Origin of the sequence: Cupriavidus sp. KK10 (genome assembly GCF_018223725.1) — a bacterium.
Lineage (GTDB): Bacteria > Pseudomonadota > Gammaproteobacteria > Burkholderiales > Burkholderiaceae > Cupriavidus > Cupriavidus necator.
Window position 1 is genome coordinate 5,032,303 of sequence record NZ_CP073677.1, and the last position, 114,632, is coordinate 5,146,934.

The window sequence follows — 114,632 nt, forward strand, 5'->3', positions numbered from 1 at the left end:
CAGGCGCTGACGGTCGGCCTCGGCCAGCTCGCCCAGCGTGCGCACCGCGTACTCGCGCTCCACGCCGTAGCGCGGGTGCATGAAGCGGTTGGCAATGTCACCCGACGTGGTGAAGATCAGCAGACCTTCGGTATTGAAGTCCAGGCGGCCCACCGCGACCCACTTGCCGCTCTTGATGCGCGGCAGGCTGTCGAACACGGTCGGACGGCCTTCCGGATCGGACTGGCTGACGATCTCGCCGGCGGGCTTGTGGTACAGCAGCACGCGCGGCGGCTTGGTCGACACCTTGCGGTGGATCAGCTTGCCGTTCACGCGGACCTGGTCCGCCGGCAGGATGCGCTGGCCGATATGGGCCGGCAGGCCGTTGACCGAAACGCGGCCCTGCAGGATCAGTTCTTCCATCTCGCGGCGCGAGCCCAGCCCGCCCTCGGCCAGCACCTTGTGCAGCTTGGGCGCGTCGTCGTCAGCCGACAGCTCGCGCACCGGCTTGGCCTTGGTGCGCGGGATGACGGTGTCTTCAGTGTCGTACTGCTCGGAGATCACGAAGCGGAACAGGTCTTCGCTGCTCGCCGCGGTCTTGTCCCCGCCGCCCTGGCCCTTGCGGGGCGCCTGCGGCTTGCCGCCATCCTTGCGGCGGCCCTGCTGCCGCGCGCCGGCGCCCTGCGCCTCGCCCGGCGCCGCCGCCTTGCCTGAGCGCTGGACCGGCTTGCGCTTGCGGCCGGGCTGCTCGGGCTTGTCGGTGCCTTCGGCCCTGGCCGCGCGGTCCACCTTGTCTGCCTTGCTGGTGCCCTGGCCGCCCTGGCTGCCCTGGCCGCCCTCGCCCTGCCCCGTCTTGCGCTTGCCGCGGCCGCGCTGGCCACCGCGCGCGCCGCCCGCCGCCTGGGCGGCGCCCGCTTCACCGGCATCGGCCTGGCCGCCGGCGCTGGCGCCTTCGGCGCCCTCGCCGCGGTCCTGCGTTGCCTGGCGGCGCGATGCGACCAGGTTCCTCAGCCCGCGGCGCAGCCCCTTGCGGCGGGGCGCGGCTTCGCTGCCCGATCCGGGTTCTGCGGCGCCGGTGTCGGCGGGTGCGCCCGCATTGCGGGTGTCTTGCTCAACGGAATCAGACAAGATATTCACTATCGGATGTTGCATGTTGTTCAGTTCGGCACGCGCTCGTCGTGCTCGCTCGGGTGCGGCGGGGTGCCGTTGTCCGGCAAATCGCCCCGCGCCCCGTCCGGATTGGGTGCGGCTGGTTCGGTGGAAGCGGCCTCGGCGGCATCGTCGGCTGCAGCTTGCAGCGGTTGCACGTCAAAGCCATTGGCGCCTTGGTCGACCGGGTCGGTCGTCTCGGCTTCGTTCGCGACGGATGCTTCGGCCACATCCGCTGCCTGCGCGGCGGGGTCGGCAAATGCTTCCTCGTCGGCACTGGCTGCCTTGTTTGCAGCCAGATCTTCAAAATTGATGGCCTGTTGTTCCAGCAGGGTTGCCTGCGCCTGCGCCTGGGCGTCTTCCAGCGGCGGCAGCTCATCCAGCGTACGCAGCCCAAGATCGTCCAGGAATGCCTTGGTCGTCGCATACAGCGCCGGCCTGCCCGGCACGTCGCGGTGTCCGATCACCTCGATCCAGCTGCGGTCCTCAAGCTTCTTGACCACTTCCGTGCTGACCGTTACGCCGCGGATTTCCTCGATATCGCCGCGGGTCACCGGCTGCCGGTAGGCAATGATCGCCAGTGTTTCCATCACGGCGCGCGAATATTTTGGCGGCTTTTCGGGATTCAGCCGATCGAGGTATTCACGCATTTCCGGCCGGCTCTGGAAGCGCCAGCCGCTGGCCAGGGCCACCAGTTCCACGCCGCGCGGCCGCCAGTCCTGGCGCAGTTCCTCAAGCAGCACGCGGATGGTGTCTGCGCCGACGTCGTCGTCAAACAGCCGCCGCAGGTCATTGACGCGCAACGGTTCCTGCGCGCAGATCAGCGCCGTCTCGAGGACGATCTTCGCCTCTTGGGTATTCATGTTGATGGTGTGCAGCCTGTCTTTGCACCTGCTCCCGGACGGATCCGGGGCATCGGAGATTTTGGATACAGCGGTACGAAAGCCACCGCCATCTCATTGCGCAGCTAGCCGGATACCTGCTGCATCCAAGCCGTGCACTTCCCTATCTTTGCATCGAGTTGCCGGGTCGTTCCGGCAGGAGATCGTTCGCGTGCCGTTATGGATCGGCCAGCAAACCTCTTGCGTAGCGCGCCCGCACATATCGGACGTCGCTGTCAGCGAACTGAAGGCCTCGGACGCAAGAAAAACGGGTATCGGGAGCAAGGCCGGCATCGCCAACACCGCAGTGCCAGCCGGACTTTTGAACCAGATCTTTTGAACCGGATGGACTGCGGGGACGGGACGGGCATCGAAAACCTTCCGCTTCCCCTGCCCTGAACGCGCCTTCTGGTAGGAAGGCCGCCTGGCGCTGCTCGCCCGCTGCTTACCGCGGCTCATTCTATGCCGCGCGATACCGCAATGTTGGCGATTGTATGGCATTCCCGCCCCCGCCTGCAACCATCATCCGTTGCCCGGGCGGCGCCGGCGCCTCAGAACACCAGGCAGAATCCATGCTCGGCCAGCGAATGTGGCAGCAGCACCGCTCGCGCAATGCCAAGGGCGCCGAACGCCATCACCGCCAGGCCGGCCCCCAAGCGCACGCCGGGACGTCGCGACAGCGTACGCAAGTAGCCCGCGAGGCCGGACAGCACCAGCAGATTAGGCAATGTGCCGAGCCCGAACACGCCCATCACGAGTGCGCCGGACGCCGCGTTGCCCGCCAGCAGCGCCAGCGTAAGCGCCCCATAGACCATGCCGCACGGCACCAGCCCCCACGCCAGGCCCACGCCATAACGCCGCGCCAGTCCGCTTCGCGCCCGCACAAACGCCGGCATGGCGCCTGCCAGGCCACCCAGCCGCCGCGCCACCGTTGCGCCGGCGCGCGCCGCCAGCCGCTCCAGCCAGTCGACGGTAAAAGTGTTGCCGCGCAGCAACCGCCAGCCCGACCACAGCAGCATGACGCTGCCCGCGCCGAACAGCCAGCGCTGCACCGGCAGGTAATCCTGCTTCCATGCCGAGGCACCGAGCGCGCCTAGCGCGGCACCAAGAAGCATATAGGTCGAGATCCGGCCCAAGTGCATAGTCAGCAACTCGGCCAGCCAGGCGGCGCGGCTGGGCACCAGACTGATCGTCACCGTCGCGCCGCGGCGTTGTTCCACGGCCAGCGCCACGCCGCCGCACATGGCAGCGCAGTGGACTCCGCCCAGCAAAGCCAGCAGAAAAACGCTGATCAGCACGCCAAATGTCAATTCTTACTCCCTACCGCATCACATCGCACGGTAAAATGTCCTAATCGCGCCCTCGCTGCCATTTCTAGCAGGTTCCAATTGCTCACCTCCATTCCCATTACCGAGATGTCGCCCCGCTGCTCCACCTGTGCAATGGGGCAGCTGTGCCTTCCGGTCGGCATGTCGCAGCAAGACCTCGCCAAGATGGACACGCTGGTACAGGAACGCATCCGCGTGCACAAGGGTGAAACCTTGTATCGCATGGGCGATCCGCTCACCGCGGTCTACGCCGTGCGCTTTGGCACGCTCAAGACCCACGTCACCACTGAAGACGGCCGCTCGCAGATTACCGGCTTCCACCTGCCCGGCGAAATCGTCGGTCTCGACGGGCTGGGCGAGATGCAGCATGCCTCCGATGCCGCCGCCCTGGAAGATACCGAAGTCTGCGTGGTCCGCATGAGCGAACTGCAGTCCCTCTCGGTCGACCTGCCATCGCTGCAGCAGCAGTTCCTGCGCCTGATGGGCAAGGAAATCACGCACGACCAGCTGATGCTGGTCACGCTGGGCTCGATGCGCGCCGAGGAACGCCTTGCCGCCTTCCTGATCAACCTCTCTGAGCGCCTGTCGGCGCGCGGCTATTCGGCGTCCGAGTTCGTGATGCGCATGAGCCGCGAAGAAATCGGCAGCTACCTGGGCCTGAAGCTCGAAACCGTCAGCCGCCTGTTCTCTCGCTTTGCCGAAGCCGGCCTGATCCAGATTCGCCAGCGCCACGTCAAGCTGGTGGACATCGACGGCATCAAGCAACTCTACAGCCGCTCCTGCTAAGCGGCCAAGCGCTGCCAGTGCCGCATCCGGCCATGGCAGCGCAGACCTCACGCCAGTCCGCTCATTCCAGTTCGTCGGTATCGCTGAGCCGCGTCGGCATGGTGTAGAGCGTCAGTCCGCTGGACAACGCGCAGAACACCCAGGCCATCAGGAAGCCGATGGTGTAGACCGATTCGCGGGACGCTTCGATCGGCTGGCCGAAGAAGTTCAGGTCACCGGGATCCACCACCGAAAACACCGTCGCGGTCGCAAAGCCAGCCATCAGGAACGCCGGCCAGAGTACCCACATCAGCCAGCGCAACCTCATGGCTGCCTCGCTGCGGCAGCCTTGGGCGGCGCGGCATCGGCCTTCTCCACCACCAGGCCATGGCGCGTTGCACCCTGCACCGGCATGTCCGGATGCGTGGACGCCAGCCAGATCGTCACGCCGCACGCCACCATCGCCACCAGCGGGCCGCTCATCAATAGCCACGGCCACGGCTCCTTCCACCACGGATTGCCTTGCTGACTCATCTTGCCCCCTTCATCTTGACGACTAAGTCCGCGTCTGCCTAGCTTCACAAATCGCGCGGCACGATGAAACTGGTGGATTGCCGGATTTCGGCCTGCCCCCGCTCCGTGCCTTCGCTCGTCACTGTCACGTTGATCTTGTGCGTGCCCCGCGCCGCGGCCTCGATCGGCACGCGGATCCGGATCGGCAGCAACCGGTTGGACGTCGGCGCCAACGATTCGGCCTGCTTGTCGTACTCCACCTTCAGGTTCTTCAGCTCGTCGCTGTCGGCGCGCACGCTGATCTTCATCGGCGCTTCGGTGGTGTTGATCAGCTGCAGGCGATAGACGTTCTCGATCCAGCGGCCTTCCACTTCACGGCCGAGCGCACCACGGTCGCGGATGATGTCGACCTTCAGCGGCGTGCGCAGCGCGATCGACGCCATGAAGCCGCCCAGCAGCACCACCCAGATCACGGAATAGATGATGACGCGCGGACGCAGCAGGCGCTTGCGCGATGCCGCTGCGGACAAGGCCTTGCGCATCGCGTTTTCCGAGGTATACCGGATCAGGCCGCGCGGATAGTCCATCTTGTCCATGACCTGGTTGCAGGCGTCGATGCAGGCGCCGCAGCCGATGCACTCGTACTGCAGGCCGTCGCGGATATCGATGCCTGTCGGGCACACCTGTACGCAGATGCTGCAGTTGACGCAGTCGCCAAGCCCCGCCTTGTAGTGATCGGTCTTGCGCGACCGGCTGCCGCGCGGCTCGCCGCGGCCGACGTCGTAGGTCACGACATAGGTATCGCGATCCACCATCACGCTCTGGAAGCGCGCATACGGGCACATGTACTTGCACACCTGCTCGCGCATGAAGCCCGCATTGCCCCAGGTGGCGAACGCGTAAAACAGCATCCAGAACGACTGCCACGGCCCCAGCGACAGGCTGAGCACCTCGCCGCCCAGACGGCGGATCGGCGCGAAATAGCCGATGAAGGTAAAGCCGGTCCAGAGCGCAATCAGCACCCACAGGAAGTGCTTGGTCGCCTTGAGACGGAACTTGCGCAGGCTCCACGGATCGCCATCGAGCCGGATGCGGGCGATGCGGTCGCCTTCGACCCGCCGCTCGATCCACATGAAGATCTCGGTATAGACCGTCTGCGGACAGGCATAGCCGCAGAACAGCCGCCCCGCGATCGCCGTGAACAGGAACAGCGCCAGCGCCGAGATCACCAGCAGCACCGCCAGGTAGATCACATCCTGTGGCCACAGCACCAGCCCGAAGATGTAGAACTTGCGCGCGCCAAGGTCGAACAGCACGGCCTGGCGGCCGTTCCATTGGAGCCAGGGCGTGCCGTAGTAGATCAGCTGGGTCAGGATCACCAGCCAGACCCGCCAGCTGGAGAAGGCGCCCGTCACCGAGCGCGGGTAGATTTTGCGGCGGACCTCGTAGAGCGTTTCGTCAGAGGTCTCGCCCGGCGCAGCGGCCGACCGTTGCAGGTCGGCCGCCCGGGCCATTTCTTCGGTCCCGGGTGCATTCATGGGCATGCTCTCCCGCGAGCCACCAGCGCCCGCTCACATGAGTCGTCGGTCATTGCCCGGCTCCACTCCCGATGTTGGACAAACCCCAGATATAGGCCGTCAGCATCCGGATGCGTTCAGGCGTCAGGATCTCCTCATGCGCGGGCATTTTGTTGTTGTGGCCCTTCAGGATGGCGTCGACGATGCTGCCTTCCGAGCTGCCATACAGCCAGACGTTGTCCGACAGGTTGGGCGCACCGAGCGCCTGGTTGCCCTTGCCGCCGGCGCCGTGGCATGCCACGCAGGTCGTCTTGAAGGTGCCCTCGCCACGCGACGCACGGATCGGGTCCGACGACAGCCCCGACAGCGAGCGCACGTATTGCGCCACGTCGCCCGCCTGCTTGGCGTCGATGGTCGCGGCAAACGGCGGCATCACGCCATTGCGGCCCTTGGTGATGGTCTGCTGGATGGTGTCGGGTTCGCCGCCATAGAGCCAGTCGTTGTCCGTCAGGTTCGGGAAGCCGCGGCTGCCGCGCGCGTCCGAACCATGGCACTGTGCGCAGTAGTTCAGGAACAGGCGCTGGCCGATCTCGCGCGCCTGCGGATCCGCCGCCACCTGCTTGACGTCCATCTTCAGGTACTTGGCGTAGATCTCGTTCTGCATCTTCTCCTGCGCCGCGCGGTGCGCGGCAAGTTCGCCCTGCGTGGAGAACTTCAGCACGCCGGCATACGAACCCAGCCCCGGGTACAGCACCAGGTAGGCCAGGCTGAAGATGCAGGCCAGCAGGAACATCCACATCCACCAGCGCGGCAGCGGGTTGTTCAGCTCGCGCAGGTCACCGTCCCAGACATGGCCGGTGTCTTCAGTGCCGCCGGCGGTCTTGGTGACCTTGCGTTGCGAGAACAGCAGCCACACGCACCAGACGATGCCGACGAGCGCGATGGCGGCAATGTAATAACTCCAGAATTCGGAAATGAAATCGCTCATGGCTAGGTGTTCCGGCTCGATGTTGTCGTAGTTTCGTCAGGCAGCGCGAACGGCAGCATGGCGGATTCCCGGTTGGCGGCCTGCCGGCCGGCGGACCAGGCCCACCAGCAGATCCCCAGGAAGACGACCATCGACACGACGGTCGCAAAGGCAGTGATCATGGCCATGGCTTACTCCTTGGGTGCCGCGGCCGCGGCGGAATCCACGCGGACGTTGCGGCGGTTGGTGCCCAGGCCTTGCAGGTAGGCAACCAGCGCATCTTCTTCGGTCTTGCCCTTGAGCTCGTCCGGTGCCTTGGCGATCTCGGCATCCGTGTACGGCACGCCCAGGCGCACCAGCGCGTGCATGCGGGCCTGGATATCGTTGGTGGGCAGCTCGGCCTTTTCCAGCCACGGGTACGATGGCATCACCGATTCCGGCACCACATCGCGCGGATTGCGCAGGTGGATACGCTGCCAGTCATCCGAGTAGCGCCCGCCCACGCGCGCCAGGTCAGGACCGGTGCGTTTGGAGCCCCACAGGAACGGGTGGTCGTAGACCGACTCGCCCGCCGTGGAGAAGTGGCCGTAGCGCTCGGTCTCGGCCTGCAGCGTGCGGACCTGCTGCGAGTGGCAGCCGACGCAGCCTTCACGGATATAGATATCGCGGCCCATCAGCCGCAGCGGCGAATACGGGGTGATGCCCGGATCCGGCTCGGTGGTGGAGTGCTGGAAGAACAGCGGCACGATCTGGACCAGACCCGCAATGCTGACCACGAGGATCGTGCAGATGATCAGCCAGCCGATGTTCTTCTCCAGCGTTTCGTGGGAAAAGAAGCGTTGTTTGTCGGACATCTTTCTATCCTGGATTGATCAGTGGGCAGAGGCAGGGATGCTGGCCGGGATCGGCGCATCCACGGCGGGCTTGCCGACGATGGTCTTGAGCACGTTGTAGGCCATCAGCAGCATGCCGGACAGGAAGCACAGGCCACCCAGCAAGCGAATCAGGTAGAACGGGTACTTGGCCTTGACCGCTTCGACGAAGGCATAGGTCAGCGTGCCGTCAGGCTGCGTGGCACGCCACATCAGGCCTTCCATCACCCCGGCGATCCACATCGAGGCGATATACAGCACCACGCCGATGGTCGCGATCCAGAAGTGCCACTCGATCAGCCGGACGCTGTACATCTGCTTCTCGCCGAACAGGCGCGGGATCAGGTAGTAGAGCGAGCCGATCGAGATCATCGCGACCCAGCCCAGCGCGCCCGAGTGCACGTGCCCGATGGTCCAGTCCGTGTAGTGCGAGAGCGCGTTGACGGTCTTGATCGACATCATCGAGCCTTCGAACGTGGCCATGCCGTAGAACGACAGCGCCACCACCAGGAACTTCAGGATGGGGTCGGTGCGCAGCTTGTGCCAGGCCCCCGACAGGGTCATGATGCCGTTGATCATGCCGCCCCACGACGGCGCCAGCAGGATCAGCGAGAACACCATGCCCAGCGACTGCGCCCAGTCCGGCAGCGCGGTGTACTGAAGGTGGTGCGGGCCGGCCCACATGTAGGTGAAGTTCAGCGCCCAGAAGTGAACGATGGACAGGCGGTAGGAGTAGATCGGGCGCTCGGCCTGCTTGGGAATGAAGTAGTACATCATCCCCAGGAAGCTGGTGGTCAGGAAGAAGCCCACGGCGTTATGGCCGTACCACCACTGGATCATCGCGTCCTGCACGCCGGCATAGGCCGAGTAGGACTTCCACAGCGACACCGGCATCTCGATGTTGTTGACGATATGCAGCAGCGCGATGGTCAGGATGTAGGCGCCGAAGAACCAGTTGGCGACGTAGATATGCCGGGTCTTGCGCTTGACGATGGTGCCGAAGAACACGATCGCGTAGGCCACCCAGACCGCGGTGATCAGCAGGTCGATCGGCCATTCCAGTTCGGCGTATTCCTTGGAGCTGGTGATCCCCAGCGGCAGCGTGATGGCGGCGGCGACGATGACCAGTTGCCAGCCCCAGAACGTGAACGCGGCCAGCGGGCCGCAGAACAGGCGCGCCTGGCAGGTGCGCTGGACCACGTAGTACGAGGTCGCGAACAGCGCGCTGCCGCCGAAGGCGAAGATCACCGCATTGGTATGCAGCGGCCGCAGCCGGCCAAACGACAGCCAGGGTGTGTTGAAGTTGAGTTCGGGCCAGATCAGCTGTGCTGCCAGCAGCACGCCGACGGCCATGCCGACGATCCCCCAGACTACCGTCATGACAGCGAACTGTCTTACGACGCCGTAATTGAAGGTGTCGACGCGTGAAGACGCGGCAGTGACATCCATTCAGACCCCCAAAGCTTAGAGAAGAGAAAAAACCTACTGACAGTGTGACTTTAGAAAAACCATGCTGCGTGTGCGTTGATCTTTATCAAGTCGCTCAGGGCATGCATGGAACCTGCGTGCGGGGCCCCGGTCGGAGGGCGCGTCGCCCGGCGGGTTCAGGGCTTGTCGTTGTCCAGCAGGATCGATTCGGCGGGCCGGTCCAGGTCGTCGTACTGCCCGGCATGTAGGGCCCACCACAGCGCGCCCGCGATGACCACGACAAGCACCAGGCTCATCGGCACCAGCAGGTAAAGCGTTTCCATCAGTCAGACTCCCTTGTGCCGCGGCTTGCCGGCGCTCAGCAGGCGCCAGGCATTGGCCACCACCAGCAACGACGACAACGACATGCCGATGCCGGCCATCCAGGCCGTGACCAGCCCCGTCGCTGCGAGCGGGATGGCCACCACGTTGTAGAAGAAGGCCCAGCCCAGGTTCTGGCGCACCACCCGGCGCGTCTGGCGCGACACCGCCAACGCGGTGGCAATCTCGGCCACGCCGCCGTGCGTCAGCACCGCGTCCGCGCCGGCCTGGGCCAGGGGCGCGCCGCTGCCGATGGCGATCGACACCTGGGCCTGCGCCAGCACCGGCGCATCGTTGATGCCATCGCCCACGGCCAGCACCACCGCCCCGCCCTGCTGCAGCCGCGCTACATAGTCGCGCTTGCCTTCCGGGGTGACCGCGCCGGCCACGCAAGCTATGCCGAAGTGCGATGCCCACCAGTGGACCGCATCGGCGTGATCGCCCGATACCAGGTGGCAGCGCACGCCCAGTTCGTGCAGCCGCGCGAGCAGCTGCGGCGTCTGCGCCCGCTCGACATCGGCCAGGACGAAGCGCGCCAGCGGGCCCGCTGGCGCGCCCAGCCACACCACGGTGGCGCCAGGATGATCTGCGTCGCTGCGCCCGGTGTCCGGCGCCTGGCCGCTGTCGGGCCCCAGCGCCGCGACAAAGTCGGCGCGGCCAAGCCGCAGGCGTCGGCCATCGACGATCGCCTCGAGGCCCTGGCCCGGGATGTTGCGCATGTCGGACACCTGGAGCGGCATGCCGGCGCTGCCCTGTGCCGCGGCCACCAGTGCGCGCGCGATCGGATGTTCACCACCGCGCTCCATCGCGGCGGCCAGTGCCAGGCATCGGACCCGGTCGGCGTCAGCCAGCGGCTCGACCGCGGCCACGGCAAAGCGGCCTTCGGTCAGCGTGCCGGTCTTGTCGAGTACCACGTCGGTGACACGCGCCAGCGTCTCCAGCGCGTGGCCGCGTGTCAGCAGCACGCCGCGGCGCGACAGCGCCGCACCGGCCGCGGCCAGTGCGGCCGGCGTGGCCAGCGACAAGGCGCACGGGCAACTGACCACCAACACTGCAATCGTCACCAGCAAGGCGCGCGACGGATCAATCCAGACGCCCCACACCAGCCCGGTCAGCGCCGCCAGCACCAGCAGCGTCGCCACGAACCAGCCTGCGACGCGGTCGGCCAGCGTGGCCAGGCGCGGCTTTTCAGCCAGCGCGCGGTCCAGCACGGCGACGATCTCGGCCAGGCGGGTGCCGGCGCCGACGCGCGTGATCCGCAGTTCGAGCGGGCTTGCCGTATTGAAGCTGCCGGCCAGCACGGTCTCGCCTGCGGCGCGGCGCACCGGGCGGCTCTCGCCGGTCAGCATGGATTCATCGAGTTCGCTCGCGCCCGCCTCCACCGCGCCATCGGCAGGAACGATCTCGCCGGCCTTGACGCGGATGAGATCGCCCGCGCGCAGGCGCGCGACCGGGACACGCTCGCCGGCGGCACCGGTGGCGGCCAGCCGCTCGCAGGTGGCCGGCAACTGGCGCGCCAGCATCTCGGCGCCGCTGCGCGAGGCCTGGCGCACGCGCAGTTCCAGGTAGCGGGCCAGCAGCAGGAAGGCGACGAACATCGTCACCGAATCGAAATACACCTCGCCCACGCCGCGCACCGTGGCCAGCGCGCTGGCGGCGAAGCCGGCGCCGATGCCAATCGCCACCGGCACGTCCATGCCCATATGGCGCTGGCGCAGGCTGCGCCAGGCACCGGCAAAGATCGGCGAGGCGGCATAGAGCACAACCGGCAGCGTCAGGGCGAAGCTGGCCCAGCGCATCAGTTGAAGCTGGCCAGGGTCGATGGTGGCCTCATGGGTGTAGATCGGCCACGCATACATCATGACCTGCATCATGCCCAGCATGGCCACGGCCATGCGCATCAGCAGCCCGCGGCGCGCGCGGCGGTCCTGCTGGTCGGTGCGCGAGACCTCAAACGGCCAGGCCATGTAGCCGATGCCGGCCAGCGCGGCCAGCAACCCCGCCACCGTCTGGGCGCCATCGCGCCAGCGCACTACCACGCGCCGCGTGGCGACATTGGCGACCGCGGACTCCACGCCCGGCTGGCGACTCAGGTGCTGTTCGATCAGCCACGCGCAGGCGGCGCAGCGGATGTTCTCGGGCGCCAGCGTGATCTCGGCGCGGCCGCCGTCAAGCGGGCGGACAAACTGGGAGCGCAGCTCAGGAGTGTCGTAGGCGGCCCAGATCGGCTCGGCCTCGCGCCGGGCGTCGTCGTCGATGGGGCGGGCGAAGCGGGCTTCATCCCCATACAGGTGGGCAAAGCCGGCCGCATGGAGGGTCTGCGCCAGTGCCTGGCAACCGCCGCAGCAGAACACCCGGCGGCTGCCGTCCAGCTCGGCGGCAAGCGGCTCGGTATCCGTGACAGGCAGGCCGCAATGGAAGCAGGCCAGCCGCGCACCGGCGCCGGACGCACCCGGGCCCGCGGCGTCACGGAGCGCGGCCGGCGGGTACGGTGCCAGCAAGCTGGCAGAAGGACTGGTGACTGGGGGCGACGACATGGGGACCTTTTTCTACCCAATGGAGGGTATATGCGGGTCCTCGAATCGACCTTGATATAGGTCAATGCGGCCCGGCTATTGTCGCGCCGGGCCGGAAAACAACGCTCAGGTGAGCGTGGTATCCATGGTGCGGCGCTCGGATTCCAGGTATTCGCGCGATTGCATCTCGATGATGCGCGATACGGTCCGATGGAACTCATTGGCCATCTGGCCTTCGGTGTAGAGTTCGTCCGCGGGCACTTCCGCCGACATCAGCAGCTTGACCTTGTGGTCGTAGAAGACATCGATCAGCCAGGTGAAGCGGCGTGCCTCGGACGACATGCGCGGCGTCATGCGCGGCACGTCGGACAGGATCACGGTATGGAACTGGGACGCCAGTTCCAGGTAGTCGTTCTGCGAGCGCGGGCCGCCGCACAGCGTGGCAAAGTCGAACCACACCACGCCGTTGGCCTTGCGCAGCGCACGCAGCTCGCGGTGCTCGATATGCAGCAGCGGCGACTCGTCGGCCACGCCAGCGATCGAGGTGAAGGCGTCGCGCAGCGCGGAACTCGCCTTGGCGCCGAGCGGCGTGTGGTACGCCTGCACCTGCTCCAGCGCGCGCTTGCGATAGTCGATGCCAGCGTCGACGTTGAGCACGTCGAGCTTCTGCTGCAGCAGCGCGATGGCCGGCAGCACGCGGTCTCGGTGCAGGCCATCCGGATACAGCAGGTCCGGGCGGTAGTTGGAAGTCATCACGAACTGCACGCCGTTCTCGAACATCTGCTGCAGCAGGCGATGCAGGATCATCGCGTCGGCGACGTCGCTGACGTGGAACTCATCGAAGCAGATCAGCCGGAAGCGGCGCGCGATGCGTTTGGCCAGCTCATCCAGCGGATCGGGACGGCCGCGCAGCTCTTCGAGCTGGCGATGAACCTCGCGCATGAACTCGTGGAAATGCAGCCGAGTCTTGCGCACCACCGGCACGCAGGTATAGAAGCTGTCCATCAGGAAGGACTTGCCGCGCCCCACCCCACCCCACAAGTAGACGCCCTTGGGCACGTCGGGACGGACCAGCAGCTTCTTCAGGGCATTGTTGCGGCGGCTCTTGTAGGCCACCCATTCGTCGTAGCACTGCTGCAGCCGGGCCACGGCGCGCAATTGCGCTTCGTCGGACTGGTAGCCGCGCTCCTTCAGTTCCTTCTCGTAGTACTCGGTGACGTTCATGCTGACGGGTTCCTGCGGCACGGGCCGCAAGTGAAAACGGCGCGCCGCGGATGCGGCGCGCCGGTACTCAGGCAATGCGAAGCATGCGCCTTACATATTAAGCTGACGCTTGTCGACGGCCAGCGCGGCTTCGCGCATGACTTCCGACATCGACGGGTGCGGATGGCAGACGCGGCCGATATCCTCGCTGGCGGCCTTGAACTCCATCGCCACCACGGCTTCGGCGATCAGGTCCGAGGCGTTGGCGGCGACGATGTGCACGCCCAGGATCTCATCGGTCTTGGCGTCGGCCAGCATCTTGACGAAGCCGTCGGCGTGGCCCATGCCCAGCGCACGGCCGTTGGCCATGAACGGGAACTGGCCGGCCTTGTACTCGCGGCCTTCGGCCTTGAGCTGGGCTTCGGTCTTGCCTACCCATGCGATTTCCGGGAAGGTGTAGATCACCCACGGAACGCAGTTGTAGTCGATGTGCGGCTTCTGGCCGGCGATGCGCTCGGCCACGGCCACGCCTTCGTCCTCGGCCTTGTGCGCCAGCATCGGGCCGCGCACCACGTCGCCGATGGCCCACAGGCCCGGCACCTTGGTGGCGCAGTGGTCGTCCACCTCGATGAAGCCGCGCTGGTCCGCGGCCAGGCCGACGGCGTCCAGGCCCAGGTTGTCGGTATTGGGCACGCGGCCGACCGACACGATCAGGCGATCGACTTCCAGGGTCTGGGCCTTGCCGTCTTTGTCGGTGTACTTGACGGTCACGCCGTTCTTGCTGGTCGTCACTTCGTTGACGTTCACGCCGAGGCTGAACTTCAGGCCCTGCTTGGTCAGCTGCTTCTGCGCCTCCTTGGCCACGCCTTCGTCGGCGGCGCCCAGGAATGCGGGCAGCGCTTCCAGCACGGTCACATCGGAACCCAGGCGGCGCCACACCGAGCCCAGCTCCAGGCCGATCACGCCGGCGCCGATCACGCCCAGCTTCTTCGGCACTGCGGGGAACTTGAGCGCGCCCTCGTTATCGCTGACCAGGTCGTTGTCGACCTTGATGCCCGGCAGGTGGCGAGCCTTCGAGCCAGTGGCGATGATGACCTGCTTGGCGGTCACGACTTCACCGGCAACGTCGACCTGGAAGCCTTCGGCGGTCTTGCCGACGAACTTGCCGTAGCCCTTGAGCAGCGTCACCTTGTTCTTGCGGAACAGGAACTCGATGCCCTTGGTCATCTTGCCGACGATGTCGTCCTTGCGCTTGAGCATCTTGGCCACGTCGACCTTGACGTCGCCCACGGTGATGCCGTGGTCGCCCAGGTGGTGCTGGACGTTCTCGAACTCTTCCGAGGAAGCCAGCAGCGCCTTGGAGGGGATGCAGCCCACGTTCAGGCAGGTGCCGCCCAGGCGGGCTTCGCCCTTGGGATCGTCATACGGATTGCCTTCGCAGCAGGCCACGTTCAGGCCCAGCTGGCCGGCACGGATGGCGGCAATGTAGCCGCCGGGGCCGGCGCCGATCACCAGCACGTCGAATTGTTTGCTCATGGGAATTCCTTTGTGGGCGCCGGCGACAGCTTGTGCCGGCGCGCCTTCATCACGGGGGAAGCGCGCCCCGCGCACGGCAGACGTGCGCGGGGGGACCGTTTTTTACAGGTCCAGCAGCAGGCGGGCCGGATCTTCCAGCGCGTCCTTCATGGCGACCAGGCCCAGGACAGCTTCACGGCCGTCGATGATGCGGTGGTCATACGACATCGCCAGGTAGTTCATCGGGCGGATCACGATCTGGCCGTCTTCCACCACCGGGCGGTCCTTGGTGGCGTGCACGCCCAGGATGGCCGATTGCGGCGGGTTGATGATCGGGGTCGACAGCATCGAGCCGAACACGCCGCCGTTGGAGATCGAGAACGTACCGCCGGTCAGTTCTTCCAGCGACAGCTTGCCGTCACGGGCCTTGACGCCGAACTCGGCAATCTTCTTCTCGATGTCGGCCAGGCTCATCTGGTCGGCATTGCGCAGGATGGGCACCACCAGGCCGCGCGGCGAGCCCACCGCGATGCCGATGTCGAAGTAGCCGTGGTAGACGATGTCGTTGCCGTCGATCGAAGCGTTGATCAGCGGGAACTTTTTCAGCGCGTGCACCGCGGCCTTGACGAAGAACGACATGAAGCCCAGCTTGACGCCGTGTTCCTTCTCGAAGCGGTCCTTGTACTTGTTGCGCAGGTCCATCACCGGCTTCATGTTCACTTCATTGAAGGTGGTGAGGATGGCGTTGGTCGATTGCGATTGCAGCAGGCGCTCGGCGATACGGGCGCGCAGGCGGCTCATCGGCACACGCTCTTCCGGGCGGTCGCCCAGCGCGGCGAAGTCAACCGGGGCCGAAACCTGCTGCAGCGCCGGCTTGGCGGCGGCCGGAGCCGGAGCAGCCTTGGCGGCCGGGGCGGCCGGAGCAGCAGCAGCGGCCAGCGCGTCACCCTTGGTGATGCGGCCGTCCTTGCCGGTGCCGGCAACCTGGCCAGCCGACAGGCCGGCTTCTGCCATCAGCTTGGCAGCCGACGGCATCGCCACACCACCTGCGGCTGCCGGAGCGGCGGCAGCAGCGGCCGGTGCCGGGGCAGCGGCGGCAGGTGCCGGAGCGGCAGCAGCCGGTGCGGCGGCGCCAGCGGTGGCTTCGGTGTCGATCTTCGCGATGATCTCATCGGCCACGACGGTGTCGCCGTCGTTCTTGACGATAATCGACAGGACGCCTGCCGACGGGGCCGGCACTTCCAGCACGACCTTGTCGGTTTCAATCTCGATCAGGATTTCGTCCTGTGCAACAGCCTCGCCCGGCTTCTTCTTCCAGTTGAGCATGGTCGCTTCGGCGACCGATTCGGAGAGCTGCGGAACCTTGACGTCAACGATAGCCATGGTTGTGAATTCCTCGTGTTATGCGTGTTGTCTTTATGCTGGCTATGCCACGGCGGCCGTCTGCGCGCGCCGCCGTGGCTGCCGCTTGATTACTTGGTCAGAACAAAGCCCTTGAGCTTGGCGAAGGCAGCATCCAGCAGCGCCTTCTGTTGCTCGTTGTGCTTTGCGTAGTAGCCCACTGCCGGCGAAGCCGAAGCGGGACGACCGGCATAACCGAGCTTCTGGCCATCCGTCATGTTTTCCATGATGTAGTGCTGCACGAAGAACCAGGCACCCTGGTTCTGCGGCTCGTCCTGGCACCACACGATTTCGGTGGCGTTCGGATACTTCTTGAGCTCTGCTGCCACGGCCTTGTGCGGGAACGGATACAGCTGTTCCAGGCGGATGACCGCCGTATCGTTGGCCTCGCGTTCCTTGCGCGTGTTGACCAGGTCGTAGTAGACCTTGCCCGAGCACATGATGATGCGCTTGACCTTACTGGCGTTGAGCTCTTCGTGGTCAGGGATGACCGTCTCGAAGTGGCCCTTGGCCAGGTCCGACAGCGGCGACACGGCGTCCTTGTTACGCAGCAGCGACTTCGGCGTCATGATCACCAGCGGCTTGCGGAACAGACGGATCATCTGGCGGCGCAGCAGGTGGAAGATCTGGGCCGGCGTGGTCGGCTGGCAGACCTGCATGTTGTGGTCCGCGCAAAGCTGCAGGAAGCGCTCGATACGGGCCGAGCTGTGTTCCGGGCCCTGGCCTTCGTAGCCGTGCGGCAGCATCAGGGTCAGGCCCGAGGCACGGCCCCACTTCACTTCACCCGACGAGATGAACTGGTCGATCACCACCTGGGCGCCGTTGACGAAGTCGCCGAACTGGGCTTCCCAGATCACCAGCGCGTTCGGTTCGGCGGCCGAGTAGCCGTATTCGAAGCCGAGCACGGCTTCTTCGGACAGCACCGAGTCGATCACCGTGAACGGTGCCTGGTTTTCCGACACGTTCTGCAGCGGCACATAGCTGCCGGCATCCCAGCGCTCGCGGGCCTGGTCGTGCAGCACGGCGTGGCGGTGGGTGAAGGTGCCGCGGCCGGCGTCCTGACCGGTGATGCGCACGGGATAGCCCGACGACACCAGCGAGGCGAAGGCCAGGTGCTCACCCATGCCCCAGTCCAGCGGCTGGTCGCCGCGGCCCATGTTGGCGCGGTCCTTGACGACCTTTTCCACCAGCGGGTGCAGCTTCAGCGTCTCAGGCGTGGTGGTGATGCGTTCGGCCAGGCGCTTCAGTTCGGTCACCGGCACGGCAGTGTCGGCGGCGTCGGTCCACTTGCGGTTCAGGAACGGCATCCAGTCCACGGCGAACTTGTTCTTGAAGTTCGACAGGACAGGGTCGGCGGTGTGCTTGCCGGCGTCCATCGCGGCGCGGTATTCCTTGACCTTCTCGTCGCCGAACTCGGCCGGGACCAGGTTCTGCGCGGCCAGCTTGTCGGCGTACAGCCTGCGCGTGCCGGGGTGCTGGGCGATCTTCTTGTACATCAGCGGCTGCGTGACCGCCGGGGTGTCCTGCTCGTTGTGGCCCAGCTTGCGGAAGCAGATGATGTCGACCACGACATCCTTCTTGAACTCCATGCGGAAGTCCACGGCCAGCTGCATGGCGTACACCACGGCTTCGGGATCGTCGCCGTTCACGTGCAGCACCGGGGCCTCGATCATCTTGACCACGTCCGTGCAGTACAGCGTCGAACGCGCGTCGCGCGGGTCGGAGGTGGTGAAGCCGATCTGGTTGTTGATGACGATGTGCATCGAGCCGCCCGTGCCGTAGCCGCGGGTCTGCGCGAGGTTCAGCGTCTCCATCACCACGCCCTGGCCGGCAAAGGCCGCGTCGCCGTGCACCTGCACCGGCAGCACTTCCTTGTGGCCGACTTCGCCGCGGCGTTCCTGGCGGGCCTTGGCCGAGCCTTCGACCACCGGGTTGACGATTTCGAGGTGCGACGGGTTGAACGCCAGCGACAGGTGGACCGGGCCGCCTTCGGTCGAGACATCGCTCGAGAAGCCCTTGTGGTACTTGACGTCACCGGCCGGCAGGTCGTCGACGTGCTTGCCTTCGAATTCGGCGAACAGGTCGGCGGGCATCTTGCCCAGGGTGTTGACCAGCACGTTTAGGCGGCCGCGGTGGGCCATACCGATCACGATTTCCTGCACGCCCTTGCTGCCGGCGTGCTGGATCAGCTCGTCCATGGCGGCGATGAAGCTTTCGCCGCCTTCGAGCGAGAAGCGCTTCTGGCCGACGTACTTGGTGTGCAGGAAGCGCTCCAGGCCTTCAGCCGCGGTCAGGCGGTCCAGGATGTGCTTCTTCTTTTCCAGCGTGAACACCGGCTTGGAACGCGTGGTTTCCAGGCGCTCCTGCCACCAGCGCTTCTGCGCCTGGTCGCTCACGTACATGAATTCGAAACCGATGGTGCCGCAGTAGGTTTCGCGCAGGTTGTTGAGCAGCTCGCGCAGGCTCATCGACTCCTTGCCAAAGTAGGTGTTGCTGGCATTGAAGACGATGTCGAGGTCGGCTTCGGAGAAACCGTAGAACGCCGGGTCCAGATCCGGCAGGGGCGGACGCTCCTGGCGCTTGAGCGGATCCAGGTCGGCCCAGTGCGAACCGATGTTGCGGTAGGCGGCGATCAGCTGGGTGGCAGCGACGCGCTTGCGGCCCATGTCGGAATCGGCCGAGGCAACGATGGTCTTGATGGGGCCTTGCTTGGCGCGCTCGGCGAACGAGGCAACGATGGGGGCGTGGGGGATATCCCGGGCGCTAGTGCCGTCGACCGCAGGAACATTCTGCATGGCGTCGAAATACGCGCGCCAATTGTCGGGAACCGAGGCGGGGTTCTGGAGGTAGGCTTCGTACAGTTCTTCGACATACGGGGCGTTACCGCCGAAGAGGTACGAGTTGCTCTGGTACTGCTGCATCATGGGACGCTCACTATTCTCCGGGAATGCCGGAGTTCAGCGGGTTATTCAACCTTCCGCGACACGGCTTGACCGGTTAGCGGATCGCAAACAACTCTTGGGAGCCCAACTGAGGCGCCTACGCAAACGGCACCGCACGGGTGCCGCATGTGATGGCTTTCTCACAAGGCCCGAAAGGGCAAGTTGTGCGGGGAAGGACCTAAAGTCTTCACGGCGGTAAGAATAGCATGAATTGCCCTGGATCAATGTGGACTTTTCGCGATACGAAACAGCCACCCGCGACAATTCGATGCGCAATCAGCAAATTAACAACATCCGCACAACAATTTGCATCAAGGCGCGATCTGGTCGACGGCGTCGGTGATCAGCCCGTCCAGGCCCCAGGCCAGCAACTGCTCGGCACGCTCCGGGTCATTGACCGTGTAGCTGAGGACCTTGAAGCCGGCAGCATGCGCGTCGGCAATCACCTTGGCATTGAGCACACGGTGGTTGGCATCCAGCGCCACGCAATCGAGCTCGCGCAGCCGGTCCAGCCAGTCCACCGGCAGCTTGTCGAGCAGCAGCGCCCTCGGCAGGTCCGGCGCTACCCGGCGCGCCGCCGCCAGCGAGTCTTCGGAGAAGGACGACAGCAACGGGGGCACTGGCGCGCCGCGCCACAGGCTCTGTGCGTCCAGCGCCACGGCTGCGCCGGTCAACGTCTCCCGGCCCGGAACGGGCTTGATCTCGATATTGATGCAATACCCGTTGGCACAGGTGTAGCGTGCGATCGCCCTGAGTGTCGGCACGGGTTCGCCCGCAAAGGTGGCGCTGTGCCAGCTGCCGGCGTCCAGCTGCGCCACTTCGCCCAGGGTCAGGCTGTCCACCCGACCGCTGCCGGAGGTGGTGCGGTCCAGCGTGGCGTCATGCATCAGCACCGGCTTGCCGTCAGCCGTCAGCTTCACGTCGAATTCGAACATCCGGTAACCGAAGGACGCGCCGTGGCGAAAGGCCGCCAGCGTATTCTCCGGCGCCAGCTTGCCCGCGCCACGGTGCGCGATATGGCGCGGATACGGCCAGTTGTCGGTGGTCACCGCGCCTGGCCAGGTTGTCTGTTCGTCTGCCATGATCAGGCCTCGATGCGCTTGCCCGTGTCGGGCGCAAAGAAATGCAGGTGCTCTGCCGACGACGTCACCGGCAGGCGGTCGCCGGCGCGCACGTGCGCATGGCTGTCCAGCCGCACCACCACCGCCTGTCCGCCGAGCGAACCATAGGCGAAGGAATCCGCGCCGAGCGCCTCGACCACGCGCACATCGACTTCGGCGATGGCCTCATGCGCGGCGCACGGCTCGATATGCTCCGGGCGCAGTCCCAGCAGTGCCTGCTCCGGCAGGTGCAGCCCCATCGGCAGGTGCCCCAGCGTGGCCTTGGCGGCCTCGCCCTCCTTCGCCACCACGCGCATCTGCGCGCTGGTGTCGCCGCCGGCGTTGCGTGCCACCGGGATCAGGTTCATCGGCGGCGAGCCGATAAAGCCCGCCACGAAGGTGCTGGCCGGACGCGAATAGACGTCCAGCGGCGTGCCGATCTGCTCGACGCGTCCGGCGTTGAGCACCATCATGCGGTCGGCCAGCGTCATCGCCTCGACCTGGTCGTGCGTGACGTACAGGCTGGTGGTGCCCAGGCGCCGGTGCAGCTCCTTCAGTTCCAGCCGCATCTGCACGCGCAGCTTGGCGTCCAGGTTGGACAACGGCTCATCGAACAGGAACACCGCCGGCTCGCGCACGATGGCGCGGCCCATGGCCACGCGCTGGCGCTGCCCGCCCGACAGCTGGCGCGGTTTGCGGTCCAGCAGCGGCGCCAGCTCCAGGATGCCGGCGGCATGGTTCACCCGCTGCGCGATCTCGGCCTTGGCCATGCCGCGGATCTTCAGGCCGTAGGCCATGTTGTCGTACACGCTCATATGCGGATAGAGCGCGTAGTTCTGGAACACCATGGCGATGTCCCGCTCGGCCGGCTCCAGACTATTGACGACCTTGTCGCCGATATGGATCTCGCCGCCGGTGATGGTTTCCAGCCCCGCCACCATGCGCAGCAGCGTGGACTTGCCGCAGCCCGAGGGGCCGACGATAACGATGAACTCGCCGTCGGCGATCTCCATGTCGATGCCGTGCACCACCTTGACGTTGCCGGCGTAGGTTTTCTGTACGTTGCGTAGCGACAGTTTTGCCATTGCTGTTGTCCTGCGTGCGCGCGTGGCGCGCCACGCCTTATTTTTCCGTTTCGACCAGGCCCTTGACGAACCACTTCTGCATCAGCACCACCACCACTGCGGGCGGGATCATCGCCAGCATCACCGTGGCCATCACCAGGTTCCAGTCAGTGGCGGCATCGCCCGAGCGCGAGATCATCTGCGTCACGCCCACCACCACCGGCGTCATCGACTTCTGCGTGGTGATCAGCAGCGGCCACAGGTACTGGTTCCAGCCGTAGATGAACTGGATCACGAAGAGCGCGGCGATGCTGGTGCGCGACAGCGGCAGCACCACGTCCCAGAAGAAGCGCAGTGGCCCGGCGCCGTCGATGCGCGCGGCCTCGGCCAGTTCGTCCGGAATGGTCAGGAAGAACTGGCGGAACAGGAAGGTGGCGGTGGCCGACGCGATGATCGGGATGGTCAGGCCGAAGTAGCTGTCGAGCATGCCGAGGTCCGACACCACCTTGTAGGTCGGCAGGATCCGCACCTCCACCGGCAGCATCAGCGTGATGAAGATCAGCCAGAAGAAGGTCTTGCGCAGCGGGAACTTGAAATAGACGATGGCAAAGGCCGAGATGATCGAGATGGCGATCTTCCCGAGCGCAATGCCCAGCGCCATGATCAGGCTGTTCTTCATCATGGTCGAGACCGGCGATGCGGCCTCGCCCACGCCCTGGAACAGCACGGTGCGATAGTTCTCGATCAGGTGGCTGCCGGGGATCAGCGTCATCGGTGCGTCCAGCACCTCTTCCGCGGTCAGCGTGGACGCGACGAAGGTCAGGTACACCGGGAACACCACGATCACGATGCCCAGGATCAGCACGGCGTGGCTCAGGAAATCAAGGAAGGGGCGACGTTCTACCATGTGCTGTCTCCGTCAGTACTGGACCTTGCGTTCCACGTAGCGGAACTGCACCACGGTCAGCGCAATCACGATCACCATCAGCACCACCGACTGCGCGGCCGAGCCCCCGATGTCCATGCCGCGGAAGCCGTCATGGAAGACCTTGTAGACCAGCGTGTTGGTCGAATTGAACGGGCCGCCGTGGGTGACCGCGTCGATGATCGCGAAGGTATCGAAGAACGCGTAGACCACGTTGATCACCATCAGGAAGAAGGTGGTCGGCGACAGCAGCGGGAACACGATCGACCAGAATCGGCGCCACGGGCCGGCGCCGTCGATGGCGGCGGCCTCGATCAGCGAGCGCGGGATGCTCTGCAGCCCGGCCAGGAAGAACAGGAAATTGTAGCTGATCTGCTTCCAGGCGGCGGCCAGCACCACCAGCAGCAATGCCTGGTCGCCGTTGAGCAGGAAGTTCCATTCCACGCCGAGCTTGCGCAGCGCAAAGGAGACCACGCCCAGCGTCGGGTTGAACATGAACATCCACAACACGCCGGCCACGGCCGGCGCCACCGCATACGGCCAGATCAGCAGCGTCTTGTAGCCGACGGCGCCGCGGATGATGCGGTCGGCAAAATAGGCCAGCAGGAGCGCGGTAGTCAGGCCCACCACGGTCACGCCCACGGCAAAGATGGCGGTGGTCTGGAACGACTCCACGTACAGCGGGTCGTTCCACAGCATGCGGAAGTTGTCCAGGCCGACGAACTCCAGGTTGATGCCGAAGGCATCCTGCTGCAGCATCGACTGGTACAACGCCTGCCCGGCGGGCAGGAAGAAGAAGATCAGCGTGATTGCGATCTGCGGCAAGACCAGCAGATATGGCAGCCACGGCGAACGGAAAACGACGCGTTTTTCCATAAACGGATTCCGGCGAATGCTGCGGGTCGCGGCATCGGACTAGGTACGGAGTTGCGGGCGGTCCCGATCGGTGCGACGGGGCCGTCCACAATGCAAGCGGGCGGAGGTTTCGCCACCGCCCGCTTGTCACATCAGCTTGCTGGCAATACCGGCTTACTCGCGGGCTGTCTTCTGGAAGCGCTCCAGCAGATCATTGCCGCGGGCCACGGCCGAGTCCAGCGCCGCCTTGGGCTCCTTCTTGCCGGCCCAGACGGCTTCCAGCTCTTCGTCCACCACGGTGCGGATCTGCACCATATTGCCCAGGCGCACGCCGCGCGACTTGTCTGTGGTCTTGACCACCATCTGCTGCACCGACACATCGGCACCCGGGTTCTTGTCGTAGTAGCCCGACTTCTTCGTCATCTCGTAGGCGGCCATCGTCACCGGCAGGTAGCCGGTGGCCTGGTGCCAGTCAGACTGGATCTCGGGGCGCGACAGGAAATTGAAGAACTTGGCCACGCCCTTGTACTCGTCGGGCTTCTTGCCGCCCATCACCCACAGCGAAGCGCCGCCGATGATGGTGTTCTGCGGGGCACCCTGCACCTCCGGGTAATACGGCAGTTGCGCCACCGCGAACGCGAACTTGGCGTTCTTGCGGATATTGGCCAGCGATGCCGACGAGCCGGTGAACATCGCGCACTCGCCGTTGTAGAACTTGGCCTGCGACTCGGCCTTGCGCCCGCCGTAGCTGAAGTAGCCCTTCTTCACCATGTCCTGCAGGTTGGTGATGTGCTTGACGTGCAGCGGGCTGTTGAAGAGCAGGCGCGTATCGGTGCCGCCGAAGCCGTTGTTCTTGGTCGCGTACAGGGTGTTGTGCCAGGCCGAGAAGCTCTCCAGGTGGACCCAGCCCTGCCAGTCGGTGGTATAGGCGCAGTTGCTGCCCGAGGCCTTGAGCTTGGCCGAGTACTGCATCACCTCGGGCCAGGTCTTGGGCGGCTTTTCCGGATCCAGGCCGGCCTTCTTGAAGGCGTCCTTGTTGTAGTAGAACACCGTGGTCGAGCTGTTGAACGGGAACGACAGCATCTCGCCCTTGGACGAGGTGTAGTAGCCCGCCACCGCCGGGATATAGGCCTTCTGGTCGAACTTCTCGCCGGCGTCCTTCATCACCGCCGAGACCGGCTTGATCGCACCCTTCGCGCTCATCATGGTAGCGGTGCCGACCTCGAACACTTGCAGGATCGCCGGCGCGCCACCGGCGCGGAACGCGGCGATGCCCGCGGCCATGGTCTCGTCGTAGTTGCCCTTGTTGACCGGCACGATCTTGTAGTCGGACTGGCTGGCGTTGAACTTGTTGGCGATCTCGTTCACCTTGTCGTTCAGCGCGCCCTGCATGGCGTGCCACCACTGGATTTCTACGGCGGCGTGGGCGCTGCCGGCCCCGGTCAGGGCTGCCAGCGCTGCGAGTTTGAGCACGGTACGGGAAAAGGACATCGGTGGCTCTCCTTTGGTCTGTCTGTTCCGGTCGGTCGAAAATCCGACAGCATGTGATTCTTTTATGACAGCGGCATGTTACGCCTGTCGCACCTGCGCAAGCAAATCAGCAGATTCACCAGTATGGCCAGTACTGTGAGTTTTGCAGTGCAATAAGAGCAATTAGCGCCAGATCCACGGTTACAATGGCCCGCCATGCAATCCCTGAACAAGCTCTCTAAAACGGCGTTGCGCAACGTGCGCGGCGTGCTGACCGACATCGACGGCACCCTGACCACCGACGGCCGCCTGCCGGCCTCGACCTACTTGGCGCTCGACGGCCTGCACCGCGCGGGCCTGCACGTGATCCCGGTCACCGGGCGCTGCATCGCCTGGGCCGAGATCCTGACCCGGCTTTGGCCGGTCGACGCCATCATCGGCGAGAACGGTGCGTTCTACGCGCACCTGCACAAGGGCCGCCTGCAGACCCGTTTCCTGGACGATGCCCCCACGCGCGCACGCAACCTGGAGCGCATCCACGCGCTGGGCCAGCGCATCGTGCGCGAAGTGCCGGGCTGCGCGCTGGCCTCGGACCAGGCCTGGCATGCCGCCGACCTGGCCATCGACCATGCCGAGGATGTCGCGCCGTTGCCTGAAGACGCCGTGGCCCGCATCGCCGCCATCATGCGCGAGGCCGGCATGACCGCCACCGTCAGCTCGATCCATGTCAACGGCTGGTTCGGCCTGCACGACAAGCTGTCGATGAGCAAGCTGTGCGTGGCCGAACTGCTGGGCGAAGACGTGGACGCGCGCCGCGACGAATGGCTTTTTATCGGCGACTCGGCCAACGATGCCAGCATGTTCGCCCACTTTCCGCTGTCGGTTGGCGTGGCCAATGTGCGCGACATCCTGCCGCAGCTGCCGGTGCCGCCGGCCTATATCACCGCAGCGGCCGGTGGCGAGGGCTTTGCCGAGATGGCGCAGCGGCTGGTCGAAGCGCGCGGCTAAATACGTCACGCAAAACAAAAAACCGGCCGGGAAAGTCCCGGCCGGTTTTTTTGTCGCCTGCCCTGCCCTGGCTCAGTCGAACCCCAGCTCCTGCAGCTTGCGCGTGATGGTATTGCGCCCGATCCCGAGCCGGGTCGCCGCCTCGACGCGGCGCCCGCGCGTGACACCCAGCGCGGCCTCCAGCACCGCCTTCTCGAAGCGGCGCGTCAGCACATCCATGACCTCCGGCTGGCCGGCTTCGAGCATCGCCCGTGCCTCGCCAGCAAGCAGGCCTTCCCAGCCGGCCGAGGCCGGGGCCGGGACCACCGTCGCCACGGACGCGGGCCGGACCGCGGTGGCCGTGTCGGCCTCTGCCACCGTCGCCGCGTACCCGCCGTAGTCGGCCAGGTCAGGCGCGCTTTCATACTCGGGCGCGCGCACTTCGGCAACGCGCTCAGGCCGCGCCGCATTGACCGGCTCGCTGGCGCCGGCCTCCAGCATCTCGCGCGGCAGGTCCTTGACCTCGATGGTCTGCGCCGGCGCCATCACGGTCAGCCAGTTGCACAGGTTTTCCAGCTGGCGCACGTTGCCGGGGAACGGCAGCGTGCTGACATAGACCAGCGCTTCGTCAGACATGCGCTTGGGCTCGACGCCCAGTTCCTTGGCGCTCTTCTGCAGGAAATGACGCGCCAGCAGCGTGATGTCCTCCGGGCGTTCGCGCAGCGGCGGCAGGCGCAGCCGGATCACGTTCAGGCGGTGGAACAAGTCCTCGCGGAACAGCCCTTCCTTGACGCGCAGCTCCAGATTCTGGTGCGTGGCGGCAATCACGCGCACATTGGCGCGCAAGGGGTTGTGGCCGCCGACGCGATAGAAATTGCCATCGGACAGCACGCGCAGCAGGCGCGTCTGCAGGTCGAACGGCATGTCGCCGATTTCATCCAGGAACAGCGTGCCGCCCTCGGCCTGCTCGAAGCGGCCGCGCCGCATGGTCTGCGCGCCGGTGAACGCGCCGCGCTCATGGCCGAACAGCTCGGATTCGAGCAGGTCCTTGGGGATGGCTGCGGTATTGAGCGCGATAAAGGGCCCGTTGGCGCGCGGGCTGTGCTTGTGCAGCGCGCGTGCGACCAGTTCCTTGCCGGTGCCGGACTCGCCGGTGATCATCACCGTCACGTTGGACTGCGAGAGCCGGCCGATGGCGCGGAACACGTCCTGCATCGCCGGCGCCTGGCCGAGGATCTCGGGCGCATCGACCAGGCGGTCGTCCAATTCTTCCTCGCGCAGACTTTCTTCCAGCGCGCGGCGGATCAGCTCGACCGCCTTGTCGACATCGAAAGGCTTGGCCAGGTATTCGAAGGCGCCGCCCTGGAACGCAGCCACGGCGCTGTCCAGGTCCGAGTAGGCCGTCATCACGATGACCGGCAGGCCCGGATGCCGCGCCTTGATGGCCTGCAGCAGGTCCAGGCCCGATCCTCCGGGCATGCGGATATCCGATATCAGCACCTGCGGCTGGTCGTCTTCCAGCGCGGCCAGCGCATCCCGCACATTGGTGAAGCTGCGCGAGAGCAGGCTTTCACGGGCAAGGGCCTTTTCCAGGACCCAGCGGATTGATTGATCGTCGTCGACTATCCAGATCGGCTTCATGTGCGTCGCTTGTCTGCTCGGTGTCATTTGGTCTTCCGCATGCCCGGCCACGGCGGGTGCACCATCGCTCGCGGACGCCAGCAAAAGCTAGTGCAGTGGCAGCAGGATGCGGAAGTCGGTACAGCCCGGCCTGCTCTCGCATTCGATCAAGCCCTCGTGCTGCTGCACGAAGGTTTGAGCGAGTGTGAGACCGAGTCCGCTGCCGCCATCCCTGCCCGATACCAGCGGATAGAAGATGCGTTCGCGGATGTCTTCGGGGATTCCCGGGCCGTTGTCGATGACATGCAAGTCCAATGCCAGCTTGAACAGACGCTTGGCAATCGTGACCTGGCGCGCCACGCGCGTGCGCAGCACGATCTGCGCATCGCCGCGCGCCATGCGGTCGGCCAGCGCCTGCGCGGCGTTGTGCACGATGTTGAGCACGGCCTGGATCAGTTGCTCCATGTCACCCTGCAGCTCGGGCAGGCTGGCGTCGTAGTCGCGCACGATCTCCAGCCCGTTGGGAAACTCCGCCAGCACCACCGAGCGCACGCGCTCCAGCACTTCGTGGATATTCAGGCTCGATACGATATGCGGATGCCGGTGCGGCTCCAGCAGCCGGTCCACCAGCGTCTGCAGCCGGTCCGATTCCTTGATGATGACCTGCGTGTATTCGCGCAGCGAGCGCTCCGGCAGCTCGAACTCCAGCAGCTGCGCCGCGCCGCGGATGCCGCCCAGCGGGTTCTTGATCTCGTGGGCTAGGTTGCGGATCAGTTCCTTGTTGGCCGAGGTCAGGTCCAGGATGCGCTCTTCGCGTTCGCTGCGCACCTTCTGTTCATTGGGCAGGATCTCCACCACCACGGTGTCGCCCACCGCTTCCAGCACGGCGATCACCACGTGCACATGGGCCGGCTCCTGCAGCGGCGGGTGCAGGATCAGGTCCTGCCGGCGTACGTCGAACTGCCGCGTGACCACCGTGTCGATCATGCTGTGCAGCTCATCGGAACGCCCGAACAGGTCAGGCAGCGTCAGCTCCACCATGCCCTTGCGCGACACGCCGAAGGTGGCTTCAGCCGCCGGGTTCGCAAAGACCACGCGCAGCCCCGGCTGCCGCACCAGCAGCACCGGGTTGGCCACCACGTCCAGGCCGGCATGGAGCGCCACGGCGCCCATGGTCAGCACCTGGGCGCTGCCTTCGGCCGGTGCCGCGTCGGCCGCTGGCGATTCGCCACGGGCGCCGTCGGCACCGCTGACCTTGCGTGACACTCCGCGAATCAGGCGACGCATAAGACTAGTCCTTCAAATTGCCAAGCTCGCGTCGCAGCGACGCCGCATTGGCCTCGCTGCGGGCGATGTCGTCGCGCAGCGCCGCCGTGCGATCGAGGTATTTCTGATAGTTGCGCTCATTGCCCTGGCGCTCCGGCTGACCGTTGTTGTACTCGGCGCGCAGCCCCTGCAGCTTGGCCTCTTCGGCCTGCAGCTCCTGCGCGAGCACCGCGCGGCGCTCGCCGTCGCGGCTCTTCTGCGTGGCGCTGTCCACGCGCGGGAAGCTGGTGCCACCAGCCGCCGCGCCGGCCGCGCTGCCAGCGCCCTTGGCCGGCGCAGCGATGCGCCCGCCCGGGACCGTCACCACCTCCGGCAGGTTCAGCTTCTTGCAGCCCTTGCCGGCGTTGCCATTGCGATACTCGGGCACGCCATTGGGCCCGGTGCAGACATAGACGTCCGAGGACTGCGCGGAAGACTGCCCGGCCCATGTGCCCAGCGTCAGCGCCACGGCACTCACCAGAACAGGGAATCCGATACGAAATTGGTGCAGAGATCGGGGCAAGGTCAGGGTCCGGCGAGCCGTGCGTGAAGAGGCGTCCATGAACATGGCGTTAGGTTTGAACGGGGGTGGAACACGATTCCCCATTCTAGCGAGCAAAGCAGAAAGGGGCAGCCGAAGCCGCCCCTTTCTAGTGCAACTGTTGCCCGGTCACAACCTGCGTCATTCCCGGGCAAGGGCCGCTTACAGCGAGTAGTACATCTCGAACTCGACCGGGTGCGTCGTCATGCGGAAACGCGTGACTTCTTCCATCTTCAGTTCGATGTAGGCATCGATCATCGAGTTCGAGAACACGCCGCCGCGGGTCAGGAACTCGCGGTCGTTGTCCAGGTACTCAAGCGCCTGGTCCAGGCTCGAGCACACGGTCGGGATCTTTGCATCCTCTTCCGGCGGCAGGTCGTACAGGTTCTTGTCGGCAGCTTCGCCCGGGTGGATCTTGTTCATCACGCCGTCCAGGCCGGCCATCAGCAGCGCCGAGAAGCCCAGGTACGGGTTCATCAGCGGATCCGGGAAGCGGGTCTCGATGCGGCGGCCCTTCGGGTTGGCGACATACGGGATGCGGATCGAAGCCGAGCGATTGCGGGCCGAGTAGGCCAGCTTCACCGGAGCCTCGAAGCCCGGCACCAGGCGCTTGTACGAGTTCGTGCCCGGGTTGGTGATGGCGTTCAGGGCGCGGGCGTGCTTGATGATGCCGCCGATGTAGTACAGCGCGAATTCCGACAGGCCGGCGTAGCCGTTGCCCGCGAACAGGTTCTGGCCGTCCTTCCACACGGACTGGTGCACGTGCATGCCCGAACCGTTGTCGCCAACGATCGGCTTCGGCATGAAGGTGGCGGTCTTGCCGTAGGTGTGGGCGACGTTCTGGATCACGTACTTCTGCATCTGGGTCCAGTCGGCGCGCTGCACCAGCGTGCTGAAACGGGTGCCGATTTCGTTCTGGCCCTGGCCAGCCACTTCGTGGTGGTGGACCTCAACGGGGATGCCCAGCGATTCCAGGATCAGGCACATTTCCGAACGCATGTCCTGGAAGGTGTCGATCGGGGCGACCGGGAAGTAGCCGCCCTTCTTGCCCGGACGGTGGCCGCTGTTGCCGTGCTCGAATTCCTTGGCCGACGACCACGGGGCTTCTTCGGAGTGGATCTTCACGAAGCAGCCTTGCATGTCGACGTTCCAGGTCACGCCGTCGAAGATGAAGAACTCGGGTTCCGGGCCAAAGAAGGCGGTGTCGCCCAGGCCGGTGCTCTTCAGGTAGGCTTCGGCGCGCTTGGCGATGGAACGCGGGTCGCGGTCATAGCCCTTGCCGTCCGACGGCTCGACCACGTCGCAGGACAGCACCAGCGTCGGCTCTTCGTAGAACGGGTCGATGTGGGCCGTGTTCGAATCGGGCATCAGCAGCATGTCCGAAGCTTCGATACCCTTCCAGCCGGCAATCGACGAACCATCGAAGGCGTGGCCGCTTTCGAACTTGTCTTCATCGAAGTGCGACACGGGCACGGACACGTGTTGCTCCTTGCCTTTGGTATCGGTGAAACGGAAATCGACGAACTTGACGTCGTTTTCCTTCACAAGCTTCATCACGTCTGCAACGCTGTGGGCCATGCCAATCTCCTGGATATTCGGCGGAAGTCTGAGAAAGCCAATTCTTGGGCCTGTCGTCACCGGCGCCGATGCATACTCTGCCGCGCCGTCCCGACCAGCCACGAAAGGACGAGGAATGTTAGCAGAAAGCGTGCCATGCAAACGCCCCACTGCCACCGGCAGCCCGAAAAATGTGCAACGTCGGCGAACCGCGCACCGCGGCGGCGTCAGTGTCCGGTCGTGCAAGCAGCTGCTCCGCTGCCGAGTGGCGCACCGGTTACACGCACTTTTGTGTAGCGCCTCCTAATGAAACACCATAATGGTGCATTCAGCAAGACGCCGCACTGTAACAGTGCGTGCGCACCAAAAAGAGTCATCGGGCGCCCCGACAGCCGGCAATCAGGTTTCGAACCGGCCCGGCGCTATAGAATAGTGTGTTGCGGTCTTGCCGCCTCCATTTCATTCCTCAAATTTGTCACGCAGATGACCACCCGAGACGATCTCCTCCAGGCCGCCCGCCAGCGCCAGCAACAGAACCAGCTCCCGTATTTCGGCGCGCTGTCGCCGCAGGAAGCCTTTGCGCTGCTGCAGAACGATCCTTCCGCCGTGCTGGTCGACGTGCGCACCCAGGCCGAGCTGGATTGGGTCGGTGGCGTAGACGTGCCCGACGCGCAGTTCGCCCACGTCGAATGGATGTCCTATCCGGGCGGCGCGCAGAATGCCCGCTTTGTCGAAGAGCTGAGGGCACGCGTGCCGGCCGACGTGCCGGTGCTGTTCCTGTGCCGCAGCGCGGCGCGCTCCAAGCACGCCGCGCGCGTGGCCACTGAAGCCGGCTACCACTTCGCCATGGATGTGCTGGAAGGCTTCGAGGGCAACCGCGATGACCACCACCACCGCAAGACTGTTGAAGGCTGGTGCGTGCGCGGACTGCCGTGGCACGGCGCCTGATCGCGGTCGGGCCAGAATGAGAGAAGGGGCAGCCAAGGCTGCCCCTTCTTCTTTTTGCGACCCGTGGCGCCTTAAGCCTGCGCCGCTTCGCGCGGCGGCTGCTCCACGGTCTCGAACCCCATCGCCTGCACGCCTTCGAGCAGCATCGCATAGGCCGGCGCCAGCAGATCGGCCGGGCCCTTGACCCCCAGGTCGATATGGCGGCGCGCGAAGCGGTCGCCGCGCTGCACGTCGCCGACCGACGGCAGGCTGAACACGCGGATGCCCGGATGCGCCGCTTCGACCTTCTCCATCAGCGGCGTCAGCGTGGACTCCGGCGCTTCGAACACGTAGAAGGCCCGCTCCTGCTGCTGCACCTGGTGGAACAGGTGCGCATAGTCGTGGTCCAGCACCCATTCCATCATAGGCCATGCCATCACCGGAAATCCCGGCATGAAGTGGTGGTGACCGACCGAAAAGCCCGGGATGCGGTTGTAGCTGTTGGGGATGATGCGCGCGCCCTCGGGGAACTCGCCCATCTTGAAGCGGTGCTGGTTTTCCGGCAGGTTCAGGTCGGCCTTGACCGGGTCTCCGCCGGCGGTCTCGGCAATGCGCAGCGCGATCAGCTCGCGCGCCTCGGGATGCAGCACCAGCGGCACGCCCAGCGCCGCGGCCACGCACTGGCGGGTGTGATCGTCCGGCGTGGCGCCGATGCCGCCGGTGCAGAACACCACGTCCGGGCCGGCCAGCGTGCGCCGCAGCGTGGCGGTGATGCGGGCGCGGTCGTCGCCGACGTATTCGGCCCAGTCCAGCGCCAGGCCGCGCGCGCCCAGCAGTTCGATGGTGCGGCGCAGATGCTTGTCTTCACGCCGCCCCGACAGGATCTCGTCGCCAATGACGATCAGGCCAAAACCCATATTGCCCTCGCTTCAGGAATTTTCGATGCGGCGTACGTCGGTCGGCGCCAGGTCGATGACGTCGCCGTCAGGCGCCGGCTTGCCCGGCTGAGGCGCCGGCGGCTGGGCCGGCACCGCCGCGCGCTCGGCCCGCAGCTGCGCCAGCGCGCGCAGGCAGAAGTGGCCGAACCACAGCGCCGAGAAGATAAAGATCAGCACATAGAGCCACAGCGTGCCGGCCAGCACGAACGGGAACAGGAAGATCACTGCCGCCGACGACACCCACAGCAGCGTCGGCGCCGAGCCCAGCAGCCCGACCGCCACCCCGATCACCAGCAGCGGCGTGCGATGACGCCGCACCAGCGTCTTGCGCTCTTCGGCGCTGGCGTGGTCGGCGAGCGCGTCATACGTCATCACGCGGTAGGTCAGCCAGCCCCACAGCACCGGCGGGATCAGCGCAAAGAACGGCGGGATCAGCCACAGCGGCAGCGTCACCAGCACCAGCACCAGGAACACCAGCGTGCTGCCCAGCGACTGGAACACGCTGCCCAGGATGCTGCCGCCATGGGCCTTGGCCAGGTCCGGGTAGCTGCGCTCCAGGTGGCGCACCACCGCCGGCACCGAGAACACGCCGATAAACATCAGCATCGAGGCAATCACCAGCGGGATCGCCAACGCCGCCACGAACAGCGGCGCCACGATGGCGCGCATCGATTGCAGGCCGAACCAGTCGAGCGCGCTGTAGATCCAGCTGGTCAGGATGGAGGTTTCCAGGAAGCTGCGCGTGGCGCCCATGATGGGGTCCCAGCCCCACCAGAGCAGGCCGCCCCACAGCAGCGTGGCCAGGACGAAAGGCAGCACGGTCAGCATCAGCATGCGGGGATGCAGCTGGCTGACCAGCGCGCGGCCAAACGAGCGGAAGATATCGTTCATGCAGTCGAAGGCAAACAGGAGGAAAGGCGCCGGGCGCGGCAGAAGTCCGACTGGGCCGGACCGGCGGCAACCCGAAACACTAGCATACGCCACTTGCCGCCGCGGCGGACTGCCTCCAGACCCGCTGGTTCAGCGCAGCCGCAGCAGCCGCTTGATGCCGTACCACTGATGCGCCAGGAAGCCCGCACCGTAGTCGTGGCCCTTGCCCAGCGGCGGCGGCAGCTGGTCGCGGATGCCGGTCGGATGGTAGGTCTCGGTGAAGACCGCGGTGCCGAACAGCATGTCCCACCACGGGAAGATCACGCCGTAGTTGCAGCCGCCCAGCCTGGACGGTGCGCCTTCGGCCTCATGGCCGATGCCCACGGCGTGGTGGGTGCGGTGAAAGCGCGGCGAGATCAGCAGCCGCTCGCCGATGGCGCCGAAGTTCAGCCGCACATTGGCATGCTGCAGGCTCTGCAGCAGCTGCGACAACGCCACCAGCAGCACGTACTGCGACGGCTCCACGCCCACGCCCAGCGCCACCAGCGCGAACACCAGATCGCGCAGCATGTCGTCCAGCAGGTGGTTGCGGTTGTCGCTCCACAGCGTCATCTGGCGCTGGCTGTGGTGCACCGCATGCAGGTGCCACCACCAGCGGAACGAATGCGACAGCCGGTGGTACCAGTAGTCGAGGATGTCGAACAGCAGCAGGTAGACAAAGAAGCTGACCAGCGGCACCGAGGTCACGCCCGGCCACCAGTCTTCCACATTGATGCGGTGCCAGCCCATCAGCCGCAGGTCGCCTTCCAGGGCGTCGGTCAGCGGCGCCAGCAGGAAGAACATGGCCAGCCGGAACAGCCCGAGCCGGTGGATCACCGTGTAGAAGATATCGGTGCGGATGGCGGCGCGGTCGGATACCGGCTCGACCGGGCGCCATTTCTCCAGCGGCCCCAGGATCAATGCCATCACCACGATCTGCACCAGGCCCACCAGCAGCCATTCGGTGCCGGTGAAGGCTTCCTCGGCATAGCGGCCAAACCCGAGGTCGTAGACCACGGGCAGCACCACGTCCTGGAACAGCGTGCCCTCAACCTGGCCGATCCAGCCGTTCAGCGTCTCCCACATTACCGCCTGCCCTCCTTTTGTCCCACCGCCTGCGGCATGGCGATCCAGTCGCGGTAGGCCGGGTGCTCGCGCAGCGTCGCGAAACAGAATCCCTTGCGCTCAAGACCGGCGAGCAGCGGCTCCAGCACGCCAGGCGCCCACGGATCCTTGCGCGACCAGATGCCCAGGTGCGCCATGGTGATATCGCCGTCGCGCAGGTTGGCCAGCGCGCGCTCCAGCAGCGCCGCGTTGGGATAGCGGTCGGACGACAGCTCATCGCCCAGGAACCCCGCCGGCGCCCAGCCGACGTGGCGGAAGCCGCACTGCTCGGCCCATTGCACCGTCTGCGGTGCGGTGCGCCCGCCCGGGGCGCGCCACAGCGGCACCATGGCGGCGCCGGTCATGGCATGGAAAGCGTCGGCGCTGCGCCGCAGCTCCTGGCAGAAGCCGACCGCGTCCATGGCCATGTCCTTGCCCGCCTGCGCGCCGAACTGCGGCCGCATGGTCACATGGCCGGCGCGCACGCTGCGCAGGTAGACATGGTCGAAGGTATGCGTGCCGAAGGCGTGGCCGTCGGCCACCAGCGTCTTCCAGTATGGCGCCCAGGCTGGGTCCAGCGAGCTGTCCTGGCGCACGGTCGGCTCATTGGCCAGGAAGAAGGTGGCGCGGATATGGTGGCGGCGCAGCGTGTCGGCGATCAGCTGCGCCTGGCTCATGCTGCCGGTGTCGAAGGTCAGGTAGAGCGTGCCGGCCGGGCACGCCTTGGCGGCAGGCTGGGCGGCATCAGCCGCCTGCAGCGCGGACGGCAGGCCGCAGGCAAGCGCCAGCGCGGCCAGCAGCTTGCCCAGCCGTCCGGATCGCGATGCCCTGGTGTCGTCCATGGTCCCTGCCCTGCCTGGTCAATACAGCGGCGCGCGCGTGCGGAAATAGATGCCGTGCGGCGAGCGCCCGACGCGCACGGTCTTGACCAGCTTGCGGCTGGCCACGTCGACCAGGCCGACCGAGCGCGCCCAGCGGAAGGTTACCCACAGCGTCTTGCCGTCGGCGGTCAGCTCCATGTCGTCCGGGCCCGGCGGCAGGCCGGTGATATCGCCGACCTTGGTCAGCGTCTGCTGGTCGATGATGCTGATGCTGCCGGTGACCCGGTTGCTGAGGAACAGATGGCGCTTGTCGCCGACCGCGCGGAAGTTGTGCGCGCCCTTGCCGGTCTGGATCTGCTTGACCACCGTGCGCGTGCGCCAGTCGATCACGGCCACGTAGTCGGCCCCGGTCATGCCGACCAGCAGGTATTTCTGGTCCGGCGTGACCCAGATGCCCGCCGGCGCCGAGCCGGTTTCCATGCGCCACATCACGTTCTGCGTGACCAGGTCGATGGCTACCACCTCATTGGAGTCCTGCAGCGTGATGAAGGCGATGCGGCTGTCGGCGGTAAAGGCGATATGGCTCGGGGTCTTGGCCAGCGGGAACTGCTTGGCCAGCTTCAGCGCCTTGCCGTCCCAGCGGTAGAGGTCGACACGGTCGAGCCGGTTGCCGGTGGCGACAAACCACTTCTGATCCGGCGAGAAGCCGATCTGGTACGGGTCGTCGACATTGGGCACGCGCTGCTGGACCTTGCCCGAGACCGGGTCCAGGAACACCAGGTCATTGCCGACCGCGTTGGCAATGATCAGCGACTTGTCGTCTGGCGTGGCGATCAGGTGGTGCGGTTCCTTGCCGATCGGGAAGGTCTCCAGCACCTTCTGGGTATCCTTGTCGATCAGCGTGACGGTTGCATCACCCGAATTCAGAATCACCACCACTTCCGCCGATGCCGGTGCGGCCAGCAGGCCCAGCGCCAGGGCGCCCACCGTGAAACCACCAGCTACAACACGACGCAATGCGAACTGCAGCGCAAACATAAAACCCGCCAGAAGAAGACTGAACCGGCGATTCTAACGGTTGAGCATGAGAATCCGCTGACAGCCCGACTGATGCCCATCAAGATTTTGGCAGATTGTTGCGCCGGAGCGACCATTTGCGGTTCGCCCCGGCATTCCGCCCCGCGCCGGCGCTCAGCGCTGCATCGATTCCCACACTTTCTGCAGCCGCTTGACCGACATCGGCACCGGTGTACGCAGCTCCTGGGCGAACAGCGCGATGCGCAGCTCCTCCAGCATCCAGCGGAATTCCTCCAGCCGCGCGTCCTCGCCGCCGCGGCCCTGGGTGCGCAGCTGCTTTTCGGCCCGCTGCCACTGCTGCACCAGCGGCGCCATCTCCTGCGTGCGCTGCGTGTCGCGCGCCGGGTCGCCCTTGAGCTTGTCCACCCGCATGGCGATGCCCTTCAGGTAGCGCGGGAAATGGACCAGCTGCGTGTACGGGGTCTCGTCGACAAAGCGCTTGCCCATCAGCCGCCCGAGCTGCGCTTCCATGTCCGCATGGGGCCCGGCGAACGGCTTGGCCTGCAGCAGCTTGCGCGGCAGCCCGGCGTACTCGGCCAGGATGGTCCCCACCAGCCGCGCGATCTCCTGCGCCAGCAGCGACAGCCGGGTGCGGCCCTCGTCCTTGCGCGCATTGAACTCGGCCTCGTTGCGCGGCAGCGGCGCCTGCATGCAGGCACGCTCCAGCGCCAGCATCACGATCTGCTCGCGCAGCATCTCCTGCGTGCCCAGCGTCATGTACTGCATCGCCATCTGCTGCAGGCCCGGGATGTTCTTCTCGATGAACTTGACCTGCTCGCGCAGCTGCAGCGCAAACAGCCGGCGCAGCCCCAGGTGGTGGACGCGGGCGGCTTCCTGCGGGTCGTCGAAGACTTCCACGTCGCAGTGCGTGCCGCGGTCGACCAGCGCGGGGTAGCCGAACAGGGTCTGGCTGCCCTTGCGGATCTCCAGCAGCTCGGGCAGCTCACCGAAGGTCCACCCGGTCAGGCCCTCGTACTTGCCGGGCTCGGCCGCGGCCAGCGGCGCCGCCTGCTCCGGGGCCAGGGTTGCCGCCTGTGCCGCGGCTTGCGCGGCCACCCGCTGGAACGACTGCTGCGCCTGCCCGCCCAGCTCGGCGCGCAACTGGGCCAGGTTGCGGCCCATCTCAAGCTGGCGGCCGTGCTCGTCGACCACCTTGAAGTTCATCGTATGGTGCGCGGGCAGCGTTTCCAGCTTGAAGTCGGCCCGCTTGACCATGGTGCCGGTCTGCTCGCGGATATCGGCAATCAGCACATCCAGCAGCTCGCCCTCGCCAAGCGGCTGGCGCGCGACAAAGCCCGCGGCATACTCCGGCAGCGGTACACAGTGGCGGCGCAGCTTCTGCGGCAGCGACTTGAGCAGCAGGTGCACCTTCTCCCTGATCATGCCCGGCACCAGCCAGTCGGCGCGCTCCTGGCGCACCTGGTTGAGTGCGTACAGCGGCACGGTCAGGGTCACGCCGTCGCGGTGGCTGCCTGGCTCGAAGTGGTAGGTCAGCCCCATGCCCACCCCGGCCACGTTCATGGTCTTGGGGAACAGGTCGGTGGTGATGCCGGCCGCCTCGTGCCGCATCAGCTCGTCGCGGTTCAGGTACAGCAGCTTGCGGTCCCTGACGCTCTCGGCCTGGTACCACTGCTCGAAGGTGGCCTGCTGGCAGATGTCGGCGGGAATCGCGCGATCGTAGAAGGCGTAGATCAGTTCGTCGTCGACCAGCACGTCCTGGCGGCGCGACTTGTGCTCCAGGTTCTCGATCTCGCGCACCAGGCGCTGGTTGTGCGCATAGAACGGCAGGCGCGTATCGAACTCGCCCTCGACAAGCGCGCGGCGGATAAAGATCTCGCGCGCTTCCTGCGGGTTCATCGGGCCGTAATGCACGCGGCGGTGCTGGTAGACCACCAGCCCGTACAGCGTGGCGCGTTCCAGCGCCAGTACCTGGCCCGCCTTCTTTTCCCAGTGCGGATCGCTCCAGCTGACCTTGAGCAGGTGGCGGCCCACCTGTTCCAGCCATTCCGGCTCGATGCGCGCCAGCGTGCGCGCGAACAGCCGGCTGGTCTCGACCAGCTCGGCCGCGACAATCCAGCGCCCGACCTTGCGCGCGATCAGCGAGCCCGGCCACAGGTGGAACTTGATGCCGCGCGCGCCCAGGTATTCGCGGCCCTTGCCGTCGCCATCCTCGATGCGGCAGCCGACATTGCCCAGCAGGCCAGTCAGCAGCGCCTTGTGCACCTGCTCATAGGTGGGCTCGCTGTCATTCAAGCGCCAGCCCTGCTCGGTCACCGTGGTCAGCAGCTGCGAATGCACGTCGCGCCACTCGCGCAGCCGCAGGTGCGACAGGAAGTGGGCGCGGCACTGGTCCTGCAGCTGGCGGTTGGACTTCTTGTGCGCGACCGCATCCTCGAACCACTTCCACAGCCTGACCCAGCCCAGGAACTCGGACTTCTCGTCCATGAACTTGCGATGCGCCTGATCGGCGGCTTCCTGCGCCTCCTGCGGGCGGTCGCGCGGGTCCTGCACCGACAGCGCGCTGGCGATGACCAGCACCTCGCGCAGGCACTGGTGCTCGCGCGCGGCCAGGATCATGCGCGCCACGCGCGGGTCCAGCGGCAGCTTGGCCAGCTGGCGCCCGGTGCCGGTAAGCTGGTTGGCGTCGTCGACCGCGCCCAGTTCCTGCAGCAGCTGGTAGCCGTCCGCGACGGCGCGGCCCAGCGGCGGCTCGATAAACGGGAACGACTCGATCTCGGTCAGCCGCAGCGCCTTCATGCGCAGGATCACCGCGGCCAGCGACGAGCGCAGGATCTCGGGGTCGGTAAAGCGCGGACGGCCGGTGAAATCGGACTCCTCATACAGCCGGATGCACACGCCGTTGGCAACCCGACCGCAACGGCCGGCGCGCTGGTTGGCAGCGGCCTGCGAGATCGACTCGACCTGCAGTTGCTCGACCTTGTTGCGGTACGAGTAGCGCTTGACCCGCGCCAGCCCGGTATCGACCACGTAGCGGATGCCCGGCACCGTCAGCGAGGTTTCGGCGACGTTGGTCGCCAGCACGATGCGCCGTGCGTTGGACGGCTTGAACACCCGCTCCTGCTCCTGCACCGACAGCCGCGCAAACAGCGGCAGGATCTCGGTATGCGGCGGGTGGTGCTTGCGCAGCGCCTCGGCGGCTTCGCGGATCTCGCGCTCGCCGGGCAGGAAGACCAGCACATCGCCGGGGCCGACGCGGCACAGCTCGTCGACGGCCTCGACAATGCCATCGTACAGGTCGCGCTCGCGTGCCTGCGGGCTGCGCGGCGCGCCGGCGGGCACGTCCTCGGTGATCGGACGGTAGCGCACTTCCACCGGGTACAAGCGGCCGCTGACCTCGATCACCGGCGCCGGCTTGTCGCCCGCGGCGAAATGCTGGGCAAAGCGCTGGGCATCGATGGTGGCCGAGGTGATGATCACCTTCAGGTCCGGGCGCTTTGGCAGGATCTGGCGCAGGTAGCCGATCAGGAAGTCGATGTTCAGGCTGCGCTCGTGCGCCTCATCGATGATCAGCGTGTCATAGGCGCGCAGCAGCGGATCGTTCTGGGTCTCGGCCAGCAGGATGCCGTCGGTCATCAGCTTGACCGACGCCCCCGACGACATGGTGTCATTGAAACGCACCTGGTAGCCCACGTGCTCGCCCAGCGGCGTGCCGATTTCCTGCGCGATGCGCTTGGCGGTCGAGGTCGCGGCGATGCGCCGCGGCTGGGTGTGGCCGATCAGCCCCCCACCCTCGCGCCCCGGGCCGCGCCCGATCGACAGGCAGATCTTGGGCAGCTGGGTGGTCTTGCCCGAGCCGGTCTCGCCCGAGACGATCACCACCTGGTTGGCCAGCAGCGCCGCGGCGATCTCGTCGCGACGGCCGGAGACCGGCAGGGCCTCCGGGAAGGTGATGGGCGGCAGCGGGTTGACCGGCCTTGGCGCACGCGGCGGCCGCGGCTCGCGGGGACCGCGTGGCGGGCGCTGCCCGGCCTCACCGGCCGGCCGGGCAGCGGCTGGCTGCGGACGGACGTCCGACTTCCTGACCGGGCCTGGGGCCGGCCGGGACTGGGTTGGGGAGGCGGACTGACCGGCACCGGCGCGCTGGCTCGGCGCGGCGGGTGGTTTAGGCTTGACGGGGCGTTGTTCTGACATTGGCCGGGATTATAATCCGCGGGATGAACGCCAGAACCGACGCGCCGCAGACGGCGCCTGCCTCCTCACCCGCCGCCCCCGTGCCGGCGGAGCCGCCTGCGGCTGAATTCCCCGCGCCTGCCCCGACCTCCCCCGTGCCCGCCGTCCCGGCGCCCACGGCGGCCGACCCCGAGCGCAGCGGCCCCGACCACCAGCAGTTCGTCGACTGGCTGCGCATGGTGGCGCCGTATATCCATGCCTTCCGCGGCAAGACCTTTGTGATCGCCTTCGCCGGCGAACTGGTCAAGTCGGGCGTGCTCAATGCGCTGGTCAACGATGTCGCGCTGCTGCACGCCATGGGCATGCAGATCGTGCTGGTGCACGGCTCGCGCCCGCAGGTGGAAGAACAGCTGGCGCTGCGCCATGTCGAGTCACAGTTCGTCGATGGCGTGCGCGTCACCGACAACGCCGCGCTCGAATGTGCCAAGGAGGCCGCCGGCGAGCTGCGCCTGGACATCGAGGCCGCCTTCAGCCAGGGCCTGCCCAATACGCCGATGGCCGGCGCCCAGCTGTCGGTGATCTCCGGCAACTTTGTGACTGCCCGCCCGGTCGGCATCGTCAACGGCACCGACTACCAGCACACCGGCCTGGTGCGCAAGATCGACGCCGAGTCCGTGCGCATGTCGCTGTCGCACGGCAAGGTGGTGCTGCTGTCGCCGCTGGGCTTCTCGCCCACCGGCCAGGCCTTCAACCTGTCGATGGAAGACGTGGCCAGCGCCACCGCCACCGCGCTCAAGGCCGACAAGCTGATCTTCATCACCGAAGTGCCGGGCGTGCCCGACCCGGTCGGCAAGATGATGCAGGAAATGTCGCTGCGCACCGCGGTCGAGCGCCTGCAGAACAAGCACCTGCCGCCGGACGTGGCCAACTACCTGCAGCACCTGGTCAAGGCGCTCAAGGGCGGCGTGCCGCGTGCACACCTGATCCCCTATTCGCTCGACGGCGCGGTGCTGCTGGAACTGTTCCTGCACGACGGCGTCGGCACCATGCTGTCCGACACCGACCTGGAAAGCCTGCGCGAAGCCACGCTCGATGACGTCGGCGGCATCGTCCAGCTGATCGCCCCGCTGGAGCAGGACGGCACGCTGGTGCCGCGCGGACGCCACCTGATCGAGCGCGATATCTCCAACTTCTCGGTGATCGAGCACGACGGCGTGCTGTTCGGCTGCGCGGCGCTCTACGACTACCCGCGCGAGAACATGGGCGAGATGGCCTGCCTGACGGTGTCGCAGGAAGCCCAGGGCACCGGCGACGGCGAGCGCCTGCTCAAGCGCATCGAGCGCCGCGCCCGCGCGCTCGGCCTGGAGAAGCTGTTCGTGCTCACCACCCGCACCGAACACTGGTTCCTGAAGCGCGGTTTCGTCCACGCCAACGTCGACGACCTGCCCGAGGACAAGCGCAAGCTCTACAACTGGCAGCGCAAGTCCATGGTGCTGATGAAAAAACTGTGACGCCGTAGGGGCAATTGCCGCCGCGCCGCGGCTGGCGGCCCCGCTTGGCTACAATAGCGCCAGCGCCTCAGCACCTGACAAACAAACCAAGGAGTCCCCATGGCCCGCATGGTCCAATGCATCAAGCTGAACAAGGAAGCCGAAGGCCTCGACTTCCCGCCGCTGCCCGGCGAACTGGGCAAGAAGATCTGGCAAAGCGTGTCGAAGGAAGCCTGGGCTGGCTGGCTCAAGCACCAGACCATGCTGATCAACGAAAACCGCCTGAACATGGCCGATGCGCGCGCGCGCCAGTACCTGCTCAAGCAGACCGAGAAGTACTTCTTCGGCGAAGGCGCCGACCAGGCCCAGGGCTACGTGCCGCCGCAGTCCTGAACCGGACCGGCCAATGACAAAAGGGGTGCCTCAGGCACCCCTTTTGCTTGGTAGCGGACGACTTTGCTCAGTAGTCCGTGCGCTGCACGCCGTCGCCGGTGCCCAGCAGCAGCACATCCGCGCCGCGCAGCGCGAACAGGCCCACCGTGACCACGCCCGGCACCTGGTTGACGGCCTGCTCCAGGCCGCGCGGGTCTTCGATCTTCAGGCCGACCACGTCCAGGATCACATTGCCGTTGTCGGTCTTGTAGATGCCGCCTTCCTTGGTCATGCGCAGGCGCGGCTGGCCACCCAGGGCCTGCAGCTTGCGCGCCACCGCGGCACGTGCCATCGGGATCACCTCGACCGGCAGCGGGAAGGTGCCCATGGTCTGGACCAGCTTGCTGCCGTCGGCGATGCAAACAAAGCGCTTCGCGACCGAGGCCACGATCTTCTCGCGCGTGAGCGCCCCGCCGCCGCCCTTGATCATGGCGCCGCTGGCGTCGATCTCGTCGGCGCCGTCGACATACACCGGGATCTCGTCGACCTCGTTCAGGTCCAGCACCTTGAAGCCGTGCTGCTGCAGGCGGCGCGTGGACGCCTCGGAGCTCGACACCGCACCGGCGAAGCGCTCCTTGAATGCCGCCACGGCGTCAATGAAGAGATTGGCGGTGGAGCCAGTGCCCACGCCGAGCACTGCTCCTTCGGGCACTTCCTGCTTCACGTAGTCGGCGGCAGCTTGCGCGACCAGCGCCTTGAGTTCATCCTGAGTCATGACAACAGCCAGATTGCGTTGGGGGAAACGCGTAGTGTAGCGGATTGCGGCGGCAGGTCACGCGGGCGACGGTACAATGGATCAGGCCGGGGTGGCGGGTGCGCGACCCGTGTGCGACCTGCGCCCCCCCTGATGCCCGCGAATGATTTTGCAGACGCTCAAGCAGACCAACTAGCGACCATGAACCAGCTCGAACAACTCAGGCAGTTCACCACGGTGGTGGCCGATACCGGCGACTTCCAGCTGATGAAGCAGTACACCCCGCAGGACGCGACCACCAATCCGTCGCTGATCCTGAAGGCGGTGCAGAAACCCGAATACCGCCACCTGCTGGAGCAGGCCGTGCGTGACCACCACGGCAACGGCGGCGTCGATGCGGTGATGGACGCCGTGCTGATCGCCTTCGGCTGCGAGATCCTGGCGATCGTGCCGGGCCGCGTGTCGACCGAAGTCGATGCGCGCCTGTCCTTCGACACCGAGGCCAGCGTGGCCAAGGCGCGCCACCTGATCCAGCTGTACGAGCAGCGCGGCATCGCGCGCGAGCGCGTGCTGATCAAGATCGCCTCCACCTGGGAAGGCATCCGCGCGGCCGAGATCCTGCAGCGCGACGGCATCCGCTGCAACATGACGCTGCTGTTCTCGCTGGTGCAGGCGGTGGCGTGCGCCGAGGCCGGCGCGCAGCTGATCTCGCCCTTCGTCGGCCGCATCTTCGACTGGTACAAGAAGCAGGCCGGCGAGCAATGGGACGCGGCCGCCAACGGCGGCGACAACGACCCCGGCGTGCGCTCGGTGCGCCAGATCTACGACTACTACAAGAAGTTCGGCTACCCGACCGAGGTGATGGGCGCCAGCTTCCGCAGCACCGCGCAGATCCTGTCGCTGGCCGGCTGCGACCTGCTGACCATCAGCCCCGAGCTGCTCGAGCAGCTGGCCGCCGGCCAGGGTCCGGTGACGCACAAGCTGTCGGTGGACCAGGCCCAGGCCGCCAATATCGCCCGCATCGCGGCCGACGAGGCGTCCTTCCGCTGGCAGTTGAATGAGGATGCGATGGCGACGGAAAAGCTGGCCGAAGGCATCCGCCTGTTTGCGGCGGATGCGGTCAAGCTGGAGAAGCTGATCGGCGGGATTGCAAAATAAGCGCCAGTTCAGCGCAAGACAGGCCCGGGCGGCAACGCCCGGGCCCGAGGCTCAGCCGGCCGATGGCGCCAGCTGCGGCCACAGCAGCGGCAGGCACGCACCCGCCGCGGCGGACAGCACGATATCCGCGGTCTGGTCCAGCGCCGATGGCTGCAGATTGACCACGATCACCGGCGCGCCATGCTCGCGCGCCAGGCCCGGCAACCCCGCCGCCGGATAGACCAGCCCCGAGGTGCCGACCACCAGGCACAGGTCGCAGTGTTGCGCCGCATGCTCGGCGCGGTAGCGCGCCACGCGCGGCAGGTCCTCGCCGAACCACACCACGCCCGGACGCATCAGCGCGCCGCACAGGTTACAGCGCGGCGGCATGCCCGGCAGCGCGGTCGCCTCGTTGCAGCGTCCGCACCCGTCCAGCCATTTGTTGGCGAACAGGTTCCCGTGCAGTTCGATCACGCCCGCGCTGCCGGCGCGCTGGTGCAGGCCGTCAACGTTCTGCGTGACCAGCGTGAAAGGTTTCTGCGCAGCCAGCGCGACCAGCGCATGGTGCGCCGGGTTGGGATGCACGGCTGCGACCAGCTCGCGCCGGTGCACGTACCACTCCCAGACCAGAGCGGGCTGGCGGCGGTAGGCGTCCTCGCTGGCCAGCTCTTCCGGGTCGAACTGTTCCCACAGCCCGGTCATCGCGTCGCGGAAGGTCGGCACGCCGGATTCGGCGGAAATGCCGGCGCCGGTCAGCACGAAGATATTGCCGGCGGCCGCGATCAGCCGGCGTGCTTCCTCAAGCCCCGGCATTTCAAGGAGACCGGAATCAGCGGCCATGGACTTATCGCGGCAGGCGCCGCTGGCGCACGGCTTCGTATAGGCATACACCGCTGGCGACCGAGACATTCAGGCTTTCCACGCCACCCGCCATCGGGATGCCGACCAGCTCGTCGCAGGTTTCGCGCGTGAGGCGACGCATGCCCTCGCCTTCGGCGCCCATCACGATCGCGGTCGGGCCCTTGAAGTCGATGTCATACAGCGATTTTTCGGTGCCGTCGGCGGTGCCGATGACCCAGATGCCGCGTTCCTGCAGTTCACGCAGGGTGCGGGCCAGGTTGGTGACGGTGATATAGGGCACGGTCTCGGCGGCGCCGCTGGCGACCTTGGCCACGGTGGCATTGAGGCCGACGCTGCGGTCCTTGGGGGCGATCACGGCATGCGCGCCGGCGCCGTCGGCCACGCGCAGGCAGGCGCCCAGGTTGTGGGGGTCGGTGACGCCGTCCAGCACCAGCAGCAGCGGCGTGCCTTCGATGCCGTCGAGCAGTTCATCCAGGTTCAGCGCCAGTGCCACGTCTTCGGCACGTGCCACCACGCCCTGGTGGCGGTCGGTGCCGGCCATGCCGCGCAGGCGCTCGGCATCGACCGGGTGCAGGCGCACGCCCAGGCTTTCGGCCAGGCGCACGAAGTCCTGCATGCGCCGGTCGCGGCGGGCGGATTCGATATAGACATCGGTCACGCCCTTGGCATCTTGGCGCAGGCGTGCGGTGACGGCGTGAAAGCCGATCAGGAGTTTGTTTTTAGCCATGGCGCGATTGTACTCGCCCTCTCGCCCCCGGCAGCCAGCCGGGCGGCGAGAGGCGGCGGCATGGCGGCCGCCGCGGGCTTCAGCGCTTGCGCGGGGTGCGCGGGCTCTTGGCCGGCGTCTTGCCCGCCGGCTTGGCCTGGTGCGACTTGGAGGCCGGCTTGCGCGGCTTCTCCAGGTGCGAGGGCTTGGGCTTGGCCGCGTGCTTGGCCGGCTTGCCGCCGGTCTTCACATGCGGCCTGAGCGGCGTGATCACCGCCTCGAACACCGGCTGCTCCTCGATCACACGGTCCAGCGTCTCGTCGAATGACTCTTCCGGCTTGGACGAGCCGCCCAGCAGCGCCGCCAGCTGGCGGCCCTTCTTGCGTGCCGGCACCGCATGGGCGGCAGGCACGCGCGGCTGGGTCTCGGTGCCCCCCGCGCGGGCGCGCAGGGTTTTCGCCGACGGCTCCTGCACCAGGCGGAAGTCGATCTTGCGCGCATCCAGGTCCACGCGCGAGACCTGCACGCGCACGCGGTCGGTCAGGCGGTAGCGGATGCCGGTGCGCTCGCCGCGCAGCTCGTTGCGGGCCTCGTCGTACTGGAAGTAGTCGCTGCCCAGCTCGGTCACGTGGACCAGGCCTTCCACATACAGCTCGTCGAGCTGCACGAAGATGCCGAACGAGGTCACGGCGCTGATGGTGCCCGCGTAGTCGCTGCCCAGCTTGTCGCGCATGAAGTAGCACTTGAGCCAGGCCTCGACATCGCGCGAAGCCTCGTCCGCGCGGCGCTCATTGGCCGAGCAGTGCAGGCCGAGCTCGTCCCAGATGGCCTCGTTGCGCTTGGCGCGCGCCGCGGTCAGTTCTGCCTTCTGCTCGGCGTCCTTGGCCTGCAGCCGGCGCGCCTTGGGCGAGATCGCGGTATTCAGCTCGGTCCCGTGCGCAAACGCCGGCTGGTACTTGGTATGCGCCAGCACCGCCTTGATCGCGCGGTGCACCAGCAGGTCGGGGTAGCGGCGGATCGGGCTGGTGAAGTGCGCGTAGGCCTCGTACGCCAGGCCGAAGTGGCCGATATTGTCCGGGCTGTAGACCGCCTGCTGCATCGAGCGCAGCAGCATGGTCTGCAGCATCGGCGCGTCGGGACGGGACTTGATCTTGTCCATCACCTCGGCGTAGTCCGATGCCTGCGGCTTGTCGCCGCCGCCCAGCGACAGGCCGGCGGTGCGCAGGAAGTCGCGCAGGTTCTTCAGCTTCTCTTCGCTGGGGCCCGCGTGGATGCGGTACAGCGCCGGGTGCTTGAAGCGTTCGAGGAAGTCGGCCGCGCATACGTTGGCGGTCAGCATGCACTCTTCGATCAGCCGGTGCGCGTCGTTGCGCGTGCGCGGCAGGATCTGCTCGATCTTGCCCTGCGCGTTGCAGACGATATAAGTCTCGGTGGTGTCGAAGTCGATCGCGCCGCGCGCGCGCCGTGCCTTGAGCAGGACCTGGAACAGCTCATACAGGTTCTGTAGGTGCGGCACCAGCTCGCTGCGCTTGTGCGCCTCGGGGCCCTTGGTGTTGGACAGCACCGACCAGACCTCGTTGTAGGTCAGGCGCGCGGCCGAATGCATCACGGCCGGGTAGAACTGATAGCCCTTGAGTTCGCCCTTGGCGGTGATCACGGCATCGCACACCATGCACAGCCGGTCCACGAGCGGATTGAGCGAGCACAGCCCATTGGACAGCTTCTCCGGCAGCATCGGGATCACGCGGCGCGGGAAGTAGACCGAGGTGGCCCGGTCCAGCGCATCCGCGTCCAGCGGCGTGCCGGGGCGCACATAGTGCGACACATCGGCGATCGCCACGATCAGGCGCCAGCCCTTGGCGCGACCGATCTTGACCGGCTCGCAATAGACCGCATCGTCGAAGTCGCGTGCGTCTTCGCCGTCGATGGTCACCAGGGGGATGTCGCGCAGGTCGATGCGGTGGTCCAGGTCGGCCTGGCGCACCTCGTCGGGCAGCGCGGCGGCTTCCTGGGCGGCGGCCGGCGCGAACGCATGCGGCACGCCGTACTTGCGCACGGCGATCTCGATCTCCATGCCGGGATCGTCGATGTCCCCTAGCACCTCCACCACGCGGCCCACCGGCTGCACGTAGCGGTCGGGGAATTCGATCAGCTCGACGCTGACCACCTGCCCCACCCGTGCCTTGCCCTGCGCCTTGGGCGGGATCAGGATGTCCTGGCTGATGCGCTTGTCTTCAGGCGCCACCACCAGCACGCCGCCTTCACTGAGCAGACGGCCGATGACAAAACGGTTGGCGCGCTCGATGATCTCGACGATCTGCCCTTCGGGGCGCCCGCGCCGGTCGTAGCCGACCACGCGCACCTGCGCGCGGTCGTTGTGCATGGCCTTCTGCAGTTCGCGCTCGGGCAGGAAGATGTCGTCTTCGCCGTCGTCGCGGATCAGGAAGCCAAAGCCGTCGCGGTGGCCCTGCACCCGGCCGGTGACGAAGTTCGGCTGATGGGCCAGTTCATAGCGGCCCTTGCGGTTCAGCTCGATCTGGCCGTCGCGCTCCATGGCCGCCAGGCGCTTCTGAAAACCGTCATGCTCTTTGCGCGTGACGGAGAGGGCCTTGGCAATATCGCCGGCCGACTGGGGGGATCCCGACGTTCTCAACACGCCCAGGATTTCTTCCCGGCTGGGGATCGGATAGTTGTTCTGATTCAATTTTTTCTGGAAACTATTTGACAAAATTCTCGCGCCCTCTATAATGAGCGCTTCGGTTGTTTCGACACTTGCCCAGGTGGCGGAATTGGTAGACGCACTAGGTTCAGGTCCTAGCGGTGGCAACACTGTGGAGGTTCGAGTCCTCTCCTGGGCACCAGATCACCGGAAAACCCGCAGCGCTTTCAAGCCCTGCGGGTTTTTTGTTTTTGACGCCTGTTTCGCGCATCAGATCCGGCAACTTGCACTCCTTGCTTGGCGGCCATGCCGCGATGTCATAACTGCGAGCGTACGGGTTTTTTCCCGTCCGTGAAACCGCGCACCGTACCCCGCGCGGCAGCCGAACCACAACGGTACGGCAATGTCGAGGAGTGTAACAGCTTCAGTGGCGATTCCGGCATTCCACCGGCCATTGGCTGCCACATCGGCGTATCACCTCCTTCCCTCCCCGTACTCCTGCCACTTTGTACCCTGCCCGTGCTTGACATGCCCGACAATGTGTAACTATCATGGTTTCACATTGCACCTGACATCCTGAGCACAAGCGTTGAGCACAAGCAGCCGGTTCGCCGTGGCAGTCCACATCCTGACCCTGCTCGCCAGTTCGGCCGAGCCGGTGCCGTCGTCGCTGATCGCCGGCAGCGTGGGCACCAACCCGGCGCTGATCCGGCGGCTGGTCGGCCAACTGGCTGAAGCCGGGCTGGTGGCGACCACCATGGGCAGCACCGGCGGCGCCACGCTGGCGCGACCGGCCGCGTCGATCACGCTGCTCGACGTGTTCCGCGTAGTGGAAACCACCGCGCTGATCACGCTCCACCAGAGCGCGCCCAATCCGGCCTGCCCGGTCGGGCGCGAGATCACCGGTGCGCTGCGCAAGGTCGCAGACCGTGCGCAGGCGGCCATGGACGATACCCTTGCCGGCATCACCATCGCCAGCATGCTCGCCGATGTCGAAGGCAGCAACCAGCGCCGCAAGCGCTGATTTTTTTTGCCCCGATGTGTAACCACGATGGTTTCATATCAAACCTGACCGAAAGAAGGAGTGACCATGAAGATCGCAATCATCGGCGCCACCGGCCGCGTTGGCACGCGCCTCACCGACGAAGCCCTGCGCCGCGGCCACCAGGTGACCGCCATTGCGCGCCACGCCAGCAAACTGCCCGCTCGCGACGGCGTGACCACCAGGGACGTCGACGCAACCGACAGCGCCGCACTGGCCGCGGCGCTGGCCGGCAACGACGTGGTCATCAGCAGCGCGCGCTTCGCGCAACTGAACGCGCAGCAGGTGACCTCGGCCGTGCGCCAGGCCGGCGTGCCGCGCCTGCTGGTGGTGGGTGGTGCCGGCAGCCTCTGTGTCGCGCCGGGGGTGCAGTTGGTCGACACCCCGAATTTCCCCGACGCCTACAAGCCCGAGGCCCTCGCAGGCCGCGACTTTCTCAACGCGCTCCGTGGCGAACAGCAGATCAAATGGACCTTCCTGTCGCCCTCGGCACTGTTCGAGCCGGGCGAGCGCATTGGCAAGTTCCGTGTTGGCGAGGAAACCCTGCTGAGCGACGCAGCAGGCAAGAGCTGGATCTCGATGGAAGACTATGCCATCGCGATGCTCGATGAGATCGAAAAGCCGGCGCATTCGCGCCAGCGTTTCACGGTCGGCTATTAAGCCGGCCGCCGGGGCCCACCGGTAGCGGCAGGCCCCGGCGCAAGCACATCAGGCCTGCGCGCCGTCGTCCTGGCTGGCACGCTTGCCGCGCTTGAGCCAGGCGGCCAGGTTGTGCGGGCGCAGCGTGTCGTACTCTTCGAACGGCTGGTGGATCCAGGGGTTCGACGGCAGGAAGGTCACATGGTAGTCCGGCTCGACCTTCGAGCACGCCTTGTACCACAGCACGGCCGAACGTACCTCGGTCACGGCCGGATAGCGCTCCTTCAGGTGGCGGCCCACGCGCTCCAGCGTGATGCCCGAATCCACCAGGTCGTCGACCAGCAGCACCCTGCCCGTCAGCTCGCCGCGGGTCATGGTGATGTACTGCGCGATGTCCAGGTTGCCCTGCTGCGTGCCCGCGGCCTCGCGGTAGCTGCTGGTGGCCAGGATGGCCAGCGGCACGTCGAAGATGCGCGACATCTGGTCGCCGACGCGCAGCCCGCCGCGCGCCAGGCACAGGATCTTGTCGAACTTCCAGCCCGACTCATGCACGTTCAGCGACAGGCGTGCGATCAGGCGATGGTATTCATCCCAGGAGACCCACAGGTTCTCGTCATCGTTCGTTGGCAGGTTCATCTTTTTACGCTTTGTATCGTCGGGTCGGTTGACCTATATGGCTCGGCCCGCTTGCGCGGGCCGATTTATTTCTGGCGGGCCGCAGCGCTCGTGGCGCCGCTGCCTTGTGGCGTGCTACTGCCGGGTCAGGCCTTGTACGGATGACGCAGCAGGATGGTCTCGTCGCGATCCGGGCCGGTCGAGATCATGTCGATCGGAATGCCGACCACTTCTTCCACGCGCTTTAGGTAGATGCGGGCCTGCTCGGGCAGCGCGTCCCACGTCTTCACGCCGAAGGTCGACTCGTTCCAGCCGGGGAATTCCTCGTAGACCGGCACGCAACGCGCCACGGCGTCAGAGCCGCGCGGCAGGATGTCGACGGTCTTGCCATCGAGCTCGTAGCCCACGCACAGTTTGATGGTTTCCAGGCCATCGAGCACGTCCAGCTTGGTCATGCACAGGCCGGACACGCCGTTGATCTGCACCGAGCGCTTGAGCGCGGCGGCATCAAGCCAGCCGGTGCGGCGCGGACGGCCGGTGACCGAACCGAATTCCTTGCCGACGTTGGCCAGGCGCACGCCGACCGGGTCCTGGCGCGACGGGTTGTCGTTGTCGTACAGCTCGCTCGGGAACGGGCCCGCGCCCACGCGCGTGCAGTAGGCCTTGGTGATACCCAGGATGTAGTTCAGGCGGCCCGGACCGACACCGGCGCCCGCTGCGGCCGCACCGGCCACGCAGTTGCTCGAGGTCACGAACGGATAGGTGCCGTGGTCCACGTCCAGCAGCGTGCCTTGCGCGCCTTCGAACATCAGGTTGCCGCCGGCGGCATTGACCGCGTACAGCTCGGCCGACACGTCGGCCACCATCGGCGCCAGGCGCGGCGCGTAGGCCAGCGCTTCGTCCAGGGTCTGCTGGAAGTCCACGGCTTCGGCGCCCAGGTACTGGGTCAGCATGAAGTTGTGGTAGTCCAGGTTCTCGCGCAGGCGTTCGGCGAACTGCTGCGGATCGAACAGGTCCTGCACGCGCAGCGCGCGGCGGGCCACCTTGTCTTCATAGGCCGGGCCGATGCCGCGGCCGGTGGTGCCGATCTTGGCGGCGCCACGGCGGGCTTCGCGCGCCTTGTCGATGGCAACGTGGTACGGCAGGATCAGCGTGGCGGCCTCGGAAATGCGCAGGCGGTTCTGCACCTGCAGGCCGGCGCCTTCGAGTTCTTCGATTTCACGGAACAAAGCTTCGGGCGACAGCACCACACCGTTGCCGATGTAGCAGACCGTGCCGTCACGCATGATCCCGGACGGGATCAGACGGAGAATGGTCTTCTTGCCACCGATGATCAGCGTGTGGCCAGCGTTGTGGCCACCCTGGAACCGCACCACGCCCTTTGCCTGGTCGGTAAGCCAATCGACGATTTTTCCTTTGCCTTCGTCACCCCATTGGGTGCCGATCACGACGACATTGCGTCCCTGGCCTACTGCGGATGCGGACATATTGCTTTGGTCAATAGGTTAAAAACGTATTCTACTCTTGTTGCCGGGCGATTCTCGATTTTTGGGCACGCCCGGCGCCCAAGCGTCAGCGCGGCACCACGGCCCAGCCGGCGTCCTGGCGCACCAACTGCCGGTCGCAGTTGAACTCATCGAGCTCGTGGGTATGGCCGGGCAGCGACTGGATCACGATCTCGCCGGCCGCACGCAGCGTGGAAATCGCGGCCCGGAGTGCCGGATCCGCATCCCAGGGCGCAAAAATCGCCTGGGCGCGCACTTCCACGGGCGACAGCGCCGCCACTTCACGCAGGTCCAGCGAGAAACCCGTGGCCGGGCGCGCACGGCCGAAGGCCTCGCCCACCTTGTCATAACGGCCGCCACGCGCCACGTAATTGGGCAGGCCGGCAACATAGGCCGCGAACATCACACCGCTGTGATAGTGGTAACCGCGCAAATCCGACAGGTCGATATTCACGCTGGCACCGCGCACCTGCACCGCCAGTGCCGCCAGTTCATCCAGCGCGCGGCCGATGGCCGGGCTGGCCGGCAGCGTCGCGCGGGCGCGCTCGATCACGTCCACGCCGCCGTACAGCGTAGGCAGCGCCAGCAGCGCATCGCGCTCGGTCTGCGGCATGCCTGCGGTCAGTTCGCGCAGGGCCGGCACATCCTTGGTTTCCAGCGCGGCAAAGAGCGCGTCCTCGATCTTGCGGATCGACGGCAGGCCCGCCAGCAGCGCTTCCAGGATGCCGGCATGGCACAGGTCGATGCGGACATCCGACAGCCCCGCCGCCTGCAGCGCGGCCAGCATCAGGTCCTGGATCTCGACGTCGGCTTCCAGGCCGGCATGGCCATAGATCTCGGCGCCGATCTGGATCGGCTCGCGCGTGGCGTGGAAACCCGCCGGGCGCGCATGCAGCACGTTGCCCGCGTAGCACAGGCGGGTCACGCCCGGGCGGTTCAGCAGGTGCGCGTCGATGCGCGCGACCTGCGGCGTGATATCGGCACGCAGGCCCATGGTGCGGCCCGACAACTGGTCCACCAGCTTGAGCGTGCGCAGGTCCAGGTCATGGCCGGTGCCGGTCAGCAGCGACTCCAGGTATTCCAGCATCGGTGGCATCACCATCTCATAGCCGTAGGTGCGGAACAGGTCCAGCATGCGGCGGCGCAGTTCTTCGATCTTGCGCGCTTCCGACGGCAGCACGTCGGCAATGTTTTCTGGCAGCAGCCAATGGTTGGACATAGTGAATCTCTTCTCAGTCAATCTCGTCTCTGTCATTCGGTTTGCCTCGAGGCAATGCCCCCAAGGCGCCCGTGCCTGACCAGGAACTTCATTGCAGGCGCCGCGCGCCCGCGCCATCACTCAGCGAGGATGGCTCCAGCCGGACAAAACCCCGGCAAGCCGGGGTTTCGTCAATTCGCCACACGGACAAGCGACGGTGCTAGCGCTTGCCCCCGGATCCGCCCGAGGCGGCCGCGGCGGCACCGCCGCTGGAACGCATGTAGCGGAAGAACTCGGAGGTGGGCTCAAGCACCAGCACGTCGCGCTTGTCGCGGAAGGTGTTGCGGTAAGCCTCCATGCTGCGCCAGAACTGCGCGAACTGCGGATCGCGGCCAAACGCGTCGGCATAGATCTGCGAGGCCTTGGCATCGCCCTGGCCCTTGATCACCTGGGCGTCGCGATAGGCCTCGGCCAGCACCACTTCGCGCTGACGGTCGGCATCGGCGCGGATCTTCTCGCCCTCGGCAGCACCGGTGGAGCGCAGCTCGTTGGCCACGCGCTTGCGCTCGGCCTCCATGCGCCGGTACACCGATTCGCTGATCGCGGGCAGCAGGTCAACGCGCTTGAGGCGCACGTCCAGGATCTCCACACCCACCGACTTGGCGTATTCGCTCATGCCGTTGCGGATGGCCTGCATCACCTGCTCGCGCTCGCCGGCAACCACGTCGGCCACGGTGCGCTTGCCGAACTCCTCGCGCGCCACCGAGTCGATGCGCTGGGTCATGCGGTCCTGCGCACCGCGCACGTTGCCGCCGAAGGCGACAAAGAACTTGCGCGGATCGGTGATGCGCCATTTGACGAACCAGTCCACCACCATGCTCTTCTTCTCGGCGGTCAGGAAACGCTCGCTGGCGGCCCCGTCGATGGTCTGCAGGCGGCGGTCCATGAACACCACGTTCTGGAACGGCGGCGGCAGCTTGAAGTGCAGGCCGGGCTCACGCACTACCTGCTTGATCTCGCCGAAGGCGAACACCACGGCGTACTGGCGCTGGTCGACCACGAACAGCATGGACGAGACCACGGCCAGCAGGATGAAAAAGCCAATCGCGAAGGAAATCAGTCGGTTCATGACGGTCTCCTCAGCGCGAGTCGCGGTCGCGGTTGCGCAGCGATTCGCGCGAACGGATATCCGTCGATGCATCCGGCGCGGGTGCCGGCGTGCTCGCGGCACCCGGCTGGCCCGGTTGCGGCGCGGCGCGGCCATCGGCCTGCGCCATCAGCTTGTCCAGCGGCAGGTAGAGGAGATTGTTGCCCTGGCGCGCGTCCACCAGCACCTTGGTCGAATTGCTGTAGATCTGCTGCATGGTTTCCAGATAGATGCGGTCACGCGTCACCTGCGGCGACTTGGCGTACTCGGTCTGCACCGAACGGAAGCGCGAGGCATCGCCCTCGGCCTGCGCCACCACGCGGGAGCGGTAGGCTTCGGACTCTTCCTTCAGGCGCGCCGCGGTACCCTTGGCGCGCGGGAGGATGTCATTGGCATAGGCCTGGCCTTCGCTGATCGCGCGCTCGCGGTCCTGGCTGGCCTTGTTGACGTCGTCGAACGCGGCCTGCACCTGCTCGGGCGGCTGCACGCTCTGCACGTTCACGGACAGCACACGGATGCCGGTCTTGTACGCGGTCAGGATGGCCTGGATCGACTTGGCCAGTTGCTGCGCGATCTGTTCGCGGCTCTCGTACAGCACCGCGTCCATCTTGTTGCGGCCGACGATCTCTCGCACCGAGGTCTCGGCGGCCTGCGTCACCAGCTCTTCATCGCCTCCGCGGTCGGTCTTGTTGAAGAACAGGAATTCGCTGGCGTCCTGGATCACGTATTGCACCGTAAAGCGCACGTCGATGATGTTCTCGTCCTGCGTCAGCATTGACGAGTCTTTCAGGTTGCTGTCCTTGATCGACGTGGAGCGCCCCACCTCGACCGAACGCACGGCCGACAGGTTGACGACCTCGGCCGACTGGACCGGCCAGGGCATGCGCCAGTTGATGCCGGGGCCTGTGGCGTACTTGAACTTGCCGAACTGCAGGATCACCGCAGTCTGGCCTTCCTGCACCATGAAGAAGCCGCTGGCCAGCCAGATGCCGACCACCGCTGCCACGATCACGCCAGCACCCACGCCCGAGCCTTTGCCCGGCGTGCGCGGGCCGCCAAAGCCCTGGTTGCCGCCGCCGTTGTCCTTGCGGCCGAGCAGGCCGTTCAGGCGGCGGTTGAAGTCGCGCCACAGCTCGTCCAGGTCGGGCGGGCCGCCGTCCTGCTGCGGACGCTGGTTCTGCTGGCGGTTGTCGTCGCGACCGTCCTTCTTGTCGTCGTCGTCCTGACCGTTGCGACCCCAGCGCGGATCGTTCAGCGAGAAGATGGCGCGCAGGCGCTGCCAGCCCGCGCGCAGCGCGAAGCGGCCGCCTGGTGTCAGGCTCGAATCAGCATTCCGGGGAAACTGGGGCATGAAGTGCACGGGTCCGGGGAAGTTTGTAACAGGGGGATTCTAGCAGTCATCCGCGCCACTTTTGGCCAATTCGCGCAATCCCGGCGGCAATCGCACCGGAGTTGGGCATAAGCTCCGGCGAACTGGCGGCGAATTGACCGCGAATTGACGGGTTAAAGCCTGCCCGAATCCCCCGCATCGGGGTCGTCGCTGCCGTCAGCCACGCCGCCATCATCGGCACTGTCGTAATGCGGCACGTCGGCCAGGCGCGGATCATAGGGTTGCGGCTCGGGCGGGCGGCTGGCCAGCCATTGCGCCACCTCGACCACGGCCTCGCGCAGCGCATCCAGGCCGAGCCCCTCGCGCGCGCTCAGGAACACGCGGGTGGGGATACCGTCCTCGTCGCGCTCCAGGCGCGGGCCCTGCTCCAACAGCTCGGGCGCGGCATCGATCTTGTTCATCACCACGATCTGCGGGATGTCCAGCGCGTTGATTTCCGCCAGCACGCGGTTGACCTGCTCGATCTGCTCATGGCGCACCGGGCTCGATGCATCCACCACATGCAGCAGCAGGTCGGCATGCACGGTCTCGTCGAGCGTGGCGCGGAACGCCGCCACCAGTTGCGTGGGCAGGTCGCGGATAAAGCCGACCGTGTCGGACAGCACCACGTTGCCCAGGCCATCCAGGAACAGCCGGCGCGAGGTGGTGTCGAGCGTGGCGAACAGCTGGTCGGCCGCATAGGCGCCAGCCTTGGTCAGCGCGTTGAACAGCGTCGACTTGCCCGCGTTGGTATAGCCCACCAGCGAAATGCTGAGCGTGTCATTGCGCGCGCGGGCGCGCCGCTGCGTGCTGTGCTGGCGCTGCAGCCGCGACAGATCCGACTTGAGCCGCTTGGCGCGCTCGTCCAGCATGCGCCGGTCCAGCTCGAGCTGGCGCTCGCCAGGGCCGCCGCGCATGCCGATGCCGCCCTTCTGCCGCTCCAGGTGGCTCCACGCCCGGACCAGCCGCGACGCGCGGTACTGGACCTGCGCCAGCTCCACCTGCACCTTGCCGACGTGGCTCTGCGCGCGCTGCCCGAAGATGTCCAGGATCAGGCCGGTGCGGTCGATCACGTGGCGGTTCAGGAAGCGTTCCAGGTTGCGCTGCTGCGCCGGGCTCAGGGCGTGGTTGAACACGACCACGTCGGCATCCAGCGCGTCGGCGGCCTCTTTCAGCTCCTCGGCCTTGCCCGAGCCGATGAACAGCGCCGGATCCGGCCGCGAGCGGCGGCCCGTCAGCGTATGCACCGGCAGCGAGCCGGCGGTAGAGGTCAGCAGCGCCAGTTCACTGAGGCTTTCCTGGAAATCATGCTTGCCGAAGTCGACGCCGACGAGAATGGCGCGCGAGGGGGCGGTATTGGAAGTGGCTCTGGGGTCCAAGGGAGGGCGCGAAAGCGCAGGGAAAAACGGGTTCAGGGGGAAGGCGGGCGGATGTCGGACTCTGTCCTGGCCCCTGCCGGGACAGGCCGCCGCATGATGCGGAACGTGGCGGCAGCGGCGGCTGCGTAGGCAACGGCCGGGCCGCGCGGCACCGGGCGCGATGGCGCACCGGCGCCGGGCATCGGTGCGGCGCCGCGGGGCGCCCGCACGATGCCCGCAAGGAGATCAGGCCTCGGCGGCGTCATCCACGCGGAAATTGACCGCGCGCGCAGGAACGACAGTGGAAATCGCATGCTTGTAGACCATCTGCGTCACGGTGTTGCGCAGCAGGACGACATACTGGTCGAACGATTCGATATTGCCTTGCAGCTTGATGCCATTGACGAGGTAGATGGAAACCGGCACGTGCTCTTTGCGCAGCGCGTTCAGGAACGGGTCTTGTAGCAGTTGCCCTTTGTTGCTCATGGCACACTCCAAATTTATAGGTTTAGTAATGAATGATGGGGATGGAAGTCCCCGGTTCAAGTCAGTCGGCGCAAAAACGCGCCAGAAAAAAGATCAAAAACGGTACCAAGTCGGCGTCAATGCACAGGGAACCCCCTGCTACCGCAAATTTAGCCGCAGTTCCAAACGAACGCAAACGAAAACTTGCCCCGCCAGGGATCCGATTCCGGACTCAATCCTTCGAGTCCGCATACGGATTTTTGTTCGTACGAAATTCGATGCGAAGAGGGGTGCCCTTGAGCTTGAATGCCGTACGGAAACGATTCTCCAGGTAGCGCCGGTAGGTTTCCGCAACGCCCGACAGTGCATTGCCGTGGATCACGATAATGGGCGGATTCGAGCCGCCCTGGTGCGCGTAGCGCAGCTTGGGCCGCGATGCGCCGACCCGCTTGGGCTGCTGGAATTCCACCGCTTCCTGCAGCACACGCGTGAGCTGCGGCGTCGGCAGCTTGACCATCGCCGCGGCGAACGCGTCATCGACCGAACGCATCAGCGCGCCAATGCCGGTACGCTCGCGCGCCGAGACAAAATGGAAATTCGCGAAGCTCAGGAATTGCAGCTTGCGTTCCAGGTCGTGCTTGATGCGGTCGCGGGTATGGCCGTCGAGCCCATCCCATTTATTGACGCCCACCACCAGCGCGCGGCCCGACTCCACGATAAAGCCGGCGATGTGCGCGTCCTGCTCGGAAATATCCTGTTGCGCATCGAGCAGCAGGATCACCACGTTGGCATCGGCGATCGACTGCAGCGTCTTGACCACCGAGAACTTCTCGATCGCCTCGAACACCTTGCCGCGCCGGCGCAAGCCCGCCGTGTCGATCAGCGTGTAGGGCTTGCCGCCGCGCTCGAACTCCACGTAGATGGCATCCCGGGTGGTGCCGGGCATGTCGAACGCGATCACGCGCTCTTCACCGATCAGCGTGTTGACCAGCGTGGATTTCCCCACATTGGGGCGCCCGACGATGGCAATCTTGACGCCCTTGCCTTCGTCCGAAATCTCTTCGGCCAGCTCGGGGCGCTCCTGGACCGCGAGCTCGATGGCCTCGTCGACCAGTTCGCTCACGCCATCGCCGTGGGCAGCGGAGATCGCGTAAGGATCACCCATGCCCAGCTCATAGAAATCGGCCGCCACCGAGGTGTACTTCATGCCCTCGGCCTTGTTGACCGCCAGCATGATGCGCCGGCCGGTCTTGCGCAGGTAGTCGGCAATGGCGCGGTCCTGCGGCGCCAGGCCCAGGCGGCCGTCGACGATGAAGATCACCACGTCGGCCTCGACCACGGCCTGCTTGGTCTGCTTGGCCATCTCGGCGACGATGCCTTCCTTGACCACCGGCTCAAAGCCGCCGGTATCGATGGCAATGAACGGACGTTCGCCGATGCGCCCTTCCCCGTAATGGCGGTCGCGCGTCAGGCCCGGCAGGTCGGCGACAAGGGCGTCGCGCGATCGGGTCATGCGGTTGAATAGCGTCGACTTGCCCACATTGGGGCGGCCGACAAGTGCGATAACTGGTTTCATGCAATAAACGGAAACGGGGGCCGGCACGCCGCCCCCCGGTAGCTCCGGAGTCAATGGATCCGACGGCACGCCGCGCCACCTGGGCGCGGTCTGCCGCTTGTCCTGTCGGGCGCGGCGCCGGGTCAACGGACCCGCTGCAATTGCCGCGCTAAGGATCATGCTACCGGATTCGGCGCTGGCCGTACCGACAGGTGTACGGTCGCGCGCATTGGATACCTGTCAGCCAGGCTGGAAACCGTAGACGTCGCCGTCGCGGGTCTGGATTACCATGGTCTGCCCCGCCATCACGGGCGCGGCAGTGATGGCACTCCCATCGGTCTTCATGCGTGCGATGACCTGGCCGTCTTCGCGCGACAGGAAGTGTACATAACCTTCAAAGTCACCCATTACCACCGAGCGGCCCAGGGCCAGCGGCGCGCCCAGGCGACGGTTGCGCAGGTCGTTGTTCTTCCAGCGCTCGTTGCCGTTCTGGCGGTCGAACGCATGCACGACCGACTGCTCGTCGCTGGCGTAAATCGCATTGTCATCCTGCGCCGGGCCGCTCGGCGACGAGAAGTCCTTGCCCCACTGCGGCTGGCCGCTGGCCAGCTCCAGGCAGGCCACCCGGCCCTGGAAGGTAGTGGCGCAGACCTGGCGCCCGCTCACCATCGGCAGGCCGGTGACGTCGTTCAGGCGCTCGATCTCCGACACGCCCTTCGGGTACGAGACCGCGCTCTCCCAGCGCAACACGCCGTTGCCCGGCGTCAGCACGCCCAGCTTGCCGCCAGGGAAACCCATCACGATGCCGTCGCCGGCAAACACCATCCCCATCGACGCACGCAGGTTCAGCGGCGTCTGCGAGCGCTGGTAGATCCAGCGGCGCTCGCCGGTCTCGGCGTCCAGGCCGAATACGCGCGTGTCGGTGGTGCGCACCACCACTAGGCCGTTGCCGACCAGCGGCGCCGACAGCACCTCGCCGTTGACCTGCTTCTTCCAGATCTGCTTGCCGCTGGCGTCAAAGGCATAGATGGCGCCCTTCTCGCCGGCGACCGCCGTCACCGAGCCATCGCTGCCCGGGCCCGAGGTCAGGTCTAGGTCGGCCTTGGCCTTCCACAGCACGCGCCCGCTGGCGCCTTCCAGCGCCATCACGTTGCCGTTGTTGGAAGACACGTAGACGTTGTTGCCCGCCGCGGCCGGCTGCATCGAATAGGGGCCGCTCTTGCCCACGTCGGCCTTCCAGGCCTGGCGCACCGACAGCGTGCCCGAGACCGGCTTGAGCTCGGCGGGCGGGTGCTTGTTTTCCTTGCTGAACAGCGAGCAGCCGCCCAGTGTGGCCAGGCAGGCAACCGCCACCAGCGCACGGGTCATTGCGCGGGCGGGCTGGCGATGTACGGCACGGGAAAGCACTGACGTCATAGGGTTACGGTCCTGTTTATACGATCCGCTGGATATGCGGTGTTTGCACGCGTTCGGGAGCGGCCGGATCAGGCCGTGCCCAGCGCATCGAGCTTGAACTGGATAATCTGGCGCATCGCCGGCTCGTCCTGGCCCAGCTTGTCCAGCGCCTTGCGATAGGCCGTGCGCGCATCGTCGCGCTTGTCCTGCGCGGCCAGCAGGTCGCCGCGGCGGTCGGCATACAGCGCCACGAACGCTGCCGGCGGTTCATCCTTGAGCAGCGCCAGACCCTTGTCGTAGGCCTTCTCGTCGAGCAGCACGCCGGCCAGGCGCACGCGCGCCAGGTGCGAGTAGGCTTCGTCGCCGTGGTCGATGGCCCACTGCAACTGACTCTTGGCCGCGGCCAGGTCGCCCGCATCGTACAGCACGCGGCTTGCTACCAGCGCGCTCATCTGGCCATAGGCGGTGCGGCCGTACTTGTCTTCCAGGTCGGTCGCGGCGCGCTTGATGCGCTCGATGTCGCGCGCATCGGCGGCCTTGAGCACCTGCTCATACAGCACCGCGGCCTCGCCGGCCTGCCTGCGTTCCCAGTACTTCCAGCCGTTCCAGCCGGCAAACGCCAGCAGCGCGACGATCAGCACCCAGGTCAGCGCATTGCCGTACTGGCGCCACCAGGCCTTCAGATTCTCAAGCTGTTCCTGTTCTTCTAGATCGTAAGCCATGTCGAGGCAATCACCTGCGTTGGGTTGGGTACTCGTGTACTGGGGTGTTCCGGCTGGCCAGCGTGCGATTTATTCGCTGGCGCCGACCATTGCGTCGATCAGGTAATCGACCAGGCCTTCGGCCGGCACGGTGGCCTGTTGCCCACCGCCTTCGGCCTGCTCGCGCTGGCGAAGTTCCTTGACTTGGACCACTCCGGCGGCCACTTCGTCCTCGCCAATGATAACGGCATAGGCCGCGCCGCTTGTGTCGGCGCGCTTCATCTGCGATTTGAAGCTGCCGCCCTTGCCGTCGGGGCTGGCGTGCAGCACCACGTCCAGGCCCGCGTCGCGCAGCCGTTCCGCGGCGATCATCGCCTGCTGCGCGGCGGCTTCGCCCTGGTGCACCAGGTAGACGTCGCAGCCCGCCGCATCGGGCACCACGCCTTCTTCGCGGATCAGCTCGATGATGCGTTCGATGCCCATGGCCCAGCCGCACGCGGGCGCGGACTTCCCACCCATCTGCGCGATCAGCGGGTCATAGCGCCCGCCGCCGGCGATGGTGCCTTGTGCGCCCAGCTTGTCGGTGATCCACTCAAACACCGTCAGGTTGTAGTAGTCCAGGCCACGCACCAGGCGCGGGTTGATCTTGAACGGGATGTTGTTGGCCTTGAGCAGGCGCTGCACGCCCTCGAAGTGCGCCAGCGACTCTTCGCCCAGGAAGTCGATCAGCTTGGGCGCGTTGGCCGCCATCTCCTGCAGCGCTGGGTTCTTGGTGTCCAGCACGCGCAGCGGGTTGGTGTACAGGCGGCGCTTGCTGTCGTCGTCCAGGATGTCCTGGAAGCCTTCCAGGTACTTGATCAGCTGTTCGCGGTGCGCGGCGCGTTCATGGGCCTGCCCCAGCGAATTGAGCTCCAGGCGCACGCCTACCAGGCCCAGGTCGTCCCACAGGCGCTGGCACATCAGGATGATTTCCGCATCCACGTCCGGGCCGGCAAAGCCCAGCGCCTCGGCGCCGAGCTGGTGGAACTGGCGGTAGCGGCCGCGCTGCGGGCGCTCGTGGCGGAACATCGGGCCGGTGTACCACAGGCGCTTGGGGCCGTCGTACAGCAGGTTGTGCTCGATGGTGGCGCGCACGGCCGCGGCGGTGCCTTCCGGGCGCAGCGTGAGCTGCTCGCCGTTGAGCGAATCGGTGAAGGAGTACATCTCCTTCTCGACGATGTCGGTGACCTCGCCGATGCCGCGCACGAACAGCTGCGTATGCTCGACGATCGGCGTGCGGATCTGCTGGTAGCCGTAGGCGCGCAGCATGGCGCGTGCGGCATTCTCGAAATGCTCCCACAGCGGCGCGTCCGCCGGCAGCATGTCGTTCATGCCCTTCACGCCCTGCAGGGCCTTGGCGGGGCGCACCTTCGGTTCGGTCTTGGCACCGCCTTCGGCGGCCACATTCTCGGATTGCGTCATTCTGTTCTAGTCAGTCTGCTGGCACCCGGCCGGTCCGGCTCAGGCTGCCACTTCTTTGTCGGCCCGCGCAGCGCCCGGGCCGTAATGCGTGCGAACGTATTCATCTACGATCGCCTGGAACTCTTCTGCAATGCGCTCGCCGCGCAGCGTCTTCACCTTGACGCCGTCGACGAACACCGGCGCCGCCGGCGATTCACCCGAGCCCGGCAACGAGATGCCGATGTTGGCGTGCTTGCTCTCGCCCGGGCCGTTGACGATACAGCCCATCACGGCCACATCCATTTCCTCGACGCCCGGGTAGGCGGTCTTCCAGTGCGGCATCTGCTCGCGCAGGTAGGTCTGGATGCTGGCCGCCAGCTCCTGGAACACCGTGCTGGTGGTGCGCCCGCAGCCCGGGCACGCAATCACCATCGGGGTGAAGTTGCGCAGGCCCATGGTCTGCAGGATTTCCTGCCCCACGTACACTTCCTTTTCGCGCGGCGCGCCGGGTTCCGGCGTCAGCGAGATGCGGATGGTGTCGCCGATGCCTTCCTGCAGCAGCACCGACAGCGCCGCGGTCGAGGCCACGATGCCCTTGCTGCCCATGCCGGCCTCGGTCAGCCCGAGGTGCAGCGCGTAGTCGCAGCGGCGTGCCAGCTCGCGGTAGACCGCGACCAGTTCCTGCACCTGCGACACCTTGCACGACAGGATGATCTGGTCGCCCGGCAGGCCGATTTCCTCGGCCTTCTTCGCCGAATCGATGGCCGAGGTGATCAACGCCTCGATCATCACGCTCTGCGCCGGCCACGGCTCGGCGCGCCCGGCGTTTTCGTCCATGATCCGTGCCAGCAGGTCCTGGTCCAGGCTGCCCCAGTTCACACCGATGCGCACCGGCTTGCTGTAGCGGCACGCCATCTCGATCATCTGCGCGAACTGCGTGTCGCGCTTGGCGCCCTGGCCGACATTGCCGGGGTTGATCCGGTACTTGGACAGCGCCTCGGCACAGGCCGGATAGTCCTGCAGCAGCTTGTGGCCGTTGTAGTGGAAGTCGCCCACCAGCGGCACATCCACGCCCATGCGGTCGAGCTGCTCGCGGATCGACGGCACCGCGGCGGCCGCCTCGGGCGTGTTCACCGTGATGCGCACGATTTCCGAACCCGCGCGCGCCAGTTCCTTGACCTGGATCGCGGTGCCGATGGCATCGACCGTATCCGTATTGGTCATCGACTGCACGCGCACCGGCGCACCGCCGCCAATGGTCACGACATTGTCGCCCCACGCGACGCGCGCCTGGCGCGTCTGGCGGCGCGGCAGCGGACCGGGCAGGACCGGGAGACAGAGCTGTTGGTTCATAGCGTTACCACCTTGCAAAGACGCATCTTGCCGCACCTTGCGCCCGCGTCAGGGCAGCGTCAGGCGCGCCACGTTGTTGCGGTTGGCTGCCTTCAGGTCGACCGGCGTGCCATTGCGCGTCAGCGACTCGACGCCCTTGACGTTGCCGATCACCACCTTGTACGGGGCCGTGCCGCCACCGGCCATGGTCTGGCCAGCCTTGGCGGTACCGCCCATGACGATCTTGCCGCTATTGTCCCGGATCTCATACCAGGTATCGGCGGCAAAGCGGATCTGCAGTTCGCCCTCGCCTGCTGGCGCAGCCGGTGCCGTGGCAGCGGCAGGCGCGGAAGCGGCGGCGGCTGCGGGCAACACCGCAGCCGCGGGGGCTGCCGCGGCACTGGCCGGAGCGGTTTCGGCAGACGGCGCCGGCGAGTCGCTGGCGGCCATGACCGGCGGCAGCGCCGCCGTCACGGTGCCGGCTTCCGTGCTCTGGATCACGGCAGGCGCTTCAGCCGTTACGGTCTCGGCAGCGCTGCTGCGCGCTTCGATCCATGCGCGGATATGGTCAAGCCCGAACCAGCCGCCCGCGGCCACCAACACGGCCACCAGCGCCAGCCAGACCCAGCGGCCGCCGCTGCCGCCCGAGCGGAAGCGGTTGCGGTCGTCGAAGGCCGCATTGATGCCACCCTCGCGCTGCCGGGCAATTTCCGCCACCTGCGCCACCGGGCGCGGCTGGAAGCGTGCCAGCAGCGGGTCGATGTCGACATGCAGCATGCGGGCATAGGCACGCATCACGCCCTTGGCGAAGGTCACGTCGGGCAGTGCCTGCAGGTTGCCGGCCTCGATCGCGCGTAGCTTGCCTGCAGCCACCTTCAGCCGTGCGCTGACGTCTTCCACCGACATCCGCTGCGCCTCGCGCTCGCGCGCCAGCGCTGCGCCGATCTCGCGTGCGGCGGCTTCGCGTTCTCCTTCGTGCGCGCCCCCGCCGACTTGTTGCGTCGGTACGGCCTGGCCTGCGGCGCGGTCGTGCTCACTCATCCCATGCTCCTTGTTCGTAGGCGGTCAACTCACGCGAGTCGGGGAAGCGGCTGCGCAGTTGCGCCCCAAGCGCATCCTGCGTGCGGCTGTCGCCCTGACGGTGGGCAATGCGCGCTCCCAGCCAGAGGGATTGCGCATTGACGAATTGGCTGCTGTTGACGCGCTGGACATACTGCCGGGCCTGCGCGAAGTCGCCGCGCCGGTAGAAAACCAGCGCGAGGTTGGTGTTGGCCACCGGGTTGTTGCGGTCGTAGCCGAGCGCGGCCTTCAGGTTCTTTTCCGCTTCGGCGCTGTGGCCCTGGCGCAGCTCGCACGCACCCAGGCTGATCAGCGGCTTGGCGGGGCCGCCTGCGGACGGCGCCGACATCGCGCGCTGCAGCATCGGCACGGCCTCGCCGTAGCGCCCTTCCTGGCACAGGAACCAGCCGTAGTTGTTGAGCAGGTCGCCGTCGTTGGCACGCATCGACACTGCCGTGCGGAAGCTGTCATCAGCCAGCGTCCGCTCATTCATATTCATGTAGATCAGCGCGCGCACATGGTAGGCGTCGGCGAGCGCCGGATCGATGGCAATGGCCTGCTTGATCTCGTCAAGGGCGACCGTGTTCTGGCCGGCCTCCAGATAGTTGGTGGCCAGCTGCAGCCGGATGCCGGCGCGGCGCCTTGCATCGGTCTGGTCGGAAGCGGTCTGGGGATCCTGCGCCGGCGCATGCGGCAACTGGCAGCCGGACAACATCAGCAGCCCCAGCAGGGCCGCAGCGATCAGACGGATCATGCAGGGCGAACCTCCCGAGGCTGGCCGGAAGCAGTGACCGGCACCAGTGGCGTGATCTTGCCGAACTTGCCGCGCTCGGCCAGGCGGGTGCGGTCCTTGACTTCCCCGGCCAACTGGCCGCAGGCGGCGTCGATATCGTCGCCGCGGGTCTTGCGGATGGTGGTCACGATGCCTGCATCCATCAGCACCTGCGCAAAGCGCCGGATCTGATCGTTGTTGGAACGCTTCAGGCCCGATTCGGGGAACGGATTGAACGGGATCAGGTTGAACTTGCACGGCACGTCGGCCACAAGCTTCAGCAGTTCCCGCGCATGCTCGACGCCGTCGTTGACGCCATCCAGCATGCAGTATTCGAAAGTAATGAAATCGCGCGGCGCGAATTCCAGATAGCGGCGGCATGCCGCCATCAGTTCGGCCAGCGGGTACTTCTTGTTCAGCGGCACCAGCACGTCGCGCAGGGCGTCGTTGGACGCGTGCAGCGACACGGCGAGAGCCACCGGGAGATCCTTGGACAGCCGGTCCATCATCGGCACCACGCCGGAGGTGGACAGCGTCACGCGGCGGCGCGACAGGCCGTATGCGTTGTCGTCGAGCATCAGGCGCATGGCCGGCACGACGGCGTCGTAGTTCAGCAGTGGCTCGCCCATGCCCATCATCACCACGTTGGAGATGACGCGGTCATCCTTGGGGCCGCGGCCCAGTTGTTCGCGCATGGCGAACTCTGCCATCCACAGCTGGCCGATGATTTCACCGGTGCTGAGGTTGCGCGAAAAACCTTGCTTGCCGGTGGAACAGAACCGGCAGTTGACGGCGCATCCTGCCTGCGAGGAAACGCACAGCGTGCCACGCGTTTCCTCGGGGATGTAGACCGTTTCAACCGCGTTGCCCTGGCCGACGTCGAGCAGCCACTTGCGCGTGCCGTCGGCCGACAGGTTGTCGGTGATGGCGGCAGGCGCGCGGATCTCGGCCCGCGTCGCGAGCTTTTCGCGCAGCGACTTGGCGAGATCCGACATGGCGTCGAAGCGGCTGGCACCGTAGTGGTGGATCCAGCGTTGCAGTTGCCGCGCACGGAACGGCTTCTCGCCGAGCTCGCCGCAATAAGCGGTGAGCGCGTCCGCGTCGAGGTCGAGCAGGTTGACGAGAGCGTTCATGACGGCAAACTCAGCTTCGGTGTCAGTCTAGTCCTGGCAGCAGCGCCGGACAATCAGCGGCTGTAGACGTTCATGCCCGGGAAGAAGAATGCCACTTCCACGGCAGCCGTTTCAACAGCGTCCGAGCCGTGCACGGCGTTGGCGTCGATGCTGTCGGCGAAATCGGCACGGATGGTGCCCTTCTCGGCCTTCTTCGGGTCGGTGGCGCCCATCAGGTCGCGGTGCTTGGCGATGGCGTTCTCGCCTTCCAGGGCCTGGATAATGACCGGGCCGGAAATCATGAAGTCCACCAGGTCCTTGAAGAACGGACGCTCCTTGTGGACAGCGTAGAACTGCTCGGCTTCGCCGCGCGACAGGTGCACCATCTTGGCAGCAACGATCTTCAGGCCGGCGGCCTCGAAACGGGCGTAGATCTGGCCAATCACGTTCTTGGCCACGGCATCCGGCTTGATAATCGACAGGGTGCGTTCGATCGCCATGAAAAACTCCGAAAAATGAAGGGGTTACAAATGGATTAAACGTGGGATTCTAGCACGAAGACTATGACCCTTTCGAGGGTCTTCCCTGCTCTGGCGTGTGTCGAGCCACCCTTGCCGCACAACCCGGCACCAAGTAGATCAAAGGGCACATTACAACCTTGTCATGCCAGGAACACGCCGCCCCGGCTAACATCCAATGTGAGCGGCACCGAACGGGCGCAAAGCATGTGCGAGGTGACTCCTGGGTTACCCCGCCCTTGCAATTCGATCTCCCAGGTGCCACATTGACGATGGTTCCGTCCGGGTTCCATACGAATCTTCGCATCCGAAGCCTCGCAGCCCCGGCGCCTCACCGTTTTGAGACAGGAGTCACCATGGATAACAAGCTGAACACCTACGGTTTCGGCAACAGTGCGTCGACCGTCACTGACGTCGTCGTTCGCAACCGGGTCTTGCGCAACACTTACTGGCTGCTGGCCCTCTCGATGATCCCCACCGTGCTCGGCGCGTGGATCGGCGTGGCCACCGGCTTCAGCTTCATGGCGGGCAGCCCCGGCCTGTCGCTGATCCTGTTCCTGGGCATCGCGTTCGGGTTCTTCTACGGCATCGAGAAGACCAAGAACAGCAGCATGGGCGTGGTTCTGCTGCTGGCCTTCACCTTCTTCATGGGCCTGATGCTGTCGCGCCTGATCGGCGCGACGCTGCAGTTCTCGAACGGGCCGGCGCTGATCATGTATGCCTTTGGCGGCACGGCGGCGGTGTTCGGCACGATGGCCACCATCGCCACGGTCAGCAAGCGTGATTTCTCCGGCCTGGGCAAATTCCTGTTCGTCGGCGTGGTCCTGCTGATCCTGGCCAGCGTCGCCAATATCTGGCTGCAACTGCCCTCGCTGATGATCACGGTGTCGGTGATCGCCATCGGCATCTTCTCGGCGTACATCCTGTTCGATGTGCAGCGCGTGGTGAACGGCGGCGAAACCAACTACATCACCGCCACGCTGGCGATCTACCTGGACGTGTACAACGTCTTCGTCAACCTGCTGGCGCTGCTGGGCATCTTCGGCGGCAGCCGCGACTGACGGCAACCTCCCCTGCAGCATGAAAAAACCGGCCTGATGGCCGGTTTTTCTTTGGTGCGCCCGCCGCGATCAGCCGCGATCGAACACCGCGATCGACTCCACGTGCGAGGTATGCGGGAACATGTTGACCACGCCCGCGCCAGCGAGCCGGTAGCCCGCCTCGTGCACCAGCAGGCCGGCGTCGCGCGCCAGTGTGGCGGGACTGCACGAGACATAGACGATGCGCTGCGGCAGCACATCGCTGCCCTGCTGCGCCAGTTCGCCCAGCGCCTTGCACACGGCCAGCGCGCCTTCGCGCGGCGGATCGACCAGCCAGCGGTCGAAGCGGCCCAGCGCGGCAATGTCCTCGGCCGTGACTTCAAACAGGTTGCGGCATGCAAACTCGGTCCTGGCCGCCAGCCCGTTGTATTCGGCGTTGGCCAGCGCACGCGTAGTCAGCACCTCGCTGCCTTCGATGCCCATCACCGACTTGCCCTGCGTGGCCAGCGGCAGCGTGAAGTTGCCGATGCCGCAGAACAGGTCGAGCAGGCGGTCCTGCGGCTGCGCGTCCAGCAAACGCAGCGCGCGGCCGATCAGCACGCGGTTGATCTGGTGGTTCACCTGGGTGAAGTCGGTCGGCTTGAACGGCATGCGGATGCCGAATTCCGGCAGCGTATAGGCCAGCTCGGCATCGGCCGGGTAGAACGGATAGACCGTATCCGGGCCCTTGGGCTGGAGCCAGAACTGCACCTGGTGCTGGTCGGCGAAGGCGCGCAGCAGGTCCTTGTCGGCATCGGTCAACGGCTCCAGGATGCGCAGCACCAGCGCGGTGACTTCCTGCCCCACGGCCAGCTCGATCTGCGGCATGCGGTCGCGGATCGACAGGCCGCCAACCAGCTCGCGCAGCGGCACCAGCATGGCCGACACATGCGGCGGCAGGATCTCGCAACGGGTCATGTCGGCCACATAGCTGCTCTTGCGCTCATGGAAGCCGACCAGCACCCCGCCCTTCTTGGCCACGTAGCGCACGGTCAGGCGCGCGCGGTAGCGATAGCCCCAGTCCGGGCCGGCGATCGGGCGGAACACCACGTCGGGCTTCACCTTGGACAGGTGCCACAGGTTGTCTTCCAGCACGCGCTGCTTGATCGCCAGCTGGGCGCGGGAATCCAGATGCTGCATCGAGCACCCGCCGCAGACCCCGAAATGCTGGCAGCCGGGCTTCACGCGCATCACCGATTCCTGCCGGACCTCGACCAGATGGGCCTGCTCGTAGCTGGGCTTGCGGCGAAAGCTGCGGTAGCTGACGGTCTCGCCGGGCAGCGCGCCCTCGACGAAGATCACCTTGCCGGGCGTGCCGTCCTCGTTCACCAGGCGGCCAACGCCGCGGGCCTCCATGTCGAGGCTGTCGATCGACACCACGGGATCGGCCGCGGGGGCACCAGCGTCGGCGCGGACACGGGACTCTTTTGCGGCGGGAGCAGCACCTTGATCGGCAACAGCGGCCGGGGCTGCCGGCGTTTCTTGTGGGGAGGACACGGCTTGGGACACCAGACGAAACCTGACGTATTGTTTTGCGAAAGCGGGATTGTATGCCAGACCGGGCCCGCACCGGTGGCAGCAGCCTGACGATACAACGGAGACAGCAAATGGAACTGATTTCCTGGAATATCCAGTGGGGCCGAGGCGCCGACGGTCATGTCGACCTGGGGCGCCAGGTCAACACCTTGCGCGGCATTGCCGACGCCGACGTCATCTGCCTGCAGGAGGTCACGCGCGGGTTCGGCGAACTGCGCGGCAGCCCGGGTGAAGACCAGGTGGCGGAGTTGACCGCCTTGCTGCCCGGCTACCACCTGCTCTACGCGCCAGGTGTCGACCGCCGCACCGCCACCGGAGGGCGCAAGCAGTTCGGCAACCTGATCGCCACGCGCCTGCCGGTGCGCGAAGTCTTCCGCCATGCCTTGCCCTGGCCGGCGGACCCGCAGGTCGCCTCGATGCCGCGCGTGGCGCTGGAAGCCACCGTCGAAGTCGGGGGCACCCGGCCGCTGCGCGTGATCTGCACGCACCTGGAGTATTACTCATCACACCAGCGCGCCGCGCAGGCCGAAGCCTTGCGCACCTGGCACGCCGAAGCCTGCGACCATGCGCGCCGCCCCGGCCGCAGCGAGAAATGGCCGGGCCCGTTCACGCCCGAGCCGCGCCCGGCCGAGGCCGTCCTGTGCGGCGACTTCAACAGCAAACCCGACGATATCGCCTACCGCCGCGTGCTCGAGCCCTTTGACGATGCCACGCCGCCCTGGCGCGATGCCTGGCTTCACATGCACCCAGGCCAGCCGCACGCGCCGACCTGCGCCCTGTACGACAAGGAGCAATGGCCGGAGGCGCCGTTCGCCTGCGATTTCATGTTCGTGACGGAGAATCTCGCCGGGCGTATCCGGCGCTGCGAGGTCGATGCCGATACGGCCGACTCGGACCACCAGCCGATCCTGCTGTCGCTGGATCTGTGAATCCGTGTCGGCGCGTCTGCGGCGTCCTCAGTCTTCGAGGTCTTCGGCTTCGGGCGTGAGACGCTGCAGCCGGAATGCCTGCAGGTATTCCATCCACTGCTCGCCGGGCAGCTCGGCCAATGATTCCTGGACGAATTCCATCTCGACGTCGAACTCGCGCGGCGACATGCCGCCGCGCATCAGCTGGAAGCGGCAGTACATCAGGTAGGTGTTGACGACGTCGGTCTCGCAGTAGGCGCGGATCTCGTCGAGCTGGCCGGCCTGGAACGCCTGCCAGACCTTGCTGCCGTCCATCCCCATCTTGCCTGGGAAGCCGCACAGCTTGGCTAGGTCATCCAGCGGCGCGCTGGCGCGGGGCTGGTACATGGCCAGCAGGTCCATCAGGTCCAGGTGCCGCATGTGGTAGCGGCTGATGTAGTTGTTCCACTTGAAGTCGCGGCTGTCGTCGTCGCGGCCCTCGCCCATTTCCCAGTAGCGCGGCGCGGTGACACCGTTGACCAGGCCGCGGTAGTGCAGCACCGGCAGGTCGAAGCCGCCGCCGTTCCATGAAACCAGTTGCGGACTGTAGCGCGCGATCAGTTCATAGAACTTCTGGATCAGCGTGGCCTCGCCGTCTTCCGGCGTACCCAGCGAGCCGACGTGGAACACCGCCGAGCCATCGCGGTGCGTGCGGCGCAGCACGCAGGAAATCGCGGCGATGCGTTGCAGGTAGTGCGGGAGAAAATCGCTGCCGGTCTTTTCGCGGCGGGCGGCAAACGCATGCTCGGCGACTTCGGCGTCGCTCATCGCATCGGGATGGTCATGCAAACGGCGCAGGCCGGCAACATCGGGAATGGTCTCGATGTCGAATACCAGCACAGGGGTCATAGAACGGCGTCCTTCCTGACACCTTGCGAAGCGAAATGCCGCTTGAGCTTGACCAGCGCCTCCTGCTGGATCTGGCGCACGCGCTCGCGCGTGAGGCCCATTTCCTCGGCGAGCTCTTCCAGCGTGGCGGGCTCGATATGGTTGAGGCCGAAGCGGCGCTCCACCACATAGCGATGCTTTTCCGACAGGCGCGCCAGCCAGAGCTTCATCAGCCCTTCCAGCTCGCGGTGGGCCACCTCCTGGTCGGGGGCGGCGTTGTGCTCGTCGGAGAGGAAATCCAGGAGGCTCGAGCCGGGATCGAGATCGAACGGCGTATCGAGCGAGGTGGTATGTTCGTTGAGTGCCAGGACGTCCTGCACTTCGTCCGGCGTCTTGCCCAGCAGGTGGGCGATGTCTTCCAGGCTGGCGTCGCGCCCGTCGGTGCCGCCCTTCTCCAGATGGCGCTTGGCGCGCAGCACCTGGTTGAGTTCGCGGATCACGTGAACCGGCAGGCGGACCGTGCGCGCCTGGTTCATGATGGCGCGCTCGATGCTCTGGCGGATCCACCAGGTCGCGTACGTCGAGAAGCGGAAACCGCGCGACGGATCGAATTTTTCAATCGCGTGCATCAGGCCCAGGTTGCCTTCCTCGATCAGGTCGAGCAGCGGCACGCCGCGATTGAGGTAGCCCTTGGCGATGCTGACCACCAGCCGCAGGTTGCGCTCGATCATGACCTGGCGCGCGGCAAAGTCGCCGTCCTTGGCCAGCGTGGAGAAATGCAGTTCTTCCGGCGCGGACAAGAGCGGCTTGATGCTGATGCGGTTCAGGTAGTGCTGGACGGTATCCGCGGCCAGCTCGGTATGCAGCACGGTGCGGAAATCATCATGCTCGGGGGCGGCGCCGTCGGTGCCATTTTCCGCGCTCTCTTCTTCCTCGTCTTCCGACTCGTCCTCTTCGTCGTCGCGCACGATGCGCTCGTTGTCGTCGGCGAGCAGGTCGGCCTCGCGCAGGCCCACCGAAGCGGACGTGGCGATGGGCTCGTCGGTCACGGGAATCAGTTCGGCGGCGAGATCAGGCTCGAAGCCTTCGGCATCGGCGCGCGCGTCGGGATGTGCCACACCAGCCTTCACTTCCGGCTGCTTGGGACGGCGAGCCCTGCTGACGGTTCCGGAGGAGACAGTTTTCTGGCGTGGCATGAACCCTCACTGTGGCGGCAGGTACCGCATCGGATCAACCGGTTTTCCGTTCTTGCGAACTTCGAAGTGAAGCTTTACCCGGTCGGTATCGCTGTTGCCCATCTCCGCAATCTTCTGGCCCTTTCGGACCGCGGATTGCTCAGCCACGAGCACCTTGTCGTTGTGCCCGTAAGCAGTAAGAAATGTCTCATTGTGTTTGATGATGACAAGATTCCCGTAGCCGCGCAAGGGGCCAACGTGAATCACCCGGCCATCGTCCGCGGCCAGCACCGCATCGCCCTTCTTGCCCGCAATATCGATGCCTTTATTGCCCTTGTCGTCGAATTTCCCGACCGTCTGGCCGGTTGCCGGCCAGGCCAGCTTCATCGCGCCATCGGCGACCGGTGCCGCGGCCGCGGCGGGCGCGGCGGGCGTTGCCGCGGGCGCCGAAGCGGCCGCAGCCGGGGCCACCGGCGTGGCGGCCGGGCGGGCCTGGTCTATCGGCTGCGCCTGCACCGTGCCCGGCGCCACCGGCATGGTGGCCACGCCAGGCGCAGTGTTGACGTCGGCACCCGGCGGCACGATGCGCAGCAGCTGGCCGACCTCGATCTGGTTCACATTGCTCAGATTGTTCCACGTTGCCACATCGCGATACGACTGGCCGTTCTCCAGCGCGATACGGTAAAGGGTATCACCTCGCTTGACCCGATAGTATCCGGGGGGCGCCGGTTCCAGCGTCGCGGCCGTGGTACCGGAAGTGGAGGTACGGTCAACCACGGGTGCCGGCATCGGCGAATTGGCGCAGGCGGCCAGCAGGGCCGTCAGCGCCGAGGCCGCAAAAAGTTGTCCGGCGCGTGCGAAATATTGCGATTTCACGATGTTGTGCATAGTTCGACTCAGATGGTGCCCGATTTTAAGGGCACAAAGAAAACGGCTTCAAGCGCGGTTCTGTGAAAGCGATGGCGGTTGCGCCGCTCGATCAGCAACAGCTGCTGCGTGACGGTCTGGCCCGGCACGCCCGCCGGCGGCATCACCGCCACCGGGGCGATCAGGCGCCCGCCGATGGCCAGTTGCTCAAGCAGCGCCTCGGGCACCTCCATGCCGGCCGCGGCCAGGATGATGGCCGAAAACGGCGCCGCCTGGGGCAGCCCCAACATGCCGTCGCCGTAGTGCAGGCGCAGGTTGGGCACGCGCAGCGGCCGCAGGTTCGCCTTGGCCTGCTCGTGCAGCGGGCGGATGCGCTCGATCGAGAAGACTTCGCGCGCCACCTGGCTCAGCACCGCGGCCTGATAGCCGCAGCCGGTGCCGATCTCGAGCACGCGCTCCAGCGGCGCGTCGGCGGCCAGGCCCTCACGCAGCAGCTCGATCATGCGCGCCACCACCGACGGCTTGGAAATGGTCTGCTGATGGCCGATCGGCAGCGCGGCGTCCTCATACGCCTGCGATGCCAGTCCCGGCTCGACGAACAGGTGGCGTGGCACGGTGGCGATGGCCGACAGCACGCGCTCGTCGCGGATGCCCGCGGCACGCAGCCGCGCCGCCAGCGCCACGCGCGCGCGCGCCGAGGCCATGCCGCCGCCGCCTGCGGTGGCCGCCGAGGCGCGTTGCTCGACCGCACTTGCAGGCACCGGCGCGGGCGCCGGTGCGGCGGTGCGTGGCAGGCGCGGCTTGGCCGGCTTGGCTGGCGTGGGCGTGGGCGCGGCCGGCCGCGGCGTGCCCACGGCAGGCATGCCGGCAGTGCGGGCCGGTGCGGGCTTGCGCTCGACTACGGCATCGAGCGGCAGCGGAAACTTGTTGCGACGGGGCGTGGAACTCATCGGGGGCGCGACACTGCGGATCGGTGGCCTACTTCAACCACTGGTCGAGCGCGTCGAGCTGCCCGCGGTGCGTCAGGTCGAGCTGCAACGGCGTGAGCGAGACGTAGCCCGCCGCAGTTGCATGGAAATCGGTGCCCTCGCTGGCATCGCGCGCATCGCCCGCCGGGCCGATCCAGTAGTTGGTGTCGCCGCGCGGATTGACCTGCGTGATCACCGGCTGCGACGGATGACGCTTGCCCAGGCGCGTGGCGCGGTAGCCCTTGATATGTTCGAACGGCAGGTTCGGGATATTGACGTTGAGCAGGAACGGCTCGGCCGGCGGCGTGCCGATGATGCGCTCCACCACGGTGCGCGCCACGCGTGCCGCGGCGTCCAGGTGCTCCCAGCCCTTGTCCACCTGCGAGAAGGCGATCGACGGAATGCCCAGCAGGTAGCCCTCGATGGCGGCGGCGACGGTGCCGGAGTACAGCACGTCTTCGCCCATGTTCTGTCCCTGGTTGATGCCGGACACCACCAGGTCGGGTTTTTCTTCCAGCAGGCCCGTCAGCGCGATATGCACGCAATCGGTCGGCGTTCCGTTGACGAAGCGAAAACCTTTTTGCACGCCTTCGCGCGCTTCGTAGATCGACAGCGGCCGCTGCAGGGTCAGGGAGTTGGAGGCACCGCTATGGTTCTGCTCCGGCGCGATGACCGTGATCCGGCCCAGCGGCGCGAGCGCGGCATGCAAAACGGCCAGTCCCGGCGCGAGATAACCGTCGTCGTTGGCGAGAAGGATATGCATGGCGCGATTGTACCTGAGCGCGCGCGCGCAAGCGGCCCGCGCGCCGCCCTGAAAGCACGTTTCTGGCGCTGTATGCAGGCCGCAAATAACCACCTCCATCGCTTGGGCATGGAACAGAACGACCGTGCTATTTCTGCGCTACACTTGCCCTGCCCGCCCGCATAAGCTTGACTGGCGTGAAATGCCACCAACATCACCGGAGACAAGATGAAAGCCGTACTGTGCAAAGCCTGGGGCCCGCCCGATTCGCTGACCATCGAAACCCTGCCCGACCTGGTGCCGGCCAAGGGCGAAGTGGTCATCGACGTCAAGGCGGCCGCCGTCAACTTCCCGGATGTGCTCATCATCCAGAACAAATACCAGGCCAAGCCTGCCCTGCCGTTCAGCCCGGGCTCGGAGCTGGCCGGCGTGGTCAATGCGGTAGGCGAAGGCGTCACCCACGTCAAGCCGGGCGATAAGGTGATCGCCTACCTGGGCAACGGCGCGTTCGCCAGCCAGGCCAAGGCGCCGGCGGCGTCGGTGGTGCCGATGCCGCCCGGCATCGACTTCGAGACCGCGGCGGCTTTCACGCTGACCTACGGCACCTCGCACCACGCGGTCATCGACCGGGGCGAGCTGAAGGCCGGCCAGACCATGCTGGTGCTGGGCGCGGCCGGCGGCGTGGGCCTGGCGGCGATCGAGATCGGCAAGGCCATCGGCGCGCGCGTGATCGCCGCCGCCTCGACCGACGAGAAACTGGCGGTGTGCAAGGAGCATGGCGCCGATGCGCTGATCAACTACAGCACCGAAGACCTGCGCGAGCGCATCAAGGCACTGACCGACGGCAAGGGCCCGGACGTGATCTACGACCCGGTGGGCGGCATCTATGCCGAACCGGCCTTCCGTTCGATCGGCTGGCGCGGCCGCTACCTGGTGGTGGGATTTGCCAATGGCGAGATCCCAAAGCTGCCGCTGAACCTGGCGCTGCTCAAGGGTGCGTCGCTGGTGGGCGTGTTCTGGGGCGACTTCGTTCGGCGCGAGCCCAAGGCCAACCAGGCCAATATGGCGCAGATGCTGGGCTGGATGAAGGAAGGCAAGATCCGCCCGCATATCTCGGCGCGCTATCCGCTGGAGCAGGCCCCGCAGGCGCTCAAGGACATGGAAGCGCGCAAGGTCACTGGCAAGATCGTGATCGTGCCCTGAGCGGCACGCACGCCGGCGGCGCGCCCTGCCCGCCGGTAAAAGAGGGGCGCAAGGCGTGCGGCTACGCCCTGCGCCCGGCTGAGGCAACGTGCCTCAAGCTGCCAGCCGCCCTGGATGGCGCACACCCATGCGCCAGGCGGCGGGCAGTTCCCAACAGGCCGGTGCGGCCATTCAGGCCACTCAGGCCGCCCCTTCCTCAGAAGCGATGCTGCAGGCCGGCCATGACGCCGGTCTGGTTGTTGGCGAAGCCGACCAGGTCGCGCGAGACGCTGACGTTCTGCCCGTTGCGCGCATCGGCATAGCCCACCGACAGGTAGGCCGCCGTGCGCTTGGACAGCGCGTACTGGCCGCGCAGCGAGAACAGGATCGGGTCGGCATTGTTGCCGCCCTTGATGTTCTGCTTGTAGACCGCACCGTACAGCGTGAAGGCCGGCGTGAAGTCATAGCTGGCGCCGCCCCAGTACATGTCGCTGCGGTCCGTTGCCGCGCCGGTGGTGAAGGTGCGCTTGTAGTTGCGGTAGCCGGCAAACAGCTTCAGGTCGCCGAAATCATAGCTGGCGCCGGCATGGATGCCCTGGATGTAGTCGGTGCTGTCGGCCGGCGTGGTGCTGCTGCCGGCGCCGTTCTGGCGGTCCCAGGTGGCGGCCGCGGCAAAGTTGCCGGCGCTGTAGCCCACCCCCAGCGCGTACTTGGACGAGCTCTTGAAGTCCCCCGCCACTTCGCCCATGGCCACGGTCGCGCCCAGCTTCAGGCCGCCGAAGCTGCCGTCATAGCGGACCGCGTTCGAGGCGCGCGAGAACAGGCCGTCCTTGCGGCCGCCGGTCGCGGTCGATGAGGTGGCCCACGAATAGGCTGGCGCGTAGCCCATCGGGTCGAACGGCAGCATGAAGTCGTAGGTCGTGGTGAAGGTGCGGCCCAGCACCACCTGGCCGTAGCGGCTTGCCAGGCCCACCGTGGCACGGCGGTCGAACAGCGTGTTGTCGGTGTCCAGCTTGCCGGTGTCGATGGCGATGCCGCTTTCCAGGGCGAAGATCGCCTTCAGGCCGCCGCCCAGGTCTTCGCTGCCGCGGATGCCCCAGCGCGAGGTGTTCTTGCCGCCCGAGGTCAGCTTGACCGCCGAGCCGTCCGGGCCCGCGTGGCTGACATATTCGATGCCGGCGTCCACCAGGCCATACATGGTCACGCTCGATTGGGCGGATGCCGACCCGGCTGCAGCCAGACCCATCGCTGCAAATGCCATTGCCGTACGCTTCATGCTATCTCCTTGCTTGTGCTTGTTGTGTGAATCGTTAGCCGGCCAGATGGTAGGGGACGCGCACTTTCAGTTCGCTTTCGGAATGCAGGCTTTTCGCAGGCGCGGCGCCGCAGCGGGGTTGGTGGTTTCCCTAGCTTCTAAGCCGGCACACTTCCCTGTATCTGTCTGGCCTCGGCCGTTCCGGCCGTTTTTCCGTATTGCCGCCTGACTGCCCTGCCCCATGCGTATCCTGCTTGCCGAAGACAATGTGATGCTGGCCAATTCCCTGAGCCAGGCCCTGGGCCAGGCCGGCTTCACGGTCGACTGCATGCACGACGGCCGCAGCGCCGACAACCTGCTCAGCACGCAGGACTACGCGCTGCTGATCCTGGACCTGGGCCTGCCCGGACTGGATGGCCTGGAAGTGCTGCGCCGCCTGCGCCAGCGCCGCAACCCGCTGCCGGTGCTGATCCTGACCGCGCACGGCTCAGTCGAAGACCGCGTGCGCGGCCTGGACCTGGGCGCCGACGACTACCTGGCCAAGCCCTTCGACCTGTCCGAACTGGAAGCGCGCGCCCGCGCGCTGATCCGCCGTGCTCACGGGCATGAGAGCACGCAGATCGCCTGCGGCCCGCTGCACTACGACAGCGTCAGCCGTGCCGTCCTGCTGCACGGCGAGCTGCTCCCGCTGACCGGGCGCGAGCGCGCCGTGTTGGAGGTGCTGCTGCTGCGCGATGGCCGCGCGGTGAACAAGGCGGCGCTGTCGGAGAAGATCTTCGGCATCGACGAATCGGTCAACCCGGATGCGATCGAGATCTACGTGCACCGGCTGCGCAAGAAGCTCGACGGCAGCGGCGTGGCCATCGTCACGCTGCGCGGGCTGGGCTACCTGCTCGAAGCGCGGCCGGTGGCATGAAGCGCCCACGACAGGCGCCCAGCCTGCGCCTGCAGCTGTCGCTATGGCTGCTGCTGCCGCTGATGGGCCTGCTCGCCTTCGATGCGTGGCTGACCTATGAGCGCGCCATGTCGGCCGCGCATATCGCCTTCGACCGCACGCTGGAGGCGTCGCTGCGCGCGATGCGCGAAGGCATCCGCCTGCGCGAGGGGCGGCTCCAGGTCGACGTGCCCAACCTGGCACTGGAACTCTTCGACGACCAGGCCGGCCCGCGCATCTTCTACCGCATCCGCGACGAGGACGGTGCCACCGTGACCGGCTACGACGACCTGCCGATGCCGGCCGAGGCACCGCTGCGGCTGTACCGCACCGAGTTCTACGACACCGTCTTCCGCGAGCACCCGCTGCGCATGGCGGCCCAGGCGCTGCCGGTGCACGACGTGGGCTCGGCACGCACGCGGCTGGTGTGGGTGCTGGTGGGCGAGACCATCGAGCCGCGCCAGCTGCTGGCGCGCGACATCCTGATCGGCTCGCTGCTGCAGGAACTGATGCTGGTGACGCTGGCGCTGGGCATCGTCTGGCTCGGCGTGCGGCGCGGGCTGCGGCCGCTGAACCGGCTGTCGGACACGGTGGCGCGACGCGGCACGCAGCTCGACCCGATCGAGCAGAAGGACCTGCCCGCCGAGATGAAACCGCTGGTGCAGGCGCTGAACCAGTACATGGACCGGCTCCACGGCATGGTGCAGGCGCGCAAGCGCTTCTTCGCCGATGCCGCGCACCAGCTCAAGACGCCGCTGGCGATCATCCAGGCGCAGTCCGAGCTGGCGCTGCGCGAGCGCGACGGCGAACGCGTGCGCGAGCATATGCGGGTGCTGCACGGCACCGTGCGCCATGCCTCCAAGGGCGTGCAGCAGCTGCTGTCGCTGTCGCGACTGGAGCCTGATGCGGGTTATATGCCCAAGCTCAGGCCGCTGCGACTCGATGCGCTGGCGCAAGGCGTGGCACTGGACTGGGCGCCGGTGGCGCGTGGCAGCGAGGTCGACCTGGGCTTCGAGCAGGAAGAGCCGGTGGAGGTCGCCGGGCAGGCCGAGCTGCTGCAGGAATTGACGGGCAACCTGATCGACAATGCGATCCGCTATGCGGGACATGGCGCAGTGGTCACGGTGCGCGTGGCGCTGGACGGCGGCGTGCCGTGGCTGCAGGTGATCGATAACGGCCCCGGCATCGCGCCGGCAGAGCGCGATGCGGTGTTCCGGCGCTTCTATCGCGGCGAGAGCGGGCGGGACGTGGAAGGCACCGGGCTGGGGCTGTCGATCGTGCGCGAGATCGCGCGGCTGCATGGTGCAGCGGTGGTGCTGGGGGATACGCCGGGAGGCGGGCTGACCGTATCGGTCTGCTTTGATACGCCTGAGGCAGGCGCCGCAGACTGAGCGCTGCCGGCAAAGCAAAAGGGCGGCCGCAGCCGCCCTTCCCTTCGCTTCGGCACTTCAGTTCAAAGCTTCTCCGTCTCCCCGCTCTGCGGCTGCCACTTCATCAGCCGCTTCTCACCCCTGCCGACCATCCAGTCCAGCACCAGCGCAAACGCCGTCAGCACCACGATGCCGGCAAACACGGTATTGATGTCGAAGGTGCCTTCGGCCTGCAGGATCAGGTAGCCAACGCCGCGCGCCGAGCCCAGGTATTCGCCCACCACCGCGCCCACGAAGGCCAGGCCCACCGAGGTATGCAACGACGAGAACACCCAGCTGGTGGCGCTGGGCAGGTAGACATGGCGCAGCAGCTGCTTCTGGTTGGCGCCCAGCATGCGCGCGTTGGCCAGCACCACCGGGCTCACTTCCTTGACGCCCTGGTAGACGTTGAAGAAGACGATAAAGAACACCAGCGTCACCGCCAGCGCCACCTTCGACCAGATGCCCAGGCCGAACCAGACCGCGAAGATCGGTGCCAGGATCACGCGCGGCATCGAATTCATGGCCTTGACGTAGGGGTCGAGGATGGCGGAGGTCAGCGGGCTCAGCGCCAGCCACAGGCCCACGCCCAGCCCCGCCACCGTGCCGATGCCGAAGGCCAGCACGGTTTCGATCAGCGTTACGCCCAGGTGCAGGTAGATATCGCGCTCGACGATAAACCAGCTCCAGATGCGCTGCGCCACCATCAGCGGCTCACCAAAGAAAAAGGCAACCTGCTGCGAGCGCGTGGCCATATGCCACACGCCGAGGATCACTACTAGGACGAGCAGCTGCCAGACGCGCAGCATGCCCTTGGAGTCGTTACGGAATGCCATCGTGAATTCAGGTCTTGTTGTGATGGGAAGGCTCAGGCCACCTTGAGCTGCTGGGCATAGCCCTTGAGCACTTCTTCGCGCAGCACGTCCCAGATCGCGGCGTGCAGTTCGACAAAGCGCGGATGGTTGCGGATCTCGGCCACGTCGCGCGGGCGCGGCAGGTCGATGGCAAACTCGCCGATCGGGTGTGTGCCCGGGCCGGCCGACAGCACCACCACGCGGTCGCTCATGGCAATGGCCTCGTCCAGGTCGTGGGTGATGAAGAGCACGGCCTTGCGCTTGGCGGCCCACAGCTCCAGCACCTCGTTCTCCATCAGCTGGCGGGTCTGGATATCCAGCGCCGAGAACGGTTCGTCCATCAGGATGATGTCCGGGTCCAGCACCAGCGTCTGCGCCAGCGCGACACGCTTACGCATGCCGCCCGAGAGCTGGTGCGGGTAGCGGTCGCCAAAGCCGCCGAGGCCCACGCGGCGCAGCCATTCCTCGCCCTGCTGCACGGCCTCGGCGCGCGCCACGCCGCGGAACTCCAGGCCGGCGACGACGTTATCCAGCGCGCTGCGCCAGGGCATCAGCGCCTCGGTCTGGAACATATAGCCGGCGCGCCGGTTGATGCCGCGCAGGGGTTCGCCGAACACGCGCACCTCGCCGCTGGAGGGTTCCAGCAGGCCGGCGCCAACGTTCAGCAACGTGGACTTGCCGCAGCCGGTGGGGCCGACCACGGAGACGAATTCGCCGGGCTGGATCGACAGCGTGACGTCCTGGACCGCGGTATAGCGCTGGCTGCGGTCATCGCGCGAGACAAAGGTGCAGGTGACCTTGTCGAGGGAAAGTGCGGGAGTGCTCATGGTGAACCGTCTCGGTCCCGCCGTGGCGGCGCCGGGGGGCGCGGTGCGGGCGGGTGATGATGGATTGGCCGTCAAGGTTTCAAAGCAAAGGCCCGCTGCGGACAGCGGGCCGATGGCATCGACGGCGAGGGTCTTACTTGTACTTGGCGTTGGCCTTCTGCACGAAAGCGTTGGTGTAGGTCTCTTCCAGCTTGACCGGCTTGCCCTTGAGCTCGGCGTCGAACTGGCTCAGCGCGTTGAACGCGGTGCGCGGGCCGTCGGCCGGCATGGTGCCGTCCGGCGAGATCGCTTCCTTGACCTTGTCCCACGCGGCCAGGTACAGCGCGCGGTCACCCAGCAGGTAGCTTTCCGGCACGGTCTTGACGATGTCCGACGGGCCCGCCTTCTGCAGCCACTTGAGCGCGCGCACCATGGCATTGGTCAGCGCCTGCGTGGTGTTGGGGTTCTGCTGGATAAACGCCTGCGACGCATACAGGCAGCCCGACGGCATGTTGCCGCCGAACACGGCCTGGGTGTCCTTGAGCGTACGGGTGTCCGAGGCGATGCGCACTTCGTTCTTCTGCGTCAGCATCGACACCACCGGGTCCAGGTTGGCCATCGCATCGATCTGGCCCGAACGCATCGCCGCCACCGCGCCGGCGCTGGCGCCCACACCGATGAACGACACGTCGGACGGCTTCAGTCCGGCCTTGGCCAGCACGAAGTTGGCCATCATGTTGGTCGACGAGCCCGGCGCGGTCACGCCGATCTTCTTGCCCTTCAGGTCGGCGATCGACTTGAAGTTGGGCATGGTCTTGTTCGACACCACCAGCACGATCTGCGGGGCGCGGCCCTGCAGCACGAATTCCTGGTAGCGCTGGCCCTTGGCCTGCAGGTTGATGGTGTGCTCGTAGGCGCCCGAGACCACGTCGGCGCTGCCGCCCACCACGGCCTGCAGCGCCTTGGCGCCGCCGGCGAAGTCGACAATCTCGACGTCCAGCCCTTCTTCCTTGAAGTAGCCGAGGCGCTCGGCAATGGTCAGCGGCAGGTAGTAGAACAGGTTCTTGCCGCCCACCGCGATGGTGACCTTGGTCTTCTCGGGCTTGCCCTGCGCCTGCGCCTGGCCGAAGGTGAACCAGCCGGCCAGGAACAGCGCCAGCGCGATCAGGAATTGCTTCCAGAATTTTTTGTTATACATGCGAGATCTCCTACCCGTGTGGACTGGCGCTGCGGCAACATGCGCTCGAAGGGGGCGCGCCGCGGTGCGGCAAATTGCGATGCTACCGGACGGTGCGATGCACCGCATCGGTATCAACACCTAGCAAACCCGCCAGCTTAGCGCCCTTACCTTTCGATCACCTTGCCTCAGCCCTCGCCATCATTCCGCGTGGATGTCGGCGGACTTGATCACCTTGCCCCAGCGCGCCAGCTCCGCCTTCTGGTACTGCCCCAGTTGCTGCGGGTTCATGTACTTGGCCTCGGCGCCCAGGTCCTCGGCCTTCTTGCGGAAGGCTTCGGTGCGCATGATCTTCTCGATCTCGCCGGTCAGCTTGTCGATCACCGGCTTGGGCGTGCCGGCCGGCGCGTACATCGCAAACCACGACGACACGTCCAGGTCGGGGTAGCCAGCCTCGGGCGCCGACGGCACGTCCTTCAGGCTGGGCAGGCGGGTCTTGCTGGTCACTACCAGCGGACGCAGCTTGCCGGCGGCGATATGGGCCATCAGCGGCGGCGGCGTGGTGATGGTCAGGTCCACCGAGCCGCCCAGCAGGTCGGTCATGGCCGGGCCGGTGCCCTTGTAGGGCACGTGCGTGATTCTCGTGCCGGCCATCTGGTTCAGCAGCTCGGTCGAGACGTGCTGCAGCGAGCCGTTGCCCGACGAGGCGTAGTTGAGCTTGTCCGGATTGGCCTTGGCGTAGGCCACCAGTTCCTTCAGCGACTTGACCGGCAGGCTCGGACGCACCACCAGCACCTGCGGCGCCGACAGGATATTAGCCACCGGCGCAAAGTCCTTGACCGGGTCCCACGACAGGTTCTTGACCAGCAGCGGCGTGATCACGTGGAAGCCCGAGTACTGCAGCATCAGCGTGTAGCCGTCCGGCTTGGCCCGCGCCACCAGTTGCGCGGCGATGCTGCCGTTGCCGCCGGGACGGTTGTCCACCACCACCGGCTGGCCGAGCGCCTTGGACAGCGGTTCCGCAATCATGCGCGCCGCGATGTCGGTGGTGCCACCGGCCGCGGCCGATACCACCAGCGTCACCGGACGGGTGGGATAGGTACCGTGCTGCGCCAGGGCGACAGGCGCGAACCATGCCACACCGAGTGCCGCCAGCGTGGCGGCTACGGCCTTGCGCCGTGCGGGCATGGCGGACTTGCGTTGAAGGGCTTGCTTCATGAGGGTCTCCGTTATCTGTTGGATGTGTTGTTTTTGTCTGGGTGCCGGCTATGCCTGCCCGGCGAAATGCTCTGCCATCCAGGCCGGCGGCTGGTGCGTGCGCAGGCGCGGGCCGGCGCTCAGCAGCTGGCTGTGGATGTCGCGCCCGACCAGCGCCGGCATGCCGGCTACCACGTCGAGCAGCGCGCCCAGGTCGACGCCGGTCTCGACGCCCATGCAGTCGAACATATGGACCAGGTCTTCGGTGCTGACGTTGCCGCTGGCACCGGGGGCGTAAGGGCAGCCGCCCAGGCCGCCGGCGGCCGCGTCGAAGCGCGTCACGCCGGTCTGCCAGGCTGCCAGGGCATTGGCCAGGCCCATGCCGCGGGTGTTGTGCAGGTGGATGGTCAGGCCGGTATCGGGCAGCGTGGCCTGGAAGGCCTCGCACAGCGCCGCGACCTGGTTCGGGTAGGCCATGCCGGTGGTGTCGCACAGCGTGATGCCGGCCGCGCCGGCCTCGGCAAAGCGGGTGGCCAGTGCCATCACCGCGCCGGTATCGACCTCGCCCTCGAACGGGCAGCCGAACACCGTCGACAGCGACACGTTGACCGGCACACCGGCGGCGCCCGCCGCCTCGATCATCGCCAGCAATTGCGCTTGCGACTGCTCGCGCGTCATGCGCAGGTTGGCGCGATTGTGCGTCTCGCTGGCCGACATCACCAGGTTGACCTCATCCGGCTGGCACGACAGCGCACGCTCCAGCCCGCGCAGGTTGGGCACCAGCGCGGTATAGCGCACGCCCGGGTGGCGCCGCATGCGGTGCATCAGTGTCTCGGCGTCGGCCAGCGCCGGGATGGCGCGGGCCGAGGTGAACGACGTGGCTTCGATGCGGGCAAAGCCGCAGGCCGACAGCGCGTCGAGGAAGGCGACCTTGGCGTCGGTCGGCACCACCACCGGCTCGATCTGCAGGCCGTCGCGCGGCGCGACTTCATTGATCTCGACGCGTGCCGGGCCGCGCAGGTTGGCGGCGGCGCTCATGCGATCACCTTGCGCGCGCGCAGGTCGGCGATGGCGGCGTCATCGAAGCCAGCCTGCTTCAGCACCGCATCGGTATGCTCGCCCAGCGTCGGCGCGCGGTCATGGATTTCCCCCGGGCTGGCCGACAGCTTGGGCACTACGCCCGGCACTTCCACCGTGAGCCCGCCGGCCGAGGTCACCGACTCGATCACGCCACGGGCGCGGTAGTGCGGGTCTTCGGCGATGTCCTTGACGGTATAGATGCGGCCAGACGGCACCTGCGCGTCGCGCAGCACCGCCAGCGCCGAGTCCACCGTCTGCGTGCGGGTCCAGTCCGCGATGGCGGCATCGATTTCGTCCACGCGCTTCACGCGGCCATCGTTCTGCGCCAGCGCCGGATCGTCGGCCAGGTCGGGCCGGCCGATGGCCAGCATCATGCGCTTGAAGATGGCGTCGCCATTGGCCGCCACCAGCACGTATTCGCCGCTGGCGCAGGGGTAGGCATTGGACGGCGCGATCCCCGGCAACGCGCCGCCAGCGGGCTGGCGCACCGCGCCGAAGGCCGAGTATTCCGGCAGCAGGCTTTCGCTCAGGTTGAACAGCGACTCGTACAGCGCCACGTCGATGACCTGGCCTTCGCCGCCGCGCGCGTCGCGCTGATACAGCGCCAGCAGCACGCCCATGGCGCCGTGCAGGCCGGCGATGGTGTCGCCCAGCGACAGCCCGGCGCGCACCGGCGCGCGGCCAGGCTCGCCGGTCAGGTGGCGCAGGCCGGCCATGGCTTCGGCCACGGCGGCAAAGCCGGGCTCATCCTTCTTCGGGCCGGTCTGGCCGTAGCCCGACACGCGCAGCATGATCAGGCGCGGGTTGTCGGCATGCAGCACATCCCAGCCCAGGCCCCACTTCTCCATGGTGCCAGGGCGGAAGTTCTCGATCAGCACGTCGGCCTCGGCGGCCAGCTTGCGCACCAGTGCCTGGCCTTCCGGCTGGCGCAGGTCGATGCAGATCGACTCCTTGTTGCGCGACTGGGCCTCCCACCAGACCGAGGTGCCTTCATGCAGCATGCGCCATTTGCGCAGCGGGTCGCCCTGCCCCGGCGGCTCCACCTTGATGATGTGGGCACCAAAGTCGGCCAGGGTCTTGGCGGCAAAGGGGCCGGCGATGAGTTGTCCGAGTTCGAGGACGCGAATGCCCTCGAGGATCTGTTGCGCCATGGGGTGTCTCCGTGCGATGCGGTGTTTTGTTGCAGTGCGGCAAGCCCAATGACTGGCTTGTCATACATTGCGTTCGAACGGAGTGTGCCCCAGCAGGGGCCCACCAGGAATCGGCAATCGGAGAAGCGGGCTTTCTCGGAACGCGAAAGGCTCCGGAGGCGCCTCAGCACAGGGGCGTCAGAACGGCGCCCGGTCCCCGCACAGGTGGCTGATCAGCAGCCGCGCCGACACCGTCAGCCCGGCCGGGTCGCGCAGCCCGATCAGCAGCGAGCGGCGCGCCCAGGCGTCCTGCAGCGACACCAGCGACAGCCCCATCGACTTGACATGCGGCTCGGCCGCGATGCGCGGCAGCACGCCCACGCCCAGGCCGGCCATCACCATGCGGCACATGGCATCGAAGCTGCGCACCTGGATGCGCAGCCGGAACGGCCGGTCCAGCCGGCTGCTCTCTTCCAGCAGGCGGGCGGCCAGCGAGGTTTCCTGCGGCAGGCTGACGAAGTCGAATTCCAGCGTATCGGCGTAGTGCACCGGGCCGCGCGCGGCCAGCGGATGGTTGGGCGGCGTGATGATGACCAGCTCGTCCTGCCGGTACTCGATCGTCATCAGCCCGGCCGCGGGGGTGCGGTCGGCAAAGATGCCCACGTCGGCGCGGTTCTCGATCAGCGCGGCGACGATGTCGCGGCTGTTCTGTTCTTCCAGCTCGATGCGGATGGTGGGATGGCGCTGCATGAACGACGCCAGGTCGTCGGGCAGGAACTGCGTGATCGCCGAAGTGTTGGCGCACACCCGCACCTGCCCGCGCACGCCCGAGGCGTAGTCCGACATCACGCCGGCCATGCGTTCGACGTCCTGCAGGATGGTCAGCGCATGGTGGAAGCAGGCCTGGCCGGCCTCGGTCAGCTGCACGCCGGCGGCATGGCGGAAGAACAGCGGCGCGCCGACCGCGGTTTCCAGGTCTGAGATGCGCTTGCTGGCGGCGGCCACGGCCAGGTGCGACTGGCGCGCGCCGGCCGAGATGCTGCCCTGCCGGGCCACGGCGACGAACAAGCCAAGCGTGACGAGATCGAAGCGGGCCAGGTTCATGGGGCAGGCAGGTAGGCGGAGGAATCCGGTGATCGGCGCGCGGGCACGTGGGCGTTCCGGCCCCGCGCGATCGGGCTCAGAGGTTGCGGCGGTCCATCACCGCGCGGGCGATGGTGCCGGCATCGACGTATTCCAACTCGCCGCCCACCGGCACGCCGCGCGCCAGGCGCGACACCTTGAGGCCGCGCGCCTTGAGCATTTCGCCGATGTAGTGCGCGGTGGCCTCGCCTTCGCTGGTGAAGTTGGTGGCGACGATGACCTCGCCGACCGGGCCGCCCAGCTCAGGCTCGGTGGCGCGCGCGAGCAGCCTGTCCAGGTGGATCTCGCGCGGGCCGATGCCATCCAGCGGCGAGAGCCGGCCCATCAGCACGAAGTACTTGCCGCGGTAGGTCAGGGTCTGCTCGATCATGACCTGGTCGGCCGGGGTTTCCACCACGCACAGCAGCGAGGCGTCGCGGCGGTCGTCCAGGCAGGTCGCGCAGATCTCCTGCTCGGTGAAGGTGTTGCAGCGCTGGCAATGGCGGATATGGTCCGCCGCGCCGCGCAGTGCATCGCCCAGCTTGCGCGCGCCCTCGCGGTCGTGCTGCAGCAGGTGGTAGGCCATGCGCTGGGCGGACTTGGGCCCGACGCCGGGCAGCACCCGCAGCGCTTCGACCAGTGCCTGCAGCGAGGTCGGGGACGATGCCTTCACAGTGGCGTTCAGAACGGCAGCTTGAAGCCCGGGGGCAGCGGCAGGCCCGAGGTCATCGAGCCCATCTTTTCCTGCGAGGTGGCTTCGGCCTTGCGCACGGCGTCATTGAAGGCGGCGGCGACCAGGTCTTCCAGCAGGTCCTTGTCTTCGCCCTCGGCCAGCAGGCTAGGGTCGATGGTGACGCGCTTGACGTCGTTCTTGCAGGTCATGACCACCTTGACGAGACCGGCGCCGGACTGGCCCTCGACCTCGATCAGGGCCAGCTGCTCCTGCATCTTCTTCATGTTTTCCTGCATCTGCTGGGCTTGCTTCATCAGCCCGGCGAGTTGACCTTTCATCATGATGGAATGCTCCTGGATTCGGTAAGAAATTCGGCAAAGTAGTTCGGTAAAGCAAACGCAGGCCGCGGATCAGGCGGCGCGCGGCTGGATCGAGCCCGGCACGATCTGGCCGCCAAAATCGCGCAGCAGGCCCTGTACAAAGGGATCGGCCTCGATCACTGCCTCGGCCTGGCGCTGGCGCTCGGCGCGCGCCTCGGCATCGGCGGCCGCCGCGGTGATGGAAACCCCGCCCACCTCGCAGACCACGCGCACCGGCACGCCAAAGTGGTCGCACAGCGCCTGCTGCAGCCGCTCGGACACGCCGTTCTCGCCCAGGGCCGCGACCGGGATGCGCAGGTGGAAGGTGCGCCCGACCACCTGGGTCAGTTCGCTCTGGTAGGCCAGCTGCTGTGCCAGGCCCTTCAAGGGCAGGCCAGCGGCCAGCACCGGCCATTCGCCGGTGAAGGCCGGCGGGGTGCCATCCTCGCCCGCCGCAGGCGGTCGCGGGGCGACGAATTTGGCGGACTCTGCCGGCGCCGTGGCTGACGGCACGGGAGCGGCCTCGCGCGCCGGCTCGGCCTCGCGCGCGGGTGCCCGGCCCGGCCGGGCCGGGCCGTTGCGCGGCGCGGCGGCAGGCGGTGCCGGTTCGTTGAAACCGCTGTCGCGGTAGCCAGGATCGCTGTCATAGGGGCCTATGACCGGCAGGTCAGGCGGCAGCTCTTCCCACGGCGGCACGTCGCTGCCACCCGCCAACTCCCAGGGCGGCACGGATTCCGGCTCCACCTGGCGCGCCGCGGGCTGCGCGGCGGGCCGTGCCGGCGCTGCCGGAGACTGGACTGGCGGCTGCATGGGCGCCTTCGCAACCGGTGCCGGCGGGCGGCTTACGGCTGCGGCGCCGGGCGCGCGCAAGGGTTGGGCCGGCGGGCGCTGCGCGGCAGCCGGCGCTGGCGGCATGGCCGGCGGCGGCGCCTTGCGGCCGCCACCACGAGCAGCGGAACCCTGGCGGGCAGCGGCCAGCGCGGCGGCGGCGGGCGACATGGCCCCGTTGCCGGCGGCTGCGGCCGGGCGCGCTGGCGCTGCTTCAGGGGATGCAGCAACTGTGGCAGGCGCTGCCGCAGCTTCGGCCATGGGCGCAGGCTGTACCGCCCGTGCGGGCACAGAGGCAGGGACAGGCGCCGCCGCAGTACCGGCATTGGCCTGCGCGGCGGCGTTGGCACCAGCCGCCGCATAGCGGGTATCAACGGGCGGGGCGGTCTCCAGCACGGCAGCGCCGCGCTGACGCGCAGGCGCGGCACCACCGCCCTGCCCTTGCGTCGTGGCGGGTTCAGACGACGGCCGGAACGCCAGCATGCGCAGCAGCGTCATGGTGAAGCCGGCGTACTCGTCCGGCGCGAGCGCCAGCTCGCTGCGGCCGAGGTTGGCGATCTGGTAGAACAGCTGCACTTCCTGCGCGTCGAACACGCCGGCCAGGCGCCGCACCTCATCGGCTTCGGGCCATTCGTCCTGCACCGAGGCCGGCACGGCCTGCGCCAGCGCCACCTTGTGCAGCAGCGAGCCCAGGTCCTGCAGCGCGCCGGCAAACGACAGGCTGCGGTCGGCCATGGCATCGGCAATCGCCAGCATGGCGGCGCCGTCCTCGGCGGCCAGCGCATCGAGCAGCTGCACCAGGTAGCCCTGGTCGATCGCGCCCAGCATGCCGCGCACCGCGTCTTCCGACACCTGGCCCGCGCTGTAGGCGATGGCTTGGTCGGTCAGAGACAGCGCGTCGCGCATCGAGCCGTGCGCGGCCTGGGCCAGTAGCCGCAGCGCGTTGCCGTCGTGGGCAATGCCTTCCTGCGCCAGGATATGGTCCAGGTGCGAGACGATATGCCCCGGCGGCATCTGCTTGAGGTTGAACTGCAGGCAGCGCGACAGCACCGTGACCGGGATCTTCTGCGGATCGGTGGTGGCGAGGATGAACTTGACGTGCCCGGGTGGCTCCTCCAGCGTCTTCAGCATGGCGTTGAAGGCGTGGTTGGTCAGCATGTGCACTTCGTCGATCATGTAGACCTTGAAGCGCCCGGAGGTCGGGGCGTAGACCGCCTTGTCCAGCAACTGCGCCATCTCGTCGACGCCGCGGTTGGAGGCGGCGTCCATCTCGATGTAGTCGACGAAGCGGCCGCTGTCGATCTCCTGGCAGGCCTTGCACTGCCCACACGGCTGGGCGGTGATGCCGCCGTTGCCGTCAGGGCCGATGCAGTTCAGGGCCTTGGCCAGGATCCGCGACAGCGTGGTCTTGCCGACCCCGCGCGTGCCGGTGAACAGGTAGGCATGGTGCAGCCGCTGCTGTTCCAGCGCGTGCGTGAGCGCGCGGACCACGTGCTCCTGGCCGACCAGCGTGGTGAAATCCCTGGGGCGCCATTTGCGCGCTAGAACTTGATAACTCATGGCGGCGATTGTAGCAAAAGGCGGCCCCCCTCCGGCCGCCGCCGCCCCGACCTCGCGGTCTTTATTCGCCACGCGCCGCGCGGGCCGGCTCCGGTGGCCGCAACCCGCCCGCGGCGGGGCTCAGCCGCACTCGCCCACGTAGCCGCAATTGGCGCATTTGGCGCAGCCGTCGACCTTGTGCAGGGCGTGCGCGCCACACTCCGGGCACGGCTTGCCGGTGCCGACACCGGGGGTGCCGGGGGCCCGGGCCTGGCTGGCGAGATCGGCCCCGGCATCCAGCGCCTGCCCCCCACCCTCGCGCTGGGCGAGCCTGGCGGCCAGCGCCGCTACCGGCACCTGGCCGCCCTCGGCATCCAGGAAGCCGCGCTTGATCAGGATGCGCTGCAGCGCGTAGCTGAGCGCGGCCACTTCGGAGTCATGGAAGCGCGGCACCTCGGTGCCGTCCTGGCGCACCAGCGTGCCGTAGCGCACCGTGCCCTTGTCCCACACCACGTTGCGCATGTCCGCCAGCGCCTTGGCCACCGAGCCGCCCGAGCGCGCCACCATCGACAACAGCCGCATGGTGGAGGTAATCCACTGCTGGCCCTCGCTGCGCTGCCCCGCCGGCATGAAGAACTCCACCGGACGCTCGATCTCCACCGGCTTTCCGTCGGCCACGCCGGCGACGCGCATGAAGTTGACGGTCAGGTAAACGGTCTTGTGGCCTTCGTAGGTCAGGTATTCGACCTTGGACGTCACCCCCTCCAGGTCGCCCACCGGCCGGCTGCCGAAGGGGCGCACCAACGGATTGTCGTCGGCCACGGCAGCGGGCGCCGCCGCCGGCGCCTCTACTGACAGCACGGCCCCCAGCACCGAATTGGGGCGATAGGTCGCCAGCCCCTTCAGGCCGGCCTTCCACGCCTCCAGGTACAGGTTGCGGAAGGCTTCGTACGGATAATCCTCTGGTACGTTGACGGTCTTGCTGATGCTGGTGTCGATATACGGCTGCACCGCCTCCAGCATCCGCATATGGTCCAGCGCCGACATCTGCAGCGCGGTGACGAAGGCGTCCGGCAACTGGGCCATGTCGGCCCCCATGTGACGGTAAAGCCGCCAGGCATGGTCCGCCACCTCGAAGCTGCGGTAGCTGTTGTCCGGCATCCGCTTCTTGCGGTTGTAGGTCCACGAGAAGGCGGGCTCGATGCCGTTGGAGGCATTATCGGCAAAGGCCAGCGTGATCGTGCCGGTGGGTGCGATCGACAGCAGGTGCGAATTGCGCAGCCCATTGCGCGCAATGGCATCGCGCAAGCGTTCGGGCAGCCGCCCGGCAAATCCGCTCTGCAGGTAGGCATTGGCATCGAACAAGGGGAAGGCGCCCTTCTCCACCGCCAGTTCGGTCGACGCCAGGTAGGCATCGTCGCGCATGCGTTCCGAGATCCGCGCCGCCAGTTGCCGCGCCGGCTCGGCGTCATAGCGCAGGCCCAGCATCACCAGCGCGCTGCCCAGCCCCAGGAAGCCCAGCCCGACGCGGCGCTTGGCGTGGGCCTCGGCCTGCTGTTCAGGCAACGGCCAGAAGGTCACGTCGAGCACGTTGTCGAGCATGCGCGTGGCCACGCGCACCACCTCGGCAAAGGCATCGAAATCGAATTCGGCCTGCGGCGAGAACGGCTGGCGCACGAAGCGCGTCAGGTTGATCGAGCCCAGGCAGCAGCAGCCATAGGACGGCAGCGGCTGCTCGGCGCAGGGGTTGGTGGCCTCGATGCGCTCGCAGTAATAAAGGTTGTTGTCGGCGTTGATCTGCGACAGGAACAGGATGCCCGGCTCGGCATGGTCGTAGGTGGCCTGCATGACCTGGTCCCACAGGTTGCGCGCCGGCACACGCCGGTACACCCACTGGCCGTCGTCGCGGCGATAGGCGCCCGCGGCGATCATGTCGGCGCCCGGCTCGGCCTCATGCACCAGTTCGACCTCGCCGTCGGCCTGCACGGCCTGCATGAAGGCGTCAGTGACGCCGATGGAGATATTGAAGTTGCTGAGGTCGCCCTTGTCCTTGGCGTGGATAAAGCTCTCGATATCGGGATGGTCGCAGCGCAGCACGCCCATCTGCGCACCGCGGCGCGCGCCGGCGGATTCCACGGTGGCGCAGGATGCGTCGAACACCTTCATGAACGACACCGGCCCCGAGGCGCGCGAATGCGTGGCCCGCACAAGCGCGCCGGCGGGGCGGATCGCGGAGAAGTCATAGCCCACGCCGCCGCCGCGGCGCATGGTCTCGGCGGCCTGCGCCACCGCCGTGTAGATGCTGGGGCGGCCCTCGCGCGGCTCCGACACCGAATCGCCCACCGGCTGCACGAAGCAGTTGATCAGCGTGGCCTGGATGCCGGTGCCCGCCGCCGAATTGATGCGCCCGGCCGGCACGAAGCCGTTTTCCTGCGCCCACAGGAAGCGCGCGCTCCAGGCCTCGCGCTGGTCCTCGGGTTCGGCCTGCGCCAGCGCGCGCGCCACGCGTTGCCTGACATCGGCAATGCTGCGCTCTTCGCCCTTGGCGTATTTCTCGATCAGGACTTCGGTGGAGATTTCCTGCGGCGCCAGGGCGCCGCGAATGATCTGGTCGTTTGCGTTCATGTATTGGCTCACCACGGTCTGGGTCGGTGAATGGTCGGGCCGCCGCGGCCCGCGTTCCCTGCGCCAGATCAAGCCGACGCATTTGCCGCGGGCAATGACCCACCATTGCAAAGGGCATTCAACGCAATTTCTCCGCGGTATCGCGGTCTGGGGTACAATGCCGCTCGGACGGGCCTCCTCGCATGGTGGCGCGGTCAACCTGGTCAGGTCGGGAACGAAGCAGCCACAGCCGTTTTCCGCCAGTGCCGAGGGTCAGGCTCGTCCACCTCCCACCCCATCCTGCCGTACCCCTCCCGCTATATCCGCACGCACGAGTCGCTTGCAGCGCAGTCCCTGTCACTTTAGTACAGCCGAGCCGCGATCGCGCGCGCCGCACACCCCATTTTGCGCCGATTCTGGCACCCTGTCCGGGTGCCACGCCAGCCGTCAGAACAGCGAGCCCTGCTGCGGCATCGGCGGCGCCAGGCGCTCGGCGGGAATCCATTCGCCGTCTGCAGTGGCCACGCCGGCCTCGATACGCTTGCCCGGGAACATCGGCGCAATCGCGGCCGCATAGCGGCCCAGTTGCGCGCGGTAGGCGGCATGCTCCTGCGGCAGGAGCCGCAGCTTGTAGTCGACGATCACCACGCGGTCGTCGAATTCCACCAGCCGGTCGATACGCAGCAGCCGGCCGCGCGCGTCATAGAGTTCGACTTCATTGCGCGCGCTGCGGACGTCCCCTGCCCCCAGCAACGGCGCCAGCGCCGGTGCGCGCAGCATCGCAGCCACCGCCTCCAGCGCTTCTGCCACCTGTTGCCGCCACGCCTGCCGTGCCGGCCCGGTGTGCGCGCCCGTCAGCGGGAACCAGCGCAATACGGTGTCGATCCCCGGCACGCCGGCAAAGGCGTCGGGATAGCGCGTCAGGCGTTCCAGCAAGGCATGCACCAGCTCGCCGTGGCGGGCGGCCGCGGCGTTGAAGACGATGCCGTCGGACTCGTCTTCGGCTTCTGCCTCGCCCTCTTCTTCAAACCCGATCTCCTGGCGCGCATCCACTGCATCGCGATAGCGCAGCCGGAAGTCGGTAAAGCGCACCGGCTCGCTCAGGCGCGCGGGCATCGGGGCCTGGTCCTGCGCATCGGCCAGCTCGCCCGGATAGGCCGGCACCATCTCGCCAACGCCTGCAGCCTGCAGCCGCACATACCAGCTGCCGGCGATCTCTGCATTGCCCTCGCCCGAACCGCTGCGGTTGGCCCGGCCCTTGACCCCGCTGACCAGCAGGCCCTGCTGCGCGCGCGTCATGGCCACGTACAGCAGGTTCCAGTTCTCGCGCTCGCCCAGCGCCGCCTCCGACTCGAACATCGGCGCCCGCGCCAGCCCGCGCTCGCTGCGCTTACCGTAGGCGGAGAAATGCCGAGGCACCGGCGACGACGGCGGCCAGTCGACCAGGATGCCGCCCCGGTCCGCGGCCGGCTCGCTGTGATTGGCATCGAGCAGCACCACGAACGGCGCCTCCAGGCCCTTGGCTGCATGCACGGTCAGGATATGGACTGCGTCGAGGCCGGCAAACGCCGGATCGTCCTCGGCCGGCTCCACGTCTTCGGCGCTCTCGCCCATGCCGCCTTCGTCGGGGCTTTCGCCCTCATCCCCGCGGCGGATTTCCTGCAGCTCGTCGATAAACTTCGGCAGGCTCGGATAGCGCCCGCCGTCGAGGTCCAGCGACAGCTTCAGGAAGGCATCGAGGTTGGCCAGCACCTGTTCGCGGATATCCGGCGGCGCGGCCTCGGCATAGCGGCGCCGCACTTCGCCGCCGTGGAAGATCTGGTCGATCAGGTCATGCACCGGCTGGTGCGGCGCGACGCGCAGCCACTGGCGCAAGCGCTGCACGCCTTCGCGCAGCGCATCGGATACGTGTTCGGGCAGGCCGCCTGACTCGATGCGTGCCCACCAGCTGCCCTCGCCTTCGATCCGGGCCAGCGCCAGCAGGTCGTCGTCAGTCGCCCCCACCAGCGGGCTCTTCAGCACGTGCGCGAGATCCAGGTCCGATTCCGGCGTCATCAGGAACGCCAGCAACGCTGACAGGTCCAGCGCCTCGAGCGTGGCCAGCAGGCCGCCGCGGCGCGGGCTCAGGCACGGGATGCCGGCCTCGCGCAGCGCGCGCTCATAGTCAGCCAGATGGGTCTTGCGGCGCACCAGCAGATGCATGTCGCTCCAGCGTGCGGGGCGCTGCTCGCCGCCTTCATGGACCGGCACGGTGTCGCGCACCAGGCGCAGCCACGCGGCCACGCGCCGGCCTTCTTCCAGGCGCAGCGAATCGCCGGCCTGCCGGCGAGGTTGCAGCAGCGTGTCGCGATGGGCCGAGGCGGCTTGCGCCGGTTCGTCTTCGGCGGCGCCGTCCACGGCTTCAGCGGCCTTGTCGTCGGCCTTGTCCTCGGGCTCCACCAGCGGCAGCAGCCAGACCGGTCCGTTGCCGCCGGCCAGTGCCGTGGTCTGGGTCGCGTACAGCGGATAGCGGCCCTCGGCGCGCGCGCTGTCGAACACGGCGTTGACCCAGTCCAGCACTTCGGCACGGTTGCGCCGGGTGCGGTTGGTGCGCAGCACGGTGGCGCCGAACGCATCGCGCAGCATCTCGCCGGCCGCGCCGAACAACCGTGCATCGGCGCGCCGGAAGCGGTAGATCGACTGCTTGGGATCGCCCACCAGGAACACCGTCGGCCGCTCGCCCAGGCCCGCGTAGCCGGCCAGCCAGCCCTGCAGGATGCGCCACTGCAGCGGGTTGGTGTCCTGGAACTCGTCGAGCAGCAGATGGCGGTAACGCGCGTCGAGCCGCACCTGCAGGTAGGTGGCGGTCTCTTCGTCCGACATCAGGCGCGCGGCCTGCCATTCCAGGTCAGCGAAGTCCATCGCGCGCTGCTCGTCCTTGTGCCGCTGGTAGCGCGTCAGCAAGGCATCGCCGATGCAGAACAGCGCTCGGTTGATCGCCAGCACCGCAGCTTCGCAACAACGCGCGCTGATGTCGTCAAGCATGGCGCAGATCGATGCATGCTCGTCCAGCAACGCATCGACCATGCCTTCGCCGCCGGCGGCCTTGACCAGCGCCGCGGTGCGCCGCAGCGAACGCGGGCCGCCGGTGGTGGTGAAGAACGCGGCGCGCAACTGCGCGAACACCCGTTCGGCGGGCTTGCCGGGCGCCGCGCCCGCTTCGCGCCACGCGGTGATCGCCATCAGCGCATCGGTGATGCGGGCGGCGTGGGTCTGCTCGGTCTTGCCGGCCGCGCCCAGGCGCAGCGCCAGCGACTCGCAGGCATCGCGCCAGCCTTCGTCGGCCAGCGCCTGCAGCAGCACGTCCCCCTGGGCGTCTTCGCCCAGGCAGTCGGACAGCGCCTGCAGCGGGTCGCCGCCCTCCTGCATCGCCCACCATTCGCTGCGGGCATGGAACATCGCGTCCAGCAGCGCGCGTGCCTGGAAGTCGCCCACGGTATCGACCAGCGTTTCCCAGGCTTCGCGCAAATCGGTGTATTGCGGCGTCGCCAGCGCGCGCCAGACCGGGGCCCAGGCTTCGCGCTTCATGCGCAGCGCATCTTCGCGCAGCGCCGCGCCCGGCACGATGCCGGAGGCCAGCGGTGCACCACGCAGCAGCGTGCCGAACCAGCCGTGGAAGGTATCGATGGCCATGCGCCCGGGCGCGGCCAGCACCTGCGCGTGCAGGCGCCGCGCACGCGGCAGCGCCTCACGCGCGGCGTCGGGCGTCAGGCCACGCTGCACCAGCGCGGCGATCACGTCGTCGTCGCTGTCGCGCGACAGCTGTGCCAGCACTTCCAGCAGGCGGTCGCGCATTTCTTCGGCGGCCTTGCGCGTGAAGGTGATGGCCAGGATCTCGTGCGGCGCGGCACCGGCCAGCAGCAAGCGCACCAGCCGCGCCACCAGCAGCCAGGTCTTGCCGCTCCCGGCGCAGGCTTCCACCACGACGGAGCGTGCCGGATCGCAGGCGGCGCGCGTGAACTCGGCCTCGGAGACGGGCTCGCCGTCGCGCTGGTAAGGCTGGACGTGGTGCGGATCGTGAGGCGTCATGATGTCAGCGCCGGCACGGCGGTGGATTCCCAGAAGCCCTTGCGGCACAGGCCGCGGGCAGTGCAATACAGGCAGGCGGAGGCATCGCCGAAGGCCGGCAGCCTGGCGCCCTGGCGCAGGCGCATGACGTCGTCGCGCATCTGCCGTTCCAGCCAGATGACGGCGGCTTCGAAATCGGGCAGGCCGACTTCGCGCTGCGCCGCCGGTGCGCCCTCGCGCGCGCCTTCGAGCGATACCCAACTGCCTGCTGCCGCATCGGCGCGCAGCAGGCCGTAGAACGGCAGCTGGCAGTCTTCCTCGACCTCGGCCAGCTTGCGCTTGAGGCGGGTGGCGCTCTGCGTCTTGTAGTCGAGCACGGCATGCGCCCCGCCCGGGCCCTGGTCAAGCCGGTCGATGCGCCCCGTCAGGCGCAGCGGCTGGCCGTCGGGCATCGGCAGGTCCATGCCGGCGTCGAGCTCGCCGCCGCGCCAGAACCAGCCCTCGGCCTCGCGCGCGGATTGCCAGGCGACGTACGACGGCATCACCTCGCGCCAGCGCCGGTAGTAGGCAATGGCATTGCCGTCCTCGGCCATCAGCGCGCCGAACACGTCATCGGAAATCTCGGCCAGGCGGGCCAGGCGCTGGTCTTCGGCCAGCGTCTCGCCGCGCTCGCGGCGCGCCTGCAGGTCCTTGTGGTAGCGCAGCAGCACGTGGTGCAGGTGTTCGCCGATCTCGCGTTTTTCCAGCTCGTCGCTGACTGTCTCCAGCCCGGCCAGGCCCAGCATGCGGCCGGCGAAGAACTGGTAGGGGCAGCGGCGCAGCATGTTGTAGGCCTGCGCGCTCCAGCGCACCGGCACCAGCGCGGGCTCTGCCGCCGGCGCCGGCATGCCCTGCGGATCGGCAAAGGTCTCGTGCGCCTGCGGTGCGGCGACGGCTTCGATGCTGACGCCCGCGCGCGCGCAGCACGCCGCCAGCCGCTCGATCCAGCCCGACACATGATGCGGCTCGCCGCGGCTGCCGTAGCGTTGCCAGGTCAGCACCACGTCGTCGTTGTTCAGCAGCACCTCGGCCAGGTCGCGCGCCTGTTGCGCAAAGCGGGCCTCGCGGTCTTCCAGGTCCAGCTCGCGCCGCATCTGGTTGGAGAAGAACATCAGCTCGGCGGCGCTGGAGGGCAGTTGCGCGTCATCGCAGCCGACGATCACCACGCCCTCGAAGCGGCGCATGCGCGCGCCGTTCAGCGGCAGGATGGTGATGCGCGCCGGGCCGCTGGCCGAGGGCTCCTTGTAGGCGACCGATTCCAGCAGCGCCGACAGCATCGCGCGGAATTCACCCTGCGACAGCGTGGCATGGCCGCCGGTCTCGTCCAGCGGCAACTCCTGCAGCCGCGCCAGTGCATCGAGCAGCTGGCTGCCGGCATCGTCCGCGGCCAGCGCCGCGCGCATGCCGAGGCCGTCGAGCATGCCGTCGAGCCGTTCCAGCCAGGTTGCCAGCGGATGCTGCGCCAGGCCGCGCGGCCAGCGCGCGGCTTCGTCGGCGAGCACGGCGATGAGCGCGTGCGCGGCGCGGCGCGGCGCTTCAGCGGCATCCTCATCTTCCGCGGCAGCTTGCTGCGCGTCGGTCGGTGCGTGACCGAACAGCTGACGCAGGCGCGCCCAGCCGCCGGTGATGCCCTCGCGCCGCACTTGGCGCTCAAGCAGCGCGATGGCCACGCCGCGCCCGGCAGCGTCCGGCAGGCAAAATGGGCTCTTGAGCAGGTCCAGCAGCGCGGCGGTGTCGCCATCGCGCACCAGCAGGTCGAACCAGCGCATCAGCGCGGCGGCGGCGCGCGTGGTGGAAAGCTTCCAGCCGGTCTCGTCGCGCACCGGTGCGCCGGCGCGCGCCAGCAAGGCGCGGGCGCGCCGCGCCACCACGCGGTCGTGCGCGACCAGCGCCACCTGGCGGCGGCCTTCATTGAGCCACTGCACCAGTTGCGCGGCTGCCGCGGCGGCTTCATCCTCGAAGCGCGCGCTGCCGACCACGCGGATCGCCGGACGCTGCGGCGGCAGCGCAGGCATGGCCGGCGGAGGGGCGACGCCTTCGGCATCGTCGGCGATCCTCGCTTCCGGCCACAGCGCCAGCAGCGTCTGGTACCAGTCGGCATCGCTCTCGCCCTGCCCGGTCCAGTCATAGCCGACCTGCAGCACCGGCACCAGCTCGGCGGCATCGCGCAGGAACGCGGCCTCAAGCGGCGTGGGCGGGGTCGGGGCAATCCATATCACCGGGCCGCGCAGCTGCTGCGACAGCTCGCGCAAGGCGCGGCGCCGCGCCGGCAGCGGATCGTCCGGGCCGGACAGCGCCTGCCAGAATGCCAGCACGATGCGCGCCTCTTCGCCGAGGAAGCGCTCAGACAGATGCGAATAGGTCCGTTCCAGCGCGCCCTGCAGCAGACCGGCGCGATCGTCGCCGTCGATCTCGTCATCGTCGCGGATGGCGGCGTCTTCGAGCCAGCGCGCGTTGAGCTCGTCGCAGATCGACAGCAGCGTCTGCGACAGGCCCCATGCGGCGGTCTCGTTCTGGGCGCCGAAGGCGCGGCGCAGCCAGTCCTGCCCGCGCACCGCCTGCTGCACGGCCAGCAGGCGTGCGGCAGGGCTGCGCACCGGGGCGCCCTCTGGCGGCAGGTCGAGCAGCCAGTGGCCCAGCGTCAGCACGCGCGGTAGCAGCCGCGGGCGGCCCGCCGCGCGGGCGGCGGCGTCCAGTGCCTGGCGCACGCCTGGGATCTGCGCGGCGGTGGGCACCACCACGTGCGCGCCCGCCTCCGGCGCGCCGCAGCGGTCGAGGAAATACCAGGCAGCAGTGGCCGCCTGGTCGAGGAAATCAGGGCCAGGGCGAAAACGTAGCGACGTCATGGGCGCGTGGGGCACAGCCCGGAATGGCTGCGCGAACTGCGTCGGTCGGCGAAAGCGTCAGGATGCAACGGAAACAATACGGGCGCCGCCGGCCTGAGCGGCTGGCGGCAAGTGCGATGCGGGACAGGCGGAGCCGGCTCAGTCCGAACCGCTTTCCAGCCTGGCGCGGATCTCGCGCGCGGTCTCGAGCAGGCCCTCATAGCCGGAGCGCGCATGCTCGGGCAGGTTCGGGTCGCCCACCAGGGTACCGAGGGTCTCGATGATGCTGTAGACCAAGCCGCGTGCGGCACCGCTGGCGATGCTGTTGGTCTCCACGGCGCTGCTGATATGGTCCAGCGCATCGCTCAGGTGGTCCACGTCCGGCGCCTGGCCGGGCTCGGGCTGCGAAGGCTTGCGGGGATCGGTGTTCATGTCGATGACCTAGTCAGTGGCGCAGGATGCAAGATTGGCCCGCTGGCGCCGCCCGCGAACCGCTTTCTATTCTACGCGCACGCCACTCGCATCCGGCACCCGCGACGCACGCATAAGTGCATTTTATGACACACCCTTTCGTGTGCCGCGAGCGATTGCCCGAATCTCTCGGCGCCATAGAAAATAAGCATTTCAATGAATCCCCCGATTGCAGCAGAATCATTTCCGTGCCGGCGCCCTTTCGAGTGTTGCCAGGCCGGTCTTGAAAATCGGCAAACTGGTAACATATCGGCAGCACCGGGCGCGGCAGCGGCCCCCACAGCCTGTTTGCGGCTGCGGAGGCGGCCCGACGGGTCCGCGCAATCTCGTGTAAGGTAACGGTTCGGCCCTCCGAAGTCTCCAGCCTTCAACATAAACAGAGCGAAACCAGAGGTTTTCCGCCATGAGCGAACAAATCAAGTATGTGAGCGACGCCTCCTTCGACGCTGACGTCCTCCAGTCCGACAAACCCGTCCTGCTCGATTTCTGGGCGGAATGGTGCGGCCCCTGCAAGATGATCGCGCCGATCCTGGACGAAGTCGCCAAGGACTACGGCGACAAGCTGCAGATCGCCAAGATCAATGTCGATGAAAACCAGCAGGTGCCGGCCAAGTTCGGCATCCGCGGCATCCCGACGCTGATCCTGTTCAAGAACGGCGCGGTCGCGGCCCAGAAGGTCGGCGCGCTGTCCAAGTCGCAACTGACCGCCTTCCTCGACGGCAACCTGTAAGCTGCGCGCCGGGACCTGACCCACGGTCCCGGTTTTGCCACGATCCGACGTGCGTGCGCCACATCCTGGCGCGCCGGTCGGATTGTGCTAAGATGCCACCAACAACTCCCCGAGCGTTCGCTCATTTCCCCCCTTCCCTTTAGGTCTCGCCCGTCCGGGCCCATCTGTACCCCTCGTCTATGCACCTGACAGAACTCAAATCGCTTCACGTGTCTGCGCTTCTCGAAATGGCGGCTACGCTCGAGATCGACAACGCACAACGGATGCGCAAACAGGAACTGATGTTTGCGATCCTGAAGAAGCGCGCCAAGATGGGCGAAACCATCTTTGGAGACGGCACGCTCGAGGTGCTGCCCGACGGCTTCGGCTTCCTGCGCTCGCCCGAAACCTCGTATCTGGCCAGCACGGATGACATCTACATCAGCCCGTCCCAGATCCGCCGTTTCAACCTGCACACCGGCGATTCGATCGAGGGTGAAGTGCGTACGCCCAAGGACGGCGAACGCTACTTTGCACTGGTCAAGGTGGACAAGGTCAACGGGCAGCCGCCTGAAGCGGTCAAGAACCGCATCATGTTCGAGAACCTGACGCCGCTGCACCCGAACCGGCCGCTCACGCTCGAACGCGATATCAAGGCTGAAGAAAACATCACCGGCCGCATCATCGACATGATCGCGCCGATCGGCCGCGGCCAGCGCGCGCTGCTGGTGGCATCGCCCAAGTCCGGCAAGACCGTGATGCTGCAGCACATCGCCCACGCGATTGCCAACAATCATCCGGAAGCCGACCTGTTCGTGCTGCTGATCGACGAGCGCCCGGAAGAAGTGACCGAGATGATGCGCTCGGTGCGCGGCGAAGTGGTTGCGTCGACCTTCGACGAACCGGCCATCCGCCACGTCCAGGTTGCCGAAATGGTGATCGAGAAGGCTAAGCGCCTGGTTGAACTGAAGCGCGACGTGGTGATCCTGCTGGACTCCATCACCCGCCTGGCGCGTGCCTACAACACCGTGGTGCCGGCCTCGGGCAAGGTGCTGACCGGTGGTGTGGACGCCAACGCGCTGCAGCGCCCGAAGCGCTTCTTCGGTGCCGCGCGCAACCTGGAAGAAGGCGGTTCGCTGACCATCATCGCCACCGCGCTGATCGAAACCGGCAGCCGCATGGACGACGTGATCTATGAAGAGTTCAAGGGCACCGGCAACATGGAAGTGCACCTGGAACGCCGCCTGGCCGAGAAGCGCGTCTACCCGTCGATCAACCTGAACAAGTCGGGCACGCGCCGCGAAGAGCTGCTGATCAAGCCGGAAATCCTGCAGAAGATCTGGATCCTGCGCAAGTTCATCTCCGACATGGATGAAGTGCAGGCGATGGAATTCATCATGGACAAGATGAAGGCCACCAAGAACAACGCCGAGTTTTTCGATATGATGCGCAGAGGCGGCTGAGCCCTCGCTGCAGCATCGCCGCAAGGCGGACAGGAAGGCGTGCCCCGGCACGCCTTTTTTGTTGCCCGACCTTTTGTTGCCGGACCATTTCACAGCGCACGGCGCTACGCCCATGCTCGGCAAACTGACCTCATTCCTGCGCACCCGCTCGCTGGCCCGCAAGCTGGAGCACTACGCCATCCCCGACGCGCTGTGGACGCGCACGGTCGCCACGCTGCCGTTCGTGCAGCGCTACGGCAGCGAAGACCTGGCGGCGCTGCGCGAGCTGGCCACGCTGTTCATCGCCGACAAGGAATACTCCACCGCGCACGACCTGCCGCTGGCCGACGACATGGTGGTCAGTGTTGCCGTGCAGGCCTGCGTGCCGATCCTGAAGCTGGGGCTGCCCTGGTACCGGGGCTGGCACGGCATCGTGCTCTACCCGGGCGAGTTCATCATCCGCCGGACCGTGCAGGACGAGATCGGCCTGGTGCACGGCGTGGTCGAGGAAGCCACCGGCGAGGCCTGGGAGCACGGGCCGGTGATCCTGTCATGGCCCGACGTGCACACCCCCGGGGCCGGCATCGACAGCGACCACGAACTGCCGGCCGATACCTACAACGTGGTCATCCACGAATTCGCCCACAAGCTGGACATGCTCGACGGCGAACCCGATGGCGTGCCGCCCTTCTCGCGCGTGCTGCACCCGGACATCGACGCGGAAGCCTGGGCCGAGACCTTCCTGACCGAGTACGACCGTTTTGCCGAGGCCTGGGACGCGCGCGACGAGGCCGACTGGGAGCATCCGGAGCGGCTGCCACCGGCGCTGCGCATCATCGACCCGTATGGGACCGAGGCGCCGAGCGAGTTCTTTGCCGTGACGTCAGAGGCTTTTTTTGTCGAGCCGACCGGGCTTGCGCGACACTGGCCGGTTGTATACCAATCGCTGGCCGCCTTCTATCGCCAGAACCCGGCCTCCATGTGATGTTTTTGCCGCAATTCTGCGCAATACTTTCTGTGCCGCACGTGGCGCAGGCTCTTCCCCAAGTATTTGTTTTTCTGCCATAATCCCGGTTTGCCCGTTACCGGCAAGTGGTTCGTTCGTCGCCGCGCCATGCACGCTCTCGCCCTCGGCAGAGAACAGCGGATTGCAACGGACTGGCTACCCAACCAGAAAGGACTCATCATGAAAGAAGGCATTCACCCGAATTATCGCGAAGTCGTGTTCCAGGACATGTCCAGCGACTTCAGCTTCATCACCCGCTCGACCATCCAGACCAAGGACAAGATCGTGAAGGACGGCAAGGAATACCCGCTGGCCAAGATCGAAGTCTCGTCGGAATCGCACCCGTTCTACACCGGCACCCAGAAGATCATGGACACGGCCGGCCGCGTGGAAAAGTTCCGCCAAAAGTTCGGCAACAAGCTGGGCAAGGCTGCGAAGTAATCGCTTTCAGCGAACCCCGCTTCGCAAGGCCTGCGGACAGATGCTCCGGGGCCTGTGCGAAACAGCAAAGAGGCAGCATCGGCTGCCTCTTTGCTTTTGTGCCGGACCATGACCGGTACCGCCGCATTCATTGGATTTACCCCACACCCCGTGAGGCTTCCACGCCATGCCACGGCCCGCGTGGCCGCCGCATGCGCGATACTGTGGCCTTCGCGCCATTGCGCCACGGCCCGACCTGAGCATCGATGCGTCAAGCCAATACCTCACCCGTCCAGTTGACCGCTGCCGCGACCGGCGCCCTGCCGCGCGCGCTGCTGCTGGCGATCTGCATCATCTATGGCCTGGTCGGCCTGTTCGGCCGCGATCCGTGGAAGAACGAGGACGCTGCCGGCTTTGGCGTCATGTGGCAGCTGGCCACCGGCAACCTGCACGACTGGCTGATGCCGAATATCGTCGGCCGCCCGTACAGCGAGGACGGCCCGCTGGTGTTCTGGATCGGCGCGCTGATGATTCGCGGCTTCGGCAACTGGCTGAGCGCGGCCGACGCCGCCCGGCTGGCCACGGCACTGTTCTTCTTCGCGACCTGCGCCTGCATCTGGTACACCACCTACCTGCTGGGCCGGCGCGACGAGGTCCAGCCATTTGCCTATGCCTTCGGCGGCCAGCCCAACGCGCGCGATTACGGCCGCACGCTGGCCGACGGCGCGCTGCTGATCTTCCTGGCCTGCGTGGGCCTGGCCGTGCGCGGGCACGAGACCACGCCGCAGGTCGGCCAGGTCGCCTTTATCGCTCTGGCCCTGTACGGCATGGTGCGCAGCCTCGACAAGCCAATCCAGGGCAGCCTGATCTATGGCGCCGCGCTGGGCGGGCTGGCGCTAGCCAGCGGGCCCATGCTGCCGCTGGCGCTGCTGGGCGGCAGCGCGGTCTGCGCGCTGGTGTGCAAGCCGCTGCCGTGGCGGCGCCTGGCCGCCATCGGCATTCCGCTGGCGCTGCTGACAGTGTCGGCGTGGCTGGCGGCCGCCTACTTCGGCGCAGCCGACCGCGACGAGGCGGTGACCTTTATCCGCGAATGGTCGCGCTATGACCGCCGCAGCTACGGTTCGCCCAATATGGCGACCTTCGGCTTCAATATGCGCAACCTGTTCCTGTACACGTGGCCGGTCTGGCCGATCGCGGGCTGGGCCTGGATCGCGTGGACCGGCATGCGCCGCGCACCCCATGTGGCGACGCCGCTGGCGCTGCTGCTGCCGGTGCTGGTGCTGCTGTTCCTGCAGCGCAGCGCCGGCGACGTGCAGTTCATCCTGCTGCTGCCGCCGATGGCCGTGCTGGCCGCATTCGCGCTGCCCACGCTGGCGCGCGGCGTGATCAACGCGATCGACTGGTTCGCGCTGCTGTTCTTCACCATCTTCGGCGGCACGGTCTGGTTCATGTGGATCGCCAAGACCACCGGCTGGCCGCCGCGCATCGCGCGCAATGTCTTCCGCCAGCTGCCCGGCTACCAGCATGAGTTCACCATCGCCGCGGTGGTGTTCGCGCTGGCGGCCACGGTCGCGTGGGTGCTCATCGTGCGCTGGCGGCTGTCGCGCGCGCCCAAGCAGATCTGGCGCCCGGTGGTGATTTCCGCCGCCGGCACCACCCTGATGTGGGTCATGGCAATGACGCTGTGGCTGCCCTCGATCAACTACGGCAAGACCTACCGCGACGTGGCCCAGGCCGCGGCGATGGCGCTGCCGCCTGCCTATCAGTGCGTCCAGCCGATCCGCATGGGCGATGCGCAGCTGGCATCGTTTGCCTATTTCGGCCATATCCGCTTTGGCGGCCCCAACGACGGCTGCGACGTGCTGCTGCGCCATGACTCGGTCGACTATGGCGAGCCGGGCAGTATCTCGCATTTCGAGTGGCGGCTGATCTGGGAAGGCCGCCGTCCCGCGGACCGCGACGAGCGCTTCCGCATGTATCGGCTGGTCGATACCGCGCGCGCCGTCCATCCGCGCCCCGACCTGCCGCGGCGCCGCCTGCCGCGCCAGCCCTGAGCCCTTTCCGGCGTCACCACCACCGCAGCGCCTGTCGCGCCATCGAACCATTCCGGCCGCGGCGGCTGCGGGGCTGACCATCCAGCCCTGACCAAGCCTGCCGAGCCCTGAATGACCCTGTTCCAAGATCTTCGCCGTATCGCCGGCCTGGCCGGCCCAGTGCTGGCCGGCCAGCTTGCCGTTATCGCCTTTGGCGTCATCGATACCGTGATGGCCGGGCGCGCTTCGGCGACCGACCTGGCCGCCGTGGGCCTGGGCGGCTCGATCTACGTCACCATCTATATCAGCCTGATGGGCGTATTGCAGGCGCTGTCGCCCATCGCCGGGCAGCTATATGGCGCCGGCCGCATCGAGGCGATCGGCGCCGAGGTCCGGCAGGCCGCATGGCTGGGCGCCGCACTGGCGATTCCGGGCGTGCTGCTGCTGGCCTTCCCGGCCCCGCTGCTCGCTTTCGCCAAGGCACCGCCCGAACTGGTGGAGAAAGCCACCGCCTACCTGCATTTCGGTGCCTTCGGGCTGCCGGCGGCGCTGGGTTTCCGCATCTACTCGGCGCTGAACAATGCGCTGTCACGCCCGGTCATGGTGACGGTGCTGCAGATTGGCGGGCTGGCGCTGAAGGTGCCGCTCAATGCCTGGTTCATCCACGGCGGCCTGGGCGTGCCGGCCTTGGGCGGCCCCGGCTGCGGCCTGGCCTCGACGCTGATCAGCTGGGCCTGGTGCATCGCCGGGCTGCTGATCCTGCGCTACGGCAGCGCCTATCACCCGCTGCGGATCTTCAGTACCTGGAGCTGGCCGGCTGCTGGCCCGCTGCGCGCGCTGCTGCGGCTGGGCCTGCCGATGGGCCTGACCTACCTGATCGAGATCACCTCGTTCACGCTGATGTCGATCTTCATCACGCGCCTGGGCACGGTGACGCTGGCCGGGCACCAGATCATCGCCAACCTGGGCGCGGTGGCATACATGCTGCCGCTGTCGCTGGGGATTGCCACTTCGACGCTGGTGGCACAGCATCTCGGCGCGCGCGACCTGGCCGGCGCCAGCCGCCTTGCCTGGCGCGGTATCCGCATAGCGGTGACGCTGGCGGTGCTGACCGGTGCCCTGCTGTGGCTGCTGCGCAAGCCGGTGCTGCATGCCTACGCGAGCGATCCCGCGGTGGTCGCGGCAGCGCTGCCGCTGGTGCTGTTCGTGGCGTTCTACCAGGCCTTCGACGCCGTGCAGGTGATGACGGCGTTTATCCTGCGCGCGTACAAGATCGCGCTGATTCCGACGCTGATCTACGCCGGCTCGCTGTGGGGCATCGGACTGGGCGGGGGTTATGTGCTGGGCTTCGGGCTGATCGAGGGCATGCCCGCCTTCACGCGCGGCGCCAGCGGCTTCTGGCTGGCCAACAGCATCAGCCTGGCGATTGCAGGCGTGCTGCTGGTGCGGTATTTCAGCCGGGTCAGCAAGGATCCGGAAAACTGACTCTGACACTGGCCGCTCGCAAGGGCGGTGGCCCGCAATTTCAGTAGCCGAAAAAGAAAAACGCCCGCTTGCGCGGGCGTTCTAATTTGGCGGAGTGGACGGGACTCGAACCCGCGACCCCCGGCGTGACAGGCCGGTATTCTAACCGACTGAACTACCACTCCATAGTCGGTGCCGACTGGAGCCTTGGCTCCGGACGACTGGCTGGGCGTTTGATTACGCCCTGCTGTTTTGGCGTCCCCTAGGGGATTCGAACCCCTGTACTCACCGTGAAAGGGTGATGTCCTAGGCCTCTAGACGAAGGGGACAGAAACTTGTTTTACAACGCGTTTTCTGTCTTGCGCTGGAAAGCGCACCATTATAGCGGGCTTTTTCGCGCCTGGGAAGCTTCTTTTCAGACGCTTCCCAAATTCTGGTGGAGCTAAGCGGGATCGAACCGCTGACCTCTTGCATGCCATGCAAGCGCTCTCCCAGCTGAGCTATAGCCCCGTAATCCGGTACTGCTGGACGGTTACTGCTGGAACCACCTTCGCTGTCTGCCGCTTACCGCAGCATTTGCAGCGAAGACAGGATTATATAGCGAATTTCGCAACGAATGCAACATTTTTTATTGCGTTTGCAGCGATTAACGACATAATCCCTCACCCAAAGAAAAACCCGCATGGTGCAAACCATGCGGGTCTAGTTTTGGCGGAGTGGACGGGACTCGAACCCGCGACCCCCGGCGTGACAGGCCGGTATTCTAACCGACTGAACTACCACTCCTTAGTCGGCTGCCGTTTCAAGCTGATGCTTGAGACGACATGCTGGACGTCTGATTACGCCCTGCTGTTATGGCGTCCCCTAGGGGATTCGAACCCCTGTACTCACCGTGAAAGGGTGATGTCCTAGGCCTCTAGACGAAGGGGACAGAAACTTGTCTTTCAACACGTTCCGTCTGGCGCCATCCGAAAAAACCTGGATGACACCTAAATCTTGGTGGAGCTAAGCGGGATCGAACCGCTGACCTCTTGCATGCCATGCAAGCGCTCTCCCAGCTGAGCTATAGCCCCATGGTACTGCCATTTACTGCAACTTGCTGCGTTTTCGCCTGATTTAACTACCGTTTCAAGCGAAGCCAAGATTATATATCAACCACTAATCTTTGCAAGCTCCCGTTTCAGCTTTTTTTCGCTTTCCCGTCACTTCAAAAATCAGTTCGGAGATTGCGAAGATCCTTGCGGATCAGCCAGCCCGCTTGGTCAGGGACCGCGCTGCAGGGAGAAAGAGATTATGCGCAAGTCCGGCCCGGAGCGCAAGCCCCCGGCGCGGACTTTTTCACGACTTTTTATGCAGCCGCCGCCAGGCGGCGCAGCACCGTGTCACGGCCGAACAGTTCCAGCACCGCGTCGATGCCCGGCGTCTGCAGCTGGCCGGCCACCAGCAGGCGCACGGGCATGGCCAGCTTGGGCATCTTCAGGCCGAACTCGGCCAGCACCGCCTTGAAGGTGGCGTTGATGGCTTCGCGCTTCCATTCCGGCAGCGCGGCCAGCTGAGTGGCCAGCGCTGCCAGCGCGGGCTGGATCTCCGGGGTCAGGTGCTCGGCCTTGAGTGCGGCATCCGCCTGCGGCTCGCCGCGATAGAACAGCAGCGCCGCCTGCGCGACTTCCTTCAGCGTATTGGCGCGGTCCTTCACCAGCGCCACCACGCCGGCCAAGTCCGCCCCTTCCACCTTGCCGCCGAGCGCCTCGATGAACGGCTGCGTCAGCGTGGCCAGGCGCTGGTTGTCGCCGACCTTGATGTAGTGGTTGTTCAGCCAGGCCAGCTTCTCGGGGTTGTACTGGGCGGGCGACTTGCCCAGGTGCTCCAGGTCGAACCATTCAACGAACTGCTCGCGCGAGAAGATCTCGGCGTCGCCGTGGGCCCAGCCCAGGCGCGCCAGGTAGTTCAGCACGGCTTCGGGCAGGTAGCCCTCGTCGCGGTAGCCGGTCACGGCCATGGCGCCATGGCGCTTGCTCATCTTCTCGCCCTGCTCGTTGAGCACGGTCGGCAGGTGGGCGTAGACCGGCGGCGTGCCGCCCAGCGCGCGGATGATGTTGATCTGGCGCGGGGTGTTGTTGACGTGGTCGTCGCCGCGGATCACGTGCGTGATCTTCATGTCGAGGTCGTCCACCACCACGCAAAAGTTATAGGTAGGCGTGCCGTCCGGGCGCGCGATCACCAGGTCGTCGAGCTCGTCGTTGGAGATCTCGATGCGGCCCTTGACCGCGTCGTCCCACACTACGCTGCCGCCGATCGGGTTCTTGAAGCGGATCACCGGATCGACGCCCGCCGGCGGCTCGGGCAGGACCTTGCCCGGCTCGGGACGCCAGAAGCCGTTGTAGCGCGGCTTCTCGCCGCGCTCGCGCTGGGCTTCGCGCAGCGCGTCCAGTTCTTCGGTGCTCATGTAGCAGCGGTAGGCCAGGTCGGACTCGACCATCTGCGCCACCACCTCGCGATAGCGGTCCATGCGCTTCATCTGGTAGAACGGGCCTTCGTCGATATCCATCTCCAGCCAGGCCATGCTTTCCAGGATCACGTCAACCGCTTCCTGCGACGAACGCTCAACGTCGGTGTCTTCGATGCGCAGGATGAAGTCGCCCTGCATGCGGCGGGCGAAGGCCCAGGGATAGAGCGCTGAGCGGATATTGCCGAGGTGGATAAAACCGGTCGGGCTCGGCGCAAAGCGGGTGCGGACGCGTTGGGTCATGGTCAGGGGCAGAAACAAGAAAGCCCGCGCGCAGCGGCGCGCAGGCTGGTGTATGTGCAGGCCTTGCATTATACCAACGCGCATCCCTCGCCTCGCCCGGCGTGCCGGCGCCGCGCGGAATCATTTATGCTTGCGCCGGTCTGAGGTGATGCCGGTGATTCAGGCAAGGCGATGCCAGCCCCCATGGAGGAGCGCCCGCATCACATCCCTGTATCCGCCGGTCCTACCTGGTTACTGATCCCGCTTCATGCAACGACGTCATTTCCTCGGCATCTCCGCGGCCGCCCTGCTGGCGGGCTGCTCGTTCGGCCCGCATCCCGCGCCGCCGCTCGCCACCACCCCGCCCGCACCACGGCCCGTCAAGATTGGCCTGGCGCTGGGCGGCGGCGCGGCACGCGGCTTTGCCCATATCGGCGTGATCAAGGCGCTCGAAGCGCAAGGCATCCATGCCGACCTGGTCACTGGCACCAGCGCCGGCGCAGTCGTGGCGGCGCTTTACGCCAGCGGACTGAATGGCTTCCAGCTGAACAAGCTGGCGCTGACCATGGACGAAGCCGCCATCGCCGACTGGGCCCTGCCCTTCGGCACCCGCTTCGGCGGCTGGCTCAAGGGCGAGGCGCTGCAGAACTACATCAACCGGCTGGTGCAGAACCGGACGATCGAGGCCATGAAGCTGCCGCTGGGCATTGTCGCCACGGACCTCAAGAGCGGCGAGAAGATCCTGTTCCGCCGCGGCAACACGGGCCAGGCCGTGCGCGCGTCGAGCAGCGTGCCCGGCGTGTTCCAGCCGGTGTCGATCCAGGGGCACGACTATGTCGACGGCGGCTTGGTCGAGCCGGTGCCGGTGGATTCCGCGCGCAGCATGGGCGCGGACTTTGTCATCGCGGTCAATATCTCGGCCGACCCGTCGGCGCAGAAGAACGCCGGCCAGAGCGGCGTGCTGCTGCAGACCACCGCGATCATGGGCCAGTCGATCAACAAGATGGCACTGGCGCGCGCCGACGTGGTGATCCGCCCCGAGCTGCCCGATATGGGCGGCAGCGACTTCAACGCCCGCAACCGGGCCATACTGGCCGGCGAACAGGCCACCACGGCGGTGATGGCAACGCTGCGGCAGCAGCTGGAACAGGCCCGCCTGACGCCGGCCGGAACGGTCGCAGCGCAATAACCCGGGAGGCCACGCCTCGCCAACGCAAAAAGGACTGCCGCAGCAGTCCTTTTTGCTTGAAGCGCGCCGAAGCCTCAGCCGCCGTACAGCGATGCGCGGGCGACCTTGGGGTCGTAGCGCTTGAGCGTCTCGACCATGTCGCCGAGGCCATCGGCACCGCCCTCCTTGCCATCCTCGATGCGGCGGGCGCCGTTGTAGCGGGTCACCCAGTAAGCTGCACGCATGTCGTCGACACGGATCTTGCTGCCCGTGGACGGGGCATGCACGAACTTGTTGTCGCCGATATAGATGCCGACGTGCGAGAAGGTCTGACGCATGGTGTTAAAGAACACCAGGTCGCCCGGACGCAGGTCGGTGGCCGCCACGGTGGTGCCGACACGGCTGATTTCGACAGAGCGGCGCGGCAGCATGAAGCCGAAGGTGTCCTGGAATACGTAGCGGACAAAGCCGCTGCAGTCCAGGCCGGATTCGGGGCTGTTGCCGCCGAAGCGGTAACGCACGCCAATCAGGCCCAGCGCATTCATGACCAGGTCGCCAGCCTTGCTGGCAACATTGCTGGTGGAATTCACCACCGACGACAGCAAGCCGCGCTTGCCTTCCGTATGCGAGTCCGCAGCGTGGGCCGAGGCATCGATACGGGCGTCGGCATCCTTGAATACCGTATCCGCCAGCACTCCATTCGACACAGCCGCACCGCAGGCAATGGCAATTCCGACGGCGGCACGCGCCAGGGAATGAAGTACCGATCGCTGCATTGGTTCTCCCGTTGATCGTTCCAAAGCAAGCCCCGGCACAAGTCCGGGGCGGGCTGGGTATCTGTGAAATTCGCGTGAACTTCGCGAGGAATTCTTGTGAACCTGCGGGGTGAACCCTATGCAACATCCGGACCAGGCTTACCTGGCCTGTCTTGCACCGCAAACGTGCCGTGCACGATCCAATGCGTCGGACGGACCACCCCCAAAACTAGTTCTCGCGGGATGGTAAAGGGTTGTCATTCACATGTCAAAGTTCGTTACAAATTCGCCGGATTTGACTGGCGAATCAACGATATAGGCGGGATTTCGCATCTTGTTTGTCGGATTAGTCCGAGCAACCGGATGCTAGCCAGGCGGGGCCGCGGCGTTGATGCGCCGCACATTTTCGGGTCAGGCCGCGCCGACCTGCGCCGCCGCCATCAGCTTGCGCGTATAGGGGTGCTGGGGTGCGCCCAGCACCGCTTCGGTGTCGCCGGCCTCGACCACCTCCCCCGCCTTCATCACGAAAACCCGATGCGCCATGGCACGGATCACCGCCAGGTCATGGCTGATGAACAGGTAGGTGAGGTTGTACTTGTGCTGCAGCTGGGACAGCAGCGCCAGCACCTGCTGCTGGATCGACACGTCCAGGGCCGAGGTGGGCTCGTCCAGCACCAGGATCTGCGGCTTGAGGATCAGCACCCGGGCAATGGCGATGCGCTGCCGCTGCCCGCCCGAGAATTCATGTGGATAGCGGCCCAGCGCGGTACGGTCCAGGCCGACCTCGCGCAGGGCTTCGATCACGCGCTGGCGCGTGCCCTCGCGCGACAGGCCGGGCTGGTGCAGCGCTAGGCCTTCGCCGACGATCTGCTCGATGGTCATGCGTGGCGCCAGCGAGCCGAACGGGTCCTGAAACACCACCTGCATGCGCGCGCGCAACTGGCGGCGATCGTCGCGCGTGGCGGTGTCGAAGCTGCGGCCCAGGAAATGGATGGTGCCGCCGCTCTTGCGCTGCAGCGCGAGCACGGTATGCGCCAGCGTGGTCTTGCCCGAACCGGACTCGCCGACGATGCCGACGGTCTCGCCCTCGCGCAGCTGGAAGTCCACGTCCTTGACCGCCGCGAACTGGTCCTTGCCGAACCAGCCGGCCAGCCCGCGGCGCTTGCGCGCGTAGTTGACGCTCAGCTTGCGCGCTTCCAGCAGCACCGGCGCCAGCGGCACCAGCGGCAGCACCTCGCGCCTGGGGCGGCTGTCGATCAGCTTGCGGGTGTAGGGGTGCTGGGGGGCGGCAAACACCTGCGCGGTCTCGCCGGTCTCGACCAGCACGCCCTTCTCCATCACGCCCACGCGCTGGGCAAAGGAACGC

General features: G+C 66.8%; 95 protein-coding genes, 7 tRNA genes and 1 other RNA gene (2 of these 103 only partly in view). 22 read left to right on the forward strand and 81 right to left on the reverse strand.

What is annotated here, in order from left to right:
• The 3 genes from rluB to KB879_RS23460 form a co-directional block, all read right to left on the reverse strand.
• Nucleotides 1-1,131: the 5' portion of a 23S rRNA pseudouridine(2605) synthase RluB gene (rluB, locus tag KB879_RS23450; protein ID WP_211979865.1), read on the reverse strand. 768 nt of this gene lie to the left of the window's left edge; 1,131 of the gene's 1,899 nt are visible here — the first part of the coding sequence; the start codon lies at nucleotides 1,129-1,131; its stop codon lies beyond the left edge, outside the window.
• A 5-nt stretch (nucleotides 1,132-1,136) separates the two neighbouring features.
• On the reverse strand, nucleotides 1,137-1,991 hold the full coding sequence (scpB, locus tag KB879_RS23455) for an SMC-Scp complex subunit ScpB (RefSeq protein ID WP_211979866.1): 855 nt from the start codon (nucleotides 1,989-1,991) through the stop codon (nucleotides 1,137-1,139).
• 569 nt (nucleotides 1,992-2,560) lie between these two features.
• Complete coding sequence (locus KB879_RS23460) at nucleotides 2,561-3,319, reverse strand: sulfite exporter TauE/SafE family protein (RefSeq protein ID WP_013957174.1); 759 nt, start codon at nucleotides 3,317-3,319, stop codon at nucleotides 2,561-2,563.
• A 78-nt stretch (nucleotides 3,320-3,397) separates the two neighbouring features.
• On the opposite strand from KB879_RS23460, the gene fnr reads away from it, so the two are divergent.
• Nucleotides 3,398-4,123 (forward strand): fumarate/nitrate reduction transcriptional regulator Fnr, encoded by a 726-nt coding sequence (gene fnr, locus KB879_RS23465; protein WP_013957175.1) that lies wholly within the window; start codon nucleotides 3,398-3,400, stop codon nucleotides 4,121-4,123.
• Between the two features lie 61 nt (nucleotides 4,124-4,184).
• Here the strand turns inward: fnr and KB879_RS23470 are convergent, their stop codons facing one another.
• The 18 genes from KB879_RS23470 to ugpB all read right to left on the reverse strand — a co-directional run bounded on the left by KB879_RS23470 (nucleotide 4,185) and on the right by ugpB (nucleotide 24,771).
• Nucleotides 4,185-4,430, reverse strand: coding sequence for a hypothetical protein (locus KB879_RS23470; protein WP_013957176.1), 246 nt, complete (start codon nucleotides 4,428-4,430; stop codon nucleotides 4,185-4,187).
• The gene (locus KB879_RS23475; protein WP_013957177.1) at nucleotides 4,427-4,636 is read right to left on the reverse strand and encodes a membrane protein; all 210 of its coding nucleotides are present in this window, start codon (nucleotides 4,634-4,636) and stop codon (nucleotides 4,427-4,429) included. Before KB879_RS23475 ends, KB879_RS23470 begins: the two co-directional genes overlap by 4 nt.
• 44 nt (nucleotides 4,637-4,680) lie before the next feature.
• Nucleotides 4,681-6,129 (reverse strand): cytochrome c oxidase accessory protein CcoG, encoded by a 1,449-nt coding sequence (gene ccoG / locus KB879_RS23480; RefSeq protein ID WP_249221344.1) that lies wholly within the window; start codon nucleotides 6,127-6,129, stop codon nucleotides 4,681-4,683.
• A gap of 73 nt (nucleotides 6,130-6,202) precedes the next feature.
• The gene (gene ccoP / locus KB879_RS23485; protein WP_211979868.1) at nucleotides 6,203-7,120 is read right to left on the reverse strand and encodes a cytochrome-c oxidase, cbb3-type subunit III; all 918 of its coding nucleotides are present in this window, start codon (nucleotides 7,118-7,120) and stop codon (nucleotides 6,203-6,205) included.
• A gap of 2 nt (nucleotides 7,121-7,122) precedes the next feature.
• Nucleotides 7,123-7,287: a cytochrome oxidase gene (locus KB879_RS23490; protein ID WP_013957180.1), complete on the reverse strand. Its 165-nt coding sequence runs from the start codon at nucleotides 7,285-7,287 to the stop codon at nucleotides 7,123-7,125.
• Between the two features lie 3 nt (nucleotides 7,288-7,290).
• Nucleotides 7,291-7,953: a cytochrome-c oxidase, cbb3-type subunit II gene (gene ccoO / locus KB879_RS23495; RefSeq protein WP_013957181.1), complete on the reverse strand. Its 663-nt coding sequence runs from the start codon at nucleotides 7,951-7,953 to the stop codon at nucleotides 7,291-7,293.
• Nucleotides 7,954-7,971: 18 nt separating this feature from the next.
• Nucleotides 7,972-9,420, reverse strand: a complete 1,449-nt coding sequence (gene ccoN / locus KB879_RS23500) for a cytochrome-c oxidase, cbb3-type subunit I (protein ID WP_013957182.1) — start codon at nucleotides 9,418-9,420, stop codon at nucleotides 7,972-7,974.
• 155 nt (nucleotides 9,421-9,575) lie between these two features.
• Complete coding sequence (gene ccoS, locus KB879_RS23505) at nucleotides 9,576-9,722, reverse strand: cbb3-type cytochrome oxidase assembly protein CcoS (protein ID WP_010809469.1); 147 nt, start codon at nucleotides 9,720-9,722, stop codon at nucleotides 9,576-9,578.
• Between the two features lie 3 nt (nucleotides 9,723-9,725).
• Nucleotides 9,726-12,296: a heavy metal translocating P-type ATPase gene (locus KB879_RS23510; RefSeq protein ID WP_153953622.1), complete on the reverse strand. Its 2,571-nt coding sequence runs from the start codon at nucleotides 12,294-12,296 to the stop codon at nucleotides 9,726-9,728.
• 105 nt (nucleotides 12,297-12,401) lie between these two features.
• Nucleotides 12,402-13,499, reverse strand: coding sequence for a cell division protein ZapE (gene zapE, locus KB879_RS23515; protein WP_013957184.1), 1,098 nt, complete (start codon nucleotides 13,497-13,499; stop codon nucleotides 12,402-12,404).
• Nucleotides 13,500-13,589: 90 nt separating this feature from the next.
• Entirely contained in the window at nucleotides 13,590-15,014 is a 1,425-nt protein-coding gene (lpdA, locus tag KB879_RS23520) for a dihydrolipoyl dehydrogenase (RefSeq protein WP_153953623.1), read from the reverse strand.
• Between the two features lie 102 nt (nucleotides 15,015-15,116).
• Nucleotides 15,117-16,376: a 2-oxoglutarate dehydrogenase complex dihydrolipoyllysine-residue succinyltransferase gene (gene odhB / locus KB879_RS23525; RefSeq protein ID WP_013957186.1), complete on the reverse strand. Its 1,260-nt coding sequence runs from the start codon at nucleotides 16,374-16,376 to the stop codon at nucleotides 15,117-15,119.
• 89 nt (nucleotides 16,377-16,465) lie between these two features.
• Nucleotides 16,466-19,318, reverse strand: a complete 2,853-nt coding sequence (locus tag KB879_RS23530; protein ID WP_211979869.1) for a 2-oxoglutarate dehydrogenase E1 component — start codon at nucleotides 19,316-19,318, stop codon at nucleotides 16,466-16,468.
• A 329-nt stretch (nucleotides 19,319-19,647) separates the two neighbouring features.
• Entirely contained in the window at nucleotides 19,648-20,418 is a 771-nt protein-coding gene (ugpQ, locus tag KB879_RS23535; protein ID WP_211979870.1) for a glycerophosphodiester phosphodiesterase, read from the reverse strand.
• 2 nt (nucleotides 20,419-20,420) lie between these two features.
• Nucleotides 20,421-21,521 (reverse strand): sn-glycerol-3-phosphate import ATP-binding protein UgpC, encoded by a 1,101-nt coding sequence (locus KB879_RS23540; protein ID WP_013957189.1) that lies wholly within the window; start codon nucleotides 21,519-21,521, stop codon nucleotides 20,421-20,423.
• Between the two features lie 37 nt (nucleotides 21,522-21,558).
• Nucleotides 21,559-22,407, reverse strand: coding sequence for a sn-glycerol-3-phosphate ABC transporter permease UgpE (gene ugpE / locus KB879_RS23545; protein WP_013957190.1), 849 nt, complete (start codon nucleotides 22,405-22,407; stop codon nucleotides 21,559-21,561).
• 12 nt (nucleotides 22,408-22,419) lie between these two features.
• Nucleotides 22,420-23,301, reverse strand: coding sequence for a sn-glycerol-3-phosphate ABC transporter permease UgpA (gene ugpA, locus KB879_RS23550; protein WP_013957191.1), 882 nt, complete (start codon nucleotides 23,299-23,301; stop codon nucleotides 22,420-22,422).
• Between the two features lie 153 nt (nucleotides 23,302-23,454).
• Nucleotides 23,455-24,771 (reverse strand): sn-glycerol-3-phosphate ABC transporter substrate-binding protein UgpB, encoded by a 1,317-nt coding sequence (ugpB, locus tag KB879_RS23555; protein ID WP_013957192.1) that lies wholly within the window; start codon nucleotides 24,769-24,771, stop codon nucleotides 23,455-23,457.
• A 195-nt stretch (nucleotides 24,772-24,966) separates the two neighbouring features.
• Here ugpB and KB879_RS23560 point away from each other — a divergent pair, with 195 nt between their 5' ends.
• Nucleotides 24,967-25,758 carry an HAD-IIB family hydrolase gene (locus KB879_RS23560; protein ID WP_013957193.1) on the forward strand — a complete coding sequence of 264 codons (792 nt, stop codon included), beginning with the start codon at nucleotides 24,967-24,969 and terminating at the stop codon, nucleotides 25,756-25,758.
• Nucleotides 25,759-25,830: 72 nt separating this feature from the next.
• Here KB879_RS23560 and ntrC read toward each other — a convergent pair whose 3' ends face one another.
• From ntrC to KB879_RS23580, 4 genes are all read right to left on the reverse strand, one after another.
• Complete coding sequence (gene ntrC / locus KB879_RS23565; protein ID WP_211979871.1) at nucleotides 25,831-27,378, reverse strand: nitrogen regulation protein NR(I); 1,548 nt, start codon at nucleotides 27,376-27,378, stop codon at nucleotides 25,831-25,833.
• Between the two features lie 87 nt (nucleotides 27,379-27,465).
• Entirely contained in the window at nucleotides 27,466-28,644 is a 1,179-nt protein-coding gene (gene glnL, locus KB879_RS23570) for a nitrogen regulation protein NR(II) (RefSeq protein ID WP_013957195.1), read from the reverse strand.
• A gap of 4 nt (nucleotides 28,645-28,648) precedes the next feature.
• Nucleotides 28,649-29,224, reverse strand: a complete 576-nt coding sequence (locus tag KB879_RS23575) for a DUF4124 domain-containing protein (RefSeq protein ID WP_211979872.1) — start codon at nucleotides 29,222-29,224, stop codon at nucleotides 28,649-28,651.
• 141 nt (nucleotides 29,225-29,365) lie between these two features.
• Nucleotides 29,366-30,781: a 3-hydroxylaminophenol mutase gene (locus KB879_RS23580; RefSeq protein WP_010809454.1), complete on the reverse strand. Its 1,416-nt coding sequence runs from the start codon at nucleotides 30,779-30,781 to the stop codon at nucleotides 29,366-29,368.
• A gap of 462 nt (nucleotides 30,782-31,243) precedes the next feature.
• Here KB879_RS23580 and KB879_RS23585 point away from each other — a divergent pair, with 462 nt between their 5' ends.
• Entirely contained in the window at nucleotides 31,244-31,708 is a 465-nt protein-coding gene (locus KB879_RS23585; RefSeq protein ID WP_010809453.1) for a rhodanese-like domain-containing protein, read from the forward strand.
• A gap of 71 nt (nucleotides 31,709-31,779) precedes the next feature.
• Here KB879_RS23585 and KB879_RS23590 read toward each other — a convergent pair whose 3' ends face one another.
• The 6 genes from KB879_RS23590 to hrpA all read right to left on the reverse strand — a co-directional run bounded on the left by KB879_RS23590 (nucleotide 31,780) and on the right by hrpA (nucleotide 40,688).
• Nucleotides 31,780-32,604, reverse strand: coding sequence for a molybdopterin-binding protein (locus KB879_RS23590; protein WP_013957197.1), 825 nt, complete (start codon nucleotides 32,602-32,604; stop codon nucleotides 31,780-31,782).
• Between the two features lie 12 nt (nucleotides 32,605-32,616).
• Nucleotides 32,617-33,516 (reverse strand): EI24 domain-containing protein, encoded by a 900-nt coding sequence (locus KB879_RS23595; RefSeq protein WP_013957198.1) that lies wholly within the window; start codon nucleotides 33,514-33,516, stop codon nucleotides 32,617-32,619.
• Nucleotides 33,517-33,645: 129 nt separating this feature from the next.
• Nucleotides 33,646-34,620: a sterol desaturase family protein gene (locus tag KB879_RS23600; RefSeq protein WP_013957199.1), complete on the reverse strand. Its 975-nt coding sequence runs from the start codon at nucleotides 34,618-34,620 to the stop codon at nucleotides 33,646-33,648.
• Nucleotides 34,620-35,480, reverse strand: coding sequence for a polysaccharide deacetylase family protein (locus KB879_RS23605; RefSeq protein ID WP_013957200.1), 861 nt, complete (start codon nucleotides 35,478-35,480; stop codon nucleotides 34,620-34,622). The genes KB879_RS23600 and KB879_RS23605 overlap by 1 nt, the downstream gene beginning before the upstream one ends.
• A gap of 18 nt (nucleotides 35,481-35,498) precedes the next feature.
• Nucleotides 35,499-36,497 carry a cytochrome D1 domain-containing protein gene (locus KB879_RS23610; protein WP_153953628.1) on the reverse strand — a complete coding sequence of 333 codons (999 nt, stop codon included), beginning with the start codon at nucleotides 36,495-36,497 and terminating at the stop codon, nucleotides 35,499-35,501.
• 153 nt (nucleotides 36,498-36,650) lie between these two features.
• A complete protein-coding gene (hrpA, locus tag KB879_RS23615) occupies nucleotides 36,651-40,688 on the reverse strand; it encodes an ATP-dependent RNA helicase HrpA (protein WP_153953629.1) in 4,038 nt (1,345 codons plus the stop codon).
• A gap of 23 nt (nucleotides 40,689-40,711) precedes the next feature.
• On the opposite strand from hrpA, the gene argA reads away from it, so the two are divergent.
• Both argA and KB879_RS23625 read left to right on the forward strand, forming a co-directional pair.
• Nucleotides 40,712-42,178, forward strand: coding sequence for an amino-acid N-acetyltransferase (gene argA, locus KB879_RS23620; RefSeq protein WP_013957203.1), 1,467 nt, complete (start codon nucleotides 40,712-40,714; stop codon nucleotides 42,176-42,178).
• A 99-nt stretch (nucleotides 42,179-42,277) separates the two neighbouring features.
• Nucleotides 42,278-42,550: an oxidative damage protection protein gene (locus KB879_RS23625; RefSeq protein WP_010809445.1), complete on the forward strand. Its 273-nt coding sequence runs from the start codon at nucleotides 42,278-42,280 to the stop codon at nucleotides 42,548-42,550.
• Between the two features lie 67 nt (nucleotides 42,551-42,617).
• Here the strand turns inward: KB879_RS23625 and rpiA are convergent, their stop codons facing one another.
• Nucleotides 42,618-43,304, reverse strand: coding sequence for a ribose-5-phosphate isomerase RpiA (gene rpiA, locus KB879_RS23630; protein ID WP_013957204.1), 687 nt, complete (start codon nucleotides 43,302-43,304; stop codon nucleotides 42,618-42,620).
• A gap of 180 nt (nucleotides 43,305-43,484) precedes the next feature.
• Between rpiA and tal the strand changes: the two genes are divergently transcribed.
• Entirely contained in the window at nucleotides 43,485-44,441 is a 957-nt protein-coding gene (gene tal, locus KB879_RS23635) for a transaldolase (RefSeq protein ID WP_013957205.1), read from the forward strand.
• 51 nt (nucleotides 44,442-44,492) lie between these two features.
• On the opposite strand, the gene KB879_RS23640 is transcribed toward tal, so the two are convergent.
• The 3 genes from KB879_RS23640 to rnr all read right to left on the reverse strand — a co-directional run bounded on the left by KB879_RS23640 (nucleotide 44,493) and on the right by rnr (nucleotide 48,691).
• Nucleotides 44,493-45,260: an NAD-dependent deacylase gene (locus KB879_RS23640; protein WP_049800565.1), complete on the reverse strand. Its 768-nt coding sequence runs from the start codon at nucleotides 45,258-45,260 to the stop codon at nucleotides 44,493-44,495.
• Nucleotides 45,261-45,264: 4 nt separating this feature from the next.
• Nucleotides 45,265-46,008 (reverse strand): 23S rRNA (guanosine(2251)-2'-O)-methyltransferase RlmB, encoded by a 744-nt coding sequence (rlmB, locus tag KB879_RS23645; protein WP_010809441.1) that lies wholly within the window; start codon nucleotides 46,006-46,008, stop codon nucleotides 45,265-45,267.
• A 79-nt stretch (nucleotides 46,009-46,087) separates the two neighbouring features.
• Nucleotides 46,088-48,691: a ribonuclease R gene (gene rnr / locus KB879_RS23650; protein WP_041227994.1), complete on the reverse strand. Its 2,604-nt coding sequence runs from the start codon at nucleotides 48,689-48,691 to the stop codon at nucleotides 46,088-46,090.
• Nucleotides 48,692-48,761: 70 nt separating this feature from the next.
• Between rnr and KB879_RS23655 the strand changes: the two genes are divergently transcribed.
• The 3 genes from KB879_RS23655 to KB879_RS23665 all read left to right on the forward strand — a co-directional run bounded on the left by KB879_RS23655 (nucleotide 48,762) and on the right by KB879_RS23665 (nucleotide 50,348).
• Nucleotides 48,762-48,848, forward strand: a tRNA-Leu gene (locus KB879_RS23655).
• A gap of 387 nt (nucleotides 48,849-49,235) precedes the next feature.
• Complete coding sequence (locus KB879_RS23660; protein ID WP_013957208.1) at nucleotides 49,236-49,670, forward strand: Rrf2 family transcriptional regulator; 435 nt, start codon at nucleotides 49,236-49,238, stop codon at nucleotides 49,668-49,670.
• A gap of 66 nt (nucleotides 49,671-49,736) precedes the next feature.
• Nucleotides 49,737-50,348, forward strand: a complete 612-nt coding sequence (locus KB879_RS23665; protein ID WP_211979873.1) for an NAD(P)-dependent oxidoreductase — start codon at nucleotides 49,737-49,739, stop codon at nucleotides 50,346-50,348.
• A 48-nt stretch (nucleotides 50,349-50,396) separates the two neighbouring features.
• Here KB879_RS23665 and KB879_RS23670 read toward each other — a convergent pair whose 3' ends face one another.
• The 16 genes from KB879_RS23670 to ndk form a co-directional block, all read right to left on the reverse strand.
• Nucleotides 50,397-50,963, reverse strand: a complete 567-nt coding sequence (locus KB879_RS23670) for a phosphoribosyltransferase (protein ID WP_010809437.1) — start codon at nucleotides 50,961-50,963, stop codon at nucleotides 50,397-50,399.
• A 125-nt stretch (nucleotides 50,964-51,088) separates the two neighbouring features.
• The gene (locus KB879_RS23675; RefSeq protein ID WP_013957210.1) at nucleotides 51,089-52,429 is read right to left on the reverse strand and encodes an adenylosuccinate synthase; all 1,341 of its coding nucleotides are present in this window, start codon (nucleotides 52,427-52,429) and stop codon (nucleotides 51,089-51,091) included.
• A gap of 85 nt (nucleotides 52,430-52,514) precedes the next feature.
• On the reverse strand, nucleotides 52,515-53,666 hold the full coding sequence (locus KB879_RS23680) for an ATP phosphoribosyltransferase regulatory subunit (protein WP_013957211.1): 1,152 nt from the start codon (nucleotides 53,664-53,666) through the stop codon (nucleotides 52,515-52,517).
• A gap of 199 nt (nucleotides 53,667-53,865) precedes the next feature.
• Entirely contained in the window at nucleotides 53,866-54,774 is a 909-nt protein-coding gene (hflC, locus tag KB879_RS23685; protein ID WP_211979874.1) for a protease modulator HflC, read from the reverse strand.
• Nucleotides 54,775-54,784: 10 nt separating this feature from the next.
• On the reverse strand, nucleotides 54,785-56,143 hold the full coding sequence (gene hflK / locus KB879_RS23690) for an FtsH protease activity modulator HflK (protein WP_013957213.1): 1,359 nt from the start codon (nucleotides 56,141-56,143) through the stop codon (nucleotides 54,785-54,787).
• A 152-nt stretch (nucleotides 56,144-56,295) separates the two neighbouring features.
• Entirely contained in the window at nucleotides 56,296-57,540 is a 1,245-nt protein-coding gene (gene hflX, locus KB879_RS23695) for a GTPase HflX (RefSeq protein WP_211979875.1), read from the reverse strand.
• A 225-nt stretch (nucleotides 57,541-57,765) separates the two neighbouring features.
• Nucleotides 57,766-58,005, reverse strand: coding sequence for an RNA chaperone Hfq (gene hfq / locus KB879_RS23700; RefSeq protein ID WP_010809431.1), 240 nt, complete (start codon nucleotides 58,003-58,005; stop codon nucleotides 57,766-57,768).
• Nucleotides 58,006-58,216: 211 nt separating this feature from the next.
• A complete protein-coding gene (gene der, locus KB879_RS23705; RefSeq protein ID WP_035816329.1) occupies nucleotides 58,217-59,560 on the reverse strand; it encodes a ribosome biogenesis GTPase Der in 1,344 nt (447 codons plus the stop codon).
• Between the two features lie 219 nt (nucleotides 59,561-59,779).
• Nucleotides 59,780-60,955, reverse strand: coding sequence for an outer membrane protein assembly factor BamB (gene bamB / locus KB879_RS23710; protein WP_013957216.1), 1,176 nt, complete (start codon nucleotides 60,953-60,955; stop codon nucleotides 59,780-59,782).
• A gap of 68 nt (nucleotides 60,956-61,023) precedes the next feature.
• Complete coding sequence (locus tag KB879_RS23715) at nucleotides 61,024-61,656, reverse strand: tetratricopeptide repeat protein (protein ID WP_114132549.1); 633 nt, start codon at nucleotides 61,654-61,656, stop codon at nucleotides 61,024-61,026.
• 69 nt (nucleotides 61,657-61,725) lie between these two features.
• The gene (gene hisS, locus KB879_RS23720) at nucleotides 61,726-63,096 is read right to left on the reverse strand and encodes a histidine--tRNA ligase (RefSeq protein ID WP_013957218.1); all 1,371 of its coding nucleotides are present in this window, start codon (nucleotides 63,094-63,096) and stop codon (nucleotides 61,726-61,728) included.
• A gap of 39 nt (nucleotides 63,097-63,135) precedes the next feature.
• Nucleotides 63,136-64,428, reverse strand: a complete 1,293-nt coding sequence (gene ispG, locus KB879_RS23725) for a flavodoxin-dependent (E)-4-hydroxy-3-methylbut-2-enyl-diphosphate synthase (protein ID WP_013957219.1) — start codon at nucleotides 64,426-64,428, stop codon at nucleotides 63,136-63,138.
• Between the two features lie 48 nt (nucleotides 64,429-64,476).
• A complete protein-coding gene (locus KB879_RS23730) occupies nucleotides 64,477-65,448 on the reverse strand; it encodes a RodZ domain-containing protein (RefSeq protein WP_211979876.1) in 972 nt (323 codons plus the stop codon).
• The gene (gene pilW / locus KB879_RS23735; RefSeq protein WP_013957221.1) at nucleotides 65,441-66,220 is read right to left on the reverse strand and encodes a type IV pilus biogenesis/stability protein PilW; all 780 of its coding nucleotides are present in this window, start codon (nucleotides 66,218-66,220) and stop codon (nucleotides 65,441-65,443) included. Before pilW ends, KB879_RS23730 begins: the two co-directional genes overlap by 8 nt.
• Nucleotides 66,217-67,371 (reverse strand): 23S rRNA (adenine(2503)-C(2))-methyltransferase RlmN, encoded by a 1,155-nt coding sequence (gene rlmN, locus KB879_RS23740; protein ID WP_013957222.1) that lies wholly within the window; start codon nucleotides 67,369-67,371, stop codon nucleotides 66,217-66,219. Before rlmN ends, pilW begins: the two co-directional genes overlap by 4 nt.
• Nucleotides 67,372-67,424: 53 nt before the next feature.
• Nucleotides 67,425-67,850 (reverse strand): nucleoside-diphosphate kinase, encoded by a 426-nt coding sequence (gene ndk, locus KB879_RS23745; protein ID WP_211979877.1) that lies wholly within the window; start codon nucleotides 67,848-67,850, stop codon nucleotides 67,425-67,427.
• A gap of 374 nt (nucleotides 67,851-68,224) precedes the next feature.
• On the opposite strand from ndk, the gene KB879_RS23750 reads away from it, so the two are divergent.
• Nucleotides 68,225-68,929, forward strand: coding sequence for a Bax inhibitor-1/YccA family protein (locus KB879_RS23750; RefSeq protein ID WP_013957224.1), 705 nt, complete (start codon nucleotides 68,225-68,227; stop codon nucleotides 68,927-68,929).
• A gap of 69 nt (nucleotides 68,930-68,998) precedes the next feature.
• Here KB879_RS23750 and rlmD read toward each other — a convergent pair whose 3' ends face one another.
• The gene (rlmD, locus tag KB879_RS23755; RefSeq protein ID WP_371827423.1) at nucleotides 68,999-70,327 is read right to left on the reverse strand and encodes a 23S rRNA (uracil(1939)-C(5))-methyltransferase RlmD; all 1,329 of its coding nucleotides are present in this window, start codon (nucleotides 70,325-70,327) and stop codon (nucleotides 68,999-69,001) included.
• A 227-nt stretch (nucleotides 70,328-70,554) separates the two neighbouring features.
• On the opposite strand from rlmD, the gene KB879_RS23760 reads away from it, so the two are divergent.
• Nucleotides 70,555-71,412, forward strand: a complete 858-nt coding sequence (locus KB879_RS23760) for an endonuclease/exonuclease/phosphatase family protein (protein WP_211979879.1) — start codon at nucleotides 70,555-70,557, stop codon at nucleotides 71,410-71,412.
• 27 nt (nucleotides 71,413-71,439) lie between these two features.
• Here KB879_RS23760 and KB879_RS23765 read toward each other — a convergent pair whose 3' ends face one another.
• The 5 genes from KB879_RS23765 to surE are packed head-to-tail and all read right to left on the reverse strand — an operon-like array spanning nucleotide 71,440 to nucleotide 76,031.
• Nucleotides 71,440-72,279, reverse strand: a complete 840-nt coding sequence (locus KB879_RS23765; RefSeq protein WP_013957227.1) for a 3'-5' exonuclease — start codon at nucleotides 72,277-72,279, stop codon at nucleotides 71,440-71,442.
• On the reverse strand, nucleotides 72,276-73,454 hold the full coding sequence (gene rpoS, locus KB879_RS23770; protein ID WP_013957228.1) for an RNA polymerase sigma factor RpoS: 1,179 nt from the start codon (nucleotides 73,452-73,454) through the stop codon (nucleotides 72,276-72,278). Before rpoS ends, KB879_RS23765 begins: the two co-directional genes overlap by 4 nt.
• A 6-nt stretch (nucleotides 73,455-73,460) precedes the next feature.
• Complete coding sequence (locus KB879_RS23775) at nucleotides 73,461-74,321, reverse strand: peptidoglycan DD-metalloendopeptidase family protein (protein ID WP_013957229.1); 861 nt, start codon at nucleotides 74,319-74,321, stop codon at nucleotides 73,461-73,463.
• Nucleotides 74,322-74,329: 8 nt separating this feature from the next.
• Nucleotides 74,330-75,250: a protein-L-isoaspartate(D-aspartate) O-methyltransferase gene (locus KB879_RS23780; protein WP_211979880.1), complete on the reverse strand. Its 921-nt coding sequence runs from the start codon at nucleotides 75,248-75,250 to the stop codon at nucleotides 74,330-74,332.
• Between the two features lie 28 nt (nucleotides 75,251-75,278).
• A complete protein-coding gene (gene surE, locus KB879_RS23785) occupies nucleotides 75,279-76,031 on the reverse strand; it encodes a 5'/3'-nucleotidase SurE (RefSeq protein WP_013957231.1) in 753 nt (250 codons plus the stop codon).
• Between the two features lie 207 nt (nucleotides 76,032-76,238).
• Between surE and KB879_RS23790 the strand changes: the two genes are divergently transcribed.
• A complete protein-coding gene (locus tag KB879_RS23790; protein ID WP_010814246.1) occupies nucleotides 76,239-77,213 on the forward strand; it encodes an NADPH:quinone oxidoreductase family protein in 975 nt (324 codons plus the stop codon).
• A 196-nt stretch (nucleotides 77,214-77,409) separates the two neighbouring features.
• Here KB879_RS23790 and KB879_RS23795 read toward each other — a convergent pair whose 3' ends face one another.
• Complete coding sequence (locus KB879_RS23795) at nucleotides 77,410-78,468, reverse strand: porin (protein WP_153953635.1); 1,059 nt, start codon at nucleotides 78,466-78,468, stop codon at nucleotides 77,410-77,412.
• Between the two features lie 220 nt (nucleotides 78,469-78,688).
• Here KB879_RS23795 and KB879_RS23800 point away from each other — a divergent pair, with 220 nt between their 5' ends.
• Both KB879_RS23800 and KB879_RS23805 read left to right on the forward strand, forming a co-directional pair.
• Complete coding sequence (locus tag KB879_RS23800) at nucleotides 78,689-79,363, forward strand: response regulator (protein WP_013957233.1); 675 nt, start codon at nucleotides 78,689-78,691, stop codon at nucleotides 79,361-79,363.
• On the forward strand, nucleotides 79,360-80,772 hold the full coding sequence (locus tag KB879_RS23805; RefSeq protein ID WP_211979881.1) for a sensor histidine kinase: 1,413 nt from the start codon (nucleotides 79,360-79,362) through the stop codon (nucleotides 80,770-80,772). Before KB879_RS23800 ends, KB879_RS23805 begins: the two co-directional genes overlap by 4 nt.
• Nucleotides 80,773-80,834: 62 nt before the next feature.
• Here the strand turns inward: KB879_RS23805 and KB879_RS23810 are convergent, their stop codons facing one another.
• From KB879_RS23810 to KB879_RS23860, 11 genes are all read right to left on the reverse strand, one after another.
• Nucleotides 80,835-81,626, reverse strand: a complete 792-nt coding sequence (locus tag KB879_RS23810) for an ABC transporter permease (protein ID WP_013957235.1) — start codon at nucleotides 81,624-81,626, stop codon at nucleotides 80,835-80,837.
• Between the two features lie 32 nt (nucleotides 81,627-81,658).
• The gene (locus tag KB879_RS23815) at nucleotides 81,659-82,471 is read right to left on the reverse strand and encodes an ABC transporter ATP-binding protein (RefSeq protein ID WP_013957236.1); all 813 of its coding nucleotides are present in this window, start codon (nucleotides 82,469-82,471) and stop codon (nucleotides 81,659-81,661) included.
• Between the two features lie 133 nt (nucleotides 82,472-82,604).
• Nucleotides 82,605-83,648: an ABC transporter substrate-binding protein gene (locus KB879_RS23820; RefSeq protein ID WP_013957237.1), complete on the reverse strand. Its 1,044-nt coding sequence runs from the start codon at nucleotides 83,646-83,648 to the stop codon at nucleotides 82,605-82,607.
• 180 nt (nucleotides 83,649-83,828) lie between these two features.
• Nucleotides 83,829-84,845 (reverse strand): tripartite tricarboxylate transporter substrate binding protein, encoded by a 1,017-nt coding sequence (locus KB879_RS23825; RefSeq protein ID WP_211979882.1) that lies wholly within the window; start codon nucleotides 84,843-84,845, stop codon nucleotides 83,829-83,831.
• Between the two features lie 48 nt (nucleotides 84,846-84,893).
• Nucleotides 84,894-85,862: a hydroxymethylglutaryl-CoA lyase gene (locus tag KB879_RS23830; RefSeq protein WP_211979883.1), complete on the reverse strand. Its 969-nt coding sequence runs from the start codon at nucleotides 85,860-85,862 to the stop codon at nucleotides 84,894-84,896.
• Nucleotides 85,859-87,055, reverse strand: a complete 1,197-nt coding sequence (locus tag KB879_RS23835; RefSeq protein ID WP_013957240.1) for a CaiB/BaiF CoA-transferase family protein — start codon at nucleotides 87,053-87,055, stop codon at nucleotides 85,859-85,861. Before KB879_RS23835 ends, KB879_RS23830 begins: the two co-directional genes overlap by 4 nt.
• A gap of 177 nt (nucleotides 87,056-87,232) precedes the next feature.
• Nucleotides 87,233-88,138: a LysR substrate-binding domain-containing protein gene (locus KB879_RS23840; protein WP_013957241.1), complete on the reverse strand. Its 906-nt coding sequence runs from the start codon at nucleotides 88,136-88,138 to the stop codon at nucleotides 87,233-87,235.
• Nucleotides 88,139-88,214: 76 nt separating this feature from the next.
• The gene (gene recR / locus KB879_RS23845) at nucleotides 88,215-88,829 is read right to left on the reverse strand and encodes a recombination mediator RecR (protein ID WP_013957242.1); all 615 of its coding nucleotides are present in this window, start codon (nucleotides 88,827-88,829) and stop codon (nucleotides 88,215-88,217) included.
• An 8-nt stretch (nucleotides 88,830-88,837) separates the two neighbouring features.
• Complete coding sequence (locus tag KB879_RS23850; protein ID WP_013957243.1) at nucleotides 88,838-89,170, reverse strand: YbaB/EbfC family nucleoid-associated protein; 333 nt, start codon at nucleotides 89,168-89,170, stop codon at nucleotides 88,838-88,840.
• A 69-nt stretch (nucleotides 89,171-89,239) separates the two neighbouring features.
• A complete protein-coding gene (locus tag KB879_RS23855) occupies nucleotides 89,240-91,576 on the reverse strand; it encodes a DNA polymerase III subunit gamma/tau (RefSeq protein ID WP_211979884.1) in 2,337 nt (778 codons plus the stop codon).
• Between the two features lie 120 nt (nucleotides 91,577-91,696).
• Nucleotides 91,697-94,180, reverse strand: coding sequence for an adenosylcobalamin-dependent ribonucleoside-diphosphate reductase (locus tag KB879_RS23860; RefSeq protein ID WP_153953637.1), 2,484 nt, complete (start codon nucleotides 94,178-94,180; stop codon nucleotides 91,697-91,699).
• Between the two features lie 167 nt (nucleotides 94,181-94,347).
• Here KB879_RS23860 and ffs point away from each other — a divergent pair.
• Nucleotides 94,348-94,446, forward strand: an RNA gene (gene ffs / locus KB879_RS23865) — signal recognition particle sRNA small type.
• A gap of 160 nt (nucleotides 94,447-94,606) precedes the next feature.
• Here ffs and KB879_RS23870 read toward each other — a convergent pair.
• From KB879_RS23870 to KB879_RS23880, 3 genes are all read right to left on the reverse strand, one after another.
• The gene (locus tag KB879_RS23870) at nucleotides 94,607-98,227 is read right to left on the reverse strand and encodes an exodeoxyribonuclease V subunit beta (protein ID WP_211979885.1); all 3,621 of its coding nucleotides are present in this window, start codon (nucleotides 98,225-98,227) and stop codon (nucleotides 94,607-94,609) included.
• Complete coding sequence (locus tag KB879_RS23875; protein ID WP_211979886.1) at nucleotides 98,224-101,091, reverse strand: PD-(D/E)XK nuclease family protein; 2,868 nt, start codon at nucleotides 101,089-101,091, stop codon at nucleotides 98,224-98,226. Before KB879_RS23875 ends, KB879_RS23870 begins: the two co-directional genes overlap by 4 nt.
• Before the next feature lie 138 nt (nucleotides 101,092-101,229).
• On the reverse strand, nucleotides 101,230-101,502 hold the full coding sequence (locus tag KB879_RS23880) for a hypothetical protein (protein ID WP_211979887.1): 273 nt from the start codon (nucleotides 101,500-101,502) through the stop codon (nucleotides 101,230-101,232).
• A gap of 442 nt (nucleotides 101,503-101,944) precedes the next feature.
• Between KB879_RS23880 and trxA the strand changes: the two genes are divergently transcribed.
• From trxA to KB879_RS23910, 6 genes are all read left to right on the forward strand, one after another.
• Nucleotides 101,945-102,271, forward strand: coding sequence for a thioredoxin TrxA (gene trxA / locus KB879_RS23885; protein WP_010814265.1), 327 nt, complete (start codon nucleotides 101,945-101,947; stop codon nucleotides 102,269-102,271).
• Nucleotides 102,272-102,450: 179 nt separating this feature from the next.
• On the forward strand, nucleotides 102,451-103,713 hold the full coding sequence (gene rho / locus KB879_RS23890) for a transcription termination factor Rho (protein ID WP_010814266.1): 1,263 nt from the start codon (nucleotides 102,451-102,453) through the stop codon (nucleotides 103,711-103,713).
• Between the two features lie 112 nt (nucleotides 103,714-103,825).
• Nucleotides 103,826-104,677 (forward strand): M90 family metallopeptidase, encoded by an 852-nt coding sequence (locus tag KB879_RS23895; RefSeq protein ID WP_211979888.1) that lies wholly within the window; start codon nucleotides 103,826-103,828, stop codon nucleotides 104,675-104,677.
• Nucleotides 104,678-104,878: 201 nt separating this feature from the next.
• Nucleotides 104,879-105,139 (forward strand): type B 50S ribosomal protein L31, encoded by a 261-nt coding sequence (locus KB879_RS23900; protein ID WP_010814268.1) that lies wholly within the window; start codon nucleotides 104,879-104,881, stop codon nucleotides 105,137-105,139.
• A 245-nt stretch (nucleotides 105,140-105,384) separates the two neighbouring features.
• Nucleotides 105,385-107,172 carry a glycosyltransferase family 39 protein gene (locus tag KB879_RS23905; protein WP_211979889.1) on the forward strand — a complete coding sequence of 596 codons (1,788 nt, stop codon included), beginning with the start codon at nucleotides 105,385-105,387 and terminating at the stop codon, nucleotides 107,170-107,172.
• 111 nt (nucleotides 107,173-107,283) lie between these two features.
• The gene (locus KB879_RS23910) at nucleotides 107,284-108,636 is read left to right on the forward strand and encodes an MATE family efflux transporter (RefSeq protein ID WP_211979890.1); all 1,353 of its coding nucleotides are present in this window, start codon (nucleotides 107,284-107,286) and stop codon (nucleotides 108,634-108,636) included.
• A gap of 87 nt (nucleotides 108,637-108,723) precedes the next feature.
• On the opposite strand, the gene KB879_RS23915 is transcribed toward KB879_RS23910, so the two are convergent.
• The 7 genes from KB879_RS23915 to gltX all read right to left on the reverse strand — a co-directional run bounded on the left by KB879_RS23915 (nucleotide 108,724) and on the right by gltX (nucleotide 111,364).
• Nucleotides 108,724-108,800 (reverse strand) — tRNA-Asp (locus KB879_RS23915).
• A gap of 68 nt (nucleotides 108,801-108,868) precedes the next feature.
• Nucleotides 108,869-108,944: transfer RNA gene (locus KB879_RS23920), tRNA-Glu, on the reverse strand.
• Between the two features lie 105 nt (nucleotides 108,945-109,049).
• A tRNA-Ala gene (locus tag KB879_RS23925) sits at nucleotides 109,050-109,125 on the reverse strand.
• Between the two features lie 199 nt (nucleotides 109,126-109,324).
• Nucleotides 109,325-109,401, reverse strand: a tRNA-Asp gene (locus tag KB879_RS23930).
• A gap of 69 nt (nucleotides 109,402-109,470) precedes the next feature.
• Nucleotides 109,471-109,546, reverse strand: a tRNA-Glu gene (locus KB879_RS23935).
• A gap of 66 nt (nucleotides 109,547-109,612) precedes the next feature.
• Nucleotides 109,613-109,688: transfer RNA gene (locus tag KB879_RS23940), tRNA-Ala, on the reverse strand.
• A 275-nt stretch (nucleotides 109,689-109,963) separates the two neighbouring features.
• A complete protein-coding gene (gene gltX / locus KB879_RS23945; RefSeq protein ID WP_211979891.1) occupies nucleotides 109,964-111,364 on the reverse strand; it encodes a glutamate--tRNA ligase in 1,401 nt (466 codons plus the stop codon).
• A 247-nt stretch (nucleotides 111,365-111,611) separates the two neighbouring features.
• Here gltX and KB879_RS23950 point away from each other — a divergent pair, with 247 nt between their 5' ends.
• Nucleotides 111,612-112,532 (forward strand): patatin-like phospholipase family protein, encoded by a 921-nt coding sequence (locus KB879_RS23950; protein WP_211979892.1) that lies wholly within the window; start codon nucleotides 111,612-111,614, stop codon nucleotides 112,530-112,532.
• Between the two features lie 74 nt (nucleotides 112,533-112,606).
• Here KB879_RS23950 and KB879_RS23955 read toward each other — a convergent pair whose 3' ends face one another.
• Nucleotides 112,607-113,287: a C40 family peptidase gene (locus KB879_RS23955; protein WP_211979893.1), complete on the reverse strand. Its 681-nt coding sequence runs from the start codon at nucleotides 113,285-113,287 to the stop codon at nucleotides 112,607-112,609.
• Between the two features lie 390 nt (nucleotides 113,288-113,677).
• Nucleotides 113,678-114,632, reverse strand: the 3' portion of a protein-coding gene (locus KB879_RS23960; protein ID WP_013957255.1) for an ABC transporter ATP-binding protein. The gene runs 707 nt beyond the window's last position; the window shows 955 of its 1,662 coding nt (coding positions 708-1,662); the start codon falls outside the window, past its right edge; the stop codon is at nucleotides 113,678-113,680.

Coding starts and splice junctions, on each gene's coding strand:
- KB879_RS23805 (WP_211979881.1), top strand. CDS start 79,360: ATGAAGCGCCCACGACAGGCGCCCAGCCTGCGCCTGCAGCTGTCGCTA.
- KB879_RS23715 (WP_114132549.1), bottom strand. CDS start 61,656: ATGGCTTACGATCTAGAAGAACAGGAACAGCTTGAGAATCTGAAGGCC.
- der (WP_035816329.1), bottom strand. CDS start 59,560: ATGAAACCAGTTATCGCACTTGTCGGCCGCCCCAATGTGGGCAAGTCG.
- rlmN (WP_013957222.1), bottom strand. CDS start 67,371: ATGAACGCTCTCGTCAACCTGCTCGACCTCGACGCGGACGCGCTCACC.
- ispG (WP_013957219.1), bottom strand. CDS start 64,428: ATGAACCAACAGCTCTGTCTCCCGGTCCTGCCCGGTCCGCTGCCGCGC.
- KB879_RS23820 (WP_013957237.1), bottom strand. CDS start 83,648: ATGTATAACAAAAAATTCTGGAAGCAATTCCTGATCGCGCTGGCGCTG.
- KB879_RS23900 (WP_010814268.1), top strand. CDS start 104,879: ATGAAAGAAGGCATTCACCCGAATTATCGCGAAGTCGTGTTCCAGGAC.
- ccoN (WP_013957182.1), bottom strand. CDS start 9,420: ATGGATGTCACTGCCGCGTCTTCACGCGTCGACACCTTCAATTACGGC.
- rho (WP_010814266.1), top strand. CDS start 102,451: ATGCACCTGACAGAACTCAAATCGCTTCACGTGTCTGCGCTTCTCGAA.
- KB879_RS23560 (WP_013957193.1), top strand. CDS start 24,967: ATGCAATCCCTGAACAAGCTCTCTAAAACGGCGTTGCGCAACGTGCGC.
- hflC (WP_211979874.1), bottom strand. CDS start 54,774: ATGAACCGACTGATTTCCTTCGCGATTGGCTTTTTCATCCTGCTGGCC.
- KB879_RS23870 (WP_211979885.1), bottom strand. CDS start 98,227: ATGACGCCTCACGATCCGCACCACGTCCAGCCTTACCAGCGCGACGGC.
- hisS (WP_013957218.1), bottom strand. CDS start 63,096: ATGACGCAATCCGAGAATGTGGCCGCCGAAGGCGGTGCCAAGACCGAA.
- KB879_RS23780 (WP_211979880.1), bottom strand. CDS start 75,250: ATGAGTTCCACGCCCCGTCGCAACAAGTTTCCGCTGCCGCTCGATGCC.
- KB879_RS23605 (WP_013957200.1), bottom strand. CDS start 35,480: ATGGACGACACCAGGGCATCGCGATCCGGACGGCTGGGCAAGCTGCTG.
- scpB (WP_211979866.1), bottom strand. CDS start 1,991: ATGAATACCCAAGAGGCGAAGATCGTCCTCGAGACGGCGCTGATCTGC.
- zapE (WP_013957184.1), bottom strand. CDS start 13,499: ATGAACGTCACCGAGTACTACGAGAAGGAACTGAAGGAGCGCGGCTAC.
- KB879_RS23905 (WP_211979889.1), top strand. CDS start 105,385: ATGCGTCAAGCCAATACCTCACCCGTCCAGTTGACCGCTGCCGCGACC.
- KB879_RS23835 (WP_013957240.1), bottom strand. CDS start 87,055: ATGGCGCAACAGATCCTCGAGGGCATTCGCGTCCTCGAACTCGGACAA.
- ccoG (WP_249221344.1), bottom strand. CDS start 6,129: ATGGCCCGGGCGGCCGACCTGCAACGGTCGGCCGCTGCGCCGGGCGAG.
- KB879_RS23790 (WP_010814246.1), top strand. CDS start 76,239: ATGAAAGCCGTACTGTGCAAAGCCTGGGGCCCGCCCGATTCGCTGACC.
- KB879_RS23950 (WP_211979892.1), top strand. CDS start 111,612: ATGCAACGACGTCATTTCCTCGGCATCTCCGCGGCCGCCCTGCTGGCG.
- KB879_RS23955 (WP_211979893.1), bottom strand. CDS start 113,287: ATGCAGCGATCGGTACTTCATTCCCTGGCGCGTGCCGCCGTCGGAATT.
- KB879_RS23910 (WP_211979890.1), top strand. CDS start 107,284: ATGACCCTGTTCCAAGATCTTCGCCGTATCGCCGGCCTGGCCGGCCCA.
- KB879_RS23825 (WP_211979882.1), bottom strand. CDS start 84,845: ATGAAGCAAGCCCTTCAACGCAAGTCCGCCATGCCCGCACGGCGCAAG.
- hfq (WP_010809431.1), bottom strand. CDS start 58,005: ATGAGCAACAAAGGGCAACTGCTACAAGACCCGTTCCTGAACGCGCTG.
- KB879_RS23815 (WP_013957236.1), bottom strand. CDS start 82,471: ATGAGCACTCCCGCACTTTCCCTCGACAAGGTCACCTGCACCTTTGTC.
- KB879_RS23490 (WP_013957180.1), bottom strand. CDS start 7,287: ATGGCCATGATCACTGCCTTTGCGACCGTCGTGTCGATGGTCGTCTTC.
- KB879_RS23540 (WP_013957189.1), bottom strand. CDS start 21,521: ATGGCAAAACTGTCGCTACGCAACGTACAGAAAACCTACGCCGGCAAC.
- ugpQ (WP_211979870.1), bottom strand. CDS start 20,418: ATGGCAGACGAACAGACAACCTGGCCAGGCGCGGTGACCACCGACAAC.
- pilW (WP_013957221.1), bottom strand. CDS start 66,220: ATGATCCGTCTGATCGCTGCGGCCCTGCTGGGGCTGCTGATGTTGTCC.
- ugpB (WP_013957192.1), bottom strand. CDS start 24,771: ATGTCCTTTTCCCGTACCGTGCTCAAACTCGCAGCGCTGGCAGCCCTG.
- KB879_RS23795 (WP_153953635.1), bottom strand. CDS start 78,468: ATGAAGCGTACGGCAATGGCATTTGCAGCGATGGGTCTGGCTGCAGCC.
- KB879_RS23595 (WP_013957198.1), bottom strand. CDS start 33,516: ATGAACGATATCTTCCGCTCGTTTGGCCGCGCGCTGGTCAGCCAGCTG.
- KB879_RS23585 (WP_010809453.1), top strand. CDS start 31,244: ATGACCACCCGAGACGATCTCCTCCAGGCCGCCCGCCAGCGCCAGCAA.
- KB879_RS23765 (WP_013957227.1), bottom strand. CDS start 72,279: ATGACCCCTGTGCTGGTATTCGACATCGAGACCATTCCCGATGTTGCC.
- odhB (WP_013957186.1), bottom strand. CDS start 16,376: ATGGCTATCGTTGACGTCAAGGTTCCGCAGCTCTCCGAATCGGTCGCC.
- bamB (WP_013957216.1), bottom strand. CDS start 60,955: ATGACGTCAGTGCTTTCCCGTGCCGTACATCGCCAGCCCGCCCGCGCA.
- ndk (WP_211979877.1), bottom strand. CDS start 67,850: ATGGCGATCGAACGCACCCTGTCGATTATCAAGCCGGATGCCGTGGCC.
- KB879_RS23580 (WP_010809454.1), bottom strand. CDS start 30,781: ATGGCCCACAGCGTTGCAGACGTGATGAAGCTTGTGAAGGAAAACGAC.
- rpoS (WP_013957228.1), bottom strand. CDS start 73,454: ATGCCACGCCAGAAAACTGTCTCCTCCGGAACCGTCAGCAGGGCTCGC.
- KB879_RS23575 (WP_211979872.1), bottom strand. CDS start 29,224: ATGGACGCCTCTTCACGCACGGCTCGCCGGACCCTGACCTTGCCCCGA.
- rpiA (WP_013957204.1), bottom strand. CDS start 43,304: ATGACTCAGGATGAACTCAAGGCGCTGGTCGCGCAAGCTGCCGCCGAC.
- KB879_RS23670 (WP_010809437.1), bottom strand. CDS start 50,963: ATGAACCTGCCAACGAACGATGACGAGAACCTGTGGGTCTCCTGGGAT.
- hrpA (WP_153953629.1), bottom strand. CDS start 40,688: ATGTCAGAACAACGCCCCGTCAAGCCTAAACCACCCGCCGCGCCGAGC.
- KB879_RS23800 (WP_013957233.1), top strand. CDS start 78,689: ATGCGTATCCTGCTTGCCGAAGACAATGTGATGCTGGCCAATTCCCTG.
- KB879_RS23880 (WP_211979887.1), bottom strand. CDS start 101,502: ATGAACACCGATCCCCGCAAGCCTTCGCAGCCCGAGCCCGGCCAGGCG.
- KB879_RS23850 (WP_013957243.1), bottom strand. CDS start 89,170: ATGATGAAAGGTCAACTCGCCGGGCTGATGAAGCAAGCCCAGCAGATG.
- KB879_RS23895 (WP_211979888.1), top strand. CDS start 103,826: ATGCTCGGCAAACTGACCTCATTCCTGCGCACCCGCTCGCTGGCCCGC.
- KB879_RS23855 (WP_211979884.1), bottom strand. CDS start 91,576: ATGAGTTATCAAGTTCTAGCGCGCAAATGGCGCCCCAGGGATTTCACC.
- KB879_RS23610 (WP_153953628.1), bottom strand. CDS start 36,497: ATGTTTGCGCTGCAGTTCGCATTGCGTCGTGTTGTAGCTGGTGGTTTC.
- KB879_RS23625 (WP_010809445.1), top strand. CDS start 42,278: ATGGCCCGCATGGTCCAATGCATCAAGCTGAACAAGGAAGCCGAAGGC.
- KB879_RS23760 (WP_211979879.1), top strand. CDS start 70,555: ATGGAACTGATTTCCTGGAATATCCAGTGGGGCCGAGGCGCCGACGGT.
- KB879_RS23730 (WP_211979876.1), bottom strand. CDS start 65,448: ATGAGTGAGCACGACCGCGCCGCAGGCCAGGCCGTACCGACGCAACAA.
- lpdA (WP_153953623.1), bottom strand. CDS start 15,014: ATGAGCAAACAATTCGACGTGCTGGTGATCGGCGCCGGCCCCGGCGGC.
- KB879_RS23665 (WP_211979873.1), top strand. CDS start 49,737: ATGAAGATCGCAATCATCGGCGCCACCGGCCGCGTTGGCACGCGCCTC.
- ccoO (WP_013957181.1), bottom strand. CDS start 7,953: ATGTCCGACAAACAACGCTTCTTTTCCCACGAAACGCTGGAGAAGAAC.
- trxA (WP_010814265.1), top strand. CDS start 101,945: ATGAGCGAACAAATCAAGTATGTGAGCGACGCCTCCTTCGACGCTGAC.
- ccoS (WP_010809469.1), bottom strand. CDS start 9,722: ATGGAAACGCTTTACCTGCTGGTGCCGATGAGCCTGGTGCTTGTCGTG.
- KB879_RS23810 (WP_013957235.1), bottom strand. CDS start 81,626: ATGGCATTCCGTAACGACTCCAAGGGCATGCTGCGCGTCTGGCAGCTG.
- ugpE (WP_013957190.1), bottom strand. CDS start 22,407: ATGGTAGAACGTCGCCCCTTCCTTGATTTCCTGAGCCACGCCGTGCTG.
- gltX (WP_211979891.1), bottom strand. CDS start 111,364: ATGACCCAACGCGTCCGCACCCGCTTTGCGCCGAGCCCGACCGGTTTT.
- surE (WP_013957231.1), bottom strand. CDS start 76,031: ATGCATATCCTTCTCGCCAACGACGACGGTTATCTCGCGCCGGGACTG.
- argA (WP_013957203.1), top strand. CDS start 40,712: ATGAACGCCAGAACCGACGCGCCGCAGACGGCGCCTGCCTCCTCACCC.
- KB879_RS23600 (WP_013957199.1), bottom strand. CDS start 34,620: ATGTGGGAGACGCTGAACGGCTGGATCGGCCAGGTTGAGGGCACGCTG.
- KB879_RS23470 (WP_013957176.1), bottom strand. CDS start 4,430: ATGAGGTTGCGCTGGCTGATGTGGGTACTCTGGCCGGCGTTCCTGATG.
- ugpA (WP_013957191.1), bottom strand. CDS start 23,301: ATGGAAAAACGCGTCGTTTTCCGTTCGCCGTGGCTGCCATATCTGCTG.
- KB879_RS23675 (WP_013957210.1), bottom strand. CDS start 52,429: ATGTCCGCATCCGCAGTAGGCCAGGGACGCAATGTCGTCGTGATCGGC.
- KB879_RS23775 (WP_013957229.1), bottom strand. CDS start 74,321: ATGCACAACATCGTGAAATCGCAATATTTCGCACGCGCCGGACAACTT.
- ntrC (WP_211979871.1), bottom strand. CDS start 27,378: ATGAAGCCGATCTGGATAGTCGACGACGATCAATCAATCCGCTGGGTC.
- KB879_RS23530 (WP_211979869.1), bottom strand. CDS start 19,318: ATGATGCAGCAGTACCAGAGCAACTCGTACCTCTTCGGCGGTAACGCC.
- KB879_RS23750 (WP_013957224.1), top strand. CDS start 68,225: ATGGATAACAAGCTGAACACCTACGGTTTCGGCAACAGTGCGTCGACC.
- tal (WP_013957205.1), top strand. CDS start 43,485: ATGAACCAGCTCGAACAACTCAGGCAGTTCACCACGGTGGTGGCCGAT.
- KB879_RS23830 (WP_211979883.1), bottom strand. CDS start 85,862: ATGAGCGCCGCCGCCAACCTGCGCGGCCCGGCACGCGTCGAGATCAAT.
- KB879_RS23860 (WP_153953637.1), bottom strand. CDS start 94,180: ATGAACGCAAACGACCAGATCATTCGCGGCGCCCTGGCGCCGCAGGAA.
- hflK (WP_013957213.1), bottom strand. CDS start 56,143: ATGCCCCAGTTTCCCCGGAATGCTGATTCGAGCCTGACACCAGGCGGC.
- KB879_RS23475 (WP_013957177.1), bottom strand. CDS start 4,636: ATGAGTCAGCAAGGCAATCCGTGGTGGAAGGAGCCGTGGCCGTGGCTA.
- KB879_RS23680 (WP_013957211.1), bottom strand. CDS start 53,666: ATGTCCAACCATTGGCTGCTGCCAGAAAACATTGCCGACGTGCTGCCG.
- KB879_RS23875 (WP_211979886.1), bottom strand. CDS start 101,091: ATGACGTCGCTACGTTTTCGCCCTGGCCCTGATTTCCTCGACCAGGCG.
- KB879_RS23840 (WP_013957241.1), bottom strand. CDS start 88,138: ATGAACCTGGCCCGCTTCGATCTCGTCACGCTTGGCTTGTTCGTCGCC.
- rlmB (WP_010809441.1), bottom strand. CDS start 46,008: ATGGCTAAAAACAAACTCCTGATCGGCTTTCACGCCGTCACCGCACGC.
- KB879_RS23590 (WP_013957197.1), bottom strand. CDS start 32,604: ATGGGTTTTGGCCTGATCGTCATTGGCGACGAGATCCTGTCGGGGCGG.
- glnL (WP_013957195.1), bottom strand. CDS start 28,644: ATGCGTCGCCTGATTCGCGGAGTGTCACGCAAGGTCAGCGGTGCCGAC.
- ccoP (WP_211979868.1), bottom strand. CDS start 7,120: ATGAGCGATTTCATTTCCGAATTCTGGAGTTATTACATTGCCGCCATC.
- KB879_RS23640 (WP_049800565.1), bottom strand. CDS start 45,260: ATGGCCGCTGATTCCGGTCTCCTTGAAATGCCGGGGCTTGAGGAAGCA.
- KB879_RS23510 (WP_153953622.1), bottom strand. CDS start 12,296: ATGTCGTCGCCCCCAGTCACCAGTCCTTCTGCCAGCTTGCTGGCACCG.